We start from the raw sequence: 115,343 nt of genomic DNA, 5'->3' as shown, positions 1-115,343 counted from the left end.
GCTCCAATTTTTGCAGTTTTGCCATTTTACCGATCTTATCTTCGCCTTCTTCGCCATCGCCTACCAAATGTCCTACATCCGTAATATTCCTGACATACCTGACTTTGTAGCCAATGTGGATAAGGTATCGGTAGAGAATGTCAAAGGATAAAAAAGTCCGGATGTTTCCTAAATGAACATTGCTGTAAACGGTTGGGCCGCAAACATACATTCCTACATAGGGAGGTGCGATTGGAACAAACACATCCTTTTTACGGGTAAGTGTATTGAAAATTCGAAGAGGCTGGAAAGTTTGTGCAGTCATTTATATGGGTACCTACTAAAAAAAGAATTTTAACTTAATGTTGGGTTTTAGCAAGCCTGGTTTCAACCCAATCAATGATTTTTTCTGCATTTTGTAAACCGAGTTTGGCTAAATCAGCACTTTTGGTACCCTGGTAACCCATGTCAATATGCAAGATCTGATAAGCTGTGGTGAATTTGGACAACAGGCTTTTGTCAATGCGGCTAAGTTCAAACTGATACCATTCGACGCTTTTTGGCGTCTTCTTATTTTTCTCGCCTAAAAATTCATTCAATGCTACCAGGATGCCTGTGTAGGCGGTGTGACCGGCAATCTTAATGTATTTTTTGTCCTGGTAAAGCCCATCTTGCTTTTTTGCATTGTTACTAAGAAAATCTTTTGCATTATCAATGTGTCTGCGCGCTTCCGAAATTGCTTCCATTGCTCAGTATGTGTTTATAGTGGAGAGATAAATAGATAAGAAGCAAAAATAAGAAATAACAAATGATTGATTTGCAAGCTGTCAGATATTGGAGTGCGGCAAAAGGTGCTATTCAGTCGTTTTGATTATCTTCGCAGCGTCTTTTGCATATTAAAACCAGTTTGAAACTTACTTAAAATCAACACAGTACTTGTTTATGAGTTTATTAACCGTAGGATCTGTTGCTTTCGATGCGCTCGAAACACCTTTTGGAAAAACAGACAAAATCATTGGCGGGGCTGCCACTTACATCACACTAGCCGCATCCTATTTCACCCGGGCAAATAATCTGGTGGCCGTAGTTGGCGGCGATTTTCCAAAAGAAATGATCGATTTGCTCGAAGATCATGGGGTTAATACCGAAGGCCTTGAAATCGTTCAGGATGGGAAAACGTTCTTCTGGTCGGGCAAATACCACGAGGATATGAATAGTCGTGACACGCTGATTACCGAATTGAATGTGATGGAACATTTCGATCCGATGATCCCTGACTCCTACCAGGGTGCCGAATATTTGATGTTGGGAAATACGGTTCCAGCCATTCAGAAACTGGTAATTGAAAGATTGTCCAAGCGTCCCAAGCTGATCATGCTCGACACGATGAACCTTTGGATGAACATTGCATTGGAGGATTTGAAAGCGGTTTTGAAGCTTGTCGACCTGATCACGATCAATGATGAAGAAGCACGCCAGCTTTCCGGTGAATATTCTCTAAGAAAAGCAGCCAAAAAAATTATGGCAATGGGACCGAAAACCCTGATTATAAAAAAAGGAGAGCACGGTGCATTGCTGTTTCAGGATGACCACATCTTTTTTGCGCCCGCATTGCCGCTCGAAGAAGTTTTTGACCCAACAGGAGCGGGAGATACTTTTGCAGGAGGATTCATCGGATACCTGGCGAGCACGGACGATATTTCATTTGAAAACATGAAGAGGGCTATTATTTACGGCTCGGCCATGGCCTCATTTTGTGTTGAGAAATTTGGTACTGAACGTCTTGTAAACCTCTCGCAGACAGAGATCAACGCGCGTGTTCAGGAATTTGTAAATCTGTCCAGCTTTGAAATCCAATAACATTTCCAAAAAATTGAAATGATTTTAGTAAAAAGGTTTGCAGGCGTGTTTTTCCTGCTGCTTCTGTACGTCGTTGCTTATTCACAGCACCCTATTGTTTTGCCGAAAGTCAAAAATCCGATTGTGGTTATTGCACATAGAGGAAACCACGTGAATGTTCCTGAAAATACCATTGCATCTTGCAAAGAGGCAATCATTGGCGGGGCCGATTATGTGGAAGTGGATGTAAGGACCACAAAAGACGGACATCTGGTCGTCTTACACGATGCCACCGTAGATCGAACTACCAACGGCGGCGGGAAGATTTCGGGAATGACATTGGAAGAGGTAAAGAAACTTCAGGTTTTTAACCATAACAAGAAAACACACCGCATTCCCGAATTCCGGGAAGTGCTGGCGGTTTGCAAAGACAAAATCAACATTTATCTTGATTTCAAAGACGCAGATGTAGCCGAAACCTGGAAGCAAATCAAAGCCGCGGGGATGGAAAGCCAGGTTATTATTTATTTGAATAAAGAATCGCAATACAAACAATGGAAAGATGCTGCTCCGCAAATTCCTTTGATGACGAGTCTGCCGAAAGATGTTACCAATAAAGAGCAAATGCAGGTGTTTCTGGGTAATGTCAATGTTCAGTTGCTGGATAATGTAACAGATCCAGTTTTGGTAAAAATTGCCAATGAGCTCGGGTTATCGGTCTGGCTGGACGTCCAAAGTCCAACAGAAGCGCCAACTTCCTGGAAAGCAGCCCTAGAAAAAGGCGTCCAGGGTCTGCAAACCGATAAACCGTCTGAGCTAAGAACATTCCTGAGCAGCCACTTATAAGATTCCTACCTGCACCTCAGTAATATTCCGCTCCGGATTCTCGAAATCCCTGTTGATATAAATCTCCCTGTTCTGGCCTGACATGGTTTTATTTTGGGACATGATCTCTGAAATCAAAGAGCCGTAAACCGTTCCCAAAGTATTCCAGTCACCGTAGAGCTGTTCTGTGATACAGTTAAACGATTCAAGATATTTTGTTTTGAATTCCGAATTCGTTAGCTGCGCTGTCGAAACGATTGGCAACGCAATGGTTAAAGTGAAAATGGTATCTAACTGACCGTCAGCGCCTTCGTAGACCCAATAAATCGGCCCGGTAATTTCGATATCGTTATGTAAAGCATCCTGATAAAGCCGACGTGCCACATGGCGCACATGCTGAGAAAGCTGGGCCAAAGAAGTCTTCGTTTCGAAATACAAAACGTGAATGGGTTGAATGGTTCTGGTCTGCATAGGAAGCGCTGTTGATTTGTTTCTTCAAATTAAACATCACCATATGACAACCCTATGTCAGTTGCATTTCAGATCAGGTAAGTTTATTTCAATGTTTCTTCATTTTCCTGACCGTTTTTTGAAGCCAAGGGTAGCTATTGTATAATACTTTGGTGGCGCCAATGCCAACTGCGGCGCCCATCAGTACATCTGCTACCCAATGTTTGTTGTTCAAAACGCGAAGAGTTCCCACAGCCGTCGCGGTTCCATAGCCCCCAATACTATAAAAGACGCTGCGCTGGCCATATTCTTCATGCAGGATTGTCGCGTTGGTGAAGGCAATCGTAGCATGCCCGGATGGAAACGAGTGATAATCTTCCCCATTTGGTCTGGGATAAGCAATGATCCTTTTCAGACCTTGGGTAACCCCTTGTGCGGTAATATTTGAAAGTATTGCAAGGATAATCTGATCGCCCAGCGAGTGTTTCCCCTTCACCCCCGCCGAAGCCAATCCGAGACTCACCACACCAGGCGAATAAGACAAGTACTTGTCGATTCCGGAATGAAATGAAGGATATTTGGAAATGACCTGATTTTGCAAATGCCTGCTGATTTTTCCCTGCGTGATCAAGCCCGCAAGGGCTAGAGATACCGGCGGGATAACGTCTCCCGCTTTGACAACCCAAAGCGTTGAATCCCGCTGGGCTATGGTCCCGTGAGAAAGCGAGAGGAGGAAAAATAACAAGCAGCAAAACGGTGCTCTGGCTAATTTTATGATCATAAAATGGCTTCTCTCACACGTACCAATTTTTCTAAAAGCCCGTCAAGCTGATCCAAAGGAAGCATATTAGCCCCATCTGACTTTGCTTCCGAAGGGTTAAAATGCGTTTCAATAAACAGCCCGTCGGCGCCTACTGCAATGGCAGCCTTCGCAATGGTTTCTATCAATTTCGGTTTTCCCCCAGTTATACCAGAGCTTTGATTAGGCTGTTGCAGCGAATGTGTACAATCCATGACCACTGGAACGCCAAATGAAGCCATTTCCGGAATGTTGCGGTAGTCTACGACCAAATCACCATATCCAAAACTATTTCCCCTGTCTGTCAAAATCACCTGGCAATCAGGGTTGACTTCGTGGATTTTCTCAGCAGCGAACTGCATGGAAGCGCCGGAAAGAAACTGGCCTTTTTTTACATTGATGGCTTTGCCGGTTTTCGCAGCAGCTGCAAGCAATTCAGTCTGCCTGCATAAGAAAGCTGGGATTTGAAGTATGTCCACATATTCAGCGGCGAAAGCAGCTTCATGCGACTCATGAATATCTGTTACAGTGGGTATCCCAAAAGTTTCTCCAACCTCCTGAAGTATTTTCAATGCCTTCTCATCTCCAATACCTGTAAATGAATCGATTTTAGTGCGGTTTGCTTTTCTGAAAGATCCTTTGAAGATATACGGAATGCCAAGTTTATCGGTTGCAGCTACAATATGTTCCGCTATTCTAAGGGCCATATCCCTTCCTTCAATTGCGCAGGGGCCGGCGATAAGGAAGAATAAGGGTGAATCCGAGTTTTTTAATCTGGGAATTGAAATCATAACGCGATAAAGTTGAAACTGGTAAAAGTTTCTCGAATGTACTGTTATCTCTAATGTTCTCCAGACGAATGGCAGATTTCCTGTGTGATATAGCTGATAAGCGATTGATTTTCTGCTTTTTTTATTTTGTAGGCCAGGTTCACAATAAAATGAAGGTGGGAAAAAAATTTTGAAAAAGTGAACTGAAATATCTTTCTTTGTGGCGATTTTAACCAAAAAGTGAATATAAAATGTCAGCAATTGAAGAAAGAGTTAAGCAAATTATCGTCGAGAAACTCGGCGTTGAAGAGTCGGAGGTTACACCGGAAGCAAACTTCCAGAACGACTTGGGAGCAGACTCTCTAGATACCGTTGAATTAATTATGGAGTTTGAAAAAGAATTCAATTTATCTATCCCTGACGACCAGGCAGAGAACATTGGTACAGTTGGCCAGGCTGTTGCATATCTGGAAGAAAACGTGAAGTAATTCGGTTTCACACCAGTGTCATCTTCTATTTCTGTCCCTATTTTATGAGTTTTAAGAGAGTTGTGATTACGGGGATGGGTGCACTAACACCTATCGGGAATGATGTTTCTACCTTTTGGACAAATTTGGTGGCAGGTGTAAGTGGGGCAGCGCCAATTACACACTTCGATGCTGAAAAGTTTCGCACCCGTTTTGCCTGTGAAATTAAAGGTCTCGATATCAATAATTACATTCCTCGACAGGAAGCGCGTAAGATGGACCCATTTGCCCAATACGCTGTAATTGCCGCAGATGAAGCGATGAAGGACGCCGGCTTTGACGCAGATACGCTTGATCTCGACAAAGCCGGTGTAATTTGGGGTACCGGTATCGGTGGCCTCAAAACTTTTGAAGAGGAAGTAATGAATTATGCTACAAACGGCAACATCCCCAGATTCAACCCCTTCTTTATCCCTAAAATGATCGTAGACAGCGCATCGGGAGTACTCTCGATCCGCTATGGTTTCCGGGGACCCAATTTCATCACCGTTTCTGCTTGCGCATCAGCGACAAATGCCATGATTGACGCATTTAATTATATCAAACTTGGTATGATGAATGTTTGCATTTCAGGTGGATCGGAAGCAGCTATCACGATTGCAGGAGTTGGAGGTTTCAATGCGCTCAAAGCATTATCTGAAAGGAATGATTCTCCCGAAACGGCTTCAAGACCGTATGATAAAGATCGTGATGGCTTTGTTCTAGGAGAAGGCGGGGCAGCACTCATTTTAGAAGAACTGGAACACGCAAAAGCCAGGGGCGCAAAAATTTACGCCGAAATGACAGGCGCAGGAATGTCATCCGACGCCTATCACATTACAGCTCCTCATCCCGACGGCCTTGGCGCTCACATTGTAATGAAAAATGCAGTTGAAAATGCAGGGCTTCAACCTGAAGACATCGACTACATTAATACACACGGCACATCTACACCAATAGGCGATCCTCAGGAAATTAAAGCCATTGAAAAATATTTTGGTGAACATGCTTATAACATGGGCATCAGCTCAACCAAGTCAATGACTGGGCACTTGCTGGGCGGAGCAGGCGCAATTGAGGCGGCTGCATGTATCATGGCTATCCGGGACCAGATCGTCCCTCCAACCATCAATCACTTTACAGACGATCCGGGGATCAACCCCAGGCTAAACCTGACTTTCAACAAAGCTGAAAAAAGGAAGATTAATTATGCGCTGAGCAATACCTTCGGTTTTGGAGGGCATAACGCATCAGTCATTTTTAAAAAGTATGAGGGCTGATAAACTTTTCACAATTGGCAAAGCGAATTCTTATACCGATCCTTTCTCTTTTCAGGAGCGGTAGTGCTGAGGACAAAAAATTTAAGGAGTCGATTGCTCACGTAATTGGCGACCGGCCATCAAATCTTGGAGTATATCAGCTCGCTTTTCGCCATACCTCCGCATCCAAGGAAACGGCCATCAAAGGTTTCCGTGAATCAAATGAAAGGTTGGAATATCTGGGGGACGCTGTTCTTGGAATGGTAGTTGCAGAATTTCTATTTACCAAATACCCCTACAAAGATGAAGGATTTCTAACTGAGATCCGCTCCCGCATTGTTAACCGCGAATCGCTCAATCAAATTTCCCGTAAACTCGGACTCGATCGCCTGATCGAATATGACGGGAACCGTCGCGGCATGTCGCCCCGATCTTCCATGTACGGAGATGCACTTGAAGCATTTGTCGGGGCTATTTATTTAGATAAAGGCTTTCGGTTTACCCGCACTTTTATCATCAGCAAGCTGATCACACACTACGACCTCGACAGCATTATCCAAAATAATGCAAACTTCAAAAGCCTTATCATCGAATGGGCCCAGCGCGAGGGGAAAGAAATCCGTTTTGAAATTCTTGAAGAAAGAGGAACTCGCCATCACCGCGAATTTATTTCCCAAATACTGGTCAATGAAGAGCCTTTCGCTACTGGAAATGGCTTTACCAAAAAGAAGGCCGAACAATCCGCTTCGGAACAGGCCTGTGCGCTTCTGGAATTAAAATAGCTTCTCCAAGATTTTAACGCATCGTATCGTAGGCCCCATACCTATAATCCAATTTTATGACAAAAATTCTGGGTAAAACGGCCATTATGGCACAATTAATATTGTGTAGAACAAAAAGCGGCCATTTTGTCTTAACTTTTTGTGTTTTAGGTGTGAGGAATAAATGTTGAATGGGAGTTCGCATACCAGATTGGTAAGAACTTAAATCAGACATTAAAACTTTATAACAATGAGCACATTAGTCAAAACACATTTCGCAGGCCCATCTTATTTGAATGGATTTTTGGGTAAAGAACTTTTTAATGAATACAACACACCCGCGTTTTCGGGAAGTGTACCAGCCGTAAATGTGGTTGAAAGTAAAGAAGGTTTCCGCATTGAAGTGGCTGCACCTGGTTTGCAAAAAGGCGATTTTAAATTGAATCTTGAAAAAAACCAGTTGACTATCTCTGCCCAAAAGGAGGTCAAGGAAGAGGAAAGCAATGAAAAGTATACTCGCAGGGAATTCAAATACAATTCTTTCCAACGCACTTTCACTTTGCCCAATTCTGTGGACGGAGAAAAAATTGAAGCTAGTTACAATGAGGGCATTCTGAGCATTGCTTTGCCGAAACGCGAAGAGGCAAAAGAAAAACCTGCTCGTGCAATTGAAATTGCTTAATAGTCAGGCTTATCTGAAAGGCGTTATTCGCAAGAATAGCGCCTTTTTTATGAAAGCAATTGGATAAATGTTAAATTCGGCTGGCAGGATATTTTAGTGAAAATCTTAAATAAAATACCTTTGTTAAAATATGTTAAATGAGCCTGTAACGGGAATACTTTGTTATTTGCTTTGCGTTATTCATTCATAAAAATAAAAACCCCAACATATGTCTATGAAAACAAATTGGAAAGGTTTAGTGTTGGTTGGGTTGATTTCAAGTGCATCAACTCTTGCCGGCTTTAAACTGTTAGGTACTGATAATGGTAAAGATGTAATTTTTAAAGAAGCTGCTGCTGAATCCATTGCGCGTTTTACTTCCACCGGTGCCCCGGCAGGTGCTCCTGGTGATTTTGTATATGCTGCTGAGGCTACTACCCCAACGGTAGTTCATATTAAATCAACGATCACACGACAGGCTTCCCGTAGTCAGCAACAAATTCCGGATATTTTTAAGGATTTCTTTGGTGATGATTTCGGTGGTGGTTCACGCGGTCCGCAGTCCGCAGAAGCTGCTGGTTCAGGGGTAATTATTTCTCCGGATGGCTACATCGTTACCAACAACCACGTGGTGGAAGGTGCGCAGGAATTGGAAGTAACATTGCATAATAAAGGAAAATACAGAGCCAAGGTGATTGGAGCTGATCCATCCACTGATATCGCTGTCATTAAAATCGAAGCAAAAGATCTTCCTGCAGTTGTGTTAGGTAATTCTGACGCTGTGAAAGTGGGAGAATGGGTGGTAGCTGTTGGTAATCCGTTCAATTTGGAATCGACTGTTACAGCAGGTATTGTGAGTGCGAAAGGTCGTGGGCTTGGCATTATCGGCCAATCGAGCCGCCGCAATGGTGTAACGCCCACTTCAATGGCAGCCGGTGACTCGCCTCTTGAGTCGTTTATTCAAACTGATGCAGTTGTAAATCCTGGAAACAGTGGTGGTGCATTGGTGAACCTGAAAGGTGAGTTAATCGGAATTAATACCGCGATCGCTAGCCCAACAGGAAGTTTCGCGGGCTATGCATTTGCAGTTCCTTCAAGCATTGTTAAAAAGGTATCAAGCGACCTCATCAAATTCGGAAACGTTCAACGCGGATATCTGGGTATTCAGCTTGACGATCTTGACAGCAGAAAGGCAGAGGAGTATGGAGTTAAAGTGAATGATGGCGTTTATGTTCGCGAGTTCACCGAAAATAGTGCTGCAAAAGCAGGTGGCGTAAGCAAAGGCGATGTGATTGTAAAAGTAGATGGTATGGATATTCATTCGGTGCCTGAATTGCAGCAAGCCATTGGGTTGCACAAACCTGGCGATAAAGTGAATCTGACTGTGAATCGTGAGGGTAAAGAAAAAGAATTGGACGTTACGCTTCGCAACAGGACTGGTGGTTCGGATATCATTAAACGTGATGAAACTGCTGCTATCATGAGTGCATTGGGCGCACAGTTTGCCAACCTAAGTGATGCTGAAAAACAAAGACTTTCCCGTTACAAAATCGATGGCGGTGTAAAAGTTCTTTCAATCGAAGGTGGCAAATTTGGCCGTTCGCAAGTTGAAGAAGGCTTTATAATCACCAAGGTCAATGGGAAAGCAATTAAGACAGTAAAGGATTTTGAATCGGCGATTGCCGGAAAAGCAGAATCAATGGTTCAATTTGAAGGGCTATATCCTGACGCTCCGTACGACGTTTACTCGTTCGGATTTAGGTTGTAAACCATTTGCCAATAAAAAAACCGGCTGCGATCATCATCGCAGCCGGTTTTTTTATAAACAATTATTAAAGCATAAATTTCAGCTTAACAACTTCTTTTTCACTTAAAAACCGCCATTTGCCTCTTGGGAGATCTTTCTTGTCCAAACCTGCAAATACCGTGCGGTCCAGTTTTTGAACTTCGTAACCCAAATGTTCAAATATTCTCCTGACAATCCGGTTACGGCCACTGTGAATTTCAAGCCCTACAACCATAGCATCAGGTGTAACGATCCCTACTTCGTCCGGGCGGATGAAACCGTCTTCAAGTTCAACGCCAGTTTCTAGTAGCTCAAAGTCCTCTGTAGTAATTGGTTTGTCCAGTTCCGCCTGGTAGATTTTCTTAATGCCTCCCGATGGATGCGTCAGTTTTTTTGCTAGTTCACCATCATTGGTCATCAGCAAAAGCCCAGTTGTATTTCTATCCAGCCTGCCTACAGGATATACCCGTTCAGAACATGCTCCTTTGATCAGGTCTAAAACTGTTTTGCGGTCTTCGGGATCGTCTGTTGTGGTAATGTAATCCTTTGGCTTGTTAATCAGGATGTAAACCATTTTTTCGGGGTTAAGCGCCTTTTTGCCATATTTGACAACATCTGTACGCATTACCTTATAGCCCATTTCAGTAATGGTCTTTCCGTTTACAGAAATCTGGCCCGATGAAATCAGGTCATCTGCCTCACGCCGCGAGCAGATTCCTGCATTAGCGATATAGCGGTTGAGCCGGATCTCATTGCTTTCTTCTTTCTTCTTTGGGGCACCCTTTTTTTCGTATCCCGCGAGATTGTATTTGGGAGCACTTTCAAAACGGCCTACTCTGCGGTCGGCTCCACCATTGTTCTCAGCTGCTTCCGTATTTTCCTCTCTTGGAGTGCGTTCACTTACTTCCCTTTCGCCTGAATGATTGGCATTATCTTTTTTTTTAAAGTCGCCTCGCTCAGGCCTTTCGCGCTGGAATGGCCTTTCTCTTCTGTCTGATTCAGGTCTGGGCTTAAATTCTCTTGAATCATTACCCTTCTCAAAACGAGGTCTTTCAGGCCGGTCGCCAGCAAATGGTTTTCTTTCTCCTGATTTGAAATCTTCTCTTGGCTTGAAATCTTTTGAATCATTACTTCGCTCAGTACGAGGTCTTTCCGTTCTGTCGCCAAACGCTCTTCTTGCTCCCGGATTGGAATTTTCCCTCGGCTTGAATGATCGGCTATCATCACTTCTTTCAAAACGCAGTCTTTCCGGATTTTCACCAGTTCCTCTGCTTTCTCGAGGAGCGTCTTCTCTTGGCTTGAATGACTTCGCGTACCTGTCAGGAGTAGGTCGCCCGGGTTCTCTTTTGTCGCTTGGACCGCGGGAATCACCGTCACGTTTAAAGACGCGCGGTTTGTCACGATCAACCTTATCTGATCCGTATTTTTTAAATTCCGGTTTGTCGAAACGCGGCCGATCCGTTTTTGGTTTTTCGTGGTCGAAATTTGGACGGGCCTTTGGGCCTTTGTTTTCCGACGTCGCGCCTACTCTCAAACTGGATTTTTTAATACTTGGTTTGCTAAAACGGCTTTCTGCTTCCGGCTTTGCTTTTTTGAAGGGACGGTCAGATCCGTCATTGGATTTTCGGAAGGATGTTGATCCACCGCTGGAAGTGCGCAAGGTGCTTGCTGACTTCGGGTTGCTTGTTCTTTTTCTCATCAGGAATGCAGTATCACTACTGGATTTGTTTCCTCTAACTATTTATCGTGTAACTGATAGCCAATAAAATCTGCTATCTAACGTATCTGATGATCAGAGTACTTATATAATTTAAATTTTTAGGGCGCAAAGATACGCTTATTTTCGGAGGAAATTTTTTTGTTTCGTTTTATGTCAAAAGTCATAACGCAACGTTTATTAGTACTATCGCGGGCAGGCTGATCACATGGCAATATTTGCTCAATCTATTCCTTCACATAATGCTTTAAATATGTCAGATGAAGTACAAGCCCAACCCTTATGGAAGCCAGGAAGAACTTTGCTGGAACAATCCAATCTCAAAAAATTCATGGATTGGCTATTCGTTAAAAAAGGACTTTACTTTCGCTCGTATCATGATTTATGGGAATGGTCGGTAACAGATTTGGAGGATTTTTGGGAAAGCCTCTGGCATTATTTCAACATTAAATCTCACGACCTTTATCTCGAAGTCCTGCAAAGACCACAAAACGGATTGATCCGCACCAAATGGTTTACCCGCGCCAAGCTGAACTACGCGGAGCATATCTTTCGAAACAAAACAAAAGACCGTCCCGCTATCATTTTCCAGTCGGAGCAAGCCGAATTAAGAGAGATTTCGTGGGAGACGCTGGAAGAGGAAGTTGCAGCCGTTGCAACCTGGCTCAGACAACGGGGTGTTAAACCAGGCGACCGGGTCGCAGCTGTTTTACCTAATATACCACAAGCAGTTACGGCATTTCTGGCTACCAATGCTGTTGGCGCGATATGGTCCTCATGTTCTCCCGATTTTGGTAAAGCCGCCATTTCAGAACGTTTTTCTCAGATTGAGCCCAAAGTGCTGTTCATCGCGGATGGTTATTCGTACAATGGCAAAACCTATGACATTACTTCTTTTGCCCAGGAATTATCATTTTCGATTCCCTCAGCGAAGGACACAGTTTTAATCAACAATATTTTTTCTGAAACCCGACCTGAGCGTTTTACATCCTGGGAGGATATTTTACACATTCAGAATTTCGGGCTTGATTTCGAGCCGGTCCCATTTGATCATCCGATTTGGGTACTCTATTCTTCGGGTACGACGGCTCAGCCAAAGGCGATTACGCATGGAGTTGGCGGGTGTCTTATCGAACATATGAAGGCGCTGATACTTCATCAGAATGTGAAACCAGGCGACAGATATTTCTGGTACTCAACCACGGGATGGATGATGTGGAATTACGCTTTGGGATCACTTTTATGCGGAGCTACATTGGTCCTCTATGATGGCGGACCAGCATATCCTTCCTCACAGACGCTCTGGACACTTGCTGAAAAAGCGAGGATCACCCATTTTGGTAGCGGTGCAGCATACTTTATATCTTCTATGAAAAGTGGCGTAAGTATCACATCGGAGCGCCTTGCCAGTCTTGAAACGATCGGGTCCACAGGTTCACCATTACCTTCCGAGGTTTATGAATGGATATACAAGCAGGTTAAAAAAGACGTCTGGCTTATTTCTCTAAGTGGTGGAACAGATGTCTGCAGTGCATTTGTCGGAGGCTGCCCAATGCTTCCGGTTTATGCCGGAGAAATTCAATGCCGTATGCTGGGCTGTAAGATTGAGGCTTTTGATGACGATGGTAACCCAGTACACAACGATCTGGGAGAAATGGTGATCACGCAACCTATGCCTTCCATGCCTGTTTATTTTTGGAATGATAAAAACGACGCAAAATACCTGGAAAGCTATTTTGAAATGTATCCAAACGTATGGAGACATGGCGATTGGATTAAAATAACAGACAGGAAATCTGTGATCATTTATGGGCGATCGGATGCAACATTAAATAGAGGCGGAGTAAGAATCGGAACGGCCGAAGTTTATCATGCAGTTGAAGGTATTCCGGACATAAAGGATAGCCTGGCCGTTTACCTCGAAAAGAAGAATGGCGAAGGTACCATTTCTTTGTTCGTAGTTTTGGCAAAAGACAAAACACTTACTGAAGAACTAAAAACCCAGATCCGCGACACATTGCGCACTCAATACAGCCCTCGCCATGTGCCTGACACGATAGAGCAAGTAGCTGACATTCCTTATACTATTAATGGCAAGAAAATGGAAGCGCCAATGAAAAGGATCTTAATGGGTCAGGATCCGTCAGAAGTCATTAACCAGGATACAATGCGTAACCCTGAGTCTTTGAAAGCTTTTGTATAGCAGTTACATCCACGTCTGTTCCTATTTGTTTTAAGCAATCAAAATCGTTTACTTCACGTAGAGAAATCTTCTTCCGCCTCAGTTCCAAAACTCTTTCAAAATATATCAGCATGAATCCAGAAAAATCTAAAACTCCGATTCATAACTCAAAATCAGTCGTGCGGTTGCCAATGATCATTGGCATTACCTTGGCGGCTGGTGTGCTTTTAGGCAGTACGTTTTTTAGCGGCGGAAAGAAGCTTTCTGATGTTGCCAAGGGGTATGCCAAATATCGGGAGGTTTTAATGCTGGTTGAGAATAATTATGTCGATTCCGTGAATACCGATGAGCTGGTCGACTTTTCCATTGCCAAAATGCTGGAAAAGCTTGATCCGCATACCGCCTATTTCAATACAGAAGAAGCTACTGCGGCCCGCTCCCAGCTTGAATCAGGATTCGACGGGATTGGAGTTGAGTTTAACATTTATAATGATACCGTGTATGTGGTAACTCCGCTAAGTGGAGGACCATCGGAAACAGTCGGTATTCAGAGCGGTGACAGGATTATTTCCGTTAATAAGGAAAATTTGTCAGGCCCTGGCGTTACCAATGCACAGGTTTATAAGCTATTAAGAGGAAAAAGAGGCACAAAAGTGGACTTGTCCATTGAAAGAGTCGGGTTGAAAGAGCGGATGAATTATGCCGTTGTACGCGACCGCATCCCTACTTATTCTGTCGACGCATCTTATATGGTCGATCAGGAAGTGGGCTACATTAAAGTGAGCCGTTTCTCGGAAACGACATTTGACGAATTCAAATCTGCACTCAAAACATTAAAGGCAGAAGGTCTGAAAAATCTGATTCTTGACCTTCGTGGAAACCCGGGAGGTTATATGGAACGTGCCACAAGCATGGCTGACGAGTTCATCGCTGGGGATAAGCTGCTGGTCTACACGGAAGGAAAAGATACTCGCTTTGATAGAAAGACCAGGTCGCATATAGACGGTTTGTTTGAACAAGGCCCATTGATTGTGCTGGTAGATGAGGGCAGCGCATCCGCTTCCGAAATCTTGGCAGGAGCCCTTCAGGATCATGACCGGGCATTGGTTGTGGGGAGAAGATCTTATGGAAAAGGATTGGTACAAATGCCAATCAAGCTAACCGACGGTTCAGAACTTCGTTTGACCATTTCCAGGTACTACACACCAAGCGGACGCAGTATTCAAAAGCCTTACGAACTTGGCAAAGGCGAAGATTATAGTCTGGACTTGTCGCACCGCTATGACAGCGGTGAACTTTTCAATGCTGACAGCATTAAGTTTGACAAAAGCAAAGTTTACAAAACCGATGGCGGCAGGATCGTTTACGGCGGCGGCGGTATCACGCCAGACATCTTTGTTCCAAAAGATACATTGTTGAATAGTAAGTATCTCTTTGAGCTTTACTCGAAGAATATCATTCGCGAATACGCATTACGTTATGCGAATGAAAATCAGAAAAAACTTGAAAAGCAGACTTTTAAAGATTTTCTTCAATCGTTCCAAATTTCAGATGCGATGCTTTCAGATCTTGTGAAAGACGCTTCGCGGGCTGGGATAAAGCCAAATGAAAAAGAGCTTAATCATTCAAAGTCAGTAATAACTTCTCAGACCAAAGCCATCATTGGACGATATGTATGGGGTAGAAAGCAGAAGAATGGGTTGAACAATGAAGTTTTTCAGGTTCTAAATCCTTCGGACAATGTTTACACGCAAGCCGTACAGCTTTTTAATCAGGCTGCGCAACTGGAAAAAGGCAAATTCAGCAGCCTCAATATTCCCAAAAATAAAAACTAATTTGCCTGCATTTCAGTAACGAATCATCAATCGTAATGTCCCGTATTGCATTGATTACCGGAGCCACATCCGGCATAGGAAGAGCCACCGCCGAAATATTCGCTGGTTCCGGAATTGACCTCATCCTTTGTGGCAGGCGCAAAGAAAAGCTGGATGAAGTAGCCAGAGTATTGTCGTCACAAGTCCGGGTTACCACGCTTATTTTCGATGTCAGGGATAAAGGAGCCGTTACAGCGATGATCGGATCATTGCCTGACGAATGGAAAAACATTGATATCCTGGTCAACAATGCAGGTAACGCGCATGGGATGGGCTCATTGGATGAGGGCGAGACCGACGATTGGGATGCAATGATTGACGGAAATGTAAAAGGGCTTTTATATGTTTCTAAGGTCGTTATTCCGCTTTTGCTCGAACGGGGTACGGGGCACATTGTCAATATCAGTTCAATAGCCGGAAAGCAGACTTATGCAAATGGGGCCGTTTACTGTGCTTCGAAGGCAGCGGTGGAGGTAATCACTGAGGGAATGCGCCTGGAATTGACGCAGCATGGGATTAAGGTAACCAATATTGCACCCGGAGCAGTCGAAACCGAATTTTCCCTGGTCAGGTTTAAGGGTGATGAAAGCCGTGCCGAAAAAGTGTATCAAGGGTTTGACCCTCTGCAGGCAGCTGATATTGCAGATGCCATTCTTTACGCGGTAAATGCGCCGGACCGGGTTACCATTGCAGATATTACCATCCTGGCAGGCGCACAATCTGCCGCAACAGTGATTCACAGGAAATAATTTTTCCACAACATCCCTCTATTTCCCGACACTACTGATTTTCCGAAACCCTCAAAATCAGATTTGGATCAGGACAGATTGAAAGATAGTATTCGCTGTTCCGGACGCTACTAACTCCTGGAAAATCTCCTGAATAGGTGCCCATATCACTGATAACCTGAAAGTGAAGGTGTGGTGGCCAATCACCATTCTCAGGAAACGGACCGATAAGAGCGAACTTTTCGCCGGCTTCGATTTTCTTTCCGATATGCAATGCGTCCAAAGATGTCGCGGATAAATGCCCGTACAATGTGAAAAACGCGATACCCTTCAATTCATGTCTTAATATAATGGTCGGTCCGTAGTCACCATAATGATTGTTAAAGGCAAAACTATGGACGGAACCTGCAATCGGTGAATAAATAGCTTCGCCCGCTTCCTCCCAAATGTCCGTACCAAGGTGAATGCTTCTTGGATTTTCCGAATCCAGTTCAAAATGTTTGCGCTGGCGGTAAATGACGCGGTTTTCGTTGTAACCTCCGATTCCAATGTAAGTGTTTCCTGATAGCATTCGCCCGAAAACGTAATTGGAAAAATCGCAGGTTTCTGAAAGATCGTGCCGAATAAGATCGCTGTTGTTCTCCGTAAAGTCCAGCTTCCTAAACGGCTTGACATTTCTGATTATAGGTTCAAACCGGGGATATGCAAGAAGAATTTGTGCAAGTTCTGTCAATCCAGTTCGCTATTTAGGATCCAAAGCCATTTTAATTCTTTGCAACACATCCTGCAAATGGTATTTGGTGATCTTGTCTCCGCTTTTTGCGGCAGCACCCTGCAACGTTGTTTTCAGGTCTTCCAAATGTGCGCGTGCAACGGAAGGAAGATCCGTTTTTTCCAGCTCAACCACTCTTGTGGAAAAACCATAAGTAACCCCAACCGGAATCGATTGGACATTGGCCTTACCGGGTTTGAGCAAATCAATTAGCTTTTCTGTGTAAACTTTCTGCAAATTCCTGCGATAAGGATCAATGGCTTTTCCCGATTTTGCTTCTGCCCATATGCCACTTTCCAGATCAGTGAAAAGGTCGTCCAATGTGAAATTTTTGGAATTGCTTCCTGTCTCCATTAAGCGCACAGCCCGGTCTCCTGCAAATAGTGAGGTTAAAGCATATTCCTGCAATGCCTTAATTGCCTCCACACCGGTTTCAGGTTTTATTTTATTTAAAATATTTTGATCCAATAGCCAAATCGGCGTCTTGAACAATTGATTATTTAAAAATGCAACTGCCTCTTTTTGAGTCGTTTTAGGTACTATGGTAAATGTTGAACCCTCCATATCATACGTTATAGGCGTGTCGTAAATTCCGCCAACATTTTTAATAACGTGACCTAAATAACGGCGATACTGGCCAATAACATTTCCGTAAATTTCATCCAGCTCTTTATAACTTTCACCATCCTCTTTACTCCATTCGATCAGATTTGGAAGGATCCTTTTCAGATTTTTAATGCCATATTCGGAAGCTTTCATAGCATTATCGCTCAAATCTTCTGTCTGGTAACGAGGATCATAGGGACTAATTTCTGTTCCAAAATGCAGGCGGTTATCTTTATATGCCTCTTTAGTCATGGTATTAAGTAGCGCCTTCTCCGCATTCACATCCTTGCAATCAGCGAAATTGCTGTAACCCCATTGAATCGCCCATTTGTCGTAATCACCTATTCTTGGGAATAGATTCGTAATGCCGTCCTCAGGTTGTGCTACATAATTAAACCGGGCATAATCCATAATGGAGGACGTATGACCGTGCTCTTCAATCCAATTTTTATCCCGAAGCTTTTCGACCGGAGTTGCAGAACTAGCGCCCATATTGTGGCGCAGACCAAGAGTATGCCCAATTTCGTGGGACGAAACAAAGCGCACCAACTGGCCCATTAACTCATCGTCAAATTTCTTTTTTCGGGCATTTGGATCTACCGCTGCTGCCTGGATAATGTACCAATTTCTGAGCAGGCGCATTACATTGTGATACCAGCCAATATGACTTTCCAGGATTTCACCACTTCTTGGATCGTGGACATTAGGGCCATAAGCGTTCTGAATGTCGGCTGCGAAGTAGCGAATGACCGAATAGCGCGCATCTTCAAGGCTCATGGTTGTATCCTTTTCTGGCCAGTATTCACCACGGATGGCGTTTTTCCAACCTGCTTTCTCAAATGCAACCTGCCAGTCATCAACACCAGCTTTGAGATACTTGCGCCATTTTTCGGGAGTTGCTGGGTCGATATAATAGACGATAGGCTTCTTAGGCTCTATCAATTCACCATTTTTTTGACGTCTGGCATCTTCTGCCGTTTTAGGCTCCAAACGCCATCTTACCGCAAAAATCTCGGTGTCAGAACGCTGGGATTCTTCACCGAATGTGGCATACTGATTGGCAAAAAAACCAACCCGGCTATCAAAAATCCTTTTACGCATCGGACTTTTGGGAAGCAAGATCAGGGATGTATTCATTTCCAGGGTTATCACGCCGGCGTCGAGGCCGGAAGGCAGATATTGGCCAATCGAAGGGCCTGGCGTCGTGGTAAGGACTTGTGGCGTGACGCTAAAGGACTTTACGGTCCGTATCTCCGTGTTAATTGGGTAGCTATTGATTTTTTCGATATAGGAAGCTTCTTTTTTGAAGGCCGCAAGTTTGAGCAATTGCTTGCTAATCGAACTCAATGAAAAAACCTGGTTATCGGCATTAAAAAAATCGGTTACATCAACTACCGAAGATTTCGCACCTGGATCTTTCCTGACGGCCTTTATTTCAAAAACACCAATGATTGGATCCGAATTGGAATTCTTGACCGCCTGGAAAATCGGCTTGGTGCTATCGGGGCTGGTTACCACAACGGTTACCGAACGAAGCAGCAGATTATCGTCCATTCCCTTTTCCCAGCGGATCATTTGTCGGTTGACCTCTTCACCGCCAAAAATCCCGCCTCCGGCCGCAGTTTTGGAATACCGGGTTACCGCCATAATGTCCATGTTCAACAGGGAATCAGGGATTTCGAAGTACCATTTCTGATCCATTTTGTGTACCGAAATCATGCCCTTCTGGCTGACGGCACTGGTATCGATGAGATCTTTAAACGCTTTGGGGCCCTTCTTTTTGTCGTCTTTCAGCTTGTCTTTTACAGCAGAAGCCATTGCATCGACGGCCTTATCAATTTTTACATCTTCCTGTTTTTCTTTCTTTTTTTTCCTTTGAGAATAGGCATTATTCATGTACAGGAAAACCAGTCCCGTTAGAAGAAGGTAGCGGAATAATCTCATAAACTTGTTTAATTATTAAGAATGTACAAAAGCGGTTGGAACTGATAGAGCGTAACAGGAAGGTAATTTAATAAATAATAAGATATTATCTGGATAACAATTCTGCTAGTACTCCCTCTTTCAAGGCATAGCTGGAAACTTGTATCTTGTTGATTGCGTAAGTCTTAAGAACATAGTCAATCAGGCAAACGGCAACGACAATCATATCAACCCGCAATTCAATCATACCAGGAATAAGCAGTCTTTCATTGTGGTTTCCGGAGAGGATAAGCGCATAACTTCTGTAAAACGCTTCGATTGAAATGCCGAAGTCGGTTTGCCCTTTTGGAGGCCAATCATTTTCCCGAAAATGGTAGTCAATGTCGATCAGGGTGTCAAATGTGCCTGATGATCCGACCAATTTTTCCGGAGCATATTGGTGGACAGCATTGGCCAAAGGAATCAGGTTTTCTTCAAAATAATTATTAAGGTTTGTGCGGTCGCGTTGAGATAGTGGATCGTTGCGCATGAACTTTTCCATCAACCGCTGTCCGCCGATCTCGAAACTCTGCTTCCAGAAAATTTGATTTTTATTTCCGATGATGAATTCAACGCTCCCACCTCCAATGTCCATAATCAATGAGGGATTGTCGCCAATATCGGCTCCGGACTTTACGCCTTTATAAATGTACTCCGCTTCCTTGTTTCCATCAATTACCTGGATTTCAATGCCCGTTTTTTCAAAAATTTTTGAACAAAAATCCTCGCGGTTGTCAGCATTGCGTATCGCACTGGTACCAAAAGCAAATGTGTTGTCATTCTGGACTCCGAGCTGGTTGAGTTTTTCACGAAAATACAGAAGCACATGTATCGCCCGTTCGTAGGCTTCAGGGGTTATAATTCGTTGATTAATACCACCTAATCCAATTCTCGCAGGCCTGCTTTCATGGAATATATTGGTAAAAGAGTTGCCATAATTTTCTACAATCAACAGGTGAAAGGTATTTGTTCCCAAGTCAATAATTCCTTGTAGCGAGCTCATATGGGCTTTTTTTTCTTCCAATAGCATTCTTTCCCTGTGGGTATTACAAAAATAACCCAATTTTAATGACTTATTTCTTGATATTCTGTTTGATATAAGTTTTCTTTGCAGTCCGATTTTCAGAGAAACAATCCAAAGAACATTATAAATTTCAAGCATGCTTATTATCAACATTAAAGACAACGAATCGATTGACCGCGCTCTTAAGCGTTACAAGAAGAAATTTGAGAGAACTGGTACCATGCGTCAGCTTCGTGCGCGCACAGCTTTCGAAAAACCATCAGTGAGACGTCGTTTCGAAGTGTTGCGTGCCGTTTATAAAGAAAAAACTTACGGTCATTTAGAAGACTAGTTCTCCGGAATTGTTTTCTGAAAGATTTCAATAGGATTATTATATCCACATCAATTGGAAAAAGAGCTGTCTTACGCAAGGCAGCTCTTTTTTTTGTATGTTACAGGCATGATAGCGTCATTTCTGGAATTTCTTAAATTTGAAAAGCGCGCCAGTGTGCATACAGTAACCTCGTACGAGACGGATCTGGACCAGTTTCAGAAATATCTTCTCTTTCAGTATGAATGTGGCGCTCCTGAAAATGCAAATGCTCCAATGCTGCGTTCGTGGGTGGTGAGTTTAATGGAGGAGGGCCTCAATCCTTCGTCTATCAACCGAAAAATCGCGTCTCTCCGGGCTTATTATGGATTTTTAAGAAGAAAAAAACATATAACCAAAGACCCTACAAAAATCCTTTCTGCATTAAAAACCAGAAAAAAGCTGCCCGCTTATGTAGAAGAGAAATCAATGGAGATGCTTTTTGAAGAAGCAACATTTTCGGATGATTTTGAAGGGCTGCGGGATAGGGTTATCCTGGAATTATTGTATGGAACAGGAATTCGTCTGGCAGAACTGATCGATCTGGAGATACCTAATGTGGACCTAACCGGAAGAACGATCCGTGTTTTTGGAAAACGGGCGAAAGAGCGTATTGTACCGGTATCTTCGTCACTTATTGATTTATTAAAAAAATATCTGCAGCAAAGATCACCGGTGGAGAACACAAAAAAACTGATCATTACTGATTCAGGGAAGGAGGCCTATCCAGTTTTCATTCAGCGGATTGTAAAAAAATACTTAACCGGAGTGACGACGCTTTCCCAAAAAAGTCCACACGTGCTTCGTCACACTTATGCGACGCACCTGCTAAATCGTGGCGCAGACCTCAATGCGATCAAAGAATTGCTGGGACACGCAAATCTTGCAGCCACACAGATTTACACGCATAACTCCATTGAAAAGCTCAAAAAAACGCATCAGCAAGCTCATCCAAAAGCCTGAAACCCATTTTTTAGGAGTATATTTACCCTAAACGCAATTTTCCAAATATAATTTCGTCGCTCCATGATGAATAATAGTTTCCAGGACGCAGTCGTAACAAAGTACAATATTTTCAACAGCCTTTTCCTCAGTTTGCCTTACCGAGGTATTTTTCAGACAGGCTCGTTACTTCCTATACTTACGCAGCAAAGCGAGGTGGGTTTTCAGGAGGGTAAATCTCCCAAGGAAATCATCGAACATTTTTTTTCAGAGCTTCTGGAAACAGCATCACCCAAAGAACGTGCGGATCTTCTCTTTGCATTTATCCAATACATTGAAAGACAAGTGGTTCTATTTGATTCGGTAGAAGATGCAGCCTTTGATCAAACGCACGATCTTACGGGAAAGGGTTCAGTTGATTATCTGACCGAAAGATTGGATAGTGATGAACTAAAGAAGAAGCTGCTTACAAAACTTGAAGATTACAGTGTTAGAATTGTCCTTACGGCGCACCCAACCCAGTTTTATTCTGGTAAAGTTTTGGGAATCATCAATGATCTTGAAGACGCGATAAAGATCAATGATTTCACCGAAGTGAATCAGCTTCTACTGCAATTGGGTAAAACAGCCTTCATCAATCACGAGAAACCTACGCCTTTTGATGAAGCAGTAAGCTTATGCTGGTTCTTGGAAAACGTTTATTATGATGCGATTCCTGCTATCATGGAAAAACTCATTAACGGCTTAGGTATGAGCGTTCATGATTGGCCGCATCCCAATGTTTTCAGACTGGGATTCTGGCCGGGCGGCGACCGCGACGGGAATCCGTTCGTAAATCCTGAAATCACTTTGCAAGTAGCTGATCGACTGCGGGAAACTCTTTTGAGAGGTTATTACCGGGATTTGAGGACCTTGAAACGCCGGTTGACATTCAAAGGGGTGGATGATGCGATTTCTCTTGCTGAGAAAAAGATGAATAGCACGATTTTCGGGCCATTTGAGGAAGGATATGCGGATGCCCAGGAGCTGATTGATGAATTATTGAAAGCGAGAGAAGTCCTGGTTTCCAAGCATCAGGGTTTGTTTGTTGAGTTGCTGGATAATTTTATTCTCAAGTTGAATCTTTTTGGCTTCTTTTTTGCAAGCCTGGACGTTCGCCAGGATAGCCGTAAACATGCGAAAGCATGGGAAGACATTTTAAAAAGACTCGAAAAAAAGGTGCCCTTACTGAAATACGGTGATTATGAAAGCTGGGACGAAACGAAAAAAATCGAGCTGCTGCTTTCGCTGAATATTCCGCTTCGGGATGAAGATTATGAGGACGAGCTTACCAAAGATATTTTGGGCTCAATACGAGCTATTAAAACCATTCAGGAAAAAAATGGAGAAAAAGGCGCTCATAGATATGTGATTAGCAACAACACTTCTGCATTGAATGTGATGCAGGTAGTCGCGCTTGCGAAAAACCTGATTGCCGATGAAGACGGCAGGTTTGCTGTGGATGTTGTCCCGCTTTTTGAAACCGTAGACGATCTGGCCAATGCGCCTGGTATCATGCGGGCATTGTATGAAAATGGTTTCTATCGCTCACATTTGCAAAACAGGGAAAATCACCAGACTATTATGGTTGGTTTTTCTGATGGTACCAAGGATGGCGGATATCTGAGGGCGAACTGGTCCATTTACCGCGCAAAAGAAGAATTAACAAAAGTCTCCCGCGAGCTGGGAATTAAGGTTACCTTTTTCGATGGTCGCGGAGGTCCGCCAGCTCGTGGTGGCGGTAACAACCATAGCTTTTACTCGTCGCTAGGAAGTGAAATTGAAGATAAGGAAATTCAGCTCACAGTTCAGGGTCAGACGATTAGCTCTAATTACGGCACGGTTACGACGGCGATGTACAATCTCGAAAGGCTGTTTTCAGCGGGATTGGAAAACCATTTATTCAGAGACAATCGATTGGAAGATGAGTTAAGTGCAGCTGATAAAGTTTTGATCGAAGAGATGGCCGAGTCGGCCTATAACTCCTACCTGGATCTCAAAAATCATCCAATGTTTGTCAAATACCTTGATAAAAAAACGCCATTGCGTTTCTACGGTCAGACCAATATTGGAAGCCGACCTACAAAACGCGGCAATGCGGATGAAGGCCTGAAGTTTGAGGATTTGCGAGCCATTCCTTTTGTAGGATCGTGGGCACAAATGAAGCAGAATGTTCCTGGCTTCTATGGTTTCGGATCTGCAATTCAGTTTATGGCGAAAAATGGTCAATTGGAAACTGTCAAGCAGTTGTATAAAAGGTCACTCTTCTTCAGGACTTTGATTGAAAACTCCATGCAATCGCTGTCGAAAGCCTTTTTTCCTGCAACCAAATACCTTCGGGAAGAAGAGGATTATCAAGAATTCTGGGATAAAATGCATAATGAATTTTTGCTGACACGGGAATTATTGCTGGACGTTGCAGGCCAAAAGGAACTGCTCGAAAGCAATAATGTAACGAAGGTTTCTATTAAAACCAGGGAAAGAATCGTGTTGCCGCTGATCACCATTCAGCAGTATGCATTGCAAATGCTTTCTATGGATCCGACACAACTTCCGGTAGATGTTGAGACTTACAATCAGCTGATTATGAGAGCCATGTTTGGTATTATTAATGCAGCTCGAAATTCAGCATAGTATTTAGGAAAACTAATGGAGCATCGGCAGTCAACGCGCCGGTGCTTTTTTTTGTGAGCTCAACATACTGCCGCCGAACAAATCGGGATGATATTTTTTCATTAAAATTCCATAAGACAACATTCCAATCAAGACGGAAAGCATCAATTCTTGCGTTTCAGAAAAATGGCTTCCCAGCATTATTCGAAAGGAAACAATGAGGAAAAGCATTACAAAACTGAACAGACTTCCTTTCAATATGATTGAGAATAAAAGCCAATTGGTAACGGGGATCAGTTTTCGGACGAAATAATTATAAATAAATAAACTTATAAAACTCGTTATCACGATACTGCCCGCCACGCCTTCCAATCCAAAGCCAAGTCCTGCCAGGATTCCGATCACGGCAATTACCCGGGTAATGATCGTTGCTTTCAGGTAAGTCCTGGTGCGCGCGGTTGCCTGGTAAATGGCACCCGGAAATACGCAAATCTCAAATAAGGAAGCAATTCCCAAAATGCGCAAAATAGGAACAGCGGCCATCCACTTTTCACCCATAATAACAGGAACAGCTAAATCACAAACAGACGCAAAGCCTATAATAACAGGAAAACCGATTAGTGTAGCCAATGAAACGACTTTTAAATAATAGTTACCCATAGCGGCCGGATCACTCTGAACTTTGGATAATGCTGAGAAAACTACCTGGGAAATCCTTCCTTTTATGTTTGAAACCGGCCACATATAAAGGTTATAAGCCAAACTGTAAACCCCAAGTACGCCCGTACCCATCAACTTGCCAATTAGAATATCATCGATCCGTCTTCCAAAAATCGACATGAATTGCGATAGGGATTGAGGTATACCGAAATGAAGTAAGTCCTTTACTTCCTGTAAACGTAGTACAATTTTGAACCTTGGCCAGGCGATCACACAAAAGCAAACGGTCCTTATTCCCTGGATCAGCAACAGCCTCACGACCAGGGCAACCCAGCCATAACCAAGATAAGCCAGATACAATGACAAGATTCCTGCGATAATAATGCTAAAAAAAGTGATGGAGGCAATTTTGTCGAAAGCCAGCCGCCGCTGTAATTCCGCGAGCGGAAATATTTCCAGGAATTGAAAAGGGATTGACAAAGTCAGCAAAAGAAAGATGTTCCGCAGTTCCGGTCTGTCATAAAAAGAAGCCAGAAGAGGAGATAACCCGGAAATAAGCAGGATCATAAGGATGGCCATTGCTCCCGCAACGATGAAAACCGCTGAATAGAATTCGTCTGACAAGATCGGACGCTGTGTCAATGCGGCCGTACCACCTAAAGATCCAAAAGCTTCGATCAGCGCAACCAATGCGAGTGCGGCCGCCATCATTCCAAAATCATTTGGCTCCAGCAAACGACTTAACACCAATGTGATGCCGATATTGCATAGCTGCCCTGCAAATGAGAGGATCAGATTCCATCGGATACTCGGGAAAACAGAATTCTCAAACGTATCTAAACCATTGTTCTCCAATCGGGCAGTTTTTCAAATCGATATTATGAAAATGTGTACGGGATTTCGGGTGAATCCACCGGGATTCTCCAGTGGTCCGGATCGTCGTATTGATAAGCTTTGTCGACAATGTTCAACAATGCCGCCGGCTCACTTGTGTAGTTCTGAACGCCATGCCAGATCCTTGGCGGAACGATGATCAGCATCGGCCTCAATGCACCGCATCTGAATTCATTGATTTTTCCAAAGGTTGGCGACTCTTCCCGGGCGTCATATAGGACAACTTTAATCGAACCCATATTTACAAATATCCTATCGGTTGTCATTTCATGAGCGTGCCATGCCGAAATACCGTTTGGATTAAGTGATACCTGAAAAATCTGATCTACTGACAGATTGTCCATTTCCCAATCCTGCCTATAAATCTCAGTAAGATGACCATTATTTTTGATTACATTTTTCACTTCCTTTACCTGAACACCATCAATGAGTGCCATATTAATGGGGCTCCATTTGGCGGTAATACTTTTAGGGTCCTTAATGGCGCCGCTGACCGTCCATTTTGATGTTTGTAGCATAACGGTTAAAATTTTAAAGGAATTAGTTGAGATTCAATCCTCTTCTTTTACGGTAACTTCGCAAGAGCCCCCCTTTTCCAAACCGCCGCATTAATTCAAATTCGATGGTATTCAGGCCAAGCTTTATAAAGACATTCTTGATTTTTTTTGTAAAAAAGCGCCAGTAATACGTGTTTTCGTCGTAGTACAGCACTTCAAAGCATTTGTAAAGATTCTCAGAAATAATTTGCTCCCTAAAATGAGGGTTTGTGTTCAATTGCTCAGAATAAAATGGGGCTTTATCAATCGTTCGATCCTTATATGCATTTTTCCGGGAACTGGAAGGCAGGGCAATTACTGTAAAATGCTTTGTCGGCAAAATATTGCTACCTAATTCGTAGGCCCGTTTCAGCCAATCGTGAGAAGGAACAGTATATAAATCCTTTGCCGGTCTCCAAAACCCTACCTTTTTGACTAATTCCCTTTTAAACAGCCAGTTAGTGGCAGAAACAAAAACACGTGAGGGATGATATCCGTACTTTTCAGGAACTATTCCACTAAGGAAGAATTCGCTCTTATTTTCATGGTGATCTATAAATCCGCTAGCGAGAACAATGTCGGCACCAGATGCGTGAAGAAAATTAAGGGAAAATTCCAGGTGGTCGGGAAACCAAAAGTCATCGTGGTTCAGGAAAGCTATAAAATCTCCTTTTGCCAATCTCATACCCACATTATTAGGTTCAGATTGCTCTCCAAAATTCTCTTCTAAATTGAAAAATGTAATCCTTGGATCGTTGAATGCTGCTACTACCGCATCAGTATCATCGGTGCAGCAATCGCCAATAACAAGCAATTCCCAATCGGTGTAGGTTTGACCCAGCGCAGATTGAATGGAGTAAGTAAGAATATTGCTGCGGTTATAAGTGGCAGTAATGATGGAGATGAGTGGCCGTGGCATGTATTAAAAAGGAGTCGGGCAAAGCGTCTTACTGTAAATCAGATTGGTTTATCGAAGGATTTTCTCAGCAATTATTAGTAGACGAATAGTTGGGCGGCCTTATAATATGAATACGCAATCCCCAAACTTCAACGTACTCCACATGACACATCATTCGGATCATCGCGCCTATTTTTTTAAAATAGACACGACTATTAAAAAGATTCGTAACGCGCTCCAAAAGCAATTAACGGAAGCTGGTTTTGACCTGACAGTAGATCAATGGGTTCTTATCGACCATATTTTCCGAAAACAGGGAATCAGCCAGAATGAGCTTGCTGAAATGACTTTCAAAGATCCCCCGACTGTAACGAGAATTATCGACTTACTTGAAAAAAAGGGATTGGTCGAGCGGGGGGCAGCTGTCGGGGACCGTAGGAAATTCAATCTCTTTCTCACTCAAAGCGGGGAAACAACCTACAATCAGGCGTTTCCAATTGTAGCCGATATCCGCAGAAAGGGGTGGGGAAGTCTGAACGATTCGGATTACCAGCATTTTGTAAGAATTATGGATTCTATTTATCAGAATTTTACCTGACAACAGCTTAATTGTAATTTTTGAAAAATCATCCCCGCAGATTGCTTAAACCTTTGTTATTTTTTCGACTCTAAACAATCGTATTTAAACTCATTCATAATTTTATTAGAGCCATGAAAAAAGTCTTTTTATTGGGTTATCTATTTTCCGTATCCGCTTTGTTTCCTGCATTTTCTCAGGTTAAATATGAACAGCTAGCTCAGTTACCAAAAATTGAAGTTGCCGGGTTCGCTGAGATGGAAGTCGTTCCTGACGAAATCTATTTTAACATCTCACTGCGAGAATATTTCGAAGATGAAAAAAACCAAAAAGATAAGGTGGTGATCAGCACACTTGAAAAGCAGCTGATTAAGGCGATCACGGATGCTGGTTTACCCAAAGATGCTTTGTCCATAAGCGGTTTGGGGGGATATCAAAATTATACAGACAAGAAGAAAAAGCCAGCTACATTTCTCGAAAGCAAGCAGTACGAATTGAAAGTGAGCGGTCCGGATAAGCTCGACGTGATCATGTCCAAAGTTGAAAGTCGTGGGGTGCAATATGCTAATGTGTCACGCGTAGACCATTCGAAAAGAGAGGAATTTAAGAAGCAGGTGAAAATCGATGCTCTAAAAGCTGCAAAAGACAAAGCAGAATATCTTGTTGCTTCTTTGGAACAAAAGTTGGGTAAGGTATTGGAAATAAAAGAATTGGATGAAAACTTATATTTTCCGCAGCCCATGTTTGCAAAGGCCAATGTACGTTCATTAGCGCAGGCTGAATCTGCGGATGCTGTCACAGAGAGCGATGTTCAATACCAGAAAATTAAAATCAGTTACCGGATGCAGGCTGCTTTCGAGATTAAGTAAGCAGATTTGACATTATCTTGAGACGGGCACAATTTTTTAACGTCAGGAGCGACAATCATTTCTTTTAAAAGAGGAAAGACTTCGATAACTTTAATTTAAACTAAGTAACTGGAAATCATGGGCATCAATTCGAAACATTTGGCCACATTTATTCTGGGCGCAGCGGCCGGAGTGGCAGCGCATAAATATCTTCAGACAGAAGAAGGCGAGAAGCTTTTGGAAGATTTGAAGACCAAAGCAAATAACCTTAAAACTGACGCTGAGGGGGCAATTGACAAAGCGCCGGAATATTTTGAGGATCTCAAATCAAAAGGTGCAGAAACGCTGAAAAGCAGCTTCCCGGATGCAGAAGCATTTTTTAAAGATCTTTATGACAAGTTTGTCGGTGGAAAAGGTACAGCTGCTAATGTAGAAGTAACGCCAACTCCGGATCCGATTTCTTAAATTTCAAACTGAGCGAAGTCGAAAGATCTTTCGACTTCGCTCAGTTTAGAATAATGTTAATTCTTATTAAGTAAACCATTCAATTGGGCATACTGAATAAGCAAAATCGTTTTGGCGTCCTTAATGTCTCCATTTGCGATCATTTGAATTGCATGATCGAATGGAATCTCAATCACTTCAATATTTTCCTGCTCCGTTTCGCAGCCGCCACCATCACCTACTTTCATTTCATCAGAAAATTCGGCAACAAAGAAATACAAAATCTCTGTTACTGAACCCGGTGACATATAAGCTTCAAAAATTTTCCTGACTGACTTAATCTGGTAGCCGGTTTCCTCTTCGGTTTCTCTTTTTATACAATCTTCTGCATTATCCTTATCTAGTAACCCAGCGCAGGCTTCAATGAGCATGCCAGTGGAATTCCCATTTGTATAAGTTGGTAACCTGAATTGTCTGGTTAAAATAACTGCTTGTTTTTCAATATTATATAGCAAAATCGTTGCCCCATTACCTCTATCATAAGCCTCTCTGGTTTGCCGCTCCCAACTCCCATCAGATCGCTGATAATCATAGGTGTATTTTCGTAAGGTATACCAGTTATCCGACAGGATTTCTTCATTAACTAATCTAACGCTTGTCTTCTCCATTTGATCAATAATGATTAATTTAGATTATTATTGATCAAAATTAGTCATTATTTTCATACCAGGAAAATGCTGAGGATATTACTTCAAATTTTTATTTAGTGGAAACGTCGACGTTAAGTCAATGATCATTTAAAAACACCTATGAAGGCAGCAGCATATTGGACAGAGAAATACAACCTGCAACCCCATCCGGAGGGAGGATTTTATGCTGAAACCTATCGCTCGTCAGAAGGCATAAGTCAATATGGCCTTCCAGAGCGGTTTGCTGGCAACCGGTCATTTTCGACGGGAATTTATTTTCTTTTGGAAAGCACCGATTTTTCCGCCTTTCATCGAATCCAATCAGATGAAATGTGGCATTTTTATGCCGGCGATCCTTTGGAAGTTTTTGTAATTGATCCTGAAAAGGGTGCACTAGAAATCATTCGGCTTGGCGCTGACCCTGAAAATGGTGAAACTTTTCAGGCGGTAGTGCCCGCAGGTTCGTGGTTTGCTTCAAAACCGGCAGATGGCAGTACTTATTCTCTGGTTGGGTGCACCGTAGCGCCGGGATTCGATTTTGCAGATTTTGAAATGGCGGAAAAAGAAGATTTGATTAGGCAATTTCCTGACCATGAGACATTGATCAGGGCGTTGACACACGCCTGATCAATGCTTTTAATGTTTAGTATCCAATGCTGGTATCGTCCCCACGTGGATCTGAGCCCCCTTCGAGTGACCCATCGGGAAGTACGAGTATACAATCCATCCGGCCTATTGTATTTCTCTGCTGTTCAAGAATATAGCCCTTGTCCTGCAATTTTTTAATGGCACCGGCTGAAAAAGCGTTTGCTTCAAATGTCGTTTTATCTGGCAACCATTGATGGTGAAATTTTAAGGCATTCACCGATTGCTGTATTGTCATACCATGTTCCAGCACATTCAGAATGGTTTGATAAACTGATGTGATAATAGTAGAGCCACCCGGGGTACCTACGACCATCAGCAATTTCCCATCTTTTTCAATGATCGTAGGGGTCATCGACGAAAGCATTCTTTTGCCTGGCGCAATCGCATTCGCTTTGTTGCCAATCAGACCGTACATATTGGGCGCTCCTGCTTTAATGCTGAAATCGTCCATCTCATTATTCATAAAAAAGCCACCGCCTTTGATGACGACTCGACTTCCATAACCTCCATTCAAGGTCGTAGTTAGTGAAACAGCATTTCCCTCTTTATCGACTATGGAAAAATGGGTTGTCTCAAGACTTTCGTAACCCGGAAAGACACCACCTTTTACATTCTTGCTATCCGTCGCTTTATTCCAGTCAAAGTCAGCCCAGCGACTTTGCAAGTAATTTTTGCTCATCAATGTTTCCGCAGGCACTTTCACAAAATCCGGATCACCTAAAAACTTCGCGCGGTCGGCATAAACCCTACGTTCTGCCTCAATCATAACCTGGATCGTGGAGTCGCTGTGCCAGCCCCATTTCCTGAGAGGATGAGGTTCGGTCAGGCGCATTAATTGAAGTAAAGCAATTCCTCCGCTGGATGGCGGTGCCATCGTAATCACTTTATAACCTTTATAATCCTCCGTAATTGTTTCCCGCCACTGGGCCTGATAGTCCGCGAGGTCTTTTTTACTGATAATACCTTCATTATTCTTATTAATGTCCTTCACAAGACGTCGCGCTGTTTTTCCAGTATAGAAACCGTCCCTTCCTTTTCTTTGTATGCGACGTAAAACTTTTCCTAAATCCTTTTGGACCAGGAGATCCCCTGCAACCCAGTCCTTACCTGATGGATTCAAAAAGTACTTTGTTCCGGGATTTAATGTGATTAAATCTTTTTTTACCGCATTCAATCCCCGCGCTTCCCGTTCAGTGAGTATCACTCCTTTCTCCGCCAGATCAATTGCAGGCTGAAGCAATTGTTTCCATTGAAGACTTCCATATTTGCCGTGTGCTTCTACCATTCCGGCTACGGAACCCGGTACACCCGAAGCCAGCCTTCCCAGCGTACTCGATTTGGCTATAATGTTCCCGTCTTTATCCAGGTACATATCGGCATGACTTTTGCCAGGGCCTTTTTCCCGGAAATCAATGCTATTGGTTTTGCCCGTTTTATCACGAAACAATAAAAACCCGCCTCCACCAAGGTTTCCCGCAGAAGGATGCACTACTGCCAAAGCAAACTGTACAGACACAGCCGCGTCCACCGCATTTCCCCCTGCCTTAAGAATTTCTACCCCTACCTTTGATGCATCCGGATGTGCCGTAGCAACCATCCCGTTTTTAGCCAAAAGACCCTGCCGATCGCTGAAAAATGGTTTTTGATTGGGATCATCGGATTCAAACTGGTAAAATCCCGTGGATTCCTTTACAGGATTTTGGGCTGATAAAATCCCAGGGATAACTGCGGCAAAAAGTAGAAATGCGTAGCGTAGGGACATATAGGAGTGTTTGGATAAGTTTGTAATTTATTAAATCAAGCCGTTTTTCTTGCCTTTTATACCAATTTTATTCAAAACAGAAGACTTTCATCCTAACTTTTACATTCTATTGTCCAAACGGCACTTATGAAATTTTTACGGCAGGTATTAGAAAGTTTCCGGTTTGCCTGGCAGGCCCTTAAATCCAATATTACCAGGACGATCCTGTCATTATTGGGTGTAACTGTGGGAATCTTCGCAATCGTAGCAGTCTTCACCATTGTGGATTCTTTGGAACGCAGCATTAAAGAAAGTTTAAGTTTCATCGGCGATAAAGTGATTTATGTCCAGAAATGGCCCTGGGGTTTCGGTGGGGAATACCAGTGGTGGAAGTATTTTCAATGGCCTGAGCCCACTTATGCTGAATACAAATTTCTTTACGACAATCTCGAATCTGCCAGTGCTGTTGCTGTAATGGATTTTAAAGGAAATACAACCTTGAAAAATGGCTCAAACAGTATTAATGCGCAAATTCAAGGTGTTTCATTTGAATACAATCTAATCTCAGAAATCCCAATTGAGACCGGCCGCTACTTTATTCCTTTGGAAACCAACAATGCGCGGAACGTGGCCGTTGTAGGCGCCGACATTGCCGCTGCGCTATTTCCTGGTCGGGACCCGGTTGGGAAAACGTTTAAGCTGGCGGGAAATAAATTCACAATTGTGGGTGTAAGGGAAAAGAAAGGTGAAAGTTTACTCGATTTTGGCGGTAGTCCAGACAAAAACTGCCTCATCCCGTTCACAGCATTTTCAAAAATGTTCCAATCGGGTAGAAGGAGTGCGGATATTGTGGTAAAAGGTTACCCTAATGATGAGGGAATGAAAGAGGTGGAAGCAGAAATCACGGGTCTCATGCGAACCAAACGAGGCATTAAACCCAGAGGAGAAAGCAATTTTTCTTTAAACAGACCGGAGGCGGCAGCAACAGCAATTGCAGGTCTTTTTGCCGTATTAACCGCGGCCGGCTGGGTTATTGGCAGTTTTTCAATCCTGGTTGGAGGCTTTGGAATCGCTAATATCATGTTTGTATCCGTTAAGGAACGCACAAACCTGATCGGAATCCAGAAATCGCTTGGCGCAAAGAATTATTCGATCCTTTTTCAATTTCTCTTTGAAGCCGTCATGCTCAGTCTTGTTGGTGGCTTGGTTGGCATATTTTTAGTTTACTTATTTTCATTCATGTCACTTGGCTCATTGGAAATACTATTGACGCCCGGTAATATCTTATTGGGCCTGGGAGTTTCCAGCATCATCGGCGTACTCTCTGGGATTGTTCCGGCAATGCTGGCAGCCAGAATGGACCCTGTAATTGCAATCCGGGCTAAATAATAGGAAAAATCAAACGGTTTTCCGAAGTTCGCTTATCACATAACCATTGAAAAAACTGCTATGCGTAAATGGGTCATATTTGCCATTTTTCTGGCTATTGTATTTGGAATCCTATATTATCTGACCTTTGGTTATTACAGCGAAGGTAAACGAGGAGGCTTTATTACCAAGCTCAGCAATAAGGGTTATTTGTTTAAAACTTACGAAGGCGAATTGAGAATGGGTGGGCTTTACGACGGGGATGGCACTATGAATTCCTCCCTTTGGGTGTTTTCAGTAAATGGTAAAAATAAGGATGCGATCAGTAAACTGGAAGAAGCGATAAAAAACGGCCATAGGGTTTCGCTTACCTATGAGGAAAAGTTTTTCGCATTACCATGGAATGGGGACACCAAATATTTTGTGACGAATGTGGAAGTGCTTGAAAGTGGAAGAAGTAATCAGCAAACGGTCCCGCCTCCACCACCAATCCCGGCACCTACCGAGATAGACACTACAAAAGTTTTATAATAAAGGCCGGACTAACCTCCGGCTTTTTTTGCTTTATAGCTCTTGGAAACGAGCCAGTTAATAACCTTGTCCCGATGGTCGCCCTGGATCTGAACTTCCTGATCTTTTACAGTTCCGCCGCTGCCGCAAAGTGCCTTCAATTGCTTTCCTAACGCTTCAAGATCTTGCAAATTTCCGATAAATCCTTTCACAACCGTGATTACCTTTCCGCCTCCTTTCCGATCCAGCCAGATACGCAGATCTTGCTGAGCGGGCGTTAATGTTTCCCGCTCATCTTCCGAATCATTGAACTCAAAATCAGGATTGGTTGAATAAATGATTCCTGAGCGGTTCTTTTTAGACATGATCTGAACGTTAACGGATTAATAACAAATGATTTAAAGGATCACTTTCAAGCTTTGCGGCTTGATCCTGACTTCAATACGGGTCGTATCCATTTGAAAAGGTTCACCATCATAATGGATCATTGGCGGAATGTCAGTTTCAATAACAGCATGTGTAATGCTTTGATAGTCAATATATTTGGACGATTTCATTTGCCTGGTAAACAATTGGTAAGCCAGTGCTGTTCCGTACCATTTTGGAAAAGGTTTGATCGTACAAATGTCAAGCAAACCATCTTGCAGGCTCGCCTCAGGTGCAATCCAGGCATTGTTACCAAACTGGCCTGCATTGGCAATAGAAAGCGAAAATGCGTTGGTATCCAATCCGTTAAGCCTAAAATGCTGTGGCTTGTAACTCCAGTATGCCTGGAAAGAAACATTTACATAAGTGGCCAATCCCCGTTCTATTTGCTGGCTGAATAAATGTCCAACATAGGCATCAAAACCCATCCCTGCTGTGCAAAAAAATGGGATTTCATTTAACTGGCCGCTATCCATAGTGGTCGCAGTACCCTCAAACAGTCTTTTTAATGAAGCTTCCAGCTTAAGCGGTATGCCCAAATGCCGCGCGAGTCCGTTTCCCGAACCCATAGGCAATATTCCGACGGGTGTATTTGTCCCAACAAGTGGTTTAGCAATCTCATTTACAGTACCATCGCCTCCTACGGCGACAACGGCCTGCCAGTTTCTGGCAGTCAGGTTTTCTGCCACCAGCTCTGTCGCGTGAGCCCTTTCTTTGGTGAAAAGAATAGTCGCATCGGTACCGTACTTTTTGGCGAATGACCGGATGGTCTTTTCGACAACATCTGCATATTTACCAAGCGCAGTGCCTGAATTGGGATTTAATATAAACAAATACGGATTCACAAGGTCAGGCGAAGAATGAAAATTAGATGAGCAGATAGGCAATGATCGATTTTCTGCGATGACATCACCGGGTTCACCTGATTCTTTATGTATATTAGAATTATCAAAACTTTCACAAAAGTCCATAAAAATTATGAGAAACTGGCTTTTTGCCATATTACTGCTGTCACTGGCATTTGTCGGCAGGGCACAATCGGCCAAGGATAAGGAGGAGATCCTCACTACTCTAAACCGGCAGGTATCCGATTGGAACAATGGCGATATAAATTCTTTTATGAGCGGTTACTGGGAGTCCGATTCGTTAATGTTTGTGGGAAAGACCGGGGTTACTTATGGGTACAAGTCAACTTATGAAGGTTATATGAAGCGCTATCCCGACCGGGTTACAATGGGTAAGCTGGAATTTACTTTTATCAATTTCTCATTTCCCGGGCCGGGGGTTGCTTTTATCGTTGGTAAATTTCATTTGACAAGACCTGAGAAAGGCGATCTGGAAGGATATTATACCTTAACCTGGAAAAAGATAAAGGATAAATGGGTTATTATTTGTGATCACACAAGTGGATAACAAAAAAACAGCCCCGCTCAAAGCGGGGCTGTTTTCATTTCCAGATATATCTTAAACCCTTTTAAATTGTAGAAGTGCATTGACCGGAGGTTTGGTTGCGTCCGTGTTGGTATTAACAATAACTGTAAGATCAGTTGCCGTTTGAGTCATTTTGAATTCCTGGGTGGTGGTACCCTTGGATAGCACTAGTTTGTCACCAGTTACTTTCCATTTTGCTTCGGCACCAACCGGAACAAATGGATCAATGGCGGAAACCGCTGCACTGCAATCCGCAGTCGTGATGCTATTGTCTGCGTTGAACGTTAATTTAAGGTCGAAAAGACATGGCACGGATGCGGTAATAAATTGTATCGCAGGGATGGTCGTACCGGCAGTTTCCGGGGTGACGGCTGTTAACCGCCATGTACCAACGATTGGGTTTGTATCCACAGCTCCGGGATCAGGCTCATTATCGTCATCTTTACAAGCTGAAATTGCAAAAGCCATCAACAGGAAAGCAAGGAGGGTGGTCTTGCCAAGGGCGTGAATAATTTTCATAGTAGAAAGTAACAGTTGAACGATTGATATATACCTTACATTTAACGTTAAAACATAGTTCAAAAATGTTTTTGACTACAATTTTTACGATTTAAGTGAAGAAATTTGGCTTTTCATGTATAAAGCAATCAAATCATTGGCAGCCTGCCCAGGTAATTTCTCCCCTTTCCGAACGGCTTTCTCTATATCCGGCATTAGCTCTTTTACAGCAGTATTTTTATAAAATTGGTCTTCTAAAGTCTGCCGAACGGTATCATGCATCCAGTCGATGTTTTGCAATTGCCTGTTTTTTGTGAAAAATCCGTTTGATTTCGTCACCACCACATACTCTTCAACCATTTGCCAAATCGTATCCATTCCCTTTCCTTCCAGCGCTGAGCAAGGAATGACTCGCACATTGTATCCGGACTCGGTAGCCGGAAGTAAGTGCACGGCATTTTGATATTCAGAAACTGCCTGGCCAGCAGCGTTTTCGTTAGTACCATCGGCCTTATTGACTGCAATGGCATCCACCATTTCCATAATGCCTTTTTTGATCCCCTGAAGCTCGTCGCCGGCTCCGGCAAGCATGAGGAGCAGAAAGAAGTCGGTTATGCCTTTAACCAATGTCTCTGATTGCCCCACCCCGACCGTTTCAACAAGGATAATCTCGTAACCTGCTGCTTCGCAAAGGAGCATTGTTTCCCTTGTATTTCGCGTAACACCACCGAGGGACAGGCCGGTGGCGGACGGCCTGATGAATGCGAGCGAATGATTGGAAAGTTTTTCCATCCGGGTTTTGTCGCCAAGAATGCTGCCGCCCGATTTTTTGCTCGAAGGATCGATGGCCAGCACCGCGACACGCCTTCCTAACGATGTTAGATATTGGCCGAAAGCTTCTATGAATGTACTTTTTCCTACGCCGGGAATTCCCGTGATTCCAATGCGAATGGTATGGCCGGTTTTTGGAATAACGTTCTGAAGTATCGTTTGTGCCAAAATCTTATCCTCGGGCAGGCGGCTCTCTGTAATGGTTATGGCGCGGCTCAGCATAATCCGGTCGCCAGCAAGAATGCCAGTAACGTAGGATTCGACGGAAAGACGCTCGCGCATGATTATTTTGTGAATGTCGATATTGGGCAAATAAAGAGGGCTTTGGTAGTCAAAAGTTAAACTTTTTATTCTAAAAAAGGCGAAAAACTGTATCTTGCTCGTTTATAATCCTATATTTTCCATCTTTAATTATTAGAATGAAATTTTCAATTTTTCGTCTGGGTATGTTGGTGATTGGCACCCTGGGCACTTTCAGTAGTGTTGCGCAGGAGGGAGGAAAGGGCGCATACAATGCACACATACTTTTTCATCCATTATTTAATTTTCAGCCTGGCAATGAATTCCGATCAGGAAGCGGGGCGCCTGGACCAAAATACTGGCAAAACCGTGCCGACTACAAAATCAATGTAACATTGGATGAAGAGAAGGGTTTTTTAAGTGGTGATGTTGAATTGACTTACAAGAATAATAGCCCTGAAAATCTCGAATTTGTGTGGCTGCAATTGGATCAGAATGCGTTCAGCGATCAGTCCAGAGGTGGGAAAACGACGCCTGTCACGGGCGGTAGATTTGCAAATTTAGGATTTGAAGGCGGCGACTCTATCAAATCAGTTACGGTCCAGCAGGGTAAGGATAAATTTGTTGATGCTGATTACAAAATTACGGACACGCGCATGCAAATCAGGCTAACAACGCCTGTGAAAGCAAATGGTGATGTGATTAAGATCAGAATTGCCTATTCTATCAAAATACCTGAGTATGGCGCAGACCGGATGGGAACATTAGAAACCAAAAACGGGATCGTTTATGAAATGGCGCAGTGGTATCCCCGCGTTGCTGTTTTTGATGACATAGAAGGCTGGAACACATTGCCTTACCTCGGCGCAGGAGAGTTTTACCTCGAATACGGTGATTTTGAATATAATATAACCGTTCCGTGGGACCACATTGTGGTCGGTTCGGGAGAATTAACAAATCCTGGCGAAGTTTTAACAGCGGAACAGCGAAAACGATTGGCTGATGCCGCAAAAAGCGATCAAACGGTGATGATACGTTCCGCAGAAGAGGTAACTAATCCACAATCCCGGCCTAAGCAGTCGGGTACATTGACCTGGCGTTTTCGGTGTGCTCAGGCGCGCGATATTGCTTGGGCGACTTCCAAAGCATTTGTTTGGGATGCTGCCCGAATGAATCTGCCAAAAGGTAAAACGGCATTGGCCCAATCGGCATATCCGGCTGAGGATGGAGGGTTGGATGGCTGGGGCAGATCCACAGAATATGTGAAAGGTTGCATTGAGTTTTATTCACAATATGTGCATGAATACACTTATCCGGTTGCGACCAATGTCGGTGGCATTGTGGGTGGCATGGAGTATCCGGGTATTGTATTTTGTAGCAGCAAAAGCAGGAAAGACGATCTTTGGGGAGTAACTGATCATGAATTTGGGCACAACTGGTTCCCGATGATTGTTGGAAACAACGAGAGAAAATACGCCTGGATGGATGAAGGCTTTAATACATTTATCAACTTTTTATCGAGTGATAATTTTAATAATGGGGAATATAAAGCCGGGCAGATGAATGACATGCAACGGATTGCACCCATGATATTCCGGCCGAAAGCAGATCCTATCATGACGATCCCGGATGTGGTGCAGGTTGTTAATTTGGGATGGGAAGCATATTACAAGCCAGCCTTGGGATTGAAAATGCTGAGAGAACAAGTACTTGGTAAAGAGCGATTTGATTATGCATTCCATTTGTATGTGCAGCGTTGGGCATTTAAGCATCCAACGCCTTACGATTTTTTCCGCACCATGGAAGACGCCGCTGGGGAAGATTTGGGTTGGTTTTGGAAAGGGTGGTTTTTTGAAAACTATAAACTCGACCAGGGCGTGAAAGAAGTGAGCTACGTCGAGCAAAATCCTCAGAAAGGATCTTTTATCACCATCGAAAATCTGGATCAGTGGGCTATGCCTGCCAAGATTGACATTGAAGAGGTTAGCGGCAAGAAAACCCGTGTTGAATTACCCGTTGAGATCTGGCAAAGAGGTGGTTCCTGGACTTTTAAAGCCGCTACGCAGCAGGCAATACGTTCGGTAACTATTGATCCTGAACATAATTTACCGGATATTAATCCTGATAACAATGTTTGGAAACCTGCGATGTTTGCCGAGCCGGAGGTTAATTGAAATAAAAGGATTTTGAAAAAAAGCGACGCGATTGGGTAACCCGATCGCGTCGCTTTTTTATATAGAGTATTATTTGTTAAACCGTCAGCAGCATGGCGCCGTATGAATAACCACCTCCAAATACCGTAATAACAATATTTTCACCTTTTTTGAATTTGTCCTTATTCTCCGAAAGTGCAATCGCACATCCTGCACAGCCGGTGTTTCCGAGGTATTGAATGTTGGAAATAAGCTTTTCAACTGGAATTCCCAAGGTATTGATCACATTCAAACTAATCCTGTGATTGGCCTGGTGAGGGATCAGATAATCGAGATCATCGATCGTAAGTCCGCAAGCTTGTAAGACCTGTTGGCTCACTTTTGGCATATAAACGCAAGCATTTTGGAAAACATCCCGCCCGAAAGGCATGATTACCCCGCGGTCATTGGGCCGTAAAACAACGGCTTCAATCGCTTTTCCGCTTGTTGCTGCCCCACCTGTAATCAGTTTTTTAATCTCCATATCCGACTCCGTCTGGCGCTCTTTGGAAATAAGAAGCGCAGAAGCTCCATCACCCCACAAATGTCCTGAAACGGTGTCCATTTCATTGTAATAAGCGGTATTATGATCAGATACCACCACAAGCGCTTTGGATGCTTTGCCCATGGCGAAGTAGCCTTCTACAATTTCAATCGCATTCAATAAGGAGGAACAGGCAGAGGAAATGCTGATAACCGGAATGTCAGGAATTTGAAGCTGGTATTGAACCGCATGGGCCAGGGTAACTATGGTGTCGTAGGGCGTGTAGGTGGCACCTATGATAAGATCAATTTCGTTTTTGCTGTATGGGATACTTTCAAGTAAGGATTCAACTGCTTTGACCGCCATAATGGAAGTATTTTCTTCCGGAGATGCCTTGCGTCTTTCTGAAATTCCTGTTCGCTCTACAATCCACTCGTTGGACAGATTGTTAATGTTTGTAAAATATTCATTACCAATAACTTCGCTTGGCAAATAATGACTAACGGTATTAATATACATGATTGAGAAGTTGACTTCGCCAACTACGATTCGTTTAGATTTCGAAAGTTAAATATTTCGTAGAAATCGTAGTACTTAATATTTGAACAATTCAATAATAAATTTATAAAATGATACAAATGCAGCTATTGCATTGACTTTGCTTTAATGCTGTGTAAGGATATTCTGTAAAAGGATAAAAGGGACGACTTTTCAGAAGTCCAATTATAGTTTTTCTCAGCTGACTTTCTGCCATTTAAACCCATTTCACTAGCTGCTTCCCTATTTTCAATAACCCAAACTAGCTTTTCATAAAGCATATTGTCATCATATGGAGATATACAAAAGCCGCATTCCGAATGCTCCACGACTTGTTTGTAAAGAGGGAAATCCGAAGTGATCACGGGAATTCCCAAAGCCATGTATTCAAATAACTTGGTTGTAAAAGAGTCAGGATAGTCGGCAACCGGTTTTAATAAGGCAATTCCTGCCATGCATCGTCGCGCATACCGCAGCGCAACTTTTTGATCCTGATAACCATAAAAAGTCAAATGTTTCGAAACCTGTGCATAGCCTGACAAGGTTGAAAGCTTTTCGGAAGCAATCCTGACCGGACCAAACAAATGAACATGAAAATTGAAATACCTTTCTTTTAGCTTGACAAGCGCCAATATAAGTACGTCAAAACATCGTTCCCCGGATATAACTCCCGCATAAAAAAATTCGGGTCTGGTCGGGTTGGCCTCTTCATTTTCCTGGATCAAATCGATAAATGGGAGAGAAACAAAATTTTGAATAATTGCGTAGGGATGATTAAGATGCCTGTATTCATCCAGATAGGCCTTTTCAGTAAATATCAAATGAAATTGTCGCCTTGCAATCCGGTCAAAATATTTAAAAAGTTTTCTGTAAATCAGTGCCTTATTAAATTTTTTGATTGCAAACTTTTTAAAAAGATTTTCTTGAACTTCATAAATAACCTTTGCGCCCATCCATTGAAACAGAAAGGCAGCCGGGATTAACTCCGGCACGAAAATATGGACGAGATCGGGCTTTAAACGGAGGCACTTCCACAACATGACCGGGTGACAAAACAGCAATCGTGTCAATAGCCGCTCAAAACGAGGTAGTGAAATGGCAGTCAAGCTACTATTTGCACCTCTACCAGCATGAGGCAATGCACAAAACACCTCATATTCCACCGCAAGCGAAGGTGCGATTTTATAAAAGATGCGCGGATCCGTGGCAGGATGGACTGTGCTTAACAGCAAAACACGTTGTTTCATGCGTTCGTGACGATTGCAACTCCGGCAGAGGTACCGATGCGGTCGGCACCCGCCTCAATCATCGACATGGCCTGATCATAAGTACGGATCCCGCCGGATGCTTTTATCCGAATGTTTGAGGGAAGTATAGCTCGTAGCTTTTTCACGATTTCGACTTCCGCTCCTTTGGGAGCAAAGCCCGTTGATGTTTTCACAAAATCAACATTTGCCTCGGCGCAAATTTCGCAGGCCGTGTACAATTCAAATGAGTCAAGATAAGCCGTTTCAATAATCGCTTTTAGCGTTGCACTGAACTGATGCGCGATATTCGTCAGTATCTGTAATTCTTCCCGAACACTGTCATAAGCCATTGATTTAAACCTTGAAATGTTCATTACCACATCCAATTCAGTTGCTCCGGCTTCCAATGCTTTTTGCGTTTCAGCGACTTTGGCCTCTGTTGAAGAATACCCAAAAGGAAAACCGATCACAGTTGCTATTTCGATTTTAATCGGACAGAATTCGAGCATTTCGACTACATAGGGAACGTAAGTAGGTGCAATGCAAACGGCTTTGAATTGATGTATCCACGCTTCCTCGCAAATTTTCCTGATATCCGTTTCAGAGGCGACTGGCGTTAGGAGGGTGTGATCAATGTAGCTGGAAGGTTCTGGCATTCAGGAGGAATATTTTCTTAAAAAAATAAAAACCCCGTCAATTCGACAGGGTTTTGAATATAATCTTCATTCGCAAGCTTAAGCGTTGGTTTCTTCTTTATTTGCAGGCTCTTCTTTCACCTCCTCAGCAACTTCGGTCTCGGCCACAGCTTCCTCCGCTTTTGGAATAAATAATTCAGGTGTATATTTTGACAAGAGATTGTACCAGGTTATGACTTTTTTAATGTCGGACACATATACTTTGGATCTGTCGAAATCAGGAAGAATTTTGGCAAGAAACTCGATAAGTTCTTTGTCCGATGCGGTTTTGACTACCAGTTCAACCTGCTCACCATGTATTTCCCGAATTTTCAAAAACACATCTTCCAATGGAGCCGATTCTTTTTCACCTTCCGTGAATATCGAAACATCTTTCAGAACAGAGACACGGGCAGTAGGCCCTATCAATGTTTTTTCATGCTTTTCGTCAAGACTTTCGACAATAACACCTGCCCGGCTAGGCTTTAGAATACGAAACAAACCGCCTTTGCCTGAAACATTGGCTATTTCCTTCAATAAATCCATTCCGGTTGACTCTACTTTTTCACTCATCCTTTCTAATTATTAATTAGTTATATTTTAATAATGATAATGTCAAATGCCGCTGTAACAAATTTTGCGCAAAATAACGTAAAGATTGGCCGCTAAACAACCCTGACCTTACTTTGTCTTGACAAACGACTGGTTATAAGTTTCTATTGTTTTCAAAATGGCCTCTGCGCCTTCGTTTTTTTCGGCAGAAGTGACAAATAACGGAGGGATTTCTTCCCACATATCGGCCAGCTTTTGTTCGTATGCCTGAACCTGACTGGCCACGTGACCCGCTTTAAGTTTGTCGGCTTTCGTAAAAATGATGTGAAACGGAATGCCTGCCTCGCCAAGCCCTGCCATGAATTCCAGGTCAACGGCCAGAGGGCTGTGCCTTACATCAATTAAAACAAAAGTACAGATGAGATTTTCACGGTTATGCAGATAATCGCCGATCATTTTCTCCCATTTGTCGCGCTCAGTCTTGCTTACTTTCGCATAGCCATAACCTGGCAAATCGACGAGATACCATAAGTCGTTGATCAAATAATGGTTGATAAGCTGGGTTTTTCCAGGCTGCTGGGAAGTTTTAGCAAGCGATTTCTTGCCCGTCAACATATTAATCAATGATGATTTGCCAACATTGGAACGTCCGATGAAAGCATATTCCGGCAAAACAGGGTCAGGGCATTTCTGGTAATCCGAATTGCTCATCACATACTTTGCGTCCTGAACTTTCATGTTTTTGTAATGGTTGTTAAGCTACAAAGTTACCTTTTTTGAAATTGGCAGGGCATAATAATCGTTTCGCCAAGATTGAAACAAATTGGATAAAATAAAACAAGAAGGTATTTTCGTTGATACAAACTATAAAACACAACCAGCATTAGCATGAAAAGTCTGAAAAATTTAAGTTTCCTGATCGCCGTTGTTGCATTGACCTTTGCGATTGCAGAAGCGAAGGATGGTAACAAGAAAGAGGATACAGCCGCTGAAAAGGGTATAAAGTTCACCGAAGCATCCTGGGCATCCATTCTGAAAAAAGCCAAGCAAGAAAATAAGATTATCTTTTTTGATGCTTACACGACCTGGTGCGGGCCTTGCAAACTTTTGCAGAAAAATGTGTTCACCCGCAAAGACGTTGCAGAAGTTTTCAACAAAAAATTCATCAATGTAAAATTTGATATGGAAAGCGGTGAAGGGCCGGCTCTTGCTGAAAAGTACCCACTGGAAGGCTATCCAACCCTTTTCTTTATAGATGGCGATGGCAAAATTGTACAGCAATTGATTGGGTACCAGACACCGGAAAAATTGATCAAGATAGGAAAAGCCATTAAGGCGCCAAGAGCAGTGAAAAAAGATGTTGCTGCGCTGTAAGTTTTAACCATACAAAAAAATAACCCCGCTGAAATTTCAGCGGGGTTATTTTTTTATTAATAAAGAAAGTCCTATTCGTAATAATTTGGCACACGGTGCCCGCTGCTTTCCAGTAACCTGTCTTTCTTGAACAGTGTTAAGTCGGCCGAAACCATATCGTTAACCAATGCTTTCAGGTCGTATTTGGGTACCCAGCCCAGTTTGGTCATCGATTTGGTAGGATCTCCAATCAAAAGCTCCACCTCAGTCGGGCGGAAATACCTTGGGTCTACCGCGACTACTTCTTTACCTATCTCAATCTGAAAATCAGGATCTGAGCATTTTACAACCTTCGCAATTTCGCTGGCGCCCTCGCCTGTAAATTCCAGCTCAATGCCCACTTCGGCAAACGCCATTCTCACGAAATCACGAATGCGGGTGGTGATACCGGTTGCAATTACGAAATCCTCTGCTACTTCCTGTTGTAAAATAAGCCACATGGCCTCTACGAAATCTTTCGCATGCCCCCAGTCGCGTTGCGCGTCCAGGTTTCCAAGATATACTTTGTCCTGAAGTCCCAATGCAATCCTTGCAACCGCACGCGTTATTTTGCGCGTTACAAAAGTTTCTCCTCTCAACGGAGACTCGTGGTTGAAAAGAATACCATTCACCGCGAACATATCGTAAGCTTCCCGGTAATTCACCGTAATCCAATATCCATACAGCTTGGCAACGGCATAAGGTGAACGCGGATAAAAAGGCGTTGTTTCTGATTGTGGAACTTGCTGAACTAGTCCATAAAGCTCAGAAGTCGAAGCCTGGTAGATTTTTGTTTTTTTAGTTAAGCCCAAAAGCCTTACAGCTTCGAGAACCCTTAAAGTACCGATTCCATCAACATTGGCAGTATATTCAGGTTCTTCAAAACTCACCTGAACGTGCGACATCGCACCCAGGTTATATATTTCATCAGGCTGTACTTCCTGAACAATGCGGATAATATTAGTCGAGTCGCTCAAATCGCCATAATAAAGGTGAAAGCGCACATTTTTTTCGTGCGGATCTTCATAGATATGGTCAATGCGCTGCGTGTTGAACAGTGAACTGCGGCGCTTAACACCGTGTACTTCATATCCTTTGCTTAAAAGAAGTTCGGCCAAATAAGAACCATCCTGTCCGGTGATTCCGGTAATTAGGGCTTTTTTCATTATGGATTGTAATATATATATATATGGAGTTAAAATTTTATCATTGAAAACGGCCCAATCAGTTGCTGTCTGCGGAAGGATTAAGCATGAGACTTCTCTTGATATCAACGCGGTCGGCCAAGATCAAAGCGGACGAATACTGTTCGCGGATCAATTCCAGATACTGTTCCGCATCACTTCTGTACATAAAATCTCCCACCTTCACGCGGTAAGTGGGTTGGGAATAGGAAACATAAGGGTTAAGATCCGGGAAAGCTTGATAAATGTAAGACTTGGCACCATCGGCTTCCTGTCTTACATTCCCAACATAAATCTGAATCCTGAAACCATTGATAAACCTGATCGACTTATTATGTTTCGCCAGCGTATCCAAAACTGTTTCCAGCTTTTTATTTACATATAATGGCCTATCCGGGTTGGTTTTAGGAATGTTATTGGCTTTTGGGGCCGTCGGGGTTTCGGATTTCTCAAAGGAAGGCTCCACATAATCGTATCGTGGACGCACGGCTGCGAGATCTTCCCGGTATTCCGAACTCGAAGAACTCACGACAGACTTTTTACTACATCCAGAAATGATAATAATACCAAGTTGCAGTGTCCATAAAAATTTCATTTTCAGCCTCATATCCCGTACAATTTTAACTGAACTTACAAACTTAATCAAAAATGGATGAATCACCATACCACTTAATTTTGAATGTAATACCTAACTTTACTGTCCATATCTATTCTTTCAATGCAAATTCAAACGAATTTCTCGCTTCGTGACTATAATACTTTCGGACTTGAAGCGATCGCACAGTACTTTGTGGAAGTACAATCGGCAGAAGAATTGACAAAGATTCTGCTGGATCCCGAATGGCGCAATACAGGAAAATTTATACTTGGTGGTGGAAGTAATGTGTTATTTACCCGAGATATTCAGGCATTGGTCATTCATCCAAATATCAAAGGAATTTTTACGGTTAAGGAAGATGATTCGTTCGTGTGGCTGAAAGTGGGAGGTGGTGAAGTATGGCACGAGCTGGTCATCTATTGCGTTGACCACCATTACGGCGGTGTCGAAAATCTTTCCCTGATCCCCGGTACCGTCGGGGCGGCGCCGATGCAGAATATTGGTGCCTATGGTGTGGAAATCAAAGATGTGCTCGAATCTGTGGAGGCGGTCAGAATTAGTAATGGTGAAAAAAGGATATTTTCAAAAGAGGAATGCCATTTTGGGTATCGGGAAAGTATATTCAAGAATGAGATAAAAGACCAGTATGTGATCACAGGAGCAACATTCATTTTAAATAAAAATCCGGTTTTAAATGTAGCATATGGCGATGTGCAGAAAACTTTGCTCGAAATGAATGTCAGCAAACCGTCAATAAGGGATGTCAGCGAGGCAATTGTGAAAATAAGAAAAAGCAAGCTGCCGGATCCTGCGTTGATCGGAAATGCTGGGAGCTTTTTTAAAAATCCTGAAATTCTTGTTGGACAATATAATATGCTCAAACAAACTTTTCCGGAAATGCCAGGCTATCCTGCCCCCAATGATAAGATAAAAGTACCCGCCGGCTGGCTTATTGAGCAGGCTGGCTGGAAAGGATATCGCGATGGTGCAATTGGTGTGCATGAAAAGCAGGCACTTGTGCTGGTAAATTATGGTGGTGCGACAGGTTATGAAATTAAAAAACTTTCAGAGAAGGTTCAGAACTCCATTGAAGCCAAATTCGGGATTCGTTTGGGTTTGGAGGTCAATTTTATTTAAAAAATAATTTGTTAAATCAAGGTTATGCACGGCAGAAAATTATATGCATCTCTGTTTGTACTGGCATTATTTGTTATCATTTTTATTGTTAAAGATCGCTTTACCGTAGACCTTTATCAAGACGAGTTTCACTACTTACCCACCGCGGTTTTATTCGGGACCGAGCCCTGGCCTTCTATTAATTTATTGAAATCCTATAATGAACTGAACACGCCGGTCCCTTTTATTCTTGGAGGCTGGGCGGTGAGGTTGTTTGGTGAAAATATTCAGTATTTGAGGTTGCTTACTTTTATCACCAGCTTTTCGTTGCTGATGCTCTTTATCTGGAACAGTCCGGACCGTTCGAAACGTTTTTGGCTTTGTCTGGCCGGATTAATGGCGTTTCCGAATTACTATTTGGTAAGTATTTATTACTACACCGACATTTTTGCAATGTTTTTTACGCTTGCAGCCCTAATCGCCTATGTGAGAAAAGCACATGGGCTAAGCCTGATTCTATTCATAGCCGCTGTATGCTGCCGACAATACATGCTGGCTTTTCCGGCTGCAGTGGCGGCATTTGAAATCCTGGAAATTTTAAAAAAATCAAACAGCATTAAGTCTTTTGTTACCTGGATTTTTGCTGAGCGTACCTGGCTGTATTATATATTCGGGGTATTAAGTATCGTTCCTTGGATACTCCTTTGGCATGGTCCAGCACCGGCTTCTGTGATGGCAGAACAGCATTATGATTCTGATAAACTGGTACAATATAACTTCGGGTATCTTCTTTATTCTTCCGTTGTAGTCGCGGTTTATTATGTCATTCCTGAGATCCTACTCACAAAAAATTGGCATTATCTGGTCAGTTACCCCGAAAGATATCCTAAATGGTTTTTTGCATTACTGGCGCTGGTGGGCTTTTTGGTGGTGTTTTTCCCCGCAAAACAAGCGCATAATCCCTATTTTACCTGGCCATTTTTGGGATATGTCGATCAAATATTGATGACCATTGGCATTACCGGATTTATCAAACAAGTATTGTTTGGGATATTGATGATGATTACCTTAATGAGGTTTATTGCACCCACATTTAATTTGGCAAGCTGGATGGTGGTACTCAATATCCTGCTGCTGGGTAAGGCGCAATTATCGTGGGACAAATATTCCTTGCCATTGATAATGGGTCTGTGGTTCCTGGCAATGTTTGACCATCAATGGTCTCTTTGCGAATTCCGCAGCAAAGTGGAGTTAGCCGGAAATGCAAAAGAATACTAATATATTTATAGAGTTGATTGTACGCTGTTCAGTTTACGGGTTATAGTTAGTCACAAAATCATTTTGGAATGAAATGAATTTTACCAGTAAGAATGTTCTTCTATTGCTAATTATCTTGTCCGGCCTGACAACTGAGGTTTGTGGACAACGGTTTTACTCAGTGGTTTTCAGCAACTTGCCAAAGGATAATCAGTTGTATGCACGTGAGGACGATAACAAAGCAGAGGTCCCTATCTCAGGCGTGATCGAGATTGCAGGTTTTGATCACTTTTCGGTTGTAACATATAGGAATAAGGAGCGGGTCGACTACAATAAATCCGTATTGGCGTATGCAGGAAAAACGTCAACGACCTTTGATATGAAACCGAAGATAACAGCCGAAATGGCTGATTATGATTTCGAAATCTATGCCTGCAAGCTCACCGATTCCGTGCTAATTGTTAAAAGAACGGAAATTGTTGCCGGAGACTTTTATGTTATTAGCGGGCAATCCAATGCTTCTGCCATTCATTTTGGCGCCTGGGGTAGCAAATATGCGCGTACCATCGCCCGGATCCCGGATAACAACCCGGCTGTTTTGCCAGGTGATACGCTTTGGATCCAGTCTTCCTGGTCGTGGCCATATGCAGGTGCCTGGGGAACAGAATTGCAAAAAAGTATTTTGGATAATTATGGAATTCCTACGTGCGTCATCAATGGCGCCTTGTCTGGTTCCTTTATTACAGCTCACAATAACCGGGATGCAAAAGATCCAGGTTCACCAACACTTTATGGCCTGTTATACAGCAGAATACGGGTCGCCAAACCGAAAAGGATTAAAGCATTTTTCTGGTACCAGGGGGAGCAGGAAGCCATCGAGAACATTTCAAATTATGGTCAAGAATATGATAAGCTGTTCAAATACTGGCAAATGGATTATCCACAAGTTGAGAAATTCGTTGTTGTTCAGATACCTGTTCTATTCACCGATTTCTATGGGGCCGGCACAATCCGTGAATTCCAGAGAAAAACCAAATATGTGTATCCTAAAACAGAACATTTCAGTGCATCCGGGTTACCTGGATTCGATGGCATCCATTATGACCGTCCAGGATATGAGGAGCTGGCTCACCGGTTTTTTCGTTTTCTGGATCCGATGTTTTACCGTTCAACAGACACCAGCAATGTAGCTTGTCCGGATATTCAGAAAGTATTTTATGCCACCGATAAAAAAGATGAAATAACGCTTCTTTTTGAAAAAGGCCAGAATTTGGTTTGGCCGAAAGACACACTGGTCGAAGACGTAAATGGGACGAAATTTCTTAAAAGTTTGAAAGAACAGTTCTTTTTCGATGGGGATGAATCTAAGCCAGCAGGCATTTCTTCTGGCGAAGCACAGGGTAATCGCGTTACCTTGAAGCTGGCTGCAAGTTCATCTGCTAAAAAGCTCAATTACTTGCCCGCCTATAAAGGTGAGAAGGTCAGGATTTATTACGGGCCATTTTTGAAGAATGCCCGCGGCCTTGCGGCTTTTTCGTTTCAGGAAGTAGCAATTGCAGACTTGTTGATTTTCAAAACATTAGAAGCAAAGGAATCGGAGATGGCTACTGTGGTGGTTTCATGGGAATCGACAGGTGCGGAAAGCTATGTGTTGGAAAGAAAAGCAGGGGCAGATCCTGACTTTAAGCCAGTAAAGACATTTGACAACAAAACGTTGAGTTATGAAGACAAGGACATCTCCCCGGATGCCACTTATATTTATCGCATTCAGGCATTCAGTGCTGCTTCACAATCCAACGCCCAAACCGTCACGATTAAAACAGCACCATTACTTGCCACGAACCCAAATGGCCAAGAGCTTTTCTGGAATGTTTATCCAAATCCAGTGCTCGACGAAGTAAAAATTGATTTCAAAACTGCGGCTTCGGGAACATTGAAATTGCAAAATATAATGGGTCAAAGACTGCAAACGGGCATTTTAGAAGCGGAAAGAAATTACAGCATCGATGTCGCGTCCCTTCCATCAGGCGCCTATATCTTGTCTTTAACCAAAACAGATGGTTCGGTAGTGAGCCGGAAAATCTTAAAGAAATAAAAGTTATACACATTTAAGGAGCAATATACTTCTCGTAAAGGGAGTCGGCCTTTCCCAAATATTGGTTGGCTTCCTGTTGAGACCACCGGTCTCTCAAAACTTCGTAAACATTGTCATAGGCATCGTAGGGAATCGGAGAGAATCTCGGTGCGTCGTCACGCACATATGAAACCAACAAATTGTTGGTCGCTGCTCTCCATATCCGCCCGATTGCAATTAAACTGCCCGCCGATAATGTTAATATGATAAATAAGGTGAAATAAGAATGACGAAGAATATGCCAGGTTTTTCGAAACGTAAGTAATGTCAAAGGATAATATATATAAAGTCCCATTATAATTAAAAGTGGTATCATTCCCCTAAAAAGAAAATCATTTACTTTCCCAATTCTATAACTGGGCAGAATGATGGCTAACAATAATGAGATTACCAGTGGAAAAGGATTTAATACATTTAAGGTGCTCTTGTTCAAACAGATATATGCAATTGAAATGATAACTACATTCAGTAATATGTTCGACAAATATTCGGAAATCAAATCTTGATAATTAGTTCTGAAATTCCATATTAGTCCTGATATTGGTGTTGATTGATGAGATAAAAAGAATATTAAAATACTAACAACGATCATACCAGGTAGCGTTATGTTTTTAATAATAGAATTCCATTTTATTTGAGTTGGATTACTGATCAATTCTTTGAATAATAAAACCCCAACTAGTACACTGCACGTAAATGCTGGAAATATTGCCCACCAAAAAGTCAAGGATAATGGAAAAATAATCAAGTTTAACTTTAATCGATTTTTTATAATATACGTAAGCATTCCGGCTGTGATCAGGGATGGAATTACCTGATTAGGCACCCAGAATAAATTTTCAAACGCCGACCAATGTTCGATGCCGAAGTCAGCATATTCATAGAGTCTGATGGACAATTTTTGGAACAAATTATTTATTAAACGGGGCAAATCTCCAACGCATATAACGGGCAGTACAAACCAGATTTTTCTCTTCAATACCAGGTAGAGCCATGCAATACCCAGGGAAAGACCTGCAGCGGTCCACAGGAAAATGAATGTTTCACTGATGCCGCCGACAATTTTAAAGTATAGCGCTGGTACGAGGTAATAACCGTAATAATAGGATACAACAGGCCCGGCAGCAGGGATCCGAATTGGCCACTCCTGGGAGAACAACTCATGAAATTTGGCGTTATGGCACCAATAATCAGCTGTTTGATAACAAAGACCTGCTGTTCCTGAAATGAGTGCCAGGATGATACCGGTGGTTGCCAATACTATCAGGTCACCCAGACCGAGCTGATCTGTTTTGCAAAAACTTGTGTCTTTAAAGTCCTCTCTTAACAAATAGGTTAGTAAAAGAATGCCTGCAATATTAATTGGAAACTGTGTCCAGCTATAAAAGAAAATGAAATTGGGTAGTAGTAAATAGGTGATACTCGCAAATCTTAATTTTCTAATGGTCATTTTTGAGGGTTTAAGTGTGTGCAAAAAGTCAATTTTATCAATTTGATATCAGGCGCGTACCAACTTATAGAATTTTCTTAAATGTACCTGGTGAAAGAAGCAAAACCGAAATAGCGTATTTCTTCCTCTCAGTTTAAGCTTTTTACTGATACGTGTTCTGTAATTGTCTATGCTTCTGGCCTCCACAAAAAGAAGAAGGCCAATCTCCGGACTTGTTAACCCTTCGCAGAGCAACATAACAACATCCCATTCCCTACAGGTAAGCTTAAATAATAGCTTGTTGATTTTGAAATATTCGGGATCGGCTAAAGGAGAATTGTTTGAAGGGCGGAGCTTCATAATTAATGGGAATGTATAGCGTGCTGAAAGAGGCTTCAAAATGACAAATTATAAGTATAAATAATAGAATAATAAGTGCTGCTTATTAAATAGTAGCTCATCTTTGTAATAAAGGTAAATGTATAAAATGAAATACAAATACATCAAAAATTGAGGTGATTTTACGTCAGATTTTGAGGTGATTGATTACGATTATTACAAAAACTGATAAACTACTTTTACGGCGTTTCATTTAAATATTTTATTATGAACCCTAAAAGTATCAGGAAAAAGATTTCCTGCATTTCGCACATGCTTGCATTGTTTTTATTGCTAAGTCAGCAACATGCCCGTGCCGGTCTGGTTGCGGAAGACGCGGACATTGATCCCGTTTTATTCACTCTGACCACAAATAACCCTTCTGTGACTGTAGGCGAAGAGTTTGAATTGACAATTGCATGCAGTATCCGCAACCATTGGGATGACCGGCTGTTTTCCACAATGCTAGACACTGATTTCAGGCTCAAAATGGTATTTCCGGATGCGTTTGTACAAACCGGTGGCAGTTACTTTGATTTTGTCGGCGATAAGTTGTCGGGTAGTAAGCCGCGGGTAGAGTATAAGGTTAGGGGGAGATTTACTTCTACACCTTTATCATCTACCTTCCAGCTGCTTAGAGGAACCGCACATTCTGTTGAAATCGGGAGGTTTTTAGCAAGGGGACAGCTAGCGATAACAGTAACCGACTCATCGTCAGGCTATGTGTTGCAAGCTGCAGCTAAGATCAGTGCTTTTAGTCAATGCTTGGAGGCAGAAAATATGGCCGCCGCAACCGGAGCGGTTACCAGCGATCCCAATGCATCGAACGGTAACACAAGAGGGCTTGAAAATCAATATAATCATTATGTTGACTACGCGGTTTTGGGCGTACCATCAGCCGGAGTCTATCAAATTACACTTCGCTATTATTCCTCCTCGCCACCAACAATCAATGTATTAGTGAATGGTGGAAACACCCAGTCGAAAGTGTTGTCGAATTCTAATTCCTGGAACATTACGCCCACGGAGACCAGCTTCAATGTCAATCTAAATGCCGGGAATAATATCATACGTATAGAGGGAACCGGAGGTGGTAGCTGTCGTCAGGACAGAATCTGTGTAACCGGAAGTGCTGCGCCCTGCACCTCACCCACGGCGCCAGCCATCAGCAAAACTTCGGGAACATCGGTATGTTCAGCTACCAACCAGACAGTTACGCTGACTGCCACGGGCTGCGCAGGTGCTATCACATGGTTTAAGGATGGCGCTCAAACAGGCACGGGAACCAGCATTACAAAAAGTGACGCAGGAAATTATACGGCTACTTGCACACAAGATGGCTGCACCAGTGCGATCTCCGCTGTAATCACGGTAACTCAATCCGCCAATTGCGGGGCTGCATTCAGTCAATGTGCGGAAGCCGAGTCCATGGCGGTTGCTACCGGCCCGGTCAGCAGCGATCCAAATGCTTCGAATGGTCAAACGCGGGGTGCGGAAGGTCAGTATAACCATTATGTAGATTACGTAATAACCAATGTGCCCTCGGCAGGAAGCTACCAGATTAAGCTGCGGTACTATTCTTCCAGTGCGCCAATTGTGAGTTTGATGATCAACGGAGGTGCATCCCAGACATTCACTTTGCCCAACTCGGGCTCCTGGAACATTGGTTATACCGATTATACTTTCAATACGAACCTGACTTCGGGCAACAATACCATTCGCATTGCGGGTAGCGGAGCCGGAAGCTGTCGCCAGGATCGGATTTGTGTTACAGGCGGTACAACTTGTGTAACACCAGCTGCGCCCACTATTGCGAAAACCGCGGGGACAACGGTTTGTCCAGAAACAAATCAAACGGTCACGCTCTCTGCATCCGGTTGTGCGGGAACTATAACCTGGTTCAGGGACGGCACGCAAGTTGCTTCGGGTGCCACTTACACAACATCCGTAGTTGGGACTTACACCGCCAAATGTACTGTTGAGAGCTGTATAAGCGTTGTTTCAGGTTCGTTGAGCGTTACTAAAACCGTTGGATGCACAAATAGTAATACTGTAACGCCAAAAATATCGTCGACCGGTTATCCCGAGGTATTGACATTATCCATTGTCGCAGATCCTAATCTGGCTGGCGCGTGGCTGATCAGCGACATTGGAACTGTGAACCTGCCGTCCGGATACGAATGGTCCTATTTCGTTGGCAATAAGTGGATTAGAAAATCATCTAATCTGGTGAATGAGCCTTGGCAATCCAACAGTCCGGGACGGATTGTAAAAATGGCAACGAAGATCGGGCTCGATACCCTCAATCGCTGGCCTTGCCCAAATGAAGGATGCGGAGGCTATTACCGTGCTGATGCGGTTGCCCAATTAGTGCCTGGTGCAAGAGGTGGATTAACAACTTTTATATTTAACTAACATGAGAAACACGCTATTTTTTTGGCTACTGCTGAATGCATTTACTACTTACGCACAAAATCTTCCCATCACTTTCAAGAATACGATCCCTGCCAATTATGACCCATCAACCCAAATTCCGGGCTTTATGGAAGTCAGCCCAAACGTAACCATGCCTGCTGGTCATGTCTTAGTGAAGCCGCCTACCAAGAATACCTATACTTGGTCTCAGATATTCATGAAAGGCGGGACGCATTACAACCGAAATGAGATCGGTAGTGAGGGTTCTTTGTCCAATTTTAGGAGCAATCATCCGGATAAGGAATATAATGGCGTGCCTACGATCACGACCATTTTCGGACTTGCCTGCAACGGCGTCGAAGAATGGGTTGACGGTTATAACAAACGATGCTGGCCAAACGGGCCGTTTACTGATTCACAAGCGAGGGCAAAGGCGCATGAAGTATGGAACACCGGCAATGCTTCCAACCTCTGGGTAGGCGAAACGATGGAGAATTTTCCTTTTATGCCAGCAGAGAAGGCTATGTGGGGCTCATTTTATGACGAACTTGCGGGGCTGTATGAAGCCAAAAAAGCCCAGGATCAAAAACCCTATTATTTGTGTCACAACTACTACGCAGTTGGTCCTTATAATCTCGGAAACTCTGACAGGACACAAGCAGATTGGGAAATTATGTATTCACAAAGTCCTTCCCAATGGCAGTACAAAACATTATTTCATCCGGGAGGTACACTTTCCAAAACAAACACAGTTTTAGAAGCCATTTACTTGGGTGCTTTTGACCTGAATCCCAAGCAGACCATGGGCAGCTTGTTTGCTATGGAAATGTGGCAAAAACTGGGAAAGTATACGGGCTATTTTTTATTCAATCAGAACGAGTGGGCACCAGATTCCTTTACAGATCGAACCAGCTATGCCGAAGGGGACTTTTATCGCTCCGACAAGCCAGTACACAGCCCGTCTTTTCAAATTCTGATGGGATTTTTGGCCCACGAATATGGCAACATCTTTGTGGATTGGGGAACAGCGCTAAAACAGCCAGCAAGCAAAAAGCCGTTGGGGTATTACCAGCCGGTTCATCAGGGAATGGATTCCTGGCGTCCGAAGCCGGGTGGACCTGCCAGTTTTCCTTTCTATTATCCACTTGGTGTGGGGTTGCCGGGAGAGGACTTTTATTCGGCCCTGGCCGTAAGTAGCGATTACAGTTATTTTGGGAATCTGCTTTGGATCCAAACAGGCGGACAGGTATCGGGTGGAACGCCGTATTATTGCAGCTATCGTCTCGACGGGAATAATTGGATAGAGCGGAAAACGAATGGGAGCGACATTGTGAGTGCCTATTTCGATAACCGAGGCATTGCAAGGTGCAGGATATCCGGGAATAAGATGGTATTGTACTACTTCAATGTTTTTGCAGACAATTTAAAACACACGATTGAGATCAAACACCCGATTGATCCTTCAAAAACTTATACGGGTGCGGTAGCAGGAAACGGAATACATGTTGTCATGATTGACCTGTGATCTTTGAAGTTTGATTTAGGAAAAGTTTGAAAGTGAGCAGTTTGACCAAACTAATTTCGATAGACTATAATTGGAAAATAGAAATTACACTTGTTTAAGTTACAGAAAACAACTTAATTTTGGTCAGCCTCTTTACTCAAACCTTAATTAAGCCATTCAATGAATGCGACTGTACCTACTCACCACATACAAATTCCCTGGGTTGAATCTCCTTTTTTTGAATCAGAATTAAAAGAAGCGAATCTCGATCCCGAAACAGCTGCAATGGTTAAGCATTATTCCGAGCACGGATATGTGATCATAGACCCGGGAATTGATGATGATTTGATTGATAGGGCATTATCGCATATCAAACCGGACTTTGCTAAACATAATACGAATCGTTTGCAGGATGCGTGGCAGGATCACGAAGCAATCAAAAAGATAGCGACCGCTCCAAAAGTCATTGAAATTCTGCAAACGCTTTATCGTAGAAGGCCAATTCCATTTCAGACGTTAAATTTTTCAACCGGAAGCCAGCAGCGGACCCACAGCGATTCTATTCACTTCAACTCTGTCCCAGAACGGTATCTTGCCGGCGTCTGGATCGCCCTGGAAGATGTGCATGACGGGAACGGGCCCTTGCATTACTATCCGGGAAGCCACAGGTTACCATTTTACGACCTGTCAATCCTGGGAATGAAAGGATCGACCAGCTCTTCAATTGAAGATATGATCGCGAACTACTATACCAGATACGAAGATTTTATTCAGGAGCTGGTTGCCCAAAAGCACCTGGAAAAGAAGATCCTGAATTTGAAGAAAGGGCAGGCGCTGATCTGGTCTGCAAACCTTCTACACGGTGGTGAGAAAATCACAATGCCTGGATCAACGCGGTACACGCAGGTTAATCATTTCTATTTTGAAAATTGCGCATATTACCGACCAATGAGAACCGATATGGCATTAGAAAGGATTTCTATTCAGAAAGTAATGGATATTGGGACTGGGGAAGAAGTGCAAAGTAATTATTTGGGAACCCCAATCAAGCACGTAGGTTACTCTTATAAAATGTATTTGCCCGAATCGCTCATGCGGAAAATTATACCGTCTAATCTTAGGCAGTGGGTCAAGAGCATTATAAATAAATAGGAAGGTAGGCTTGGGTTTAACCACCCAGGCCATACCTTACAATGCAGTACAAAGCCCTGAAACCGTCTTTCCAATTAATTTTTTTACCTTCCTCATACGTCCTTCCGTAGTAAGAGACGCCTACCTCGTAAATACGTATCTTCGAGATTTTGGAAATTTTAGCAGTAACCTCAGGCTCAAAACCAAAGCGGTTTTCTTTCAGTACCAAACCTTTAAGCAAATCTGCACGGAACAATTTATAACACGTTTCCATATCCGTGAGATTGAGATTGGTAAACATGTTACTGAGGAAAGTCAGAAATTTGTTGCCGATTGTATGCCAGAAGAAGAGAATCCGGTGTGGCCTCCCACCCATGAAGCGGGAGCCATATACCACATCGGCGTATCCTGCAATGACTGGTTTTAGAAGTATATTAAATTCCTCCGGATCGTATTCAAGATCAGCATCCTGAACGATAATGTAATCCCCTGACGCCTTCCGGATCCCTGTATGCAAGGCTGCTCCTTTACCCTGATTGTATTCGTGGCGGAAATAACTGATCTCAATCTGAGGATTTTCAGCAATGAAACGTTTTGCCACCGCCTCTGTGCCGTCTGAAGAACAATCATTAACAATTACTATTTCCTTCTGAAAATCGTTGAGCAGTTCAACAGATTTAAGCTTATCCAGTACTTTCCAGATCGTTTTTTCTTCGTTGTAAGCAGGAACAATAACCGATAATTTCATCAAAAGAATTGAAAGTGTAACTGTGTAAATGTGGATCTGACGGTCAGCATTTTAATCAAAACACAATGAAGCTGCTCCGAGCAGACCGGCATCATTGGCCAATGTTGCGCGCTTGATACTGATCGTTTTTATATAATATGGTGTAAGCCAATATTTGAACCGGTCGTTGATTGCAGGCAAAATAAATTCAAATGAGGCAGAAATGCCACCGCCAATCAAAATAGTTGTGATGTCGAGGATGCGGATCATGGATACAAGTCCTTCGCCGAGCAAGTAACCCATCTCATAAAACACCTGTTTCGCTAACTCATCGCCGCCCGCTGCCGCAGCGACCAGTCCGGTCGTAGAGATCGTTCCATCAGATGGAAGCTGGGTTTGGCCTTTGTAATTCGCCCGCATCGCATTCGCCAGGTCCAGTAATTCCTTTTTGCCAATATTGCGTTCAAGGACTTTGCCATTCTTGGAGGGTACGTGACCGGGTTCCATTGCATTGCCACCTCCTCCTTTAAACACCTTTTTATCGATAATCGCAGCACCGCCAATGCCTGTGCCCAATGTTACAAATATGTAATCTTCGGGAAGCTTATCTGCTCCAAAATAATATTCGCCTAATGCCGCTGCATTAGCGTCATTTTCGAGGTAAAAATCGTGATTGGGAAATCTGGTTTTCAGGTCTGGAACGATAGGGATGCCATCAATTTCGGGGATGGCCGTAATTTCAATGAGGGTGGTCCTGTCTCGGGTTGTAAGTCCTGGAACGCCGATCCCAACCCTTTTTACCTCGGGATATTCAACAAGCTGCAAAGCGATAGCATCACCTAATCGTTCTATAAAATGGCCTGAACTACGCCAGCTAGCGGTATCGTGACTGTAAAAATTAGAAATTCGTCCATCCGTCGCGTCAACGATTCCCATTTTTACGTTAGTACCGCCCACGTCTATACCGAGGTATTGTTCCATGAAATGAAATCTGGGTTTAATAAATAATTTTAAAAATGGCGCAATTTAGTAAAAATGCTATATGATTCACTAATCAATTCAAATCACCTAATTGTGGCCTAATTAAAATTTCTTCCACCACGGCACGGGGCGAAAGACAATAAGCAGACCAGATTGCTTCTGCAATATCGCGGGCTTCCATAAACCGGTTTTCCGGCAGATCTGTACCCTTCCAACTGTCTGTAAATGTAGCACCCGGAAGTATTGCCGTTACCCTCACATGATATGATTTCATCTCCTCCCGCAACACTTTTGTCATGCCATACAATGCAAATTTCGATATGCAGTACGATCCGCCATTTGGATAGGCAATAATGCTAGCCGTTGAACAAATGGTAAAAATATGGCCCTTCCTTTTATCCATCATCACCGGTATAAGACCGCGGGTCAGATGATAGGCACTGTATAAGTTGGTCTCCATTGTTTTTTCCAGGGTACCCTCCCCCTCGTTATGAATTTGTCCCGGAATGAATACGCCGGTATTATTAATAAGTACCTCCGCAAAGCTTGTTTTGGATTTTACAAATTCCAGAAAGGCATTAACATCATCCCGTACAGATAGATCTGCTGTTAAATAATGCAGTTTGGAGTCGGGAAAGCGGCTTTTTTGCTCTTCCTGCAACTCATGCAGATCGCTTGCATTTCGTGCGCAGGTAATTATATCAAAACCGCCGGTCAAAAATCGCTCAATTGCTGCCCTTCCAATTCCTTTTGTCCCGCCGGTAACTACCGCTAATGGATTCATTTTTCAGATTGCTTCTTTTTTTGCCTAATTTTCCCGAAAATATTGAATACAATCAAGATATCATGTCTGTAATCGGGAAATACTTTATTTTTTTAGGTACACTATTTTCAAAGGGCGAAAAGCTGCCGGTTTACTGGCGCAGGCTAATGGAAGAATGTGTCGGGATAGGTGTCAGTTCAATATTTATTGTTGCAATTGTCTCCACTTTCATCGGTGCGGTGTCGTGCATTCAAACGGCTTACAATCTGGTAAGCCCTATTATTCCAGTTTCTACGGTGGCATTAATTGTTCGCGATATGGAAATTCTGGAACTGGCGCCCACAATCACCTGCGTGGTGCTTGCTGGTAAAGTGGGATCCAACATTGCCAGTGAACTTGGTACGATGCGCATTACCGAGCAAATAGATGCTTTGGAAGTAATGGGAATCAATTCATCGTCTTATCTGGTCCTTCCCAAGGTAATCGCTGCCATGCTGACTTTTCCAATGCTGGTTATCTTCTCTGCTTTTTTAGGAATTATGGGTGGTTACCTGGCAGGCACACTTACCGGAGTGATCACTGAACGGGATTATCTTTATGGCATCAGGGATTCATTTGTACCCTACAACATCTTTTTTATGTGCATAAAGCCATTTGTATTTGGGTTTTTAATTGCCTCTATCTCTTCCTTTAAAGGATATTTTACCGAAGGCGGGGCTCTGGAAGTCGGAAAATCAAGCACAGATGCGGTGACAAACAGCTGTATTTCGGTGTTGATTGCAGATTACCTGCTCGCCCAATTGCTTTTGTAAGGAACGGCTAATCTGCCAGTCATAAGAAACGAACAATGATTGAAGTAAACGATATAGCAAAGGCTTTCAACGGTAAAGACGTTTTAAAAGGAATCACAGCTGAATTTCAAAAAGGGGAAACCAATCTCATTATTGGCGGCAGCGGTACCGGGAAAAGCGTTTTGTTAAAATGCATGATCGGGCTAGTAAAGCCTGATAAGGGAAATGTGTTATATAATGGTCGTGATTTTTATAATTGCGATAAAGAAACCCGGCAGTCGATAAGACGTGAAATGGGGGTTCTTTTTCAAGGCGGAGCACTTTTTGATTCTAAAACGGTAGAGGAGAATGTGCGCTTTCCGTTGGATATGCTTACCGATCAGTCCATTCAGGAAAAACAGGGCCGGGTCGCTTTTTGTCTTCAGCGTGTTGGTTTGGAAGCCGCTTCCAAACGCATGCCGTCCGAGATCAGTGGTGGGATGAAGAAGAGGGTAGGTATTGCCAGGGCCATTGTTATGAATCCCAAATACCTCTTTTGCGACGAACCCAATTCAGGTCTTGATCCGCTAACTTCTGTAAAAATTGATGAATTGATCAAGGAGATAACAGAAGAATATGAGATCACCACCATCATCATTACCCATGATATGAACTCGGTAATGGAGATAGGGCAAAACATTATGTTTATGTATGAGGGAGCAAAGTTATGGGAAGGAATAAGTGCTGATATTATCAAAACAGATGTCCCTGAATTGAAAGAATTCCTGTTTTCAAATAAATTGCTGCGAGAAATGCAACCATAAGGTGAACCGACTCAGGTTCTGGTGGTTTTAGAAGAAAACGGCAAATTTTTACGCTCCAAAAAGAAAGCGATTGCTGCAAAAATGAAAAATGCCGTCATATGTACCGGCACCGAAATCCATAGATCAGGGATTTTAATCAGCGAAGATCCATAAATAACCACAGCTCCAACACCTATATAACCGAGCGCTGAAACCACATCATACGGCACAGGATAAAACTTCTGACCGAAGTAATAGCTAAGCCCGAGCATGATGAACCCGGATAACGTAAACGCAATCGCAAATCCAAGATAACCGATCCGAGGAACAAGGATAAAGCTTGAAGCAATGGTAATAAAGGCACCTATCAAGGTGAACCAAGTCCCATAATGCGTCTTGTCTGTCAGTTTAAACCAGGTTGTGAGATTATAATAAATCCCGAGGAAAAGGTAGCCAAGAAGCAGCCAGGGTACTACAATCAGACCTTCGTGATAAATTTTTTGCTTTAAAAATAAATTTGCGAAAAGATCCAGGTTCAGACAAATGCCCACCCACATGAGTACGCATACAATCGTAAAGTATTTAGTCACTTTTGCAAAAACCGGCGGCGCGTTCTTGTCTTCACCTTTCGAAAAGAAAAATGGCTCAGCGGCATATTTAAAGGCCTGAATCGCCAGGTTCATGAAAATGGATAACTTATAGCATTGTACGTAAATGCCAATGGCTTGTTTGGTGGTACGCCCAGGGTAAAAATGATCCGGCAAAAGGAATTGGATAAAGGCCCGGTCGAACAGCATATTCAGCACGCCACCCGCATTCATGATTAAGATAGGGAATGCATAAACCCAAACCGGTTTAAAAAGCGTGGTGTTAAAGACAAATTTGAAGTCTGAAAATTCTTTTCTTAACAGGATAAAAAAGGCCAGATTGGCAATCAGATTGGCCAGAATAATATAGTCTGGCGCTCGGAGCGGATTATAAAATAACCCAATGAGGGGTTTCAATGCGGGCAAATAGGAGCCATTATTGATATCGCGGCAAATAATCAGAAAGAAGATATTCAGGAAAATGTTGATCAAAATATTGAGCACCCTGACCTTTACAAACTTCTTACCTTTTCCTTCCAGCCGAAGCCTCGCAAATGGAATGGCCACAATGCCGTCGATCGCCATAATAATAGCGAACATGCGGACCAGCGATACGCTCTCCGGGTATTTTATAAAAGCCGCAGCTCCGTCGGCAAAAGTGTAAACCAATCCTGAAAAGAACAGACTGGCAATGATCACGGCGCTCAGGATCAGATTGTAGTACGCTTTCCGGTCCTCCTCTTTTCGGGCAAAGCGAAAGAATGTAGTTTCCATCCCAAAAGTGTAGAGCACTGCTGCAAAACCTGCATACGCATAGAGTTGTCCTTGCGCAGCAATTTGTTCCGGTTCAAAAAGCTTAGTATGGAGGGCGACAAGCAAATAATTCAGGAACCGGCCCAGCATAGTACTGATGCCATAAATTGCGGTATCACTAGCCAGTTTTTTTAAGACACTCATACAATTTCAGCCTTTACAAACCGGCGCTTTGGAATTCCAGGCATTGATATAAAAAAACGAACGGTGGTACATAAATGATGAGGCAAATTACAAAAAAAAGAGTCCTTCCGACTGGCGAAAGGACTCCTTCATAAGTATTTTCCTAGTTTCTGACATCCGTAATAATCCTTTCGATCAGTCTGTCAATGCGCTTCCATCCCTCTTCGGTTTGCAAGTCAACATCAATCATTTTTTCACGATAGTCGGCGGAAATGGTCATAAAATAGATTCCTGCTGTGAGAAATGCCACCAGGGCATTAGTGTCGTTGTAGTGGGGTAAGTCGCCTATTTTTGTTAAAATTCGGGTAGCTACCTGATTTCTGGCGTCAGAAAGCATTGATTTACCTGTTCCGATTTCCCATCGAAGCAAGTCCCGGGTAGCTTTTCGCTCGCGTAGATCATGCATAAAAGTTTGCATCAGGCTGTTCAGTGCATTGCCTCTCTGGTCAGGTGTCAAAGTCGGGATGTTGTCGATATAATCAGTGCTGGTAGTAGAGGTATATTCGCCCGACCTGACATACTGTTCCATTAAACCGTCAACACTTTCAAAATATCTGTAAATCAACACCTTATTTACTCCTGCTGTCCGTGCAATCAGGTTTACGCCTACTTTTTCTGTTCCGTGTTGTTCGATTACTTCGCCAACAGCCTTGAGTATCTTACTCTTGGTGCGTTCGCGATCACGCTTTTTGATTTTGTCTATTTTCATAGGGGTGCTGTTTAGGTTAAAACATGGTAAATGTAATATTTCATCTGGAAATTTTATAAGAGCAAAAAGCTATAAGTCACCAAAATAGCAAATTTGTTACCTAAAAAAGCACTTATCGATCAAAAAGGCTAATCGAAAGACAAAAATGGTCGTTTCATCGATTAATTTGTACAGATTCTTAAAAGGGAAGGAGGTAAAAACCACTGTATTTTTATGAAATAGCGCTTGCTACGAGAAGGCAGAAACTTTTTTTGACGTACCATTTGATAAATATCATGACCACAGGATCATTGGTTTTGATCGGCCGGGAGTGGTAAGAGATCGCCGTATTTTGAATATGAGAATTACGATGGTTGGACTACCAAATTAGTGGATTTGAGAGGTAAATACGTTTATATTGATATTTGGGCGACCTGGTGTGGGCTTGCATAGCGGAAATGCCTTTCCTCAAAAAGCTTGAAGAACAATATAAAAACAGGAATATCGCATTTGTAGGCATTTCTATTGATGCCGAAAAGAGCTACGAAAAATGGAGAAGCTTTATTAAAGACAAAACACCTGCAGGAATCCAGATTCTTGCAGATAATGACTGGAATTCAGCCTTCATCAAGGATTACAGCGTAAACTCTATCCCAAGATTTATATTAATCAATCCGTAGGGAAAGATTGCTAATGCCGGATGCGGCGCGACCGTCGTCTCCAAAACTCAAAGAAGACCTAGATAAGCTGTTGAACTGAAATCAAAAAAGGAGCTCACAAACGGAGCTCCTTTCATTTTTTACTGTTGGCCGACAAGGACTCGAACCCTGAATAAGACAACCAAAATGTCCTGTGTTACCATTACACCATCGGCCAAAACCGAAAACAGTGGTGCAAAAGTAATGTTACTACTCCAGGTTGTCAAGTTTTTGGATAAAAAAATTAAATGCTTTTAAATTCTACGGTACTGGCGATCTTTTTGACCAAACCCTGTAAAACCTTGCCAGGACCACATTCAATGAAGATTTTAGCACCGTCAGCAACCATCTGCTCAACAGATTGCGTCCATTTTACAGGTGCAGTGAGCTGGGAAATCAAGTTATCCTTAATGACCGTTATTTCTGTCGCGGGTCTGGCATTAACATTTTGGTACACCGAGCAGATGGGCGCCTGAAACTGGGCAGCGTGAATCGCGGAAGCAAGTTCCTCTCGGGCAGGCTCCATCAGCGGTGAGTGAAAAGCGCCGCCGACAGGCAGTATGAGCGCCCTTTTTGCACCGGCAGATTTAAGAAGTTCACAGGCTTTTTCAACGCCTTCCACGGTACCTGAGATAACAACCTGACCCGGGCAATTGTAATTGGCAGGAACCACAATTTCATCGGTGATTCCAGCACAAATTTCTTCAATTATAGAATCAGGCAGGCCCAGGATGGCGGCCATGGTGGACGGGCGGATCTCACAGGCTTTTTGCATAGCGTCAGCACGTTTTGCAACCAATGAAAGACCATCTTCAAAAGACAATGCACCTGCTGCCACCAATGCAGAAAACTCACCCAAAGAGTGGCCAGCCACCATATTTGGAACAAAGTCAGTACTGATCTTCGCAAGAATCACAGAATGAATGAATATAGCAGGTTGGGTTACATTGGTCTGTTTAAGCTCTTCATCCGAGCCCTCAAACATGATTTTGGTGATGTCAAATCCCAAGATCTCATTTGCATTTTCAAATAAAGCTTTCGCCGAATCGGAGGTTTGATATAAATCCAGCCCCATTCCTTTAAACTGTGAGCCCTGACCAGGGAAAACGTATGCCTTATTCATATTTTGGTGATTTAAGATTGTTCAGGATTAAACAAAGTATCCCGTCCTGCATTTGCCAGGACGGGATACAAAGGAAATACTTGTCTTTGAAAGAAAAAAGGCTGTTACCTGAGCAGCTGCACCCATCCTTTGATGGTGGTAGGCGTGCTTACTCTTTTGGAAGATTCAAAATAGACGGTCACCTCGTAGTAGTATTGCCCTGCCGCCAGGTCTTTGCCGCCGTTGGTTTTCCCGTTCCAGTTGATGTTGACATCCTTGGTAGAAAACACCTGGGCGCCCCACCTGTTGAATGCCTTGAATTCCAGCGACTGTACAAAAGCCGGGCACGCAAACGGCTGAAAGACATCGTTTTTCAGATCACCATTGGGCGTAAACACATTGGGCAGCACAAACATAGGGCAGTTGTCCTTGCATACAATATTGCTGGGCGCACTCTCGGCCCCAAACCGGTTGACAGCCGTGACATAATAGCAACCTGCAAAAGAGGTAAGTCCCTGGTGGTCATAAGTGGTGGCCAAAGGCGCTGGCGGGATGGTCACCGTAGCAATCAGGGCCGGGGCATCGCCTTCATAACGGGCATAGTATACTTTGTAGGCCAGTACATTGGGGTCACAATCTTTTCCACCCACCGATTGCGGGTAGGTCCAGGAAAGATGGTTTGTAAAACCGGGCAAATCACAATAAGCATCGGGGTGCGCATTGAGCGAATCACAATTCAGCGGGTCGAGTGCCAGCACGGGCGGGCAAGGCTTGGTGGTATCGGAAGAAGAGACGCACAGGATCTGCGAAAAGTTAAAAAGGACGGCAGGTTTGATCTGGCTGTTGTTGTACGAGCCCACGGTCTCTACTTTATAACAGTAAGTCGAATCATTGACAATGGTCACATTCACAGTCCCATCGGCAGCATACCTGTCGGTACCGTCATCGATAAATGTAAAGGTCTGCGGCCCCTGTACATTTACATCTGCAATGCGGTTAAAAGTCCCTGGCTTTGTTTTGTCCTCCCGATAGACCCTGTGGGTACGGTTCGTATTGTCCCAGGGTACCAATGCCGACCAGTTGATCCTGACCCTGCTGGGCTCAGCGGCGCCTTGTTCAAGCCTGACGCTGCTGGCTGTTTTGGCCTCGTCGAGCTCGACCAATGTGCCGCCTTGCGTGTACCAGTATTCAAGTTTGTAATTGTATGGGTTGACCAAAGTGTTCAAGCCGCGGTCGACAAAAATGGTATCTGGCGCGCCAGCTGCAAGCGTGGTATTGATGGTTGCAATTTGTGTAAAGGCAGTACCCGTCTGCCCCACTGCCCTGAAAAGGCGGTACTGTGCAGGCAGCCCTGACGGAGCGGCAGGTTTTGTCCATTTAATGGTTATCACACCTTTAATATCGGAGGTGGTATCCACGGTCACATTGGTGATGACGGGCATGAGCATGGGCAGTTTGAGACAGAACTCATCGGAAGCCACGCTTTCCCCGCCACCGATCAAACTTCCCGGCTCATTGACATTAGTGCCCGGGCGTGGGAACTCGACCACCAGCCGGTAGCTGTAAGAAACCCCTGCACGCAGGCCAGTTCCATTATTGTTGTCAAGGTAAGTCACCTGGTCGACATTGACGCGCGCCACCTCTTCATAACCTGAGCCAGCTGGGATACCGGTAATGCAGACATCTTCCAGGATATCGGTACACCCTTCTTTTCTGTAAATGACGATTTTTGCCCCATCGACCTGGCATTTATAGGCTTCCCAATTCAGCCTGTAAGCAACACCAGCTGGATCGGTGGCCGCAACGGCCCTAAGCCCGAGCGGCTTGGGGCCATACACGCGGATGTTCAGGGTGGTCATATCGACAAGCTTGCGGAACAAGGAAGCATTGGGGATATTGGGCCCAGCGGCATCTTCCACTTTGAAAAGCACATCATAAGGCTCCTGCCGGATGTGGTTACAGGAAGTCTGCCAGACAAACTGTCCCAGGACGGTGGATTGTGAACCCTGCTGGGCAACATTGAAAGTAGCCAAAGCTGGCGATATAAGGGCAGCCTGGTAAACGCCGCCCGTAGAAGTAAGGGTAAGCTTGTCGCCGTTTTTATCAGTGGCCTTGACCTGCTGGTTGATCCGGGTACCTGCCTCAACGCATATATCGGGCAACGGGTCCATGAGCGGCCTGTCGTTACGCGCATCCTCTACAATAATCTGCATATCACGGACGATCTGGCCGATGAGCACCCCGTCCCGCCATTCCTCGACGACAAAGGCAACATTGTAATAACCTTTTGTAACCGGCGCGTCCCAGACCAGATCGCCCGTAATGCGGTCCATGCTGAAAGTTGCCGGTGAAGCACCAGCCTCCGTGGCACCCGGCGCACCGATCTGGTTGGGGTTGACATATTGTAAATTGATACCAGCACCATTGACCCCGCTCCTTTGGGGCACAAACAATCTATAAGCAAGACTGTCACCGTCGGCATCAAAAGCGTTTGGATTATGGATATACCTTTGTCTAACAGCAGCCAAATCGATAGGTGCATTGAGCAACACTGGTGTTTGGTTCAAACCGAAACTGGCATTGATTTCCAGAATGGTACTCACGTAAAAATTCAAATTTTGTGTTGGCGGCGGACCAATGTTGAGGATACCGTTGTTCCGGTTGTCTTCTTCAAAAGAAATGCGATATTCCCCTGTCGACGGGAATGTGTAATTGATAATGTAGGTGTTACGGGTTGTATTGTTACCAATATTTGGTGGCGGGCTCTCTTGCCGTGGCGCCTCCAGAATGACAGGATTACCGGTAGAGTTAACATTGCCAATGGTGAAAAATACGCTATTCTGAGCATTTGCCGCGCCTTCTCCATTTTGAATGTCAAAATAAGCAGTCAGTTTCAGCTCATAGGTAAGTGTGGTAGCAGATATTCTCCTGGCTGTGATCTCACCGGCGCGGATGTGCGTCGCCATTGCGTCATATCCGGTACACAGCAAACCAAGGCAAAAGGAAAGTAAGAGTATTCGTAAAGCAGTACGCATAAAATATATGATCAAGCGAATTGAGATAGAGGTTGATATGGATCAGATAACATCTGTCAACTAATCAAATCAACGAAAATTTAGGAAAAATGTGTGCGTAAAGCCTAATTATATGTGATTTTGTAAACATACGAAACAACTACATAAATAAGGTATGTGGTAAGTCTCCCAGCCGTGTCTAAGACTTGCTATTTACATAATAAAATCACTAAGATTTTTAGTAGATATGAAGACCGGAGAATGTATCGCATAACCCGTAAACTTCCTGACTAGCATCCATTTTTTTAGGTTTAATAATTCTTAATAATGATTATAAATTGTGAACGCCCAGGCAAAAATGGAAAGCTTTTATTGCCTTGCATGGGTTTGTGACATACCTTTGAATCGTTCTAAATATACTTAATTTTCTTGCACTAAAACCATTCGTGTTGCTATGTCGTGGTTTTCACAAACGTTAACGAGTTCAATTGGTAAAAAACTCCTGATGGCTCTTACCGGGCTATTTTTGATAAGCTTTCTGGTCATTCATGCCACCATCAATGCAATGATATTTTACAATGATGGCGGTAAAACATTTACGCACTGGGGCCATTTTATGGGTACCAATCCGATCATTCGAACCCTGGAAATTGGGCTGATCGCAGGATTTCTGATCCACATCGCAGATGGCCTTTTGTTATGGAAAAATAACAACGATGCCAGACCTGTGGGTTATTCAGTAAACAACCGATCTGCTAACAGTACCTGGTATTCACGAAGCATGGGTCTCCTCGGTACACTGCTGTTGATTTTTCTTGTCATACATACTTCCCACTTCTGGATTCCAAACCGGTCAAATCAATTTGCAACCGGCGAAGAGCTCAATCTTTATCAGATGATGCTGGATATTTTCCAAAATGTATGGGTAGTATTGATTTATGTCGCTGGCTGCATTTCTCTTTTCTGGCATCTTCTTCACGGCTTTAAAAGTGCGTTTCAAACATTAGGACTGCACCACATCAAGTACAATGGCGCCATATCTTTCGTAGGCACCGCATTCTCTATCATTGTCCCAATCATTTTTGCCCTGATGCCGCTTTCCATTTATCTGGGCTGGGTCTACTAACATTATAGTGCCTGTTAGGCATTTTTTCAATTCAAATTTCGATTAAATAATAAATATATGGCAACTTCTTCCCGCTTGGATGCCAAAACACCGCAAGGACCGCTGGAAACAAAATGGAGTAAATACCGTTCTTCTGTTCCGCTGGTAAATCCGGCAAATAAGCGTAGTCTCGAAATTATTGTCGTGGGTACCGGTCTTGCAGGTGCTTCCGCGGCTGCTACCCTGGCCGAACTTGGTTATAAAGTAAAAGCTTTTTGTTTTCAGGATTCTCCCCGTCGCGCGCACTCTATTGCCGCACAAGGAGGGATCAATGCTGCTAAAAATTATCAAAATGACGGTGATTCCATTTTCCGTCTTTTTTATGATACCATAAAAGGAGGTGATTATCGCGCAAGAGAGGGTAATGTGCACCGTCTGGCCGAGGTTTCAGGAAGTATTATCGATCAATGTGTTGCTGCCGGGGTCCCGTTTGCACGGGAATATGGCGGTCTGCTTTCGAACAGATCCTTTGGAGGTACGCAGGTGCAACGCACATTCTATGCGGCCGGGCAAACAGGGCAGCAATTATTACTTGGAGCTTATTCAGGGCTGCAGCGGCAGGTTGGAATGGGTACGGTTAAAATGTACAACCGTCACGAAATGCTGGATGTGGTCAACATAGATGGTAAATGCAGGGGCATCATTGCAAGAAACCTGGTCACAGGTGAGTTGGAAAGACATGGCGCACATGCCGTATTGCTTTGTAGCGGCGGATATGGAAACGTTTTCTATCTGTCCACAAATGCGATGGGCAGCAATGTAACCGCGGCCTGGAAGGCGCACAAGCGTGGGGCCTTTTTTGGTAACCCATGTTTTACACAAATCCACCCGACTTGTATTCCTGTTTCGGGTGAACATCAGTCCAAGCTGACCTTAATGTCGGAATCACTCCGGAATGATGGCCGAATCTGGGTGCCCAAGGAAAAAAACGATACGCGTCCGGGAAATGAGATACCTGAAAGCGAACGGGATTATTATCTCGAACGTCGCTATCCTGCGTTCGGGAACCTTGTTCCGCGTGACATTGCCTCCCGCGCGGCCAAAGAGCGCTGCGATGCAGGTTATGGTGTGGGGTCATCCAAACTGGCTGTCTTTCTGGACTTTGCTGCTGCCGTTGAACGTTATGGACGCGGAGAAGCCAATAAAAACAACATTCACAATGCTTCCGACTCCGATATCATCGCCTGGGGAAAAGCGGTCGTGAAAGAAAAGTATGGTAACCTGTTTGATATGTACAAACAGATCACCGGTGAAGATCCTTATGAAGTTCCAATGCGGATTTACCCTGCGGTACATTATACCATGGGTGGTCTTTGGGTTGATTATAACCTGATGACAACTGTTCCAGGACTTTATGCCTTGGGTGAAGCGAATTTCTCGGATCACGGTGCAAACCGCCTAGGTGCTTCTGCTTTGATGCAGGGACTAGCCGATGGGTATTTCGTAATTCCGTATACAATCGGGTCATATCTTGCCAATGAAATCAGGACCGGGCAAATCTCAACGGATCATGAGGCATTTGTTCAGACTGAGAAGGAGGTAAAAGAGCGGATCGATAAATTATTGAGCATTCAGGGAAAAACATCACCTGAGGTTTTCCACCGCCGTCTGGGCCAGATTATGTGGGATAAATGCGGAATGGCCCGCAATGAACAAGGTCTTAAAGAAGCAATTGATGAGATCCGCCAGTTGCGTAAAGATTTTTGGACGGATGTGAAAGTAATGGGTACCGCCACTTACTTTAACCCTGAGCTGGATAAGGCAAACCGGGTAGCAGACTTTATCGAATTGGGTGAGCTAATGTGTATTGATGCGCTGAACCGCAACGAATCGTGTGGCGGCCACTTCCGTGAAGAGTTTCAAACCAAAGAGGGTGAGGCACTTAGAGATGACGAGCAGTTTATGTTTGTGTCAGCCTGGGAGCACAAAGGGCCGGAAGAGTGGGAGCTTCATAAAGAAGAGCTGATCTATGAAAATATTAAAATTGCCCAAAGGAGCTATAAATAGTTACTCGGCGGACGCGGCTCTCCATCATTTCAGGCGCGTAAAACATCTTTAACGTTAAATATGTCTTTTTCCAATTCGAAGAATTTTTCCTGGTTCGTTTTTGCTCTGGGCACACTATCGGCTTTGTTTTTTGCTGTTTACACAGATCACCGATGGGAAGACTGGTACATTACTTTCAGGGCTTCGAAAAATTTGTCTGAAGGATTGGGTTTTACATTTAATATGAATGAAAGAGTGCATTCATTCACGTCACCGATTGGTACGTTGATCCCTGCGCTCCTTAATTTTATAACACATGATGATGAAGCGGTCATCTGGTCGTTTCGGGTCATTAATATGTTGCTCATCGGTCTGACGGTGAAGCTTGTTTTTGACCTTTTTTCGACAAACATTAAAGCAGCTTTCTGGCCAGCCCTGTTGGTGACCTTAGCACTGGTTTTTGATGAAAAAAGCATTGATTACAGCATAAATGGTATGGAGACGGCCTTTATGCTTTTGGGAATTGTGTTGTTGATCAGGGAATTGTTCATCAGCACGGTACTAAAACCTTTAAGGCTCGGATTAATCTTTGCTTTTTTGATGTGGAGCCGGCCGGATGCTTTTATCCATATTGGATCGCTTTTATTAGGTTATCTGTTGTTTAAGAATCGCTCGTGGGAACATGTTAAAGGGTTTTTTCAGGGTGGCATGTTAGGAATATTATTCTATGCGCCCTGGATACTTTTCGCGTGGTGGTACTACGGAAACCCGGTCCCAAATACAGTTCTTGCGAAAGGGTTTACATTAACGCCGGAAAGCATATTGAACCGGACTTTACATTATGTTCAGTCCGTATTCATGGGATTGGTTTCGTCTGAGGCACCATTTCTATGGATTTTTGCTCCTGCTTATTATTATTTCGACAGCTGGCCTTTTTTGATGCTGTTTATAATGAAGTGCATCACCTATGTTGCCGTTTTTCTTTGGGTTATTCCAAAGGTTAACTCAAATGCCAGGTTTTTGTCATTTGCAGCATTTCTGGTTGCATCCTATTTGAATGTTTTTTCTCCTACCATTTACCCATGGTATATTCCGGCAGTAATGGTGATTTGTTTGGTCAGCATTGGCTGTGCGGTCGCTCAACCGGTTATGGGTATGGTAAGCGAACGCAGGAAGTGGTTACCAATTGGTACTCTCAGCTTTTTATTAGCGGCACAGCTGTGGGTTTATTTTGGAGGATTAATCCAAATGCGTTCCCAACAGGATCTGATTGAAAATGGGTTAAGGAAAAAAATTGGTCTTTGGCTGAAAGAAGAGTCAAAGACACCGGAAGAAACAGTTTTTTTAGAACCGTTAGGATACATTGGCTTTTATTCGGGGTTAACGATGTATGACTATCCCGGGTTGTGTAATACGAAAGTGATTGATGCCAGAAAGACTTTAAAGACAGAATCTTACGTACAATTGATCAATTACCTCCAACCGAACTGGGTGGTTTTTCGTCCGTGGGATTTGTCAAAGGCTTCCAAAGTGGAGGCGAATTCGTTTTGGCAGAATTACGATCTGGCCAAGACTTTCAGCCAGAAGGACAGTGTTGAAACCTTGAATGTTTACGGTAGGAATTATCTTGCTTACGACAGTGAATTTATAGTTTATAAGAAAAAGTGATATCAGTATTAAAGCATATATAGGTATGGAAGGAAATATGAGTTTGTCTCTCAAAGTGTGGAGACAAAGTAATAAAGAAGCAGCGGGAGGTTTTGAGAATTATAAGCTGGACCACGTCTCTCCTGATATGTCGTTTCTCGAAATGTTCGATGTATTGAATCAACAACTCATTGAAGAGGGCAAGGAACCGGTAGCGTTTGATCATGATTGCCGTGAGGGTATTTGCGGATCGTGTTCCATGTATATCAACGGCCGGCCACACGGACCGTTAAGAGGTGTTGCGACCTGCCAGCTTCATATGCGGTCATTCAAGGACGGAGATACAATTGTGGTCGAACCATGGAGAGCTAAGGCGTTTCCGGTGATTAAAGATCTTGTAGTGGATCGGGACGCATTCGACCGGATTATATCCGCGGGAGGATTTATATCTGTAAATACAGGTAATGCACAGGATGCAAACAGTTTGCCTATTCCAAAAGTAGCTGCGGACGAGGCATTTTCAGCTGCTGCTTGTATTGCTTGCGGAGCGTGTGTTGCTGCCTGTAAAAATGCATCGGCAATGCTTTTTGTATCTGCAAAAATCTCACAACTCGCTTTGTTACCGCAAGGTCAGGCAGAACGCAGCATTCGTGCGGAAAAGATGGTAGCTCAGATGGATGCGGAAGGTTTCGGAAACTGTACCAATATGGGCGCTTGCTCAGCCGAATGCCCCAAAGAAATTGGCCAGGTTAACATAGCAAGAATGAACCGGGAATATATCGGGGCGAAACTTAGTTCTTCCGACATATAAATTCAAATTCAGTATAATCAAAAAGGCGGCCTGCTGATTCCAGCGGGCCGCCTTTTAATTTTATACTACTTATTAATTAGTCTTTCTTATTTGTAGTATCAGCAGGAGTGGCTTTTCCAGTCGATTTGTATTCTTTGTTCAAGCCATCCAGGATTTTTTGAGTTACGTCAAGGGAAGGGTTCGCAAATAAGATACCGCCTCCAAGCGAGTAACCGAGTACAAATTCGTAGCCGTTATCCTTATTATATTTGTCGATATACGAACGGATATTTCTGTAAAGCTCTTCATTTTTCTTGGCTTCCTGTTGTCCCAGGGCTTGCGCCGACTGATCACGGTAAGCTACCAGGTCCTGCTGTTTTTTCATCAGCTGCGCCTCAGTCGAACGTGCCTGCTCAGGAGTCATGGTTTGTGCTTTTTGCTGAAAGAAAGCGACTTCGTTTTGCAATGAGCGACCTTTTGTATTCAATTCATTTTCCAATTGGAAGTTTTTGTTTTCAAGTTCTTTGCGGGTATCCTTGAAGAATTCGTAGTTTTTCAAAAGAGAATCGACCTGAACGTAAACGGTGCGGCGACCAGCAACCACATTGCCATCTGCTGCAACACCTGAATCTGCTGAGGGCTTGCTTGAAAAATGGAGAAAAAATAACACCGCCACAGCAAGAGAAAGCACGATGTTCCAGATTAACGAAGTATTATTATTCACGTTTTTAAAGTTTATTGTTTTTTTTAACAAGCCGCAAAGATAATGATTTGTGTTTAAGTACAATGGATATGTCCTACCCTTGCGAAGGTCAGGTTTACGAAGAAACTACAACAGGATGTTTCCTGAAAAGTTGCCGAGTCCAAAAACCTGATAATCCCGCAATCCCGCCGACTAAACCGCCTATCAAGGCAGTAACAAGCAGCAGCAGGATGCCATTTGGAAGAAAAAAGATACCGGCAACGCGATCGGATAAGGTACTTTCGGAGATAAAACGGAGATAATAGCCGTAGGCCAGCCAAGGTAATGCGACGCCCCCGAATCCGGCCCAGAAAGCTTGGGATGAGCGGGTAGAGCGCCAGAAAAGTACTGCAAATGGAATGATTGCGATAACCCACCAGGGTGTAAAAGGTTGTAATGCAGCGGAAAGGATAATGATGATCAGAAAATTCATAGGGCGGGATATTATTTTTTGACCAAAGTAATTTTGGAGGTCAAACGTTTGTTGGCCTCTGTCGGGGAGTGCAGATAAACTAACTCATTGAGTTCTCCTGCTTCCCATTTTTTCAGCAAATTAAGATAGTATGGACTACCCGGATTGCCAGATTGTCCACCCGGATAAATTCCGTAAGCTCTTGGAGTCGGGCCAAGCTCGACAACCATTCGCCATGACGGGCCTTTATATCTGGTTGTCGCGTTTACAATACTGTTTCCACCGCCGGTTTTAAGGATCGGAGAATTGAATGTTCGAAGACTTCTGCTAAGGTGACGTATTTCCGTTCCTTTTATTCTTGCCCACTCCCACGATGAGCTCATATCGCCGTGTCGCGCCGTAAGTGTATCCAACGCTGCTTTAAAGCTGCTGTGGACAATATTATGCAAAGTTTCTTTTTCCGGGGTATTAACATTGTCGAACCACTTTTCATTGGGCTGTTTCAAAATGAGATATGACGTCCGGTCGCGGCTTGGAATGTTCAGTTTGCCGAATTCGTCATTCCAAATGGCACTTCTTAAGGCAGGAAACCATTCTTCAAAAATCGAAGCTGGAACGGACTGGGGAGCATTCTGATAGTTCCAATTTGCGAGCATAATTTTTGCCGCCTTTTGAGCGGGATTAAGTTGACTTCTCCCAAGAATTTCCAGCAGCTTTGGAAGGATGGTTCTTGCCAAAACACTGAAATTGTCATTTTGAACAGACCGTAAACTATCTGCATTGGCATTGGACATTACTTCAAGTCGTTCATTAATCCTTATGCCACGCTCCGACGCAGCAAAAGACCAGTTAATATAATAAGGATAAGTCGTGTCGGTTGAAGATTGGTTTGCACTGCTTACAAAACCTCTTGCAGGATTTTTCACAAACGGGTTCTGCTCAGCGGGGATCCAGCCATGCCAATCGGTGGCAGGATTAGTACCATCCAGAAGAAATTTACCTTGATCCTTATATTTTAACGGTAGCCTACCATTGACGGTGATAGCAATATTTTTGCTATTGTCGGCAAAAACGAAGTTCTGTGCGGGACCGACGTAATGGGTCAATGCCTTTCGATAGTCATCGTAATTTTTGGCTTTATTCAATTCATAAAAAGTTATAAAGCTGTTGCCAGGCACATGCCCAATCCATTTCAGTGCCAGATCAGGAATTGCCGAGCTGCTTTCAGAATGGGTGACAGGGCCATGATGCGTGTAAATTACTTCTTCACGCACCGGATCATTCTGGCCTTTTACATAAATAAGTTCAGTTCGCATTTGGGTGGACTTCCACTGTTTGTCGTGCCAATAGAATTTACGTGAATTATCTTTAAACTTTATCTTATATAAATCAGTAACATCCGCATCCACATTGGTCACACCCCAGGCTACATTTTGATTGAAGCCGATGATTACACTTGGAATGCCAGGCAATGAAACGCCACAGACATTTACCTCCGGACCGTGCAATTGAATTTGGTACCAAATGGAAGGCAGGCTCAGGTCCAGGTGAGGGTCGTTGGCGAGTATTGGATATCCGGTCACCGATTTTTCTGCACCCACTGCCCAGTTGTTGCTTCCAATCCCTTCTTCTTTTGGAGATGATCTATGCAAAGGTTTAAGCGGGTTTTTTAAAAATGAAACGGTATCGCCGAAGCCCGCATTGGCGACGTCAGGCGGAATTGGAAGTGGCCGGAAGTCCCATTTTGTTCCGGAAGGGATGATAGGACTTTCTTCAAGCATTGGGTAATCCGGGAATAGCTGATCAATCACATTCCTGCCGTATTTTTCCAGAATAGCCGACATATTCAACTCATCCGGCGGACTCGTCAGGTTTAAGGTCATTTGTTCCAGCATGTACATGGTATTGATCAGCTTCCATGGCTCGGGTTTGTAGCCGAGCAATTTGAATTCCACGGGATAGTCCTTGGGAAGAAGCTGATTGATATATGCATTTACGCCGGCTGTGTAACCAAGAAGAGCTTCCCGTGAAAGGGGATCCATCATGGCGATTTTCAGATTTGCCTCAGCCCCATAACCCATTCCCATTCTTCGGTTGCGCTGATCCATTTCCAATGTTACCTTTCCAAGAATTTCGGAAAGTCTTCCGGCTGCGGCACGCGTTTGCAGATCCATTTGCCATAGCCGGTCTTTTGCCGTGATATAGCCCTGGCCATAAAAGAGATCGAAGTTGTTTTTAGCAAAAACGTGAGGAACACCCGAATCATCAAAACGGATAATTACTTCACTTTTGAGGCTATCCAGTTTTATAATTTTCTGACTTTTAGGGTCACTTGAAGGTTCGGAATTTTGCCAAAAACCTGTAAATGGACTCAAAAAAGGCCCCAATGCAGGAGCAGGGCCAAGTGGCCGGTTTAAAAAATAGACGAGTCCAATAGTAACGATTATAGAAAGAATCGCTTTGACAAACTTCATAGAGCGGGGCATTGGGGGTGCTTGCGATAAAAGATTAGCTCTTTTAAGAAACTACTTGTACAATTTCTTCAATGAGTGCAAGGTCACTATAAAGGACTGAACGCTCATCTGGGATTTGGCCAGCCATTGAAATGTTTTCTGGGAAATATTTCTGTCTTCCCGGCCGGAAAGCCTTGGCTGTGAGGTGAAGCGAATGAACTCCTGCGGCGGCAAGTTCCGCTGCATTGTTCGCATTGACACCACCACCTGCCATAATTTCAATGGATCCATTGCTTTCATTTGCAAGTTGGGACAATAGATCGAGACCTTCAATAGCGGACGGCATTTGACCGGAGGTCAGGATTCTTTCTGCTCCGGTTTCAATGATTGCTTTCAATGCTTTATGCGGATCCGGCGTGAGGTCGAAGGCCCTGTGAAACGTTACTTTCATAGGAGATGCGTATTCGACAAGCGACTTGGTGCGGGCTACATCAACTTGTCCGTCTGCTGTTAATACTCCCAATACCACGCCGTTTGCGCCCAGCTTTTTGGCCACGTCAATGTCTTTCCGCATGATTTCTTCTTCAAAAAAATCATATACAAAATCACCGCCTCTTGGCCTGATCATGACATAAACGTCAATATCAATGTGTTGTCTTACCACTTCAATCAATCCCGCGCTTGGCGTTGTTCCTCCTTCGCCCAATCCGCCACAAAGTTCTATCCGGGCGGCACCACCAGCTTGTGCATTGATACAAGATTCCAGCGAATAGGCACAAACTTCAATAGTCATCTTATAGCATTTTTAATGATGGGGGAATTTACAAAAAAGGATTTTTGGGAAGGTAGTTTCCTAGAAGCAAAAGAATGTCAAATCCAATGATAAGGAAGATCCATAAAGGTTTGGGGATCTCGGCTGAGACGCTTACAACCGGCGGAATAACTTAAATAATTGATTTTTAGGCCATTAAGCTGGGTTTCAAATTAAAACTTTTAGTTTGGCAATTATTTTTCTTTTTTTTCGCTTTAAGCTTTTAAAAGATGTCAAATTTTTTACTTTTGCAAAAAAAGTAAAGTAACTATTAATAGGCGAAAATATTATGTACTGGACTCTCGAACTCGCATCGTACCTTGAAGATGCTCCCTGGCCAGCTACCAAAGACGAGCTAATTGACTTTGCAATCAGAACAGGCGCTCCGTTAGAAGTAGTTGAAAACCTACAGGAGCTTGAAGATGATGGTCAACCTTATGAAAGCATTGAAGAGATTTGGCCCGACTATCCCACAAAAGACGATTTCTTTTTCAACGAAGACGAATATTAAGAAAGAAGACGGCGCCAGAAGGTGCCGTTTTTTGTTAGCAAGCGGGCGCAAAATATTACGAAACTCTTTTGGGATATTTTTTTAATCCGGCAAAAGGAATGTAAATTGTTAGCGTTATCTTAATCATATTTCAGATATCTATCCATTGCAACTAATGGAACTTCGATTGTTGAAAGAATTGGTGAAGAAAGGTGAGGGTGAGCATGCGGAATTCAAATTGAAGTCCAATCATCCTGAGAAGATTGTCCGCGAAGTAGTCGCTTTCGCTAATACGGGTGGCGGCAAATTATTCGTCGGAATCGGCGACGACAAAACAATCAAAGGTTTGAAAGATGCAGAGGAAGATGAGTACACGCTTTCCCGCGCCATCGACAAATATATTTTCCCAAAAATAAGCTACAAAAAAGAACGGATACCGGTCAGCTCAGATCGTGACGTACTCGTCATTACCATCCCCAGAAGTATCGATAAGCCGCATTATGTCATTGATGACTCAGGAAACCGCCAGGCGTACATCCGGGTCGATGATAAGTCTCTTCAGGCCAGCAGGGAAATGAAAGAAATTATGCGCCGCGGACGGGGCGAACGGGACATTCGCTTTCAGTATGGGGACAAAGAGGATAAGCTGATGAAGCTTTTAGATGAAAAGCAGTCGGTAACAGTTGACCTTTTTGCTACTGTAGCAGGCATCCCCCGTAAAATTGCTTCTAATACTTTGATTGTAATGGTTTTAGCAAGGGTACTTGAAGTGCATCCCCAGGAAATGATTGACAAGTTTACTATGTCGATGTCCTATCAATCAGGATAGGTGTATCAGATAGATAGTAATTGTTTACCCAGCCACATTCCCAATAGCGTGGCCGCCAAGCAAAAAAGAATACTTACAAAGACATTTAGGCAAGCTTCTGTCCATGCATTATTAAGTATAAGCTGGATTGTATCATTGCTGAAAGTGGAAAACGTACTGAATCCTCCGCAAAATCCAACCACTACAAAAGCCCGATAGGTAGCAACAGACTCGCCCGTTCTTAAAGCTGCCCAGCCCGAAAAAACACCCAGAATTAAACACGCAAATACATTGGCTGCCAATGTACCCAATGGAAAAACAGGTGCCCAAGAAGCAAATGCTTTTCCGGCTGCATAGCGGGCCAGACTACCCAACCCGCCACCTATAAAAATGAGGACTAATGGAAATTTATCAGAAAGGAAGATCATCCGATTCATCTTCGCTGAATGTCGTCACTGGAGGTAGAGCACTTCCTGCATTGGACGACGAAGGTGCCGCGGCTCCGCTCTTGTCTACCTTCCACGCTTTCACTTCTGTATACCAACGGGAGTTGTATTCGCGGCTTTCAATGTCAATCGAAGCTGTTACAGAATCATTTATATTAAGATCGGCCTGATCTATTTTATCTCCCCAAAGCGATATACAGACTTTTTTTGGATATTGAGAAGGTATTTCAAGGATAAATTCCTGTTTGCGCCAAGTTCCATTTTTTCCCTGACCATTCACTTCCGGGAGCAAAGCGATCACTGTTCCTGTTAATTCCATTGCTTATTTTGATTTTTAGTGTCTGAAAAACATAATTTCAAAAGTAAGATTTTTGCCCTTTAATGCAAAGCTGGTGCAAAGCTATCCAATGGCTTGGGCAAGATCGTCGATCAGGTCGCGCACATCCTCAATGCCCACACTCAAGCGGATGAGTGTATCCTTCAATCCTATTTTTTCACGCTCCTCTTTGGGAATGCTCGCGTGCGTCATGCTGGCAGGATGTGTACAAAGCGACTCTACGCCTCCCAGTGACTCACCCAGCGAAAAGACTTCCAAACTTTCCATGGTCTTTATCGCCTCTTTGTAAATATCACCCTTCAATTCAAAAGACAGCATGCCTCCGAAATCCTTCATTTGTCTGCCCGCGAGCGCATGACCCGGATGCGACGCTAGTCCGGGATAATACACTTTTCCAACCTTTGGGTGAGTTTCAAGCCAGCGCGCAATTTCGGAAGCATTTTCGCAGTGGCGCTGCATGCGGATATGTAGGGTTTTTATACCTCTCAAAACTAAAAAACAATCCTGCGGTCCCGGAACGGCCCCGCTGGCATTCTGAATGAAAGCGAGTTGTTTTGCAAGGTCGTCATCGTTTGTAATTAAGGCACCCATTACCGTGTCCGAATGTCCCCCCAGATACTTGGTGACGGAGTGCATGACAATGTCTGCGCCCATATCCAGTGGGTTTTGAAGATATGGGGATGCAAAAGTATTGTCCACGACACTGTGGATCAATTTTTCCCGGCAAAGATGTGTAATCTGCTCAATATCAATGATTTTAAGCAATGGATTTGTAGGCGTCTCGATCCATATCATTTTTGTTTTGTCCGATATTGCCGCACTGATGTTATCAATTTCCGTCATGTCTATGAAGCGGAACACCAGACCGTATTTTTCAAAAATCCGCTTCATAATGCGGTAGGTGCCACCATAAATGTCATTGGTAGCGATGATCTCGTCTCCTGGGCTGTAAAGTTTTAAAACGGCGTCGGTAGCGGCAAGCCCTGAGGCGTAGCAAATGCCGTTTTTCCCGTTTTCCAGGGCTGCTAGTGCATTTTGCAGTGCTGTTCTGGTGGGATTGTGTGTTCTGGAATATTCATATCCTTTATGCCTTCCCGGACTTTCCTGAACGTAGGTAGAAGTTTGATAAATCGGCGTCATAATGGCGCCTGTTGTTGGGTCTGGCACTACGCCGGCGTGTATTGCTTTGGTTCCGAAATGCATTTAGAAGGGTTTTTTGCCACGGATGCACCGAAGCGGCGGACCGTGAATGTTCACGAATATTTGATACTGTATTCCTGTCAATTCACGGTCCGCCGTCGCGGTGCATTCGTGGCCGGAAAAAAATAGATGGCCGGTAACATTATGAAAAACCTTTTAATCAAACAAGTGGTTATTCTAGCACCGGGACAAAGTAAATGTTAAAATGAATTAGCCTTGGAAACTTCTGCGCACAAAAAAATTTCATTACCGGTCGTTATCAGCGTTTTGATGACGGTTGTCCCATTAATTACCACTTCGATCCTTACAGCCTGGGCTATTAATCACGAGAAAGTACTTCGCACCCTGCCTTTCGAATGGTGGCTCGGTGTTACGTTTATTCTTACCATTGCTTCTTCTGCCGCGTTGACACCCCCAACCTTTTTGGCACTGGTTTACGGATACTTTCTGGGATGGTCTTCGTTACCCATGCTTTTCGGTCTCAATCTCGGAGCCATTGCTATTATATATGTGTCAGCCCATTTTCTCCATGCCGAATCTGTGAGGGGTTATTTAATTCAAATCTACCCGAAAGTAGGCAACTTGTTACGCCAGTTTTATAAGAACGAGCTCAGGTTAATCTTCTTCGCAAAACTTTCACCCGTGCTGCCTTTTGCAATTACCAATTTGTTTTTTGCTATGGCCGGTGCAAGGTTCAGGCAGGTGCTTGCGGGAGGTACTTTGGGAATGATTCCACGAACGGTCCTTGCGGTTTGGGCCGGAAAGGAAGCGCAGGATATCCGCTACCTGTTAGAACATCCCAATGAAGGTCTGGCCACTAAAATCATCCTGATCGTTCTGATTATCGTTTCTACAGTCGGGATAGGGTATTTCTTCCGGGAGAAGAAAGTAATAGAATCATAAACGGTATTCAATGCGCTGAGGAAATTGTTTGGTAATATCGTACAATAATACGATATGAAACAATACAAAATCAAAGGCTTCATCCTGTTTCTTTGTGGTAAAGTTATAATTACCGCCAAAGTAGAATGAAATCCTTACCATTCATCGATCTGGTTATCGTGATTGCCTACCTGGCTGGAATGGTGGCTGTGGGCGTTTATTTTTCGAGAAAAAATACGAGTGCAGATCAGTTTACGAAAGCCTCCGGGAGTATACCGGGCTGGGCGATCGGGATTTCCATTTACGCCACTTTTCTGAGCAGCAATACTTTTCTTGGTGTACCAGGCAAAGCCTACGGCAGCAACTGGAATTCATTTGTTTTTAGCCTTTCAATGCCGTTTGCAGCCTGGGTTGCAACAAAGTTCTTCATTCCATTTTACCGAAATTCCGGAGCTGTTTCAGCTTACACCCATCTCGAACACAGGTTCGGTGCGTGGGCGAGGACATATGCGGTGGTTTGCTTTCTGCTTACCCAATTAGCCAGGATGGGGTCTATTTTTTTTGGGATAGCCCTGAGTTTGCAGGCACTGACAGGCTTCCCAATGTCCACCATTATGATTGTCGTTGGGATATGCATTGTCCTGTACACCGTGATGGGTGGAATGGAGGCGGTAATCTGGACGGAAGTTGTGCAGGGGGTGATTAAGACTGCCGGTGCGCTCATTATCCTTTATCTGGTCGTCGACGGAGTTGACGGCGGATTTTCTAAAATTTTGGAAGTTGGAAAGGCAGATAGCAAATTCACCTTAGGCACTTTTACGCCCGACTTTACCCAATCATCATTTTGGGTTGTACTGCTGTACGGCTTCTTTATGAACCTGAATAATTTTGGCATGGACCAGAATTATGTGCAGAGATACCATACAACCTCATCGATTAAAGAAGCTGCCGGCTCGGTGTGGCTATGCGTATACCTCTATTTGCCCGTATCATTAATTTTCTTCTTACTCGGAACCTGCTTATACGCTTACTACCAGGGTAATCCCGAGATGCTACAAGTGATAAAAATGCAGGTAGCAACCGAACGGCTTCCTGTTGGAACGCGAGAGGCGATTACCAATTTGGCAGCGACTCTTACACCGGCCGATTACGGTGATAAAGTGATGCCGCATTTCATGGTCACCAAGGTTCCGGTTGGTTTACTTGGGCTGATCATTGCAGCGATCATGTCGGCAGCAATGAGTACGATCAGCTCGGGAATGAATGCTTCGGCAACTGTCTTTTCAGTAGATATTTATCAAAAATATATAAAGTCGGATCTTACTCCGAAAGAATCAATGCGGATTCTGTATGTCGCCACGACCGGCTTCGGGTTACTTGGAATGATCACCGGTATTGCGATGATCGGCGTGAAAAGTGTCCTGGATGTGTGGTGGATGTTATCAGGTATTTTTGCGGGAGGTATGCTCGGTTTATTTCTTTTAGGCATTATATCCAAAAGCACAAAAAATGCTGAGGCATTGACAGCGACATTGATCGGTATTGTCGTGATAATCTGGATGACATTCTCATCTCAGCTCCCGGATGACTACTCGTATTTGCGTAACCCGCTACATCAGAACATGATCATGGTGGTGGGAACACTGACGATTTTTCTGGTAGGGGTGTTGCTGACGAGTTTAAAACGTCGGGCTCCGGAGAAGCAAAAAGTGATGTTGGACAATGAATAAAAAGCGCTCTAAAATCTAATTACATGGTATCAGCGGCATCAACTTTTGTATCGTTACCCAAAGGCTTCATTCCTGTAATGCTCACGCCCTTCCTGGAGACGGGCAAGGTGGACTATGAAGGCCTTAGCGCATTGACAGAATTATATCTGGAAGCAGGGGCAGCCGGGCTTTTCGCCAACTGCCTTTCGAGTGAAATGTTCGAACTGACGGAGTCAGAAAGATTGCAGGTAACAAAGACAGTCGTTGATCAGGTGGCCGGTCGGGTACCTGTTGTGGCAACGGGTACATTTGGCGGCGCCATCCCGGAGCAGGCACGATTTGCAAAACGTATATATCAAACCGGAATTGATGCCGTGATCATTATTACGGGCCTTATTGCAGACGAAAATGAGCATGATGAAATTTTTGTAAGCCGCATCAAAGAATTAATAAGTCTTACAGATGACATTCCTTTGGGATTTTATGAATGCCCTGTTCCTTATAAGCGACTCATCAATAGCATGGTATTGCAGGAGCTGATTCAAACCAGGCGGATCGTCTATCACAAAGATACCTGTCTGGATCTCGAGGAAGTTGTGAGGCGTATTCAAGTAGCCGAAGGGTTCAAGTTTGGGCTTTACGATGCCTATATGGTAAATGCAGTTGCGTCATTAAAAGCGGGTGCGACCGGATTATCCTGCATTCAGGGAAATATTTATCCTGAGCTTGTTACATGGATTTGTGAACATTATCACGATGAAAGCCGACAGAACGATGTGGAAAGGGTTCAGAAATTTTTCGTGGATTCGATGGATGTCGTCCATACAGCATATCCCATCGTCGCAAAATACTGCCTTCAGAAAAGAGGCTTCCCAATGTCAACTTACACCAGAAGGGATGTAGGCACATTTACCGAGGCTATGCAAAGACAAGCGGACCAGTTACTGGACGAAATTGACGTGATCCAAAGCGATTTGGGAATTGTGAATGTTTTAAAGAAGAATCTGGTAACACCCTTGAAATAACTACCATGGCCTTTCCATATCAACAAATTGTATATCAGGTTACCCAGGGGGACGAGGCGGCATTCACGCAGCTCCGCACGTATTTGCATGTGCCGGCATTCAAATTTTGTTCGGTTATATTAAAGGATGAAACCGAGGCGGAAAATATCATTCACGAGGTCTTTGCAAAAATTTGGGATGAAAGAGTGCAGCTTAAACCTGACGAAAATTTTCAATCATACCTCTTTTTGAATCTAAAAAGCCAAATTTTTGGCCGTATGACAAGCTATTCCGATCCGATCGCACGAACTCAATACCTGGAAAGGATTCATTCATTCAGCGCCAAATAGCACAAATCTTGCATGTTACCAGCTTGAACTAGCCGTTTTGCCTGACAGAATTGTATTTTTCTAAAAGTTCTAGACAGATCAGGATAGATTAGTGAAAAAATTTATTTTAAATTACGAACTGACAGCTCCATCCTAAACTCTGTCGGGGACTGATTAAAAATGAAACCGCATTTTCATAAAGTCCCGATACCAACGCGGACTTCATTCAGCATTCGTCATGACAAAGATTCTGGCTTCGGCACAGTCTGGCATTATCATCCGGAGTTGGAGCTGCATTATCTCATTAAAGGAAGAGGGGTCCGTTTTATAGGCGACAATATCAGTAATTTTTCCGATGGTGAATTGATCCTGATGGGTGAAAACCTTCCACACACCTGGCGTGTCGAAGAAGGCACAAATAATGCGTCTGTTGAAGTAATTATCATCCATTTCCTGCCGCACTGCCTTGGAAGCGACTTATTGTTACTCCCGGAAGCGTATCAAATCCCAAAACTTTATGAAAAAGCAAAAAGAGGACTTCTGGTTAAAGGCGAGGCGAAGGAAAAAATCATCCAACTGATGCATTCTGCCGTCAATGCCCAAAATTTGGACCGGCTGATCGCTTTGCTATCTATCTTGAAAATACTCGCAGAGACGGGGGATTATGAGACGATTGCCTCGGCGCACGCTTTTTATAAATCCAATGACTCTGAGACGCTCAGATTGAACAAAATTTATGCTTATACCCTGTCCAATTATCGGAGCGACATTACATTGCAGGATGTAGCGTCAATCGCAAATCTTGGTATAACCTCTTTTTGCAGGTATTTCAAGCTAATGACCAAGAAAACCTACAACGATTTTTTGGTTGAGATCCGCATTAGTCAGGCTTGCCGGTTGCTGATTGAGGATAAAATGGCAACGGAAGTAATTTGTTTTGAGTGCGGTTTTAATAATGTCTCCAATTTTTACAGGCATTTCAAAAAGGTCACAGATATGACGCCTTTGGAATACAAGAGAAAGTATTTGTATAAAACCGCACCCGAACTCGTCTGATTAATTATCGTGATTTTTCATCCATTCATCCATGGAGAAACGACCTGAACCGACAATTGAAAAGGTTACTACGAGAATCAGCGTGATCATCGAAATCCAAAACTCAGAATTGAGATATGAAAAGCCCATTCGGAAGTTGACGAAGAAAACCGCAATGAGCAGGATAGGAATCTGAATGATTGAGGCAATGCGGGTAAGGCATCCCATCGCAATCAAAAACCCTCCGAAAATATGAGCAAAAGCGACGTAATGAACGGCCGCAACCGTGTAAAGGTGCAAGTCCAGCCCTGTTACCAGCCTGGATAATTGCGTCGTATCGCTGATGAAGCTGATACCTTTCGCAAATAAAAATACGCCCAAAGCAATACGAACTGTGTCCATCCAGGCGGGATGGTGTGCATCGCCCCAATGCTCGATTCGATCCATCATATTCATAACTATGAAAAGATTTGGTTTCCAGAAAGTTATAAAAAATAGTGGATTATGTCAAGACTTAGTTTATTTATTCCAAGAGGAAAGATAAGCCTATTCCTTTTCTATCAGTGAGGTATGTTTGGTATCCTTCATGCCAAGATAAATCATGAGGGAAATGAAGATGCAAATGGTGACGTACCAATAATAGTAACTCTCATGACCCAGGTTTTTGGCCCATAATGCAAGATATTCGGCGGTACCACCAAAGATCGCCACTGTTAAAGAGTAGGGTAATCCAACGCCAAGTGCCCGAACTTCCACGGGAAAAAGTTCTGCTTTCACGACGGCATTGATCGATGTATAACCACTGACAATAAGCAATGCGGCCATTAACAATCCAAAAGCCTGCCACATTCCGGTGGTGTGGCTGAGCGTACTAAGAAGCGGATAAGTGAAAATAGTGCCCAAAATACCGAATGAGATAAGCAATGGGCGTCGGCCAACCTTATCACTGATCGCGCCAAAAACAGGTTGAATAGCAGCGAAAATGAATAAAGAGCAGAAAGTCAGGGTTGTGGATTGGTATTTCGTCAGCCCAACGGTATTGACCAGAAACTTCTGCATGTAGGTGGTGTATGTGTAAAAAGCAAGCGTGCCCCCCAGCGTAAGACCGATTACGACCATAATTGCTTTCGGGTGTTTGAGCAATTCAGCCAATGAACCTTCTTTTTTTGATTTTGTGTCCTTTGACTTAAATGCCTGGGTTTCATTTAAATGAGCCCGAAGATAAAGCGCAATCAGCGAAAGGAATGCTCCGAAAATGAATGGAATGCGCCAGCCCCAATCATGCATTTGCTTGTCAGTGAGGAAAATGTTTTGCAAAATCAGCTGTAACCCCAAGGCAAGCAGCTGACCTCCAATAAGCGTTACATATTGGAAACTTGAAAAAAATCCACGCCTTTTTTCGGTAGCAACTTCGCTTAGGTAAGTAGCGGAGGTCCCATACTCGCCGCCAACGCTTAGTCCCTGCAAAAGCCGGGCAACAAGAAGCAGGATTGGCGCGGCAATGCCGATGCTGTTGTATCCGGGTAAAAGAGCAATGAGCAATGAGCCGAAAGACATTAATAAAACCGATAAGGTCATTGCTATCTTACGCCCTTTTGTATCGGCCAGTTTTCCAAAAACATAACCGCCGATCGGGCGCATTAGAAATCCTACCGCAAAAATCCCGGCGGTGTTAATGAGCTGGACCGTGGGATTGGAATCAGGGAAAAAGGTATTGGCGAAATACAGAGAAAAAGCAGAATAAGCGTACCAATCGTACCATTCAACGAGATTTCCGGCGGAGCCGCCGATTATTGCTTTAAGTCTCCAGCTTGTATCATTTTTGGGTAAAACCTGCTCCATGCTCTGAAAATGATGTTTGACAAGTTACTCAAATAAAGTACAAATCCACACACCGGTCTGGGCAACGAGTTGAGAATGTCCGCTTTTCAAAATCACATTTTGTTTCTCCGGCAAAAGGCGGGATAATGGCTTTACTGCACCCATTTTCAAAAGTTTATCAAATCTGCCGGTAATGAGAAATATGCGAATGTTATTTTCTTTTGCCAGTTTGTAAACGGCTGGTATATTAAATCGTAATGGTCTGAATGCAGTCCAGGATTTATAAACGGTCTGGCGTTTTTCCGGAGTATCCAAAACGTTTCTTGTAAATCGGACCAAACTGTCATTTAGTAACCCAATGCTTTTTAATGCATTAGCCACTTTGAAAAAAGTATTGGAGTGCCGCATGGACCATTTGAATAACCGACGTCCTAGTTGAAAGCGCGTGGCAAGGAAATAAACGGCATGTTCTGAAACACCATCAGGAGCAATCAGGAATGCATTCTGAATTTTTTCTGGAAATGCTTCAATTGTCGCCAGTGCAAACCGGCCGCCCATGCTGAAACCGGCAATGTCAAAATGAGTAATGTTGTTTTCAGCTACGAAATCTTTAATAATTTCAGCCCAAATGCTTTTGGTTACCGAATCGAGATTGATACCAGTGCTTTTACCATGAAAAAAAAGATTAAAAGCATAAATGGTATAATGCTGGCCTAATGTTTCCTCAAAGGTTTTGAAGCAGCTAACACCATCCTGACCGATGCCATGAAATGCGAGAAGGATGTTTGGGCCGTGGCCTAGTTTGTGGTAGTGGAGCCTCATTGACACTGGAATTATTCATATGCTTCTCGGCGGTGCTTTACGCCAGAAATTTCTATAATTCTAATGCTGTCTTCTATAAGATAAAGGACTCTGTAATTTCCTATCCTAACTCGATAGGTGCTTTTGGCTGCAACCAGTTTTTTACATCCAGACGGTCGAGGAACAGCGGATAAAGAGGCAATAGCAGACACCACCCGTTTCAAATCGGTTTTTTAAGGTTACGAATGTCCTTTTGAGCAGAATTTGTGATGATGACTTTGTAACTATCATTCATCCAGCTTACCCTCTGATTTTAATTGTGCGACGAATTCGTCGAAAGGAATAGTTTCTTCATTTCTTCTTTCTTCTACCATTAAAGCATCTAAAAGGTCCTCAACAATTTGTCCGTGTTTTTTCAGACTTATGATCAAGTCAGTTTTTTGACCTTTGTTATTTGTGATGTACCGAATACCAGTCATAGAAATAATTTTAACGTAAATTACAAAAAATAAGAAAACCTCCGGCAGGCCGGAGGTCTTCCAATATCATTACGATTCCATCAGATAAGCCTTGATAAAATCATTAATCTCGCCATTCAAAACAGCTTCCGTATTGGAAGTCTGGTGATCGGTCCTGTGATCTTTGACACGACGGTCGTCAAGCACGTAACTCCGGATCTGCGAACCCCATTCGATTTTTCGTTTGGAAGCTTCTACTTCGGCGCGGGCAGAATTGCGTTTTTCGAGCTCGATCTGATACAGTCGTGATTTCAGCAACCGGATCGCGACTTCTTTGTTCATTAATTGGGAACGTTCCTGCTGGCAGGCGATAATGATTCCGGATGGCTTGTGATGCAGACGAACTGCTGTTTCAACCTTGTTTACATTTTGACCGCCAGCTCCTCCCGAACGATAGGTATCCCAGGTAATATCTGCCAGATTCACATCGATTTCAATGTTATCGTCTGCTAATGGATAGACGTAGACTGACGTAAAGGAAGTATGACGCCTGGCATTCGAATCAAAAGGTGAGATGCGAACAAGCCGGTGCACACCATTTTCAGATTTGAGATTTCCGTAAGCATATTCGCCGTCGATCTCCAATGTTACTGATTTTACTCCGGCCACATCGCCATCTTGCAAATCCACTTCGCGCACTTTGTAGCCATTTTTCTCAGCCCACATAATATACATTCGCATAAGCATGGATGCCCAATCCTGCGACTCGGTTCCGCCTGCGCCGGAATTGATTTCAATTACAGCAGGCAGCTCATCGCCTTCTTCTCCCATCATTTTCCGGAATTCGATTTCTTCCAGTTTGTCAGAGAGCTTTTTGCCTTCCTCGTCTACTTCTTCTTCGGTAGCTTCGCTGGCATCGTAAAATTCCCAAATGGTATCCAGATCATCCCTTAAACGGGCTAGCTCTTCGTATCCATTGGTCCAGAATTTCAATCCGCGGATTTCCCGCATTGTTTTTTCGGCACGATTGGAATCACTCCAAAACTCCGGCTGAACAGTCTGCTGTTCAAGGTCTTCTAGCTGTTTTTTTCGGTTATCGTAGTCAAAGATACCTCCCCAAAGCCTCTACACGGGCCTTCAAGTCTTTCAATTGCTCTGCGGTCATTTGAAGTTTAAGTTTTGTGGAAAAATTATTGTTGTGTTTGTTTGTTCGGCTTTGTTTGAAGTAGTTCGGTTTGGATCGGCGTTGTTCGATCCGGTTCGCTGTAGTTTTGGTGTTTTGTTACTTATTTACTGGAAAGTTTGGGGTCCTTAAGGTTTTGATGTAATTATTTAGTTTTATCGAAAGTGTATTGCAAAGTTGGGTTAATTCTTCGAATTTTTCTTTTGATAGCAAGTTTCTGTTGTAGGCCTTTGTAAGCCAAGTGATAGTTTCTTTCAATGAACCTCTTGAATAATAACAAAAGTTAAGATTATCCTTTAGGTGATAACGTCCAAACCCTTCTGCAAGGTTCGCCGACACGGAATCTGCTGCTCGTAAAAGCTGCTTCCCAAAAGCCTCTTTGTTCCAGTAGTTCCACTCACTTACGATTTGCCAGACATCTTCTCCAAGCCTCATAGCCAATTGGTAAATTTGTAAATCTTCAAGTCGCATAAAAACAATTTTAGTTTGTCTTTAGACGCAGATCCTTACTTGAAGTAACGAAACAATTTTGAAAAAAGAAGAGGCTAGTAAAATCTAGCAATTCCGAACCAACCCGAACAACCTCGAACCCTTTGTGAACTTTCTAATCGCAACAAACCCGATCCTAACACGCAATCCCTGACATTATTTACTACCTTTGCAGCAAAATTTTTTCAACCCATTTTGTAAAATAAAAATACCAGAAAATGGCTCAAACATATGATGTGATTGTAATTGGCAGCGGCCCCGGGGGTTATCCCGCAGCAATTCGTGCTTCCCAATTAGGACTTAAAGTTGCTATTATTGAAAAGGAAAGTTTGGGAGGAATATGTCTTAACTGGGGCTGCATTCCTACCAAGGCGCTGCTCAAAAGCGCCCAGGTTTTTGAATACATTAAGCATGCAAAAGATTATGGTATCAATGTCGGTGAGTCGTCTGCGGATTTTGCAGGTGTAATCCAACGCAGCAGAGGCGTTGCTGATACTATGAGTAAAGGAGTTTCTTTTTTGATGAAGAAGAATAAGATCGACGTCATCATGGGAACAGGAAAGGTGAAGGGTCAAAAAACAGTAGAGGTTACAGATAAAGACGGCAAAAAAGTGGACTACACTGCGGGAAAGGGTGTAATCATTGCAACAGGAGCGCGAGCCCGCGAGCTGCCAAACATTAAAATTGACGGTACAAAAGTTATCGAGTACCGCAAGGCAATGAGCCTTGAAAATCAGCCAGGCTCCTTATTGGTTGTTGGATCGGGTGCGATTGGGATGGAGTTTGCTTACGTATATGCTTCAATGGGTACCAAGGTTACTGTGGTTGAATTCCTTCCAAATCTGGTACCTGTCGAAGACGAAGACATTTCAAAAGAGATAGCTAAACAATATAAAAAGATCGGTATCGAGACTTATGTCAACTCAACGGTTGAAAAAGTTGATATCAGCGGAAATGGCTGTGTGGTTTCTGTGAAGACTCCGGACGGACAGAAAACATTTGAAGTCGATGTTGTTCTTTCGGCTGCGGGAATTGTCGCAAACCTTGAAAACATTGGTTTAGAAGAAACAGGAATCAAAACAGATAAAGGTAAGATCACCGTGAACGAATGGTATGAAACCAGCGTACCCGGATTTTTCGCAATTGGTGATTGCACGCCAGGCCCTGCATTGGCACACGTAGCCACCGCTGAGGCAATTATTTGTGTTGAAAAAATAGCAGGCCATAAGACCGAGCCGCTTGATTACGGGAACATTCCGGGCTGTACATTCTGCCAACCTGAAATCGCCTCCGTAGGTTTCACTGAAAAGAAAGCGAAGGAAGCAGGTTATGAAATTAAAGTAGGGAAGTTTCCATTTAAGGCGTCTGGTAAAGCGGTTGGCGCTGGTGTTACAGATGGTTTTGTAAAAGTAATTTTCGATGCAAAATATGGTGAATTCCTTGGCGCTCACATGATCGGCGCCAATGTTACCGAAATGATTGCAGAAGTAGTGGTTGCCCGTCAATTGGAAACCACTTCCCATGAAATCCTTCGCTCAATACATCCTCACCCAACCATGTCCGAAGCCTTGAAAGGTGCGACAGAGGCGGCTTATGGGGAGGCGATTGATTTGTAGATTCAAGCTTTTGGCTATTAGCTGTTAGCGTTTAGTTTTTTTATGTAAATGCCTGGGAATGTTGGCCCTGGGCATTTTTTTGTTTTAGCGAGGTTGGAATTATTTGTCTAATTTTATACAAGATCAATCCTTCAAGTATGTCGGTAAGCGAGCTGCGGGCCCTTTATTCTGAAAATATAGAAGCTCTTGTCAGGTTAAACACTTTGGCCGGGAAATTGTATCGATCCAACCCTCTCAATAAAAAAGTAGTTGTTATGGATATAAGCAGCGCAGATGTGCTTAATCTTCTAAAAAGTTTGAATAGGCATGATGTTAAATATCTGTTGGTCGGAGGTATGGCAGGAGTAGTCCACGGGCACATCAGAACGACTCAGGATATGGATTTATGGTTAAAAAGTGGTGAAGCAAATTCTACTGCAGTTATAAAAGCTTTAAGTGAAAATGATGTCCAGGGAGCAGATTTATTAACAGACATGCCTATTATTTTCGGCTGGACTTCTGTTAGATTTGGTATGTCAGGATTTGAATTGGATTTGGGACATTCGTTGAAAGCTTTTCAGGAAAGCGACTTTGATTCTTGTTATGAGCGATCATTAACAGCTGACTTTGAAGGAGTTCCATTTCATGTTATTCATTTGAAGGACCTAATAACAGAAAAGCAAGCCACTGCCCGTGCAAAAGATCTGGCAGATGTCGAAGAGCTTCAACGGATTTGGGAGAGCCAACAACATTCTTGATATACAACAAATTTTCATTTCACCTTTTGCCTTCGCTGCATCGCTTCACGCCAGGTGGTCAGGATAATCCCTTCTTTTTCAATGTATTTTTTCAATTCCGGATCGATCATGGCTAGAAAATCGCCTTCGCGGGTTGGCCAGGAGTCGGAGATTTTCGGAAAGACTTCCGTATGGATAGTGCAATGCATAATGACCATCGTTAAGCCGGGTTTTAACTTGCCAAATGCTTCGATGTATTTAGCCGTTTTGTATTTCTGCAAAGCTTTTTCCGACTTATCTCCATTTTCCGGACCCTTCCAGCCGTAACTCGTATTTTCCAGGTCGTCAAGCACAGGCAGGCCAGCATTCCAGAGTTGCTTTCCCACCGTCTGGGTCATTTCAAATCGCTCCGCAATCATTTTTTCCTCTGCCTGAATCGCGGTATTGTGGCCTCCAGGAAACATAACCGGAATTTTTTCCTGCATTCCGACCTTGAGATATCTTTCCAAAAATTCAGGTTTTGCGAAAAGTGTACCCATGTGTGAATCCAGGTGGGTCGGCTCAAATCCCATGGTTCTGGCCCGGTCCAGCTGCGCCCTGATTTCTGTTTCTACCTCCTCAAAAGTTGCGTTTTTGACTACATCCGCGACGCTGCGCCACATAGCACCCTGGCTGTCTACCAACCCCTTTACATTGGATTTCCCAGCCAATGGTCCCCAGCGATAGTCCTTCCATTCAGAAGTCATGGTGAGGTGCAAACCGGCATCTATATCTTTGTTTTCTTTCCAATAATTTACAAAACCGGGTACCCAGCCACAAGGCATCATAACACTCAGTGAATTGGCTACACCCTCGCGGATTGCCTTAATTGCGCCCTGATTGGATTCATAAGACATGCCTACATCATCGACGTGAATGATCAGCACTTTTTTACCTTTCGGGTAACCCAATTTTTCGGCGTAGGTTTCGCTAGACTGCGCCTCAGATACCATCGGTAGGAAGGCAAGCAGAAGTAAATGGATCTTTTGCATAAGATTGAATGGTTAATTGCTATACCTTATTTATTTGATTTTGTACTACTGTCAACCTCATCCCGTAGAACAATAGCCCTTGGCTTTTCTCGTTATTTGCCAAATTAACGCACCCCAAATTCCCTGCATGGCAAATTTCCGCAATCTGCTCAGCTTATTTTTGCTTTCTCAATTTTTTAATCCTACATATGCCCAACATTTTGCGCTTAGCCGGTTATTTTATCCAAATGTCTCGCTAAAGGCAGATTACACAGTTCCATCCAGCCTTGACGGGACACGGGACTATGGCATGTCGAGAACTGGCTTTTTTGGAATAATCCCTCTGCAAAGTGAAGTACAATTAGGATATAGTCTCAGGAAAAAGCTGGATCTCAGGGCTGTACACACGGTTATGCTTGCACAATACACACAAATTCAGCCCACCCTTGACGGCAAAAATAATCCGGAAAATGGCTATAAAACGCTTTCATTGGGTGTGATCCGATTACAGGCCAGCATTAAGGATCGGTTGTGGGTTTACGGAGGAGGGTTAGGAATGACTGAAACAAATGAGACATTTTTTAGCCCGCAACCCTTTTTCTGGGGTGGCGCTGCGCGGATGCACATTCTCGGTTTACGCACGCAGATCATGTACGGGTCGGTGATCGCATACAATCAAAAGCTGCGTTTTGTACCGGTTTTTGGTGTTAATAAAGGATTAGGAAGACATTGGCGCGCTTCTGCCGTCCTGCCATTCATGGCCAATGTCAATTATAAGGCTACCAAATGGTTTAATGTTGATATGCTTGCGGGTCTTAATGGGTATAGCGGAGGTTTTCAGATCCAGACCCCGGAAGAGAAGCAGCTTCGACGAGAAAATTATAGGCATATCAAAGTCGGTGTTTCGGCCAATGCACATTTATTTACAGCTATAAATATTTCTGTTGAAGCTGGCGTAACTACTTTTCGCCAGCTAAAGACTTTTAATAGTGCAAGAGAAAATCTGACTTCGTACACACCTGCAACGACTCCGTACATTGGTGCCAGTGTTCGCTACATTACGAGCCGCTCGAAGCTTTCGTCCAAATTTATTAGGAAAATGGGATTAGGCCAAACGGGCATTAACTGGTAATTTTTTGCAAATTCAATACAATTTCTCAGCCTCGGTTTTTAGGAGATTTTTATCGATCGGCACCACGCCGATCAACTCGCAAACCAATCCACCGCCCAAGTTGGAAATAGCCGCAACGGCTTTTGGAGGCAAACCAAGTGCGACACAACATGCTGCAATGCTGATTACGGTGTCGCCAGCACCTGATACATCCGCAATTTGCCGGATATGTGCCGGTAAGTGATGCATTTCATTTTGGAAATCAATAAAGACGCCTCTTTCTGAAAGTGTGATTAAAGCTCCTTTCACATTGAGCGTATCCTTTAAAAGCTGCACAGTTTCCCGTAGTTCTGTGGCGTTATCAGCATCAAAATCAATTTTCAAACCTTCGCGAAGCTCTTTCAGGTTGGGTTTAAAAAGCGTGGTGCCGTTATATGCAAGGAAATTGCGTTTTTTGGGATCTACAACAGTCGGCACCCCGTGTTCATTTGCAAAGGAAGTGATTTCAAAAATTGATTCAGAAGTCAGAACACCTTTATCGTAATCCTCAAAAATGATCACCTGACAAGATGGAATCAGTTCTTTCGCTTTGGAAACGAGTTTTGCAGTTTCTGATTTTGAGATGGGCTTATCAGTTTCGGTGTCAATGCGCACTACCTGCTGCGAGCCTGCGATGATCCGCTCCTTAATCGTCGTAATCCTGTCTTCACTGCGGATTAATCCTTCACAATTCAGGCCTTTTTCATATAAGCTGTTTTCCAGTAAATCTCCGGCACCGTCCGTTCCAATAATCGAGCAAATAATTGCTTCTGCACCAAGCGATTGTACATTCAGAAGCACATTCCCTGCGCCGCCAAGCCGGTATTCGCGTTTTTGTACATTAACAACCGGGACAGGCGCCTCAGGCGATATTCTCTCTACCTTTCCCCAAACATAGGAGTCCAGCATCACATCACCGATCACCAATACACGCAGAGCGTTGAATGCCTCAAATACTTGATTTATATCCATTGAAAATAGTATCGACTTTGAAAATTAACAGGATATCTGACTTTGAAAATCAAACATTAGCCACAAAATGAAGGCTGGTTACCTGAAATCTTTTATTTAAATAAAGCCTATGGGCATTGGTTCTTGCTTCACTGACGCCAGAATCCAGATGCACCTGATCGTATTGTCCTTTTTGAGCAAAATTCATAATCCAATCCAATAGTAAGCCAGCATAACCTTTGCCGCGATGATCAGGTAATGTTGAAAGGTCATCAATGTAAATGTATTTGCCCCGAAAAAGATTGTAGCCAGTTTCAAAAACAGCCACTGCTGCTGCATCTTCTCCGTTCTCAATAAAGATGATTACCCTATTATCTGCCAGCGTCTTTTGCACTGCGTCGAGATACAAATCATCAGTAAGTGAAGGCCTTAGCGCCTGAATGGCCTTCCGACATTTGAGTAATTCGCTTTCAGTAGTCGCGCTCTGAATACTAACCATCATTTATTAATGGGAATTGTAAGATTACTGAGATTGTGACCCATCTTGTCTCTTTTCGTAAGAAGGTATTTCTCGTTAAAAGGATTAGAGGGAATTTCGACGGAAACGGAATCGACAATCTCTAAGCCATAACCAATGAGCCCAGCCCGTTTTTTAGGATTGTTAGTGATCAGTTTGATTTTGGTAACTTCCAGATCTCGAAGGATTTGAGCCCCAACGCCATAATCCCTGTCGTCCATTGGAAATCCGAGTTCAAGGTTGGCTTCGACCGTATCACGGCCCATTTCCTGCAATTTATAGGCTCTTAATTTATTCAAAAGTCCAATGCCGCGGCCTTCCTGATTCATATATACGATCACACCCTTACCGGCTTTATCCACCATATCCATTGCCGCATGTAATTGTGGCCCGCAGTCGCAGCGGCAGGATCCAAAAATATCACCGGTAAGACAGGAAGAATGTACACGTACCAAAATAGGCTCGTCTTTTTCCCAGGTTCCTTTAACCAATGCAAGATGTAAATCGCCCGTGTTAATCTGTCGGTAGGCGATCAGATCAAAATGCCCCCAATTGGTAGGCATATCCACACCAATTTCCCGTTTGATCAGCGATTCTTCACGAAGACGATATTCGATCAGGTCCTTTATACTTACAAGTCTTAAGTTGAATTTGTTTGCAATTTCGCGCAGCTGGGGCAGGCGCGCCATCGAACCATCTTCATTAAGAATTTCAACCAAAACGCCGGCCGGGGACAATCCGGCCAAACGAGGGAAATCAATAGCAGCTTCTGTATGACCTGTGCGACGAAGTACGCCGCCTTTCTTTGCTTTTAAAGGAAAAATATGCCCCGGCCGGCCCAGATCCTGTGGTTTCGTTTCTTTATCTACAAGCGCCTGAATCGTTTTTGCACGATCGCTGGCGGATATCCCGGTTGTACATCCATTACCCAGCAAATCCACCGAAACTGTGAATGCAGTTTCATGAAGGGCAGTATTATTTCCAACCATCATTTCCAATTCCAGTTCGGCACATCGCTCTTCTGTGATCGGAACGCAAATAAGTCCGCGGCCTTCCCTTGCCATAAAATTGACAATTTCAGGAGTGACCAGTTCGGCGGCACATATAAAATCACCTTCATTTTCACGATCTTCATCATCAACAACGATGATCATTTCGCCTCTTTTTATTGCCTGGATGGCTTCTTCGATAGAATCCAGCAGGATCGGACTATTATTCGTATTCATTAATCGGGTTGATGAAAATACTTTTTGGCCAAACTCGTTTTTATTGCGCAAAGGTATTTGTTAATGTTGAAAGTTCTATTTTTGAACTCCTATGCATCTCAACAAAGGAATTGCCTTATCCGTTTCAAAGGTTTAAGCATCAACCCAAGGCATTATTCAGGGACAATTTTACTCATTTATGAATATTAAGCTATTGATCGCATTTTTGTTAGGCAGCTGTTTGCTCCTACCTAAAAATGTTTCTGGTCAATTTTGTGGCAGTACAGGCGGCTTCTCCATTACACCTGCCCAGGGATGCGCTCCACTGACGGTCAAGCTCAATAATCTGGTGCCAAGATCAGAAAGTGTTAGTTATGCATTCAACTTTGATCGGTCCAGGACGACCGTTCCCGACATTAAGGAAACCACTCAGGATTCGTCCTACATTTATCAGCTTGCCGGAACTTACACGATTTTGCAATTTGGAAGCGCCGGAGGAACAGGGTTTAGCCAATGCAATGACGTAATCGTTAAGGAAACAAGAGGCCCGAAGGCTGAACTGATTACTTGTCAGAATGGTCGGGCGAGGCTAACATTACCAAGTGATAGTATCTCAAATGCATATGACGCGATAGAAATCAATTGGGGGGATGGATCAAGACAGTCGGTCAGCGCAAAGGGAAGTAAACCCCTTTATTTAGATCACTTTTATAGTCCCGGGTCAGGGGTTCCAAGCGTAAAAGTTCAGGGGAAATATTCGGGAGGTGACTGCGAGCAGGAACTGGCTACCACCACATTAATGAGTAATACAGGTTCCGGATCATTTAAGAACATTAGAATCCGGAGCGTTGAAATGCTTGCATCGGGAGAGGCAAAAATCCTCTATGAAGGAATGGAAGGGGTGCCGACAGAAGTTTTGATTGATAAAGGAGATGGTCAGTTTGTTTCCACTGGCAAAGCAGGTCAAACGGGTGGCCCGCAATCGGCGACAATCGGAAATCTGAATCCGGGGCAGATTTATAGATTTAAATTGTCTTCCGAAGACTTTTGCGATAATCGGGTTGAAAGTCCTATTGTCAGCAGCCTGATCTTGAAAGAAGGGTCATTTGCATTGGATGAAATTATTTCAGTTGGGTGGGAGAACCAGCCTAACACTGAAACACTCATAGAATACCAATTGAAAAGGGATGGGGTTGTCATTTTCACTTCTGCGGATCAGCTTTTTTATCTTGATAAAGATGTTAAATGTGGGATAACCTACAAATACGAAATTGTAGCGATTATTGAAAACGATGTCCGGTCCTATTCTGCACCATTTAGCATTCAACCTAAAACATCATCACCTGCGGTAATCAGCGTTGCAAGTGTGACGGTTGAAGATGAAAATACAATTATAACCAATGTTGAAATTTCTGGCGAAGGCCTGACCAGCACTTACGATCTGATTGTGGAGCGTGCGCCGCTGGGAAGCACAAATTATACGCAGGTTTCTCCTCCGGATAACGGAAGTCTGCAATACCAGGATTCGAAGGTAAACACCAGTGAAAATGCATACTGTTATCGTTTTGAGTATAAAAATGCCTGCAATTTGAGGTCACCTGAGTTCAGTCAATCTGTTTGTTCCATTTTATTGAAAAGCAATACTTCCGAAATTTCGTGGACAGACGACATACCATTTACCGACGCATTGGGTGGATATGATCTGATAGAGTTGGATAATGGTGGTAGTGTAACGAATATTATTCCGAAGCAGACCAGCACAAATCATACACTGGATCTCGGGGCTCAAACAGAATTTTCATTTCAGATCGAAGCCAAATCGGCGGATGGGAAATTTGTCAGTAAATCCAATATCTTAAATGTCAGACAAGAAGCGATTGTTTTGATACCTGACGCATTTACACCGAATGGGGATGCGCATAATGAGCGATTCGAGGTCAAGGGGTATTTCATTTCAAAATTCAAAATGTCAGTTTTCGACCGCTGGGGAGAAGTCGTGTTTCATTCCACTGATATAAGAGGGAGTTGGGACGGGAAGATAAAAAATGAAAATGGAGCGGGAGGGCAATACCTGTATAAAATTGAAGCAATGGACGCATCAGGCCGTGTCATTTCGAAAAACGGGACTTTTTTGTTGATTAGATAGGATTTTTTTAATGGCTTAATAATGAGGATAATACTTTGGAGAGTATGCCGTTAGATATTTGCCCCTAATACTTTCCTGTACCATAAATTTGCGGTCGTTTCAAGCAATTTGGTGATTCTCTTTACTCAATGTTAGTTAACACTCGAAAAGAAGTTATGACTTAATTTTGCACACTTATGAAATTAATAATACCCTTTTATCTAACTATTTTTCTATTTTGGATTTTTTCAATTTCTCCGATTGACACATCCGCGCAAGGTCTGTGCGATAGGGGTGGGGGAAGTTTTGATGTCAATTTTACAGAAGGCTGTGCACCACTTACAGTCAGTATTACTAACACGTTACCCAACGCACTCTCCGTTGAGTATGCAGCTGCTTACGATGGGAGGTCTGCAAATCCACCCATTCAGAGTGTCGCTTTCGTTGCTTACAGAAGCCCTGGAATCTATACATTACTGCAGCGGGCAGTTGGTGCTGGTGGAGTTGTATATGCTTGTAAGACAATCACAGTATACGAGAGTAGATCGGTAAGCTCAACATATTCGTCCTGTGGAGGAGGTAAGATTACATTAATTCTGGCGGAGGATCTTGTTATTACAGGATACGACCAGGTTCTCATTGAATGGGGTGACGGCAAGACGGACATTTATAAACCAGGCGGTAGCTATACTTTTGAGCACGTATACGCGGATGTAAACAGCAGCCCCACCGCTAAGATTACTGGCCAGCATGTTGGCAAATCATGTGCACAGGGAGCTACTGCTAGCGTTCCTATTTCTTTTCAACAGGCGCAGTTGAATGATATCTCAATTAAATCCGTCGAAATGCTTGGTGGCGGAATATTAAGGGTTAATTATTTAGGAGTTACCGCTATCCCGACAGAAGTAAAATACAGCACTGATGGCAACAATTATACAACTGCCGGAAAAAGATCTTCGGGAGGTGTTCAGCCATTTGACATTAATAGTGTAAACGTTAATCAGGTTTATACCGTCAAATTGAGTTATCAAGATTTGTGCCAGGGTATTACTGATAGTAAAGATATCATCAGCAGTGTAACACTATCAGGAAAATCAGAAAATGGACAAAACGTTCTTACTTGGAGCCAGTATCCTAATAATCAGGACTTTGTAGGCTATGATCTTCTGCGGGATGGAGTCGTGATCAAAACTTTTACTTCGATTACCGACATTACCTATGCAGATGGGGACGTCCAATGTGGAAGCTATTCAGAATATCAGGTGATTGCCAAAATTAAAGACATAACATCTATTTCTGCGCCCGTGGGTGTAAAAGCCGAGGTTGCAAATCCTCGTCCGATTCAGGCCGCGTCGGTTTCAGTCGGCACAAACAATCTGATATTTTTAAAAGCAGATGTGCCTGGCGCGGGCCCGAGCAGCACTTATGACCTTTCGGTAGAAAAAGCCGAGGCTGGTAGCACAACTTTCAAAAAGATCATAACATTATATAATCAAAACGAATATTCTGATCCGGATGTGAAGGCAGATGAATTGTCTTATTGCTATCGGTTTAGCTATCAAAATTCCTGTGGACAAAAGCTTCCTGTCACCGAACCTATATGCTCGATCCTGTTAACGAAGGAGTTGACTTCACTTAAATGGACTCCCGCGCTGCCGTTTCTGGGAGGCTTATCTGGTTACGAGGTTTTGCAGATCGGATCGAGCGCTGGCGAGGTGGTGCCGGTTCAGATGAACACGCAGTACACAATCAAGCTGAGTTCCCAGAGTGATCTCGAATACAATTTCCAGATCAGGGCAACTTCTCCGGACGGAGGTTTTGAAAGCCTTTCCAACATCATCAATTATAAGCGAAGCGCGGGCGTGTTTGTGCCGGATGCGTTTACACCCAACGGTGATGGAAACAACGATGTGCTCGAAGCTAAATCCACCCAACTTCAATCCTTTGATTTTTCAGTTCTTAATCGTTGGGGAGAGGTCGTATTTCATTCCGATGACATTGCAAATGGTTGGAATGGAACGATAAACGGGGCAAACGCCCCTGTCGGATCTTACATTTACAAAATGACATTCGTAGACGACATCAATCAGACTGTTGAAAAAAGTGGTACTTTTATGCTTTTACGGTAGGAACCATTTCCGTTAAATAAGCTTTATAACCTAAGACTTAACAAGTACAAATATGTTTGGAAATATGGCTGACATGATGGGGCTGATGGGTAAAATGAAAGACCTCCAGTCCCGCATGAAAGAAGCTCAGGATCAGTTAAGCACAATCACACAAACCGCTGAGTCGGGTGGGGGATTGGTAAAAGCCACTGTTAATGGCCAGAAAGCGCTTATAGCTCTTGATATTGATCAGGATCTGGTGAATCCGGATGATAAGGAAATGTTGCAGGATCTTATCGTCGCAGCAGTAAATAAGGCATTTGATAATATTGAACCAAAAATAAAGGAACATTTACAAAAAGCTACGGATGGGGTACTCCCCAATATCCCGGGATTGGATTTGGGAGCATTTATGAAATAATTATGGCTTCCTCTGTTGCGATTGTAATCCTGAACTACAACGGTCGACACTACCTCGAAAAATTTCTTCCCAATGTTGTCAGATACTCGGATAACCATGATATCTGGATAGCCGACAATGCCTCCACCGACCAGTCTCTTAACTGGATTACGGAACATTATCCGACATTAAATATCATTCAAATACTTGAAAATAAAGGTTATGCCGGGGGCTATAATGCGGCTCTAAAGCAAATTCAAGCCGATTATTATATCCTGTTAAACTCCGATATCGAAGTAACCGACAATTGGATCGAGCCCGTAATAGCCTTCATGGACTCGGATCAAGCCATTGCAGCATGTCAACCCAAAATACTTGCTTACGACCTGCCGACTCACTTTGAATATGCGGGGGCAGCCGGTGGATACATGGATTATCTGGGTTATCCTTTTTGTAGAGGAAGGATCTTCGATACTCGGGAGGAAGATATAGGCCAGTATGATGATGTGAAGGATGTATTCTGGGCAACCGGGGCCTGCTTATTTGTAAGAGCATCGGCATTTCACGAAGCCGCCGGCTTCGATGAAACGTTTTTTGCCCATATGGAAGAAATTGACTTGTGCTGGCGGCTGCTAAATCTTAAACACCGGATCACATACTGCGGCAGATCAGTTGTTTACCACGTTGGAGGGGGCACATTGCATAAATCCAATCCAAGGAAGACATTCCTTAATTACCGCAATAACCTGGTCATGCTTTTTAAAAACCTGCCGAAAGGAAGAAGGTGGAAAACGGTTTTGATCCGACTCATACTGGACGCCTTATCGAGCGTACGATTTATGGCGACAGGAGCTTGGCCGGACGTAGTCGCAATTGCAAGGGCACATTTCGCTTTTTATAGAATGATCCCTACGCTGGTAAAACAAACACCGCGTACCACTTACAAGGCACCATTGTATTATCGAAGTGTTGTTTGGGAATATTTTGTTCTTGGAAAGCATCGGTTCGACCAGCTAACCGGAGTAGAAAGGCCTACAACTCCCAGATCGTAGGGCTGTTATGTTTTCTCCAATGCTGGCGGATTTCCATCCAAAATGCCAATACCAGATATAAAATAATGGGAGAACCAAAGGTCATGAAAGTAGCATAAATAAAATATTTCCTAATACTGCTGGCAGGAAAATTAAGCTTTTCGCCCAACTGCGCACACACCCCAAATATTTGGTCTTCAACGAAATATCGAAGCTTGTTCATACCTTGATTTTGAATAATTACCTCATAATTAGCGATTTTCACGCCGATAAACAATTGCAGGGAAATTTTTTTTGCCAAAAGGAGGCTTAAAAAGGCAAAATACCGCTAACTCGTAAATTTGCAAATTCTTCAATCAAAAAAAATTGTTTTACAAACAATTTTTGTTTCTTTGTGATTGAAGATTTTGTAAGTAGTTCATTATATTCAAGATGTCTTGATGAAAATTGCCATAATTTCTTTTGCTAATGTGTTGAGCCTCCCTCAATTATTTGGTAATGACTTTTGGCTGCTTTATTGAAACGCCTGCGATTCTTTTGTATTTTCACCTTATTTCAATTTTTTTATTTCAACCATTATGCCAACAGGTACTGTAAAATTTTTCAATGAAGCTAAGGGATACGGCTTCATCGTTGAAGACGACACAAACAGAGACATCTTTGTCCACGTGACAGGATTGGGAGGCCTTACCATCCGCGAAAATGACCAAGTAGAATACGAAGTCGTTGAAGGTAAAAAAGGACTGAACGCTGTACAGGTAAAAAAGATATAGCTATATTTTTTTTGCAGGAATCAAAAATGCCGCTTCATGAAGCGGCATTTTTGATTCCTGGATTATCCGACCCAAGCCTTTACATCATCCAAAACAGGCATTTTCTCTTCTATTTTTAACTTTTTTCTGAGACCGCCCAGGTCGTTGAAGATCTTATTTGGATTAGCTGTTTTAAGTTGCTCAATCGTGTGGATACTCATTTTCTGCAAAGCCGGAATCCATACCGAAGGAACTCCTGCATCCAAATAATCCGATTCTTTCGCAACTTCAACCTTTTTTTCAGGCCGCATTTGCGGGAAGAAAATCACTTCCTGAATGCTTGGGTTATTAGTAAGCAACATGGTCAGACGATCAATACCAATTCCAATGCCTGACGTTGGGGGCATCCCGTAATCCAGTGCGCGAAGAAAATCGTCATCCATTTCCATGGCTTCTTCGTCTCCGCGTTCTTTTAATTTAAGCTGATCCTCAAATCTTTCACGCTGTTCGAGCGGATCATTCAACTCCGAGTATGCATTGGCGATTTCCTTGCCATTAACAAAAAGTTCGAAACGTTCCACCATGCCGTTTTTCGACCGGTGCTTCTTGGTCAACGGTGACATTTCCACAGGATGATCAATGATAAATGTGGGCTGAATGATGTGCTCTTCCACTTTTTTTCCAAATATCTCATCAATCAATTTGCCTTTGCCCATGCTATCGCTGACATCCATTCCCCACGTCCTGCATTGTTCACGAATTGCGTTTTCGTCCAATGCCTCTACATTGAGGCCGGTGAATTGATGAATTGCATCCGTAATGCTCAGCCGCGGATAAGGTCCTGCAAAATCCAGTTCGAGGTCGCCAAATTGCGCTTTTGTAGTTCCATTGACTGCCAAAGCCACTTTTTCAAGCACATCTTCGGTCATTTTCATCATCCAGATGTAATCCTTATAGGCAACATATAATTCCACCGTCGTGAATTCAGGATTGTGTGTACGGTCCATTCCTTCATTGCGGAACAGTTTTCCAAACTCGTAAACACCTTCAAAACCACCCACGATAAGACGTTTCAAGTGCAATTCGGTAGCGATGCGGAGGTATAAGCCAACATCCAATGCATTATGGTGCGTGGTAAATGGCCTAGCCGCCGCACCTCCGTGGATCGATTGCAAAACTGGCGTTTCTACTTCCAGCCAACTATTCGAATCGAAATAGGAACGCATGGTAGTAATTATCCTGGCACGCTTGATAAAAATGTCGCGCACTTCGGGATTTACAATGAGGTCGACGTAGCGTTGACGATAGCGAAGTTCTGGATCCGTAAAACCGTCATGTATATTTCCATCCTCATCCCGCTTAACCACAGGCAGCGGGCGAAGTGATTTATTTAAAATCTTGAATTCCTGGACATGGACCGAGATTTCACCAGTTTGTGTCGTGAAAACGTACCCGGTAACTCCGATGATATCTCCAATATCGAGCAGCTTTTTAAAAACAGTGTTATACAGGGTTTTATCTTCTCCCGGGCACAGATCATCCCTGCGGAAGTATAACTGAACACGTCCCGTACTGTCCTGGAACTCGGCGAAAGCAGCGCTCCCCATAATCCGGAAGCCCATCAGCCGCCCGGCCATGGTCACATGCTTATAGTCGATCTTGTTGTTATCGTAATTTTTGAGAATGTCAGCGGCATAAGCGTTTACCACAAATTCCTCTGTCGGATAAGGCTCAATGTTCATCCGGATCAATTCTTCACGCTTTTGGCGGCGTAAAATTTCCTGTTCGCTTAGTAGCATTTTAGAGCAATCATATTTAAAATCAAAATTCTCAGCTCTCAAAAGAGTCGGCAAAAATACTATATTTTGATGTGAATATCGAAGACGGAAACATTAAGATACGTTGTTTCGTTGCTAAGGTATATCATGGCACGTTATTAATGTCTTGTTCCTTGGCAATCACCAATTTCACACACTATCGAGTTAATGCCTTAATCCCTTCGATCACATGTTTGCAAGAGTTTTAAAAATCTTTGGTATTGTTGCCCTTTGTGCTGTTTTCATGTTTGCGGCAATAGAAATATGGGTTTATAGAAACAAAGAAAAGATATTTCGTAGCGTTCAGGAGGTTGTAAATGAAAACCTGAACGGGAACCTGGAAATTGAGGATTTTAAATTCCGCCCTTTCTATGGAGGTTTAGGGCTTAACTTCACCCTGTCAAATGTCAAACTCACCGACAGCCTTTACCTCATTCATAAAAAACCTTTCCTCGAGGCGGAGCTAATTCATGTTGCCCTTGATCTGAAAGGATTTTACAAAGGAAATATCAAAGTCAAAAATCTGGTTATCGAGAATGGGCACATGAAAATGTTTGTTCAGCGTGATGGTTATTCTAACCTTACCATTTTTAAATCTGCAAAAACTTCGAAAACTAAAGAGGGCACGAACGATAACAGCATTTTTAAAAAACTGGGAAATCTTCGTTTTGTAAATTTCGGAGTTAACTACGCAGATTCAGTCCGGCAAAAATATTACGGGGCATTTTTCAGGGATGCTACTAACATTGTTACGCTTACGGACACCACTTCCAATGCTACTTTTACAGGCTCTGTTTTTTTCAATGGACTTACTTTTAAGCCAAAGAAGGGAGGTTTCTTAGTTAATCAGGAGACTACCCTTGCATTGGCTATGGCATATGATGAGGATAACAAAAAGCTAAAAATATATCCCTCGGTTCTTGAAAGTGCTACAAATGATAAAATTGAGATCAACGGTGAGTTTGATTTTTCCGATACTATAAAACACTTTAACCTGAATTTTGAAGCAAAAAAAATAGCGATCAAAAATGCGTTGCCCCTTTTAACGGCCAGATTAAGTAAGCAGATTGACTCAATTGGCATTCAAACCACAGTGGATACGAAGGTCAAAGTGGTGGGTCAGTTGTCCGAACAGCAGCCTCATGTGGAGGTATACTTTAAGACCGACACTTTTAACTATGCGTTGCCTGTGGGGGTTTTAAGGAATATGCAGGCTACTGGGATCTTTACCAATCAGGCAGATACGACCCAGTTGCCGGATATCTGGAACTCTCGGCTGACTGCCCCCAAGGTAACAGGCTTTTTTGAGACCATACCATTCAGTTTGAAACTAGCAATCAATGATTTTACGAATCCCAGGGCAGATCTGGACGGAAAAATTGAGGCCGATTCGACAAATCTGGGAGACTTACTGGATCCTGCACGTTACCGTTTCAAAAATGGCACGGCAAAAATCGATTTTCATTTTGACGGTAATCTGAAAAAGTTCTATAATCCTGTCAAAGATCAATTTGACGGAAAAATCCTTGGAAAGATTTCTATTAATAACATTTCGATGGACTACCTTCCTCGAAAAGTGCATCTGAGCAAAATAAAAGGTGATTTTACCTTCAATGAAAAGGCAGTCGTATTCCCGGATCTCCATTTTTTCGACGGTCAGAATATGCTCTATATGAGAGGTAAATTGCTGGATATGATACCATATCTATTCGGTTCGCCCAAGCCATTGCGAGCCAATGTTGATGTTAATATCCCTTCCTGGCAACTCAACTGGCTTGAAACATTGCTTGCCCCCAGAATTGTTTCTAAGCGAAAAAAGAAGAAATTAAAACTGTCGGAATTGCTGGATGACGCGATCGATCAAATGGAAATTACTGCGAAGCTGGACTCTAAAAAGCTAAAATATAAGCAGTTTTCGGCAAGGGATGTGAAGGGACAATTTACGATTAAGAATAACGCTTTAAGCATTGAATATTTTGTGATGAAAGCATTTGGAGGCGGAAACGTGAAAATTACCGGCCAAATGGATAACTCTGGTAGAAGCCAGCTGCCACATCTGGCCATCAAGGGTAACATATCCAATGCAGACGTTCACTCGGTATTCTATTCGTTTAATAATTTTGGGCAAAAAACCATAACCCATGAAAATATCAAAGGGATATTAAATACCGATTTCAATTTCGAATCCCAACTGAATAATAGTGTACAGTTGGTGCCTACGACAATGCAGGGCACATTGCATTTTGATTTAAGGAAAGGATATATCATCAATTTTGAGCCTTTCATGAAAATGAAGCGGCTTATCTTTAAGAAGCGAAATTTTGAGCAGGTTAAGTTCGCCACAATACGGAATAATATTCAGCTGAAAGGGCAAGAGATTATGATTGCCCCAATGGAAATTGAGTCCAATGTGGTTACCCTCTATCTGGATGGTATTTACAGTTTTGGGAGAAAAACGGATATTAATATACAAATCCCGCTTAGTAACCTGAAAAAAAGAGATTCAACTTACGTGCTCGACCCGAACAATGTGGAGAAAAAGGAAGGCTCAAAAATATATCTCCGGGCAATTGACGAAAATGGGGAGGTAAATATTAAACTAGCCTTTCGCAAGAAAAAGGATAGGAAATCAAAACAGGACGAAGCGGAAATCAAGCCTGAGGACATTGAAAAGTGATCCTATTTCTCGTTACTGAACATATATCCGACACCTTTTAGTGTTTTGATGTAACTGTCCCCCAGCTTCTCACGCAATTTGCGGATGTGCACATCCACAGTCCGTTCCAGAACATAAATGTCGGCGCCCCAGATTTTTTGCAGCAATTCGTCCCGACTGAAAACTTTATTAGGCGTTTGGGCTAAAAAAAACAATAGTTCAAATTCTTTCTTCGGCAATATCACCGATTTCTCACCTGCCTGAGTAACTGTATAATTCTTCCTGTTGATCGATAAATCAAGAATTTCAATGGTATCTCCCGATTCGGCTTTCTGTGCTTCTCTCCGGAATAATGCATTAATGCGGCTCATTAATGCACGGGGCTTGATAGGCTTGGTAATATAATCATCCGCACCCACGTCAAATGCGGCCACTTCGGAATATTCCTCCGATCGTGCTGTAAGAAACAGGATATAAGTGTTTTTAATGTCGGGATTCTGGCGAAGGATCCGGCCCGTTTCGATGCCATCCAGTTGGGGCATCATGATATCCAGCAGGATCAGATCAGGTAGGAATGACTTGGCAATTTCAATGGCTTTTTTACCATTTGATGCAGTTTGAACAGAGTAGCCTTCCTTGTTTAAGTTATATTCTAGCAGTTCAACGATATCAGAATCATCGTCAACGACCAGTACTTTCGGGGCTGACGACGCGGTTTTTGCGGTGCTCATTGTTTTTATGATTAAAACGCGATTCGAAATTAGCGGATGTGATGATCACATTACATGAATAATGCCATTGTTAACATAAACATAATATCATCGATAAATAATCCTGTAAATGTTGCGTTGCTCGTTGGTGACCAGCATATCGGTATTGTTCAAAAAGAGAAGCGCTTCATTTTGCTTCTTTACCAGACGAAAACAAGCCAGTGGTTTTTTAAAATCAATACCATTTTCTGAAATTTGGAATGTGAGTATTTTACCATAAGTAAGCAGGGCAAAAGTTTTACCATCCGGACTGATGTCGGCAGAAGTTACCTGGGTATTGATTTTAATGCTGTCCAACGCAGCCAGTTCGTAATCACCCTTTTCCGCAGGTACCGAATACAATTTAACGAACTTATTCTTCTCCCAATTTTTTGAAAAAAGCCATAACTTTTTGTCATGATAAAAAAAAGACTCGCTATCAAGGATGGGCTTTTCGGGACTGCTATGGCTATTTTCTTGACCAGCGTAATGGAAAGTTATCTTTTCAGTGTGCTGATCTTCGACATTGAATTTATAAATGTCGAAGGATTTTCGGGGTACCGTATTGTTACCAATGTCGCCAATGTAAAGATTACCGTCGTTGTCCTGGGCTAGATCTTCCCAATCTATATTTTTTGCATTCGGCACAGTTTCAGTTGCCACAAGTTTGCCCTGCAAGTCAATTTTATATAGCTCTGCCGTGCCGCCGCTGTCATTATGTGTCCAGAACGTGTTATTTCCGCCAGCCTTTGCCAGTCCGGAACTTTCGGAGGCAACAATTGGAAGCTTGCCTATTTTATTGATTTTGTAATGGGACCGCATTTTCCGGAAACCATATGCCTTATGATCAGGTTGGCAAGTACAGAACATGGTTTTGAAAGCAAACCAGACATATATAAACTTACTCATCCATTCAACGTTACATCCCCTTCCAAACGGTTTACATCTTAACTTTTTCCACACTCACACCAATGCTCATAACAAACGGCAATGGATTTTGACGCATGGATTGAGAAAGTGTAAAAGTGTAGATGCCGGATTTGGGGAAATGGTAGTTTTTGAGAAAAGGTATCTTATGGTCAAACAGATCACCCAATCCATTACCATAAGGCTTGCCTGTAAGTTCATTGGATAAATAAACCTCTTCGAGCGTGTTGGAAATCACTTTCTGATCGGGCCCAATGAATTGTCTGGTGAGATATAGATTGTAATAAGGATATTGAAGCGCGTTTCTGAGCACGTAATAAAGGTTATAAGCCTGCAGCGTATCCTTTATTTCAACTTTAAACGTGGGTTTATTTTTAATGTACCAAAGTCCGTCATCTATATCTTCATGGGCCTTGTACACCACGTTTTTGTCGCAGGCAAACAAAATGGCACAAAAAAAGAGGATAGCGGGGAGGGAAAACTTCATAAATGATTGATTAAGAACTGGCTTGCTCAGTAAAATAACGGCTTAACCAGGAATTGGATGCTTGAATTTTCCAACGTTTCATCCACTGCGCTTTCGTGCTCACCTGATTGTCGAAAATAGTAGTATAGGGCTGGATCACCTCATCAGCTACCGCCTGCTTGATTTTTGGGATAGGTAAAGTTTGAACCTCATCATTGTCGTCCAAATAAGCTAGCGATCTATCAAAAAAGTCAATGTTCATGCGCTGGCCAATTTCCTTAAACCAATGCACAGAAGTATCAATGGAGCACCCGCTAGGTAATTCATGCCGCTCATCGACTGCTATAATTACAAATCTGTTTTCGAAAACTTTACCGGAAGCAGTGAGGCGTTTGCCGTGCGCTTCCCAGGTATCAAGGGAAGCCTTTAATGTCTCCGTAATAATCCCTGCTTCCTCGTCGGTTAATTGTCTATTGGATTGATAAATCCAGATCCGGGATTGAAGATCGATATTACTGAAAGGTATATACATGGCAAAGTTTGCGATATGAACATGAGTCTGATGTCTTTTTATAACCCTTGGCCTTGTGCAATCAGTTCAGCAAGGTCATAAATTTTGACGGAACCTTCTTTCTCTTTGTTTTTGATTCCGTCCGTCATCATTACCATACAAAACGGGCAGGCAACGGCAATAGTATCGGCCCCAGTTTCCAATGCTTCCTCAATGCGCTCAATGTTAATGTCTTTTTTTCCTGCTTCAGGTTCTTTGAACATTTGTCCGCCTCCTGCACCGCAACAAAGCCCTTTGGTCCGGCAACGTTTCATTTCAACCAGGTCCGCGTCCAAAGATTCGAGTACATGCCTCGGCGCTTCATAAATGTTATTTGCGCGACCAAGATAGCACGAATCGTGAAATGTTATTTTTCTTCCTTTAAAAGCCAGTCCGCCTTCTGTCCTCACACGGCCTTCATTGATGAGCTGCTGCATATACTCCGAATGGTGCATTACCTCATAGTTACCGCCCAATTCCGGATATTCATTTTTAAGCGTATTGAAGCAATGCGGGCAGGCAGTTACAATTTTTTTAACCCCATACATATCCAGCACCTGAATGTTGGACATCGCCAGCATTTGAAAAGTAAACTCATTGCCGGCACGTCTGGCCGGGTCGCCTGTGCAACTTTCTTCAGTGCCTAATACAGCGAACTTTACCCCTGCTTTATTCAGGATCTTGACAAAAGCGATGGTGACTTTTTTGTAACGGTCATCGAAAGAACCTGCGCAACCTACCCAGAACAGCACTTCCGGCGATTCATTGGCAGCAGCCATTTCGGCCATCGTAGGAACTTTATAGGTTATTTCATTCATAAAACCTTGATTTTGGCTAGTCCAGTGACTTTTTTTCCAAACCCTCAACCCAATTGAAGCGGTCACCCGGTGAAAATTTCCATGGTGACTGGTTAGTATCCAGATTCTGGAACATCATATTCCAGGAGCCAGGGGCCCGCGCCTCATCCATAATCTTATATCTGCGAAGCTGCAAAATAATATCCAGCGGGTTGATCAACACTGGACATTCCTGCACGCAGGCATTGCAGGTCGTACATGCAAGGATTTCTTCTTCCAGAATGTAGTCTCCGATCAGGTTTTTGCCATCAGGTACAAATGCTCCTTTATTGGCCTGCATATTTTTCCCAATATCTTCCAGCCTATCGCGCGTATCCATCATGATCTTGCGTGGGGAAAGCTTTTTGCCCGTCAGGTTGGCGGGGCAGGAAGCTGTACACCTTCCGCATTCGGTACAGGAGTAGGCATCCATAAGGTTTTTCCAGCTCAGATCCGGCACATCTTTCGCTCCGAAACGTTCGGGAACAGCTGCCTCACCAACCTGATTTTCAAGGCCTAACATGATCTTAACCTCCGAAGTAATTTCCGGCATGTTATCCATTTTGCCTTTTAAAGAAAGCCTTGAGAAGTAAGTATTCGGAAATGCCAGGACAATGTGCAAATGCTTGGAGTAAGTAACGTATACCGCAAAAACGAAGATGCCGAGAATGTGAAACCACCAGGCAAACCGCTCGACAACAAGCAGCATATTTTCATTTAAACCTTCAAAAACAGGTGTGAGGGCCTGACTGAAAAAGAATACGCCCGTTTGAATATAGTGAGGGTTACCAATATCCTGTAAGAGACTATCTGCGGCGTTCATACTTAGGATAGCCATCATTAAAATGATCTCAAAAACGAGGATTAGCTTTCCGTCCAGCTGCGGCCAACCGTTCATTTCACGATGTCTTCCCGGTTGCAGCCTCTCCACTTTGGTAACAATTCTGCGGATTAGAAAAATAATGCAGGATACCAGCACCCCAATCGCCAACAATTCGAAAAAGCTGATCAGATAAGCATAAAATGAGCCCAGAAGTGGTGCCAAGATTCTATGTTTTCCCAATGCTCCGTCCAGAATGATTTCCAAAACTTCGATATTAATGAGAATAAAACCGACATACACAGCCAAATGCAAAACTCCGATCAGCGGGCGATCGAACATTTTTTTCTGACCAAATGCGACCCGCATCATAATCGCGAGCCGTTTTTCCGGCTGATCTTTCCTGTCTTCATCTTTGCCGAGCAGTATCGTTTTCCGGATCACATTTACCCTCTGAAAAACCAGCCAAGCGGTTATTCCAAGGATCAAAATAAATGCAATTTGTTGGACAACGGCCATTCAGATGGATTTTGAAGTGTTTTGAAGCGGTTAGTATGCACGCATACCATAAGCAAATATGAGAAAAATGCTTTTGGCAGCAAATGGTTTGAGAATAAATTTAATGTACCGCAAAACGTAAGTTTAAGGCAATCAAGATAATAACGGGCAGGAATGGTGTATTTGCGAAATTATTTTGCAAATAATTTGAAAAGCCAGGGCAGACTTCTATTTTTGCAGTCCCAAAAGGGGCCAACTGAAAGCGGTGATGTAGCTCAGTCGGTAGAGCAAAGGACTGAAAATCCTTGTGTCGGCGGTTCGATTCCGTCCATCACCACAGAAAACAAAGCTAGCCGCTTGATAATCAATAGATTGTCGAGCGGTTTTTTGTTTGGTTTACATTCTGGTTT

111 protein-coding genes and 2 tRNA genes (1 of these 113 running past the window's edge) are annotated in these 115,343 nt (G+C 43.3%); 52 read left to right on the top strand and 61 right to left on the bottom strand.

The genetic code is table 11. The features are described 5' to 3' along the window. Both cysS and FHS68_RS25375 read right to left on the bottom strand, forming a co-directional pair. Positions 1-304 carry the beginning of a cysteine--tRNA ligase gene (gene cysS / locus FHS68_RS25380; RefSeq protein WP_167276808.1) on the bottom strand. It extends 1,199 nt beyond the left edge of the window, so 304 of the gene's 1,503 nt are visible here — the first part of the coding sequence; the start codon lies at positions 302-304; its stop codon lies beyond the left edge, outside the window. Positions 305-338: 34 nt separating this feature from the next. Then, the gene (locus tag FHS68_RS25375; RefSeq protein ID WP_167276805.1) at positions 339-725 is read right to left on the bottom strand and encodes a DUF5618 family protein; all 387 of its coding nucleotides are present in this window, start codon (positions 723-725) and stop codon (positions 339-341) included. Between the two features lie 196 nt (positions 726-921). Here FHS68_RS25375 and FHS68_RS25370 point away from each other — a divergent pair, with 196 nt between their 5' ends. Continuing rightward, entirely contained in the window at positions 922-1,839 is a 918-nt protein-coding gene (locus tag FHS68_RS25370; protein ID WP_167276802.1) for a PfkB family carbohydrate kinase, read from the top strand. Between the two features lie 18 nt (positions 1,840-1,857). Further along, positions 1,858-2,664 (top strand): glycerophosphodiester phosphodiesterase family protein, encoded by an 807-nt coding sequence (locus FHS68_RS25365; protein ID WP_167276800.1) that lies wholly within the window; start codon positions 1,858-1,860, stop codon positions 2,662-2,664. Here the strand turns inward: FHS68_RS25365 and FHS68_RS25360 are convergent. The 3 genes from FHS68_RS25360 to kdsA form a co-directional block, all read right to left on the bottom strand. Then, positions 2,659-3,114, bottom strand: a complete 456-nt coding sequence (locus FHS68_RS25360) for a GyrI-like domain-containing protein (protein WP_167276797.1) — start codon at positions 3,112-3,114, stop codon at positions 2,659-2,661. The two genes, FHS68_RS25365 and FHS68_RS25360, sit on opposite strands and share 6 nt — an antisense overlap. An 88-nt stretch (positions 3,115-3,202) precedes the next feature. Beyond that, positions 3,203-3,874, bottom strand: a complete 672-nt coding sequence (locus FHS68_RS25355) for a phosphatase PAP2 family protein (protein ID WP_167276794.1) — start codon at positions 3,872-3,874, stop codon at positions 3,203-3,205. After that, positions 3,871-4,683: a 3-deoxy-8-phosphooctulonate synthase gene (gene kdsA, locus FHS68_RS25350; RefSeq protein WP_167276791.1), complete on the bottom strand. Its 813-nt coding sequence runs from the start codon at positions 4,681-4,683 to the stop codon at positions 3,871-3,873. The genes FHS68_RS25355 and kdsA overlap by 4 nt, the downstream gene beginning before the upstream one ends. 230 nt (positions 4,684-4,913) lie before the next feature. On the opposite strand from kdsA, the gene FHS68_RS25345 reads away from it, so the two are divergent. From FHS68_RS25345 to FHS68_RS25325, 5 genes are all read left to right on the top strand, one after another. Continuing rightward, entirely contained in the window at positions 4,914-5,150 is a 237-nt protein-coding gene (locus tag FHS68_RS25345; RefSeq protein ID WP_167276788.1) for an acyl carrier protein, read from the top strand. A gap of 44 nt (positions 5,151-5,194) precedes the next feature. Beyond that, positions 5,195-6,448, top strand: coding sequence for a beta-ketoacyl-ACP synthase II (gene fabF, locus FHS68_RS25340; protein WP_167276785.1), 1,254 nt, complete (start codon positions 5,195-5,197; stop codon positions 6,446-6,448). Positions 6,449-6,462: 14 nt separating this feature from the next. Beyond that, entirely contained in the window at positions 6,463-7,209 is a 747-nt protein-coding gene (gene rnc, locus FHS68_RS25335; RefSeq protein ID WP_167276782.1) for a ribonuclease III, read from the top strand. 229 nt (positions 7,210-7,438) lie between these two features. Continuing rightward, a complete protein-coding gene (locus FHS68_RS25330) occupies positions 7,439-7,870 on the top strand; it encodes an Hsp20/alpha crystallin family protein (RefSeq protein WP_167276779.1) in 432 nt (143 codons plus the stop codon). Between the two features lie 214 nt (positions 7,871-8,084). Next, positions 8,085-9,617: a Do family serine endopeptidase gene (locus FHS68_RS25325; protein ID WP_167276776.1), complete on the top strand. Its 1,533-nt coding sequence runs from the start codon at positions 8,085-8,087 to the stop codon at positions 9,615-9,617. A gap of 64 nt (positions 9,618-9,681) precedes the next feature. Here FHS68_RS25325 and FHS68_RS25320 read toward each other — a convergent pair whose 3' ends face one another. After that, entirely contained in the window at positions 9,682-11,334 is a 1,653-nt protein-coding gene (locus tag FHS68_RS25320) for a pseudouridine synthase (protein WP_167276773.1), read from the bottom strand. Between the two features lie 271 nt (positions 11,335-11,605). Between FHS68_RS25320 and FHS68_RS25315 the strand changes: the two genes are divergently transcribed. From FHS68_RS25315 to FHS68_RS25305, 3 genes are all read left to right on the top strand, one after another. Beyond that, positions 11,606-13,555: an acetoacetate--CoA ligase gene (locus FHS68_RS25315; RefSeq protein WP_167276770.1), complete on the top strand. Its 1,950-nt coding sequence runs from the start codon at positions 11,606-11,608 to the stop codon at positions 13,553-13,555. Positions 13,556-13,665: 110 nt separating this feature from the next. Continuing rightward, a complete protein-coding gene (locus tag FHS68_RS25310; protein ID WP_167276767.1) occupies positions 13,666-15,369 on the top strand; it encodes a S41 family peptidase in 1,704 nt (567 codons plus the stop codon). 35 nt (positions 15,370-15,404) lie between these two features. Then, on the top strand, positions 15,405-16,157 hold the full coding sequence (locus FHS68_RS25305; protein WP_167276764.1) for an SDR family NAD(P)-dependent oxidoreductase: 753 nt from the start codon (positions 15,405-15,407) through the stop codon (positions 16,155-16,157). A gap of 31 nt (positions 16,158-16,188) precedes the next feature. Here FHS68_RS25305 and FHS68_RS25300 read toward each other — a convergent pair whose 3' ends face one another. From FHS68_RS25300 to FHS68_RS25290, 3 genes are all read right to left on the bottom strand, one after another. Then, positions 16,189-16,869, bottom strand: a complete 681-nt coding sequence (locus tag FHS68_RS25300; protein ID WP_167276761.1) for a peptidoglycan DD-metalloendopeptidase family protein — start codon at positions 16,867-16,869, stop codon at positions 16,189-16,191. Between the two features lie 9 nt (positions 16,870-16,878). After that, on the bottom strand, positions 16,879-19,458 hold the full coding sequence (locus tag FHS68_RS25295; RefSeq protein ID WP_167276759.1) for a zinc-dependent metalloprotease: 2,580 nt from the start codon (positions 19,456-19,458) through the stop codon (positions 16,879-16,881). 85 nt (positions 19,459-19,543) lie between these two features. Beyond that, on the bottom strand, positions 19,544-20,479 hold the full coding sequence (locus FHS68_RS25290; protein WP_167276756.1) for a Ppx/GppA phosphatase family protein: 936 nt from the start codon (positions 20,477-20,479) through the stop codon (positions 19,544-19,546). Positions 20,480-20,636: 157 nt separating this feature from the next. Between FHS68_RS25290 and rpsU the strand changes: the two genes are divergently transcribed. From rpsU to FHS68_RS25275, 3 genes are all read left to right on the top strand, one after another. Next, positions 20,637-20,831 (top strand): 30S ribosomal protein S21, encoded by a 195-nt coding sequence (gene rpsU, locus FHS68_RS25285; protein WP_026629542.1) that lies wholly within the window; start codon positions 20,637-20,639, stop codon positions 20,829-20,831. A gap of 108 nt (positions 20,832-20,939) precedes the next feature. After that, the gene (locus FHS68_RS25280) at positions 20,940-21,812 is read left to right on the top strand and encodes a phage lytic cycle repressor MrpR family protein (protein WP_167276753.1); all 873 of its coding nucleotides are present in this window, start codon (positions 20,940-20,942) and stop codon (positions 21,810-21,812) included. 66 nt (positions 21,813-21,878) lie between these two features. After that, a complete protein-coding gene (locus FHS68_RS25275) occupies positions 21,879-24,464 on the top strand; it encodes a phosphoenolpyruvate carboxylase (RefSeq protein ID WP_167277040.1) in 2,586 nt (861 codons plus the stop codon). 30 nt (positions 24,465-24,494) lie between these two features. Here FHS68_RS25275 and FHS68_RS25270 read toward each other — a convergent pair whose 3' ends face one another. From FHS68_RS25270 to FHS68_RS25260, 3 genes are read right to left on the bottom strand one after another with little or no spacing between them, the layout of a single operon-like run. After that, positions 24,495-25,958 carry a lipopolysaccharide biosynthesis protein gene (locus tag FHS68_RS25270; protein WP_167276751.1) on the bottom strand — a complete coding sequence of 488 codons (1,464 nt, stop codon included), beginning with the start codon at positions 25,956-25,958 and terminating at the stop codon, positions 24,495-24,497. Positions 25,959-25,981: 23 nt separating this feature from the next. After that, positions 25,982-26,515 (bottom strand): dTDP-4-dehydrorhamnose 3,5-epimerase family protein, encoded by a 534-nt coding sequence (locus FHS68_RS25265; RefSeq protein WP_167276748.1) that lies wholly within the window; start codon positions 26,513-26,515, stop codon positions 25,982-25,984. A gap of 22 nt (positions 26,516-26,537) precedes the next feature. Beyond that, on the bottom strand, positions 26,538-27,452 hold the full coding sequence (locus tag FHS68_RS25260; protein ID WP_167276745.1) for a glycosyltransferase family 2 protein: 915 nt from the start codon (positions 27,450-27,452) through the stop codon (positions 26,538-26,540). Positions 27,453-27,594: 142 nt separating this feature from the next. On the opposite strand from FHS68_RS25260, the gene FHS68_RS25255 reads away from it, so the two are divergent. The 3 genes from FHS68_RS25255 to FHS68_RS25245 all read left to right on the top strand — a co-directional run bounded on the left by FHS68_RS25255 (position 27,595) and on the right by FHS68_RS25245 (position 29,321). Beyond that, a complete protein-coding gene (locus FHS68_RS25255) occupies positions 27,595-28,029 on the top strand; it encodes a MarR family winged helix-turn-helix transcriptional regulator (protein ID WP_167276742.1) in 435 nt (144 codons plus the stop codon). A gap of 113 nt (positions 28,030-28,142) precedes the next feature. Continuing rightward, entirely contained in the window at positions 28,143-28,877 is a 735-nt protein-coding gene (locus FHS68_RS25250) for an SIMPL domain-containing protein (RefSeq protein WP_167276738.1), read from the top strand. Positions 28,878-28,994: 117 nt separating this feature from the next. Next, a complete protein-coding gene (locus tag FHS68_RS25245; RefSeq protein ID WP_167276735.1) occupies positions 28,995-29,321 on the top strand; it encodes a YtxH domain-containing protein in 327 nt (108 codons plus the stop codon). 56 nt (positions 29,322-29,377) lie between these two features. Here FHS68_RS25245 and nudK read toward each other — a convergent pair whose 3' ends face one another. Beyond that, positions 29,378-29,968: a GDP-mannose pyrophosphatase NudK gene (gene nudK, locus FHS68_RS25240; protein ID WP_167276732.1), complete on the bottom strand. Its 591-nt coding sequence runs from the start codon at positions 29,966-29,968 to the stop codon at positions 29,378-29,380. A gap of 141 nt (positions 29,969-30,109) precedes the next feature. On the opposite strand from nudK, the gene FHS68_RS25235 reads away from it, so the two are divergent. Then, on the top strand, positions 30,110-30,616 hold the full coding sequence (locus FHS68_RS25235; RefSeq protein ID WP_167276729.1) for a cupin domain-containing protein: 507 nt from the start codon (positions 30,110-30,112) through the stop codon (positions 30,614-30,616). A 16-nt stretch (positions 30,617-30,632) separates the two neighbouring features. On the opposite strand, the gene ggt is transcribed toward FHS68_RS25235, so the two are convergent. Then, on the bottom strand, positions 30,633-32,399 hold the full coding sequence (ggt, locus tag FHS68_RS25230) for a gamma-glutamyltransferase (RefSeq protein WP_167276726.1): 1,767 nt from the start codon (positions 32,397-32,399) through the stop codon (positions 30,633-30,635). 126 nt (positions 32,400-32,525) lie between these two features. Between ggt and FHS68_RS25225 the strand changes: the two genes are divergently transcribed. After that, positions 32,526-33,767 (top strand): ABC transporter permease, encoded by a 1,242-nt coding sequence (locus FHS68_RS25225; RefSeq protein ID WP_167276724.1) that lies wholly within the window; start codon positions 32,526-32,528, stop codon positions 33,765-33,767. A 60-nt stretch (positions 33,768-33,827) separates the two neighbouring features. Continuing rightward, complete coding sequence (locus FHS68_RS25220; RefSeq protein ID WP_167276721.1) at positions 33,828-34,277, top strand: DUF8785 domain-containing protein; 450 nt, start codon at positions 33,828-33,830, stop codon at positions 34,275-34,277. Between the two features lie 11 nt (positions 34,278-34,288). Here the strand turns inward: FHS68_RS25220 and FHS68_RS25215 are convergent, their stop codons facing one another. Both FHS68_RS25215 and FHS68_RS25210 read right to left on the bottom strand, forming a co-directional pair. Next, positions 34,289-34,621 carry a translation initiation factor gene (locus tag FHS68_RS25215; RefSeq protein ID WP_167276719.1) on the bottom strand — a complete coding sequence of 111 codons (333 nt, stop codon included), beginning with the start codon at positions 34,619-34,621 and terminating at the stop codon, positions 34,289-34,291. 33 nt (positions 34,622-34,654) lie between these two features. Further along, positions 34,655-35,527 carry a diacylglycerol/lipid kinase family protein gene (locus FHS68_RS25210; protein WP_310588645.1) on the bottom strand — a complete coding sequence of 291 codons (873 nt, stop codon included), beginning with the start codon at positions 35,525-35,527 and terminating at the stop codon, positions 34,655-34,657. A 133-nt stretch (positions 35,528-35,660) separates the two neighbouring features. On the opposite strand from FHS68_RS25210, the gene FHS68_RS25205 reads away from it, so the two are divergent. Beyond that, positions 35,661-36,095 (top strand): YybH family protein, encoded by a 435-nt coding sequence (locus tag FHS68_RS25205; protein ID WP_167276713.1) that lies wholly within the window; start codon positions 35,661-35,663, stop codon positions 36,093-36,095. A 51-nt stretch (positions 36,096-36,146) separates the two neighbouring features. Here the strand turns inward: FHS68_RS25205 and FHS68_RS25200 are convergent, their stop codons facing one another. Both FHS68_RS25200 and meaB read right to left on the bottom strand, forming a co-directional pair. Continuing rightward, on the bottom strand, positions 36,147-36,632 hold the full coding sequence (locus tag FHS68_RS25200; protein WP_167276711.1) for a lipocalin-like domain-containing protein: 486 nt from the start codon (positions 36,630-36,632) through the stop codon (positions 36,147-36,149). An 84-nt stretch (positions 36,633-36,716) separates the two neighbouring features. Further along, entirely contained in the window at positions 36,717-37,724 is a 1,008-nt protein-coding gene (gene meaB / locus FHS68_RS25195) for a methylmalonyl Co-A mutase-associated GTPase MeaB (protein WP_167276707.1), read from the bottom strand. A 137-nt stretch (positions 37,725-37,861) separates the two neighbouring features. Here meaB and FHS68_RS25190 point away from each other — a divergent pair, with 137 nt between their 5' ends. Continuing rightward, the gene (locus tag FHS68_RS25190) at positions 37,862-39,856 is read left to right on the top strand and encodes a M1 family metallopeptidase (RefSeq protein ID WP_167276704.1); all 1,995 of its coding nucleotides are present in this window, start codon (positions 37,862-37,864) and stop codon (positions 39,854-39,856) included. A 76-nt stretch (positions 39,857-39,932) separates the two neighbouring features. Here FHS68_RS25190 and FHS68_RS25185 read toward each other — a convergent pair whose 3' ends face one another. The 5 genes from FHS68_RS25185 to yihA form a co-directional block, all read right to left on the bottom strand. Continuing rightward, positions 39,933-40,877: a 3-oxoacyl-ACP synthase III family protein gene (locus FHS68_RS25185; protein ID WP_167276701.1), complete on the bottom strand. Its 945-nt coding sequence runs from the start codon at positions 40,875-40,877 to the stop codon at positions 39,933-39,935. A 125-nt stretch (positions 40,878-41,002) separates the two neighbouring features. Continuing rightward, positions 41,003-42,142, bottom strand: coding sequence for a glycosyltransferase (locus tag FHS68_RS25180; RefSeq protein ID WP_167276698.1), 1,140 nt, complete (start codon positions 42,140-42,142; stop codon positions 41,003-41,005). Then, complete coding sequence (gene deoC, locus FHS68_RS25175; RefSeq protein WP_167276696.1) at positions 42,139-42,798, bottom strand: deoxyribose-phosphate aldolase; 660 nt, start codon at positions 42,796-42,798, stop codon at positions 42,139-42,141. Before deoC ends, FHS68_RS25180 begins: the two co-directional genes overlap by 4 nt. A gap of 78 nt (positions 42,799-42,876) precedes the next feature. Next, positions 42,877-43,389, bottom strand: a complete 513-nt coding sequence (locus FHS68_RS25170) for a DUF5606 family protein (RefSeq protein WP_167276693.1) — start codon at positions 43,387-43,389, stop codon at positions 42,877-42,879. Between the two features lie 108 nt (positions 43,390-43,497). Next, positions 43,498-44,106 (bottom strand): ribosome biogenesis GTP-binding protein YihA/YsxC, encoded by a 609-nt coding sequence (yihA, locus tag FHS68_RS25165; protein WP_167276689.1) that lies wholly within the window; start codon positions 44,104-44,106, stop codon positions 43,498-43,500. Between the two features lie 150 nt (positions 44,107-44,256). Between yihA and FHS68_RS25160 the strand changes: the two genes are divergently transcribed. Then, positions 44,257-44,742, top strand: a complete 486-nt coding sequence (locus tag FHS68_RS25160; RefSeq protein WP_167276686.1) for a thioredoxin family protein — start codon at positions 44,257-44,259, stop codon at positions 44,740-44,742. A 71-nt stretch (positions 44,743-44,813) separates the two neighbouring features. Here the strand turns inward: FHS68_RS25160 and gmd are convergent, their stop codons facing one another. Then, positions 44,814-45,926 (bottom strand): GDP-mannose 4,6-dehydratase, encoded by a 1,113-nt coding sequence (gene gmd, locus FHS68_RS25155; protein ID WP_167276683.1) that lies wholly within the window; start codon positions 45,924-45,926, stop codon positions 44,814-44,816. 58 nt (positions 45,927-45,984) lie between these two features. Beyond that, the gene (locus FHS68_RS25150) at positions 45,985-46,551 is read right to left on the bottom strand and encodes an SPOR domain-containing protein (RefSeq protein ID WP_229212059.1); all 567 of its coding nucleotides are present in this window, start codon (positions 46,549-46,551) and stop codon (positions 45,985-45,987) included. A gap of 111 nt (positions 46,552-46,662) precedes the next feature. On the opposite strand from FHS68_RS25150, the gene murB reads away from it, so the two are divergent. The 3 genes from murB (at position 46,663) to FHS68_RS25135 (ending at position 51,010) form a co-directional block, all read left to right on the top strand. After that, positions 46,663-47,679, top strand: coding sequence for a UDP-N-acetylmuramate dehydrogenase (gene murB / locus FHS68_RS25145; protein ID WP_167276678.1), 1,017 nt, complete (start codon positions 46,663-46,665; stop codon positions 47,677-47,679). A 24-nt stretch (positions 47,680-47,703) separates the two neighbouring features. After that, entirely contained in the window at positions 47,704-48,936 is a 1,233-nt protein-coding gene (locus FHS68_RS25140) for a Dol-P-Glc:Glc(2)Man(9)GlcNAc(2)-PP-Dol alpha-1,2-glucosyltransferase (RefSeq protein WP_167276675.1), read from the top strand. A 73-nt stretch (positions 48,937-49,009) separates the two neighbouring features. Beyond that, positions 49,010-51,010, top strand: a complete 2,001-nt coding sequence (locus FHS68_RS25135) for a T9SS type A sorting domain-containing protein (protein ID WP_167276672.1) — start codon at positions 49,010-49,012, stop codon at positions 51,008-51,010. Positions 51,011-51,023: 13 nt separating this feature from the next. Here FHS68_RS25135 and FHS68_RS25130 read toward each other — a convergent pair whose 3' ends face one another. Both FHS68_RS25130 and FHS68_RS26885 read right to left on the bottom strand, forming a co-directional pair. Continuing rightward, the gene (locus FHS68_RS25130) at positions 51,024-52,499 is read right to left on the bottom strand and encodes a hypothetical protein (RefSeq protein WP_167276669.1); all 1,476 of its coding nucleotides are present in this window, start codon (positions 52,497-52,499) and stop codon (positions 51,024-51,026) included. A gap of 48 nt (positions 52,500-52,547) precedes the next feature. Further along, positions 52,548-52,838 (bottom strand): response regulator transcription factor, encoded by a 291-nt coding sequence (locus FHS68_RS26885; protein WP_167276666.1) that lies wholly within the window; start codon positions 52,836-52,838, stop codon positions 52,548-52,550. 246 nt (positions 52,839-53,084) lie between these two features. Between FHS68_RS26885 and FHS68_RS25120 the strand changes: the two genes are divergently transcribed. The 3 genes from FHS68_RS25120 (at position 53,085) to FHS68_RS25110 (ending at position 57,927) form a co-directional block, all read left to right on the top strand. Further along, positions 53,085-55,271, top strand: a complete 2,187-nt coding sequence (locus FHS68_RS25120; protein ID WP_167276663.1) for a carbohydrate-binding protein — start codon at positions 53,085-53,087, stop codon at positions 55,269-55,271. A gap of 1 nt (position 55,272) precedes the next feature. Then, positions 55,273-56,796, top strand: a complete 1,524-nt coding sequence (locus tag FHS68_RS25115) for a hypothetical protein (protein WP_167276660.1) — start codon at positions 55,273-55,275, stop codon at positions 56,794-56,796. Positions 56,797-56,955: 159 nt separating this feature from the next. Next, the gene (locus FHS68_RS25110; RefSeq protein ID WP_167276656.1) at positions 56,956-57,927 is read left to right on the top strand and encodes a phytanoyl-CoA dioxygenase family protein; all 972 of its coding nucleotides are present in this window, start codon (positions 56,956-56,958) and stop codon (positions 57,925-57,927) included. Between the two features lie 16 nt (positions 57,928-57,943). Here the strand turns inward: FHS68_RS25110 and FHS68_RS25105 are convergent, their stop codons facing one another. From FHS68_RS25105 to FHS68_RS25095, 3 genes are all read right to left on the bottom strand, one after another. Continuing rightward, positions 57,944-58,654 carry a glycosyltransferase family 2 protein gene (locus FHS68_RS25105; RefSeq protein WP_167276653.1) on the bottom strand — a complete coding sequence of 237 codons (711 nt, stop codon included), beginning with the start codon at positions 58,652-58,654 and terminating at the stop codon, positions 57,944-57,946. A 51-nt stretch (positions 58,655-58,705) separates the two neighbouring features. Continuing rightward, the gene (locus tag FHS68_RS25100) at positions 58,706-59,614 is read right to left on the bottom strand and encodes an ROK family protein (protein WP_167276651.1); all 909 of its coding nucleotides are present in this window, start codon (positions 59,612-59,614) and stop codon (positions 58,706-58,708) included. A 73-nt stretch (positions 59,615-59,687) separates the two neighbouring features. Continuing rightward, a complete protein-coding gene (locus tag FHS68_RS25095; RefSeq protein ID WP_167276648.1) occupies positions 59,688-60,398 on the bottom strand; it encodes an SDR family oxidoreductase in 711 nt (236 codons plus the stop codon). Between the two features lie 62 nt (positions 60,399-60,460). Between FHS68_RS25095 and FHS68_RS25090 the strand changes: the two genes are divergently transcribed. Both FHS68_RS25090 and FHS68_RS25085 read left to right on the top strand, forming a co-directional pair. Continuing rightward, positions 60,461-61,189: an MlaE family ABC transporter permease gene (locus tag FHS68_RS25090; protein ID WP_167277037.1), complete on the top strand. Its 729-nt coding sequence runs from the start codon at positions 60,461-60,463 to the stop codon at positions 61,187-61,189. 35 nt (positions 61,190-61,224) lie between these two features. Continuing rightward, entirely contained in the window at positions 61,225-61,971 is a 747-nt protein-coding gene (locus FHS68_RS25085; protein WP_167276622.1) for an ABC transporter ATP-binding protein, read from the top strand. 11 nt (positions 61,972-61,982) lie between these two features. Here FHS68_RS25085 and FHS68_RS25080 read toward each other — a convergent pair whose 3' ends face one another. Both FHS68_RS25080 and FHS68_RS25075 read right to left on the bottom strand, forming a co-directional pair. Next, positions 61,983-63,494, bottom strand: coding sequence for a lipopolysaccharide biosynthesis protein (locus FHS68_RS25080; protein WP_167276619.1), 1,512 nt, complete (start codon positions 63,492-63,494; stop codon positions 61,983-61,985). A gap of 142 nt (positions 63,495-63,636) precedes the next feature. Beyond that, a complete protein-coding gene (locus FHS68_RS25075) occupies positions 63,637-64,242 on the bottom strand; it encodes a TetR/AcrR family transcriptional regulator (protein ID WP_167276617.1) in 606 nt (201 codons plus the stop codon). Between the two features lie 416 nt (positions 64,243-64,658). On the opposite strand from FHS68_RS25075, the gene FHS68_RS26305 reads away from it, so the two are divergent. After that, on the top strand, positions 64,659-64,901 hold the full coding sequence (locus tag FHS68_RS26305) for a TlpA family protein disulfide reductase (protein ID WP_374757536.1): 243 nt from the start codon (positions 64,659-64,661) through the stop codon (positions 64,899-64,901). Positions 64,902-65,026: 125 nt separating this feature from the next. Here the strand turns inward: FHS68_RS26305 and FHS68_RS25065 are convergent. The 3 genes from FHS68_RS25065 to FHS68_RS25055 form a co-directional block, all read right to left on the bottom strand. After that, positions 65,027-65,097: transfer RNA gene (locus FHS68_RS25065), tRNA-Gln, on the bottom strand. 66 nt (positions 65,098-65,163) lie between these two features. After that, on the bottom strand, positions 65,164-66,042 hold the full coding sequence (gene fabD, locus FHS68_RS25060) for an ACP S-malonyltransferase (RefSeq protein ID WP_167276614.1): 879 nt from the start codon (positions 66,040-66,042) through the stop codon (positions 65,164-65,166). A 104-nt stretch (positions 66,043-66,146) separates the two neighbouring features. Continuing rightward, entirely contained in the window at positions 66,147-69,056 is a 2,910-nt protein-coding gene (locus FHS68_RS25055; protein WP_229212058.1) for a T9SS type B sorting domain-containing protein, read from the bottom strand. A gap of 433 nt (positions 69,057-69,489) precedes the next feature. Between FHS68_RS25055 and FHS68_RS25050 the strand changes: the two genes are divergently transcribed. The 4 genes from FHS68_RS25050 to FHS68_RS25035 are packed head-to-tail and all read left to right on the top strand — an operon-like array spanning position 69,490 to position 74,644. Further along, positions 69,490-70,161 carry a succinate dehydrogenase cytochrome b subunit gene (locus tag FHS68_RS25050; protein ID WP_167276611.1) on the top strand — a complete coding sequence of 224 codons (672 nt, stop codon included), beginning with the start codon at positions 69,490-69,492 and terminating at the stop codon, positions 70,159-70,161. A 57-nt stretch (positions 70,162-70,218) separates the two neighbouring features. Further along, positions 70,219-72,207, top strand: a complete 1,989-nt coding sequence (locus tag FHS68_RS25045; protein WP_167276610.1) for a fumarate reductase/succinate dehydrogenase flavoprotein subunit — start codon at positions 70,219-70,221, stop codon at positions 72,205-72,207. Positions 72,208-72,267: 60 nt separating this feature from the next. Then, positions 72,268-73,854, top strand: a complete 1,587-nt coding sequence (locus tag FHS68_RS25040) for a DUF8728 domain-containing protein (protein WP_167276607.1) — start codon at positions 72,268-72,270, stop codon at positions 73,852-73,854. Positions 73,855-73,879: 25 nt separating this feature from the next. Further along, complete coding sequence (locus tag FHS68_RS25035) at positions 73,880-74,644, top strand: succinate dehydrogenase/fumarate reductase iron-sulfur subunit (protein WP_167276605.1); 765 nt, start codon at positions 73,880-73,882, stop codon at positions 74,642-74,644. A 76-nt stretch (positions 74,645-74,720) separates the two neighbouring features. Here the strand turns inward: FHS68_RS25035 and FHS68_RS25030 are convergent, their stop codons facing one another. The 4 genes from FHS68_RS25030 to FHS68_RS25015 all read right to left on the bottom strand — a co-directional run bounded on the left by FHS68_RS25030 (position 74,721) and on the right by FHS68_RS25015 (position 79,023). Beyond that, positions 74,721-75,347 (bottom strand): OmpH/Skp family outer membrane protein, encoded by a 627-nt coding sequence (locus FHS68_RS25030; protein WP_167276603.1) that lies wholly within the window; start codon positions 75,345-75,347, stop codon positions 74,721-74,723. A 94-nt stretch (positions 75,348-75,441) separates the two neighbouring features. Then, a complete protein-coding gene (locus FHS68_RS25025; RefSeq protein ID WP_167276600.1) occupies positions 75,442-75,798 on the bottom strand; it encodes a hypothetical protein in 357 nt (118 codons plus the stop codon). Between the two features lie 11 nt (positions 75,799-75,809). Further along, positions 75,810-78,251: a penicillin acylase family protein gene (locus FHS68_RS25020; RefSeq protein WP_167276597.1), complete on the bottom strand. Its 2,442-nt coding sequence runs from the start codon at positions 78,249-78,251 to the stop codon at positions 75,810-75,812. A 43-nt stretch (positions 78,252-78,294) separates the two neighbouring features. Beyond that, positions 78,295-79,023, bottom strand: a complete 729-nt coding sequence (locus FHS68_RS25015; RefSeq protein ID WP_167276595.1) for a copper homeostasis protein CutC — start codon at positions 79,021-79,023, stop codon at positions 78,295-78,297. 307 nt (positions 79,024-79,330) lie between these two features. Here FHS68_RS25015 and FHS68_RS25010 point away from each other — a divergent pair, with 307 nt between their 5' ends. Together FHS68_RS25010 and FHS68_RS25005 are read left to right on the top strand one after the other, a co-directional pair. Continuing rightward, positions 79,331-79,552, top strand: a complete 222-nt coding sequence (locus FHS68_RS25010; RefSeq protein ID WP_013927448.1) for a DUF2795 domain-containing protein — start codon at positions 79,331-79,333, stop codon at positions 79,550-79,552. Positions 79,553-79,706: 154 nt separating this feature from the next. Then, positions 79,707-80,360 (top strand): AlbA family DNA-binding domain-containing protein, encoded by a 654-nt coding sequence (locus FHS68_RS25005; protein ID WP_167276592.1) that lies wholly within the window; start codon positions 79,707-79,709, stop codon positions 80,358-80,360. Between the two features lie 5 nt (positions 80,361-80,365). Here FHS68_RS25005 and crcB read toward each other — a convergent pair whose 3' ends face one another. From crcB to FHS68_RS24990, 3 genes are all read right to left on the bottom strand, one after another. Continuing rightward, the gene (crcB, locus tag FHS68_RS25000) at positions 80,366-80,776 is read right to left on the bottom strand and encodes a fluoride efflux transporter CrcB (protein WP_229212057.1); all 411 of its coding nucleotides are present in this window, start codon (positions 80,774-80,776) and stop codon (positions 80,366-80,368) included. Then, entirely contained in the window at positions 80,751-81,104 is a 354-nt protein-coding gene (locus FHS68_RS24995; RefSeq protein WP_167276589.1) for a DUF3127 domain-containing protein, read from the bottom strand. Before FHS68_RS24995 ends, crcB begins: the two co-directional genes overlap by 26 nt. Positions 81,105-81,185: 81 nt before the next feature. After that, entirely contained in the window at positions 81,186-82,325 is a 1,140-nt protein-coding gene (locus tag FHS68_RS24990) for a cystathionine gamma-synthase (RefSeq protein WP_167276587.1), read from the bottom strand. Positions 82,326-82,538: 213 nt separating this feature from the next. Here FHS68_RS24990 and FHS68_RS24985 point away from each other — a divergent pair, with 213 nt between their 5' ends. From FHS68_RS24985 to FHS68_RS24965, 5 genes are all read left to right on the top strand, one after another. Then, positions 82,539-83,225 carry a TVP38/TMEM64 family protein gene (locus FHS68_RS24985; protein WP_229212056.1) on the top strand — a complete coding sequence of 229 codons (687 nt, stop codon included), beginning with the start codon at positions 82,539-82,541 and terminating at the stop codon, positions 83,223-83,225. 125 nt (positions 83,226-83,350) lie between these two features. Beyond that, entirely contained in the window at positions 83,351-84,934 is a 1,584-nt protein-coding gene (locus tag FHS68_RS24980; RefSeq protein ID WP_167276584.1) for a sodium:solute symporter family protein, read from the top strand. 23 nt (positions 84,935-84,957) lie between these two features. Then, a complete protein-coding gene (locus FHS68_RS24975; protein ID WP_167276581.1) occupies positions 84,958-85,938 on the top strand; it encodes a dihydrodipicolinate synthase family protein in 981 nt (326 codons plus the stop codon). A 5-nt stretch (positions 85,939-85,943) separates the two neighbouring features. Next, complete coding sequence (locus FHS68_RS24970) at positions 85,944-86,267, top strand: RNA polymerase sigma factor (protein WP_167276579.1); 324 nt, start codon at positions 85,944-85,946, stop codon at positions 86,265-86,267. Positions 86,268-86,426: 159 nt separating this feature from the next. Next, positions 86,427-87,302, top strand: a complete 876-nt coding sequence (locus FHS68_RS24965; RefSeq protein ID WP_167276576.1) for an AraC family transcriptional regulator — start codon at positions 86,427-86,429, stop codon at positions 87,300-87,302. On the opposite strand, the gene FHS68_RS24960 is transcribed toward FHS68_RS24965, so the two are convergent. From FHS68_RS24960 to FHS68_RS24930, 7 genes are all read right to left on the bottom strand, one after another. Then, positions 87,303-87,737, bottom strand: a complete 435-nt coding sequence (locus FHS68_RS24960) for a DoxX family protein (RefSeq protein WP_167276573.1) — start codon at positions 87,735-87,737, stop codon at positions 87,303-87,305. It lies immediately after the preceding gene. A 90-nt stretch (positions 87,738-87,827) separates the two neighbouring features. Continuing rightward, a complete protein-coding gene (locus FHS68_RS24955; RefSeq protein ID WP_167276570.1) occupies positions 87,828-89,123 on the bottom strand; it encodes an MFS transporter in 1,296 nt (431 codons plus the stop codon). 24 nt (positions 89,124-89,147) lie between these two features. Next, positions 89,148-89,924 carry an alpha/beta fold hydrolase gene (locus FHS68_RS24950; RefSeq protein WP_167276568.1) on the bottom strand — a complete coding sequence of 259 codons (777 nt, stop codon included), beginning with the start codon at positions 89,922-89,924 and terminating at the stop codon, positions 89,148-89,150. A gap of 11 nt (positions 89,925-89,935) precedes the next feature. After that, positions 89,936-90,115, bottom strand: a complete 180-nt coding sequence (locus FHS68_RS26880) for a type II toxin-antitoxin system RelE family toxin (protein ID WP_374757535.1) — start codon at positions 90,113-90,115, stop codon at positions 89,936-89,938. A gap of 75 nt (positions 90,116-90,190) precedes the next feature. Continuing rightward, the gene (locus tag FHS68_RS24940) at positions 90,191-90,382 is read right to left on the bottom strand and encodes a hypothetical protein (protein WP_167276563.1); all 192 of its coding nucleotides are present in this window, start codon (positions 90,380-90,382) and stop codon (positions 90,191-90,193) included. Positions 90,383-90,451: 69 nt separating this feature from the next. Continuing rightward, a protein-coding gene (prfB, locus tag FHS68_RS24935; protein WP_167276560.1) for a peptide chain release factor 2 occupies positions 90,452-91,526 on the bottom strand; the annotation gives its coding sequence in 2 pieces (ribosomal slippage) (positions 90,452-91,465 and positions 91,467-91,526; 1,074 coding nt in all). A 117-nt stretch (positions 91,527-91,643) separates the two neighbouring features. Continuing rightward, positions 91,644-92,015, bottom strand: a complete 372-nt coding sequence (locus tag FHS68_RS24930) for a four helix bundle protein (RefSeq protein ID WP_167276559.1) — start codon at positions 92,013-92,015, stop codon at positions 91,644-91,646. 236 nt (positions 92,016-92,251) lie between these two features. On the opposite strand from FHS68_RS24930, the gene lpdA reads away from it, so the two are divergent. Next, on the top strand, positions 92,252-93,649 hold the full coding sequence (gene lpdA, locus FHS68_RS24925) for a dihydrolipoyl dehydrogenase (protein ID WP_167276556.1): 1,398 nt from the start codon (positions 92,252-92,254) through the stop codon (positions 93,647-93,649). 137 nt (positions 93,650-93,786) lie between these two features. Continuing rightward, the gene (locus tag FHS68_RS24920) at positions 93,787-94,386 is read left to right on the top strand and encodes a DUF6036 family nucleotidyltransferase (protein WP_229212055.1); all 600 of its coding nucleotides are present in this window, start codon (positions 93,787-93,789) and stop codon (positions 94,384-94,386) included. A gap of 14 nt (positions 94,387-94,400) precedes the next feature. Here the strand turns inward: FHS68_RS24920 and FHS68_RS24915 are convergent, their stop codons facing one another. Further along, entirely contained in the window at positions 94,401-95,396 is a 996-nt protein-coding gene (locus tag FHS68_RS24915) for a polysaccharide deacetylase family protein (RefSeq protein ID WP_167276553.1), read from the bottom strand. 127 nt (positions 95,397-95,523) lie between these two features. Here FHS68_RS24915 and FHS68_RS24910 point away from each other — a divergent pair, with 127 nt between their 5' ends. After that, positions 95,524-96,507 carry a hypothetical protein gene (locus FHS68_RS24910; protein WP_167276551.1) on the top strand — a complete coding sequence of 328 codons (984 nt, stop codon included), beginning with the start codon at positions 95,524-95,526 and terminating at the stop codon, positions 96,505-96,507. Positions 96,508-96,519: 12 nt separating this feature from the next. Here FHS68_RS24910 and FHS68_RS24905 read toward each other — a convergent pair whose 3' ends face one another. Genes FHS68_RS24905 through FHS68_RS24895 form a run of 3 tightly spaced genes read right to left on the bottom strand, consistent with a single transcriptional unit; the run spans position 96,520 to position 99,219 of the window. Further along, positions 96,520-97,497, bottom strand: coding sequence for a bifunctional heptose 7-phosphate kinase/heptose 1-phosphate adenyltransferase (locus FHS68_RS24905; protein WP_208408444.1), 978 nt, complete (start codon positions 97,495-97,497; stop codon positions 96,520-96,522). A 49-nt stretch (positions 97,498-97,546) separates the two neighbouring features. Beyond that, positions 97,547-97,978 carry a GNAT family N-acetyltransferase gene (locus FHS68_RS24900; RefSeq protein WP_229212054.1) on the bottom strand — a complete coding sequence of 144 codons (432 nt, stop codon included), beginning with the start codon at positions 97,976-97,978 and terminating at the stop codon, positions 97,547-97,549. After that, on the bottom strand, positions 97,975-99,219 hold the full coding sequence (locus FHS68_RS24895) for a bifunctional 3,4-dihydroxy-2-butanone-4-phosphate synthase/GTP cyclohydrolase II (RefSeq protein ID WP_167276548.1): 1,245 nt from the start codon (positions 99,217-99,219) through the stop codon (positions 97,975-97,977). The genes FHS68_RS24900 and FHS68_RS24895 overlap by 4 nt, the downstream gene beginning before the upstream one ends. Positions 99,220-99,397: 178 nt before the next feature. On the opposite strand from FHS68_RS24895, the gene FHS68_RS24890 reads away from it, so the two are divergent. The 4 genes from FHS68_RS24890 to FHS68_RS24875 all read left to right on the top strand — a co-directional run bounded on the left by FHS68_RS24890 (position 99,398) and on the right by FHS68_RS24875 (position 104,883). Next, entirely contained in the window at positions 99,398-101,344 is a 1,947-nt protein-coding gene (locus tag FHS68_RS24890; RefSeq protein ID WP_167276546.1) for a T9SS type B sorting domain-containing protein, read from the top strand. A 176-nt stretch (positions 101,345-101,520) separates the two neighbouring features. Beyond that, positions 101,521-103,452, top strand: a complete 1,932-nt coding sequence (locus FHS68_RS24885; protein WP_167276543.1) for a T9SS type B sorting domain-containing protein — start codon at positions 101,521-101,523, stop codon at positions 103,450-103,452. A 52-nt stretch (positions 103,453-103,504) separates the two neighbouring features. Continuing rightward, positions 103,505-103,852: a YbaB/EbfC family nucleoid-associated protein gene (locus FHS68_RS24880; RefSeq protein ID WP_167276539.1), complete on the top strand. Its 348-nt coding sequence runs from the start codon at positions 103,505-103,507 to the stop codon at positions 103,850-103,852. Between the two features lie 2 nt (positions 103,853-103,854). Beyond that, positions 103,855-104,883, top strand: coding sequence for a glycosyltransferase family 2 protein (locus tag FHS68_RS24875; protein WP_167276536.1), 1,029 nt, complete (start codon positions 103,855-103,857; stop codon positions 104,881-104,883). Here the strand turns inward: FHS68_RS24875 and FHS68_RS24870 are convergent. Continuing rightward, positions 104,864-105,085 carry a PspC domain-containing protein gene (locus FHS68_RS24870; protein ID WP_167276534.1) on the bottom strand — a complete coding sequence of 74 codons (222 nt, stop codon included), beginning with the start codon at positions 105,083-105,085 and terminating at the stop codon, positions 104,864-104,866. The genes FHS68_RS24875 and FHS68_RS24870 overlap by 20 nt on opposite strands. A 355-nt stretch (positions 105,086-105,440) precedes the next feature. Between FHS68_RS24870 and FHS68_RS24865 the strand changes: the two genes are divergently transcribed. Then, positions 105,441-105,635 carry a cold-shock protein gene (locus FHS68_RS24865; RefSeq protein WP_026629450.1) on the top strand — a complete coding sequence of 65 codons (195 nt, stop codon included), beginning with the start codon at positions 105,441-105,443 and terminating at the stop codon, positions 105,633-105,635. A 62-nt stretch (positions 105,636-105,697) separates the two neighbouring features. Here FHS68_RS24865 and lysS read toward each other — a convergent pair whose 3' ends face one another. Next, positions 105,698-107,413: a lysine--tRNA ligase gene (lysS, locus tag FHS68_RS24860; RefSeq protein WP_167276531.1), complete on the bottom strand. Its 1,716-nt coding sequence runs from the start codon at positions 107,411-107,413 to the stop codon at positions 105,698-105,700. 208 nt (positions 107,414-107,621) lie between these two features. On the opposite strand from lysS, the gene FHS68_RS24855 reads away from it, so the two are divergent. Continuing rightward, entirely contained in the window at positions 107,622-110,108 is a 2,487-nt protein-coding gene (locus tag FHS68_RS24855) for an AsmA-like C-terminal region-containing protein (protein ID WP_167276529.1), read from the top strand. A gap of 2 nt (positions 110,109-110,110) precedes the next feature. Here FHS68_RS24855 and FHS68_RS24850 read toward each other — a convergent pair whose 3' ends face one another. From FHS68_RS24850 to FHS68_RS24825, 6 genes are all read right to left on the bottom strand, one after another. After that, the gene (locus FHS68_RS24850; RefSeq protein WP_167276528.1) at positions 110,111-110,818 is read right to left on the bottom strand and encodes a response regulator transcription factor; all 708 of its coding nucleotides are present in this window, start codon (positions 110,816-110,818) and stop codon (positions 110,111-110,113) included. Positions 110,819-110,905: 87 nt separating this feature from the next. After that, complete coding sequence (locus tag FHS68_RS24845; RefSeq protein WP_167276526.1) at positions 110,906-111,745, bottom strand: SdiA-regulated/phytase-like domain-containing protein; 840 nt, start codon at positions 111,743-111,745, stop codon at positions 110,906-110,908. 31 nt (positions 111,746-111,776) lie between these two features. After that, positions 111,777-112,250 (bottom strand): gliding motility lipoprotein GldH, encoded by a 474-nt coding sequence (locus FHS68_RS24840; RefSeq protein WP_167276524.1) that lies wholly within the window; start codon positions 112,248-112,250, stop codon positions 111,777-111,779. A gap of 10 nt (positions 112,251-112,260) precedes the next feature. Next, on the bottom strand, positions 112,261-112,761 hold the full coding sequence (locus tag FHS68_RS24835) for a hypothetical protein (protein WP_167276522.1): 501 nt from the start codon (positions 112,759-112,761) through the stop codon (positions 112,261-112,263). A 38-nt stretch (positions 112,762-112,799) separates the two neighbouring features. Then, entirely contained in the window at positions 112,800-113,597 is a 798-nt protein-coding gene (locus FHS68_RS24830) for a (Fe-S)-binding protein (RefSeq protein ID WP_167276521.1), read from the bottom strand. 16 nt (positions 113,598-113,613) lie between these two features. Then, positions 113,614-114,954 carry a 4Fe-4S dicluster domain-containing protein gene (locus FHS68_RS24825; RefSeq protein WP_167276519.1) on the bottom strand — a complete coding sequence of 447 codons (1,341 nt, stop codon included), beginning with the start codon at positions 114,952-114,954 and terminating at the stop codon, positions 113,614-113,616. 243 nt (positions 114,955-115,197) lie between these two features. On the opposite strand from FHS68_RS24825, the gene FHS68_RS24820 reads away from it, so the two are divergent. Beyond that, positions 115,198-115,270, top strand: a tRNA-Phe gene (locus tag FHS68_RS24820). Positions 115,271-115,343 lie beyond the last annotated feature (73 nt).

Origin of the sequence: Dyadobacter arcticus, from assembly GCF_011762185.1 — a bacterium.
GTDB classification, from domain to species: Bacteria; Bacteroidota; Bacteroidia; order Cytophagales; family Spirosomataceae; genus Dyadobacter; species Dyadobacter arcticus.
Note: the sequence above shows the minus strand (reverse complement) of the source record. Positions and strands in the feature narration are given on the sequence as shown.

Excerpts from the sequence above, each read along its gene's own strand:
- FHS68_RS25375 (WP_167276805.1), bottom strand. The coding sequence starts at position 725 with ATGGAAGCAATTTCGGAAGCGCGCAGACACATTGATAATGCAAAAGAT.
- FHS68_RS25370 (WP_167276802.1), top strand. The coding sequence starts at position 922 with ATGAGTTTATTAACCGTAGGATCTGTTGCTTTCGATGCGCTCGAAACA.
- FHS68_RS25365 (WP_167276800.1), top strand. The coding sequence starts at position 1,858 with ATGATTTTAGTAAAAAGGTTTGCAGGCGTGTTTTTCCTGCTGCTTCTG.
- FHS68_RS25360 (WP_167276797.1), bottom strand. The coding sequence starts at position 3,114 with ATGCAGACCAGAACCATTCAACCCATTCACGTTTTGTATTTCGAAACG.
- FHS68_RS25355 (WP_167276794.1), bottom strand. The coding sequence starts at position 3,874 with ATGATCATAAAATTAGCCAGAGCACCGTTTTGCTGCTTGTTATTTTTC.
- kdsA (WP_167276791.1), bottom strand. The coding sequence starts at position 4,683 with ATGATTTCAATTCCCAGATTAAAAAACTCGGATTCACCCTTATTCTTC.
- FHS68_RS25345 (WP_167276788.1), top strand. The coding sequence starts at position 4,914 with ATGTCAGCAATTGAAGAAAGAGTTAAGCAAATTATCGTCGAGAAACTC.
- fabF (WP_167276785.1), top strand. The coding sequence starts at position 5,195 with ATGAGTTTTAAGAGAGTTGTGATTACGGGGATGGGTGCACTAACACCT.
- FHS68_RS25330 (WP_167276779.1), top strand. The coding sequence starts at position 7,439 with ATGAGCACATTAGTCAAAACACATTTCGCAGGCCCATCTTATTTGAAT.
- FHS68_RS25325 (WP_167276776.1), top strand. The coding sequence starts at position 8,085 with ATGAAAACAAATTGGAAAGGTTTAGTGTTGGTTGGGTTGATTTCAAGT.
- FHS68_RS25320 (WP_167276773.1), bottom strand. The coding sequence starts at position 11,334 with ATGAGAAAAAGAACAAGCAACCCGAAGTCAGCAAGCACCTTGCGCACT.
- FHS68_RS25315 (WP_167276770.1), top strand. The coding sequence starts at position 11,606 with ATGTCAGATGAAGTACAAGCCCAACCCTTATGGAAGCCAGGAAGAACT.
- FHS68_RS25310 (WP_167276767.1), top strand. The coding sequence starts at position 13,666 with ATGAATCCAGAAAAATCTAAAACTCCGATTCATAACTCAAAATCAGTC.
- FHS68_RS25305 (WP_167276764.1), top strand. The coding sequence starts at position 15,405 with ATGTCCCGTATTGCATTGATTACCGGAGCCACATCCGGCATAGGAAGA.
- FHS68_RS25295 (WP_167276759.1), bottom strand. The coding sequence starts at position 19,458 with ATGAGATTATTCCGCTACCTTCTTCTAACGGGACTGGTTTTCCTGTAC.
- FHS68_RS25290 (WP_167276756.1), bottom strand. The coding sequence starts at position 20,479 with ATGAGCTCGCTACAAGGAATTATTGACTTGGGAACAAATACCTTTCAC.
- rpsU (WP_026629542.1), top strand. The coding sequence starts at position 20,637 with ATGCTTATTATCAACATTAAAGACAACGAATCGATTGACCGCGCTCTT.
- FHS68_RS25280 (WP_167276753.1), top strand. The coding sequence starts at position 20,940 with ATGATAGCGTCATTTCTGGAATTTCTTAAATTTGAAAAGCGCGCCAGT.
- FHS68_RS25275 (WP_167277040.1), top strand. The coding sequence starts at position 21,879 with ATGAATAATAGTTTCCAGGACGCAGTCGTAACAAAGTACAATATTTTC.
- FHS68_RS25265 (WP_167276748.1), bottom strand. The coding sequence starts at position 26,515 with ATGCTACAAACATCAAAATGGACGGTCAGCGGCGCCATTAAGGACCCT.
- FHS68_RS25260 (WP_167276745.1), bottom strand. The coding sequence starts at position 27,452 with ATGCCACGGCCACTCATCTCCATCATTACTGCCACTTATAACCGCAGC.
- FHS68_RS25255 (WP_167276742.1), top strand. The coding sequence starts at position 27,595 with ATGACACATCATTCGGATCATCGCGCCTATTTTTTTAAAATAGACACG.
- FHS68_RS25250 (WP_167276738.1), top strand. The coding sequence starts at position 28,143 with ATGAAAAAAGTCTTTTTATTGGGTTATCTATTTTCCGTATCCGCTTTG.
- FHS68_RS25245 (WP_167276735.1), top strand. The coding sequence starts at position 28,995 with ATGGGCATCAATTCGAAACATTTGGCCACATTTATTCTGGGCGCAGCG.
- nudK (WP_167276732.1), bottom strand. The coding sequence starts at position 29,968 with ATGGAGAAGACAAGCGTTAGATTAGTTAATGAAGAAATCCTGTCGGAT.
- FHS68_RS25235 (WP_167276729.1), top strand. The coding sequence starts at position 30,110 with ATGAAGGCAGCAGCATATTGGACAGAGAAATACAACCTGCAACCCCAT.
- ggt (WP_167276726.1), bottom strand. The coding sequence starts at position 32,399 with ATGTCCCTACGCTACGCATTTCTACTTTTTGCCGCAGTTATCCCTGGG.
- FHS68_RS25225 (WP_167276724.1), top strand. The coding sequence starts at position 32,526 with ATGAAATTTTTACGGCAGGTATTAGAAAGTTTCCGGTTTGCCTGGCAG.
- FHS68_RS25220 (WP_167276721.1), top strand. The coding sequence starts at position 33,828 with ATGCGTAAATGGGTCATATTTGCCATTTTTCTGGCTATTGTATTTGGA.
- FHS68_RS25215 (WP_167276719.1), bottom strand. The coding sequence starts at position 34,621 with ATGTCTAAAAAGAACCGCTCAGGAATCATTTATTCAACCAATCCTGAT.
- FHS68_RS25205 (WP_167276713.1), top strand. The coding sequence starts at position 35,661 with ATGAGAAACTGGCTTTTTGCCATATTACTGCTGTCACTGGCATTTGTC.
- FHS68_RS25200 (WP_167276711.1), bottom strand. The coding sequence starts at position 36,632 with ATGAAAATTATTCACGCCCTTGGCAAGACCACCCTCCTTGCTTTCCTG.
- meaB (WP_167276707.1), bottom strand. The coding sequence starts at position 37,724 with ATGCGCGAGCGTCTTTCCGTCGAATCCTACGTTACTGGCATTCTTGCT.
- FHS68_RS25190 (WP_167276704.1), top strand. The coding sequence starts at position 37,862 with ATGAAATTTTCAATTTTTCGTCTGGGTATGTTGGTGATTGGCACCCTG.
- FHS68_RS25185 (WP_167276701.1), bottom strand. The coding sequence starts at position 40,877 with ATGTATATTAATACCGTTAGTCATTATTTGCCAAGCGAAGTTATTGGT.
- FHS68_RS25180 (WP_167276698.1), bottom strand. The coding sequence starts at position 42,142 with ATGAAACAACGTGTTTTGCTGTTAAGCACAGTCCATCCTGCCACGGAT.
- deoC (WP_167276696.1), bottom strand. The coding sequence starts at position 42,798 with ATGCCAGAACCTTCCAGCTACATTGATCACACCCTCCTAACGCCAGTC.
- FHS68_RS25170 (WP_167276693.1), bottom strand. The coding sequence starts at position 43,389 with ATGAGTGAAAAAGTAGAGTCAACCGGAATGGATTTATTGAAGGAAATA.
- yihA (WP_167276689.1), bottom strand. The coding sequence starts at position 44,106 with ATGAAAGTTCAGGACGCAAAGTATGTGATGAGCAATTCGGATTACCAG.
- FHS68_RS25160 (WP_167276686.1), top strand. The coding sequence starts at position 44,257 with ATGAAAAGTCTGAAAAATTTAAGTTTCCTGATCGCCGTTGTTGCATTG.
- gmd (WP_167276683.1), bottom strand. The coding sequence starts at position 45,926 with ATGAAAAAAGCCCTAATTACCGGAATCACCGGACAGGATGGTTCTTAT.
- FHS68_RS25150 (WP_229212059.1), bottom strand. The coding sequence starts at position 46,551 with ATGAGGCTGAAAATGAAATTTTTATGGACACTGCAACTTGGTATTATT.
- murB (WP_167276678.1), top strand. The coding sequence starts at position 46,663 with ATGCAAATTCAAACGAATTTCTCGCTTCGTGACTATAATACTTTCGGA.
- FHS68_RS25140 (WP_167276675.1), top strand. The coding sequence starts at position 47,704 with ATGCACGGCAGAAAATTATATGCATCTCTGTTTGTACTGGCATTATTT.
- FHS68_RS25135 (WP_167276672.1), top strand. The coding sequence starts at position 49,010 with ATGAATTTTACCAGTAAGAATGTTCTTCTATTGCTAATTATCTTGTCC.
- FHS68_RS25130 (WP_167276669.1), bottom strand. The coding sequence starts at position 52,499 with ATGACCATTAGAAAATTAAGATTTGCGAGTATCACCTATTTACTACTA.
- FHS68_RS26885 (WP_167276666.1), bottom strand. The coding sequence starts at position 52,838 with ATGAAGCTCCGCCCTTCAAACAATTCTCCTTTAGCCGATCCCGAATAT.
- FHS68_RS25120 (WP_167276663.1), top strand. The coding sequence starts at position 53,085 with ATGAACCCTAAAAGTATCAGGAAAAAGATTTCCTGCATTTCGCACATG.
- FHS68_RS25115 (WP_167276660.1), top strand. The coding sequence starts at position 55,273 with ATGAGAAACACGCTATTTTTTTGGCTACTGCTGAATGCATTTACTACT.
- FHS68_RS25110 (WP_167276656.1), top strand. The coding sequence starts at position 56,956 with ATGAATGCGACTGTACCTACTCACCACATACAAATTCCCTGGGTTGAA.
- FHS68_RS25105 (WP_167276653.1), bottom strand. The coding sequence starts at position 58,654 with ATGAAATTATCGGTTATTGTTCCTGCTTACAACGAAGAAAAAACGATC.
- FHS68_RS25100 (WP_167276651.1), bottom strand. The coding sequence starts at position 59,614 with ATGGAACAATACCTCGGTATAGACGTGGGCGGTACTAACGTAAAAATG.
- FHS68_RS25095 (WP_167276648.1), bottom strand. The coding sequence starts at position 60,398 with ATGAATCCATTAGCGGTAGTTACCGGCGGGACAAAAGGAATTGGAAGG.
- FHS68_RS25090 (WP_167277037.1), top strand. The coding sequence starts at position 60,461 with ATGTCTGTAATCGGGAAATACTTTATTTTTTTAGGTACACTATTTTCA.
- FHS68_RS25085 (WP_167276622.1), top strand. The coding sequence starts at position 61,225 with ATGATTGAAGTAAACGATATAGCAAAGGCTTTCAACGGTAAAGACGTT.
- FHS68_RS25080 (WP_167276619.1), bottom strand. The coding sequence starts at position 63,494 with ATGAGTGTCTTAAAAAAACTGGCTAGTGATACCGCAATTTATGGCATC.
- FHS68_RS25075 (WP_167276617.1), bottom strand. The coding sequence starts at position 64,242 with ATGAAAATAGACAAAATCAAAAAGCGTGATCGCGAACGCACCAAGAGT.
- fabD (WP_167276614.1), bottom strand. The coding sequence starts at position 66,042 with ATGAATAAGGCATACGTTTTCCCTGGTCAGGGCTCACAGTTTAAAGGA.
- FHS68_RS25055 (WP_229212058.1), bottom strand. The coding sequence starts at position 69,056 with ATGCGTACTGCTTTACGAATACTCTTACTTTCCTTTTGCCTTGGTTTG.
- FHS68_RS25050 (WP_167276611.1), top strand. The coding sequence starts at position 69,490 with ATGTCGTGGTTTTCACAAACGTTAACGAGTTCAATTGGTAAAAAACTC.
- FHS68_RS25045 (WP_167276610.1), top strand. The coding sequence starts at position 70,219 with ATGGCAACTTCTTCCCGCTTGGATGCCAAAACACCGCAAGGACCGCTG.
- FHS68_RS25040 (WP_167276607.1), top strand. The coding sequence starts at position 72,268 with ATGTCTTTTTCCAATTCGAAGAATTTTTCCTGGTTCGTTTTTGCTCTG.
- FHS68_RS25035 (WP_167276605.1), top strand. The coding sequence starts at position 73,880 with ATGGAAGGAAATATGAGTTTGTCTCTCAAAGTGTGGAGACAAAGTAAT.
- FHS68_RS25025 (WP_167276600.1), bottom strand. The coding sequence starts at position 75,798 with ATGAATTTTCTGATCATCATTATCCTTTCCGCTGCATTACAACCTTTT.
- FHS68_RS25020 (WP_167276597.1), bottom strand. The coding sequence starts at position 78,251 with ATGAAGTTTGTCAAAGCGATTCTTTCTATAATCGTTACTATTGGACTC.
- FHS68_RS25015 (WP_167276595.1), bottom strand. The coding sequence starts at position 79,023 with ATGACTATTGAAGTTTGTGCCTATTCGCTGGAATCTTGTATCAATGCA.
- FHS68_RS25010 (WP_013927448.1), top strand. The coding sequence starts at position 79,331 with ATGTACTGGACTCTCGAACTCGCATCGTACCTTGAAGATGCTCCCTGG.
- FHS68_RS25005 (WP_167276592.1), top strand. The coding sequence starts at position 79,707 with ATGGAACTTCGATTGTTGAAAGAATTGGTGAAGAAAGGTGAGGGTGAG.
- crcB (WP_229212057.1), bottom strand. The coding sequence starts at position 80,776 with ATGAATCGGATGATCTTCCTTTCTGATAAATTTCCATTAGTCCTCATT.
- FHS68_RS24995 (WP_167276589.1), bottom strand. The coding sequence starts at position 81,104 with ATGGAATTAACAGGAACAGTGATCGCTTTGCTCCCGGAAGTGAATGGT.
- FHS68_RS24990 (WP_167276587.1), bottom strand. The coding sequence starts at position 82,325 with ATGCATTTCGGAACCAAAGCAATACACGCCGGCGTAGTGCCAGACCCA.
- FHS68_RS24980 (WP_167276584.1), top strand. The coding sequence starts at position 83,351 with ATGAAATCCTTACCATTCATCGATCTGGTTATCGTGATTGCCTACCTG.
- FHS68_RS24975 (WP_167276581.1), top strand. The coding sequence starts at position 84,958 with ATGGTATCAGCGGCATCAACTTTTGTATCGTTACCCAAAGGCTTCATT.
- FHS68_RS24970 (WP_167276579.1), top strand. The coding sequence starts at position 85,944 with ATGGCCTTTCCATATCAACAAATTGTATATCAGGTTACCCAGGGGGAC.
- FHS68_RS24965 (WP_167276576.1), top strand. The coding sequence starts at position 86,427 with ATGAAACCGCATTTTCATAAAGTCCCGATACCAACGCGGACTTCATTC.
- FHS68_RS24960 (WP_167276573.1), bottom strand. The coding sequence starts at position 87,737 with ATGAATATGATGGATCGAATCGAGCATTGGGGCGATGCACACCATCCC.
- FHS68_RS24955 (WP_167276570.1), bottom strand. The coding sequence starts at position 89,123 with ATGGAGCAGGTTTTACCCAAAAATGATACAAGCTGGAGACTTAAAGCA.
- FHS68_RS24950 (WP_167276568.1), bottom strand. The coding sequence starts at position 89,924 with ATGAGGCTCCACTACCACAAACTAGGCCACGGCCCAAACATCCTTCTC.
- FHS68_RS24940 (WP_167276563.1), bottom strand. The coding sequence starts at position 90,382 with ATGACTGGTATTCGGTACATCACAAATAACAAAGGTCAAAAAACTGAC.
- FHS68_RS24930 (WP_167276559.1), bottom strand. The coding sequence starts at position 92,015 with ATGCGACTTGAAGATTTACAAATTTACCAATTGGCTATGAGGCTTGGA.
- lpdA (WP_167276556.1), top strand. The coding sequence starts at position 92,252 with ATGGCTCAAACATATGATGTGATTGTAATTGGCAGCGGCCCCGGGGGT.
- FHS68_RS24920 (WP_229212055.1), top strand. The coding sequence starts at position 93,787 with ATGTCGGTAAGCGAGCTGCGGGCCCTTTATTCTGAAAATATAGAAGCT.
- FHS68_RS24915 (WP_167276553.1), bottom strand. The coding sequence starts at position 95,396 with ATGCAAAAGATCCATTTACTTCTGCTTGCCTTCCTACCGATGGTATCT.
- FHS68_RS24910 (WP_167276551.1), top strand. The coding sequence starts at position 95,524 with ATGGCAAATTTCCGCAATCTGCTCAGCTTATTTTTGCTTTCTCAATTT.
- FHS68_RS24905 (WP_208408444.1), bottom strand. The coding sequence starts at position 97,497 with ATGGATATAAATCAAGTATTTGAGGCATTCAACGCTCTGCGTGTATTG.
- FHS68_RS24900 (WP_229212054.1), bottom strand. The coding sequence starts at position 97,978 with ATGATGGTTAGTATTCAGAGCGCGACTACTGAAAGCGAATTACTCAAA.
- FHS68_RS24895 (WP_167276548.1), bottom strand. The coding sequence starts at position 99,219 with ATGAATACGAATAATAGTCCGATCCTGCTGGATTCTATCGAAGAAGCC.
- FHS68_RS24890 (WP_167276546.1), top strand. The coding sequence starts at position 99,398 with ATGAATATTAAGCTATTGATCGCATTTTTGTTAGGCAGCTGTTTGCTC.
- FHS68_RS24885 (WP_167276543.1), top strand. The coding sequence starts at position 101,521 with ATGAAATTAATAATACCCTTTTATCTAACTATTTTTCTATTTTGGATT.
- FHS68_RS24880 (WP_167276539.1), top strand. The coding sequence starts at position 103,505 with ATGTTTGGAAATATGGCTGACATGATGGGGCTGATGGGTAAAATGAAA.
- FHS68_RS24875 (WP_167276536.1), top strand. The coding sequence starts at position 103,855 with ATGGCTTCCTCTGTTGCGATTGTAATCCTGAACTACAACGGTCGACAC.
- FHS68_RS24870 (WP_167276534.1), bottom strand. The coding sequence starts at position 105,085 with ATGAACAAGCTTCGATATTTCGTTGAAGACCAAATATTTGGGGTGTGT.
- FHS68_RS24865 (WP_026629450.1), top strand. The coding sequence starts at position 105,441 with ATGCCAACAGGTACTGTAAAATTTTTCAATGAAGCTAAGGGATACGGC.
- lysS (WP_167276531.1), bottom strand. The coding sequence starts at position 107,413 with ATGCTACTAAGCGAACAGGAAATTTTACGCCGCCAAAAGCGTGAAGAA.
- FHS68_RS24855 (WP_167276529.1), top strand. The coding sequence starts at position 107,622 with ATGTTTGCAAGAGTTTTAAAAATCTTTGGTATTGTTGCCCTTTGTGCT.
- FHS68_RS24850 (WP_167276528.1), bottom strand. The coding sequence starts at position 110,818 with ATGAGCACCGCAAAAACCGCGTCGTCAGCCCCGAAAGTACTGGTCGTT.
- FHS68_RS24845 (WP_167276526.1), bottom strand. The coding sequence starts at position 111,745 with ATGAGTAAGTTTATATATGTCTGGTTTGCTTTCAAAACCATGTTCTGT.
- FHS68_RS24840 (WP_167276524.1), bottom strand. The coding sequence starts at position 112,250 with ATGAAGTTTTCCCTCCCCGCTATCCTCTTTTTTTGTGCCATTTTGTTT.
- FHS68_RS24835 (WP_167276522.1), bottom strand. The coding sequence starts at position 112,761 with ATGTATATACCTTTCAGTAATATCGATCTTCAATCCCGGATCTGGATT.
- FHS68_RS24830 (WP_167276521.1), bottom strand. The coding sequence starts at position 113,597 with ATGAATGAAATAACCTATAAAGTTCCTACGATGGCCGAAATGGCTGCT.
- FHS68_RS24825 (WP_167276519.1), bottom strand. The coding sequence starts at position 114,954 with ATGGCCGTTGTCCAACAAATTGCATTTATTTTGATCCTTGGAATAACC.